The organism is Flavobacterium sp. (assembly GCF_035299245.1).
Classification (GTDB): domain Bacteria; phylum Bacteroidota; class Bacteroidia; order Flavobacteriales; family Flavobacteriaceae; genus Flavobacterium.
The window spans coordinates 230686-346028 of sequence record NZ_DATGWY010000022.1 but is presented as its reverse complement, the minus strand read 5'-3'; the positions used below and the strand labels follow the sequence as shown (position 1 = coordinate 346028).

Here is a 115343-nt window from a genome sequence, read left to right as displayed (position 1 = left end):
TCGGAGTAATAATTGGTGCAGCATTTGGTGCTATTGTTAATTCATTAGTAACCGATGTGATTACACCTGCATTATTAAATCCTGCTTTAAAAGCGGCGCAAGTTGAAGATCTTGCTGGATTAAAAACCGACGGTGGAATTTTATACGGTAAGTTTCTAGCTGCTGTAATTAGTTTTCTTGTAATTGCCTTTGTTATTTTTCTTATGGTAAAAGGAATCAACAGCATGAAGAAAAAAGAAGAAGCAGCACCAGCAGCACCAGCCGGACCAACTCAAGAAGAATTGCTTACACAAATCAGAGATTTGTTAAAAAAATAACAATCCGCTACATACATATTCTAACTAAACCACTCGTTGATTCGGGTGGTTTTTCTTTTTTAAAAAACTTCAACATTCAACATTCCAAGTTGATTATTCAAAATTTCTAGTAGCTAATCCAGCTATCCGTTTCAGGTCCTCAGCCCAAAAAGAGTTTTTATAAGCCTTCCAAAAGCTTCTGTTGGTCGCTCTTGTAAGTCAACAAAAACTACTTTTTAGTCTTGTGGGCTTTTCGCTGCTATCTGGGCTATGAAACAGTAATTCTAATACCAATTTCGGTGCCAGAACTTCACTATTCAAAATTCTAAGTTGAATAGTGAAAATTTTTATTTTTCAAACGATTTTCTCTCTACTTTTGTACTTCCTAAATTTAAATATACGTATATGAGAGTTGCTGTTGTTGGCGCAACCGGAATGGTTGGCGAAGTGATGCTTCAAGTTTTAGCCGAACGAAATTTTCCTGTAACCGAATTGATTCCAGTTGCTTCTGAGAAATCGGTTGGTAAACAAATCGAATGGAAAGGAAACCATTACACTGTTGTAGGTTTGCAAACCGCAGTAGAAATGCGTCCCGATATTGCTTTGTTTTCAGCTGGTGGAGAAACTTCCTTGGCTTGGGCACCTAAATTTGCCGAAGTCGGAACTACGGTTATCGATAATTCATCGGCATGGAGAATGGATCCAACCAAAAAATTAATCGTTCCCGAAATCAACGCATCCGAATTGACCAAAGACGATAAAATCATCGCTAATCCAAATTGTTCTACTATACAAATGGTTATGGTTTTAGCGCCATTACATCATAAATACAAAATCAAAAGAGTCATCGTTTCTACGTACCAATCCATCACTGGAACCGGAGTAAAAGCGGTACAACAATTGGAAAACGAATACGCCGGAGTTCAAGGTGAAATGGCGTACAAATACCAAATTCACCGTAATGCGATTCCGCAATGCGACAGTTTTGAAGAAAACGGGTACACCAAAGAAGAAATGAAATTGGTGCGCGAAACTCAAAAGATCATCGGAGATAAGACGATTGCTGTTACTGCAACGGCTATCAGAATTCCAGTTGTGGGCGGACACAGTGAAGCCGTAAACATCGAATTCGAATGCGATTTTAACGTGAGTGAAATCCGTGATATTTTACACCATACTTCTGGCGTTGTCGTGCAAGATAATACCGATACTTATACCTATCCAATGCCGTTATTTGCACAAGGCAAAGACGATGTTTTTGTAGGTCGCATTCGTCGTGACGAAAGTCAACCCAACTCATTAAACATGTGGATTGTGGCTGATAACTTGCGTAAAGGAGCAGCGACCAATACCATTCAAATTGCCGAATATTTGGTGGCAAATGGTTTGGTATAACATTATTGAAACCAGTTTTTCTGCAAACCATATAAGACATATAAGTTCATGTAAGGTTCAAAAGCATATCATTCTTATATTTTTCTTATCTGCCTTATCTGGTAAATAAATTAAAGAAGAGACGGACTTGCAGTCCGTCTTAACAAGTGCCAACAAATTTTCACTTATAATTAAAATCAAAAAACAACCTTCAAAAAATTGTTAATTCAAACGATTTTTTATGTTCAGATGGTTACATTTGTGCCAATGAAAAGAAAATACGTATTCATTAGTTTACTTTTTGCTTGGGCTGTCTTAACTGCAATGTTAATTCAGTCGCTGCACTCTTTTCACCATCTTGAAGAAGAATTTTCTAAAGAAAAATGCCATCACGAACATGGTAATAACAAAGCCGAACTTACCCACAGTCACCAAAACGACCATTGTTTTGTTTGTGAATTTGCATTTATAAATTCTACTACACTACCTACTTTTTCATTTGAATTTCGTTCACCCGATTTTTACATCAAAAATTCGGTTTTTTATTCAAATGAAATCACACTTTTTTTTAAAGGATCACTTTTTTCCCTTCGTGGTCCACCAGTAGTTTAAATTTCAGCAAAATTAAATCCAATTTGATCTACAAATTGGCGTGTTGTTAATTAAACTAAGAAAATGCAAAAGATAGTTATCGCTGTCTTCTTGCTGTGTTTTGGAGTATTTCACGCTCAAAATACAGTAAGTGGGACTGTTGTTGATGAACAGAATAACCCTTTATTGGGAAGCCATGTTCACATCGGAACTAAAACTTCTACTTCCGATTCGTTTGGTAATTACAGTGTAAAAAATGTGCCTAATGGGAACATAAAAATGTATGTTTCTTTTGTGGGTTATCAATCTGTTGATACCATTGTTGCTGTTTCTTCTGATAGAAAATTGGATTTCAAATTGAAAAAGAAGTCCGAATTACTGAATGAAGTAAACGTCAAACATAATACCAGCACTTACAATCAAACGGTAGTTGAACAAAAAGTAAAAACCGAATTCATTGAACGCAGTAGTAATCAAACTTTGGGTGATGCGCTAAAAAATGTTACGGGAGTTTCCCTTTTGAAAACCGGAAGCACTATTGTAAAGCCTGTTATTAATGGGTTGCACAGTAATCGAGTTCCTATCATTAACAACAATGTTCGGTTGGAAGACCAACAATGGGGAACCGAACATTCGCCAAATTTTGATATTAATTCGGCTGGAAAGATTACCGTAATTAAAGGTGCTTCCGGATTGCAATTTGGCGGTGATGCCATTGGTGGATTGGTGTTAATTGAACCTACATCAGTAAAAAAGGACACACTTTTTGGAAAAACATTAGTCACTATGGCTTCGAATGGAAGAGGAGGAACCATTAATACAAGCATCCATAAAGGTAATTTTTGCGACTGGTCGTGGAATCTTCAAGGAAGTTTCAAATACATGGGCGATCGCGAAACACCTAATTACATTTTGTCTAATTCAGGCAATCGAGAAGCTAATTTTTCGGGCGATGTGAAATTTATTGGCAAAAAGTACGATGTCACGGCATTTTACAGTTACTACAACACAACTATCGGGATTTTAAGCGCATCGCACATTGGAAACGCAACGGATTTGTACAATGCGATTCAAAATCAAGTTCCTTATGTAGTGAATGATTTTACCTATTCCATTCAAAATCCGAAGCAAGAAGTCCAACATCATTTGGGTAAGTTGAATTTCAACCGAACTTTTAATGATGAGTCTGTTTTGAGTATGCAATATGCTTTTCAATACAACCAACGGTATGAGTACGATGTGAGAAGAGGAAGTCAAAATGATAAACCAGCTCTGGATTTAACTTTGATAACCCACACTTTCAATGCAGATTTTAAAAAAGAGCAACACGATTGGGTGTTGAAAACAGGCGCAGTAGGTTTGTATCAAAACAATTTTGCTGATCCAGCTACTGGAATTCGTCCTTTGATTCCATCTTACGACAAATTTGACGCTGGAGTTTACGGAATAGCAACTCATGCTTTCTCGGATATTTTTTCACTAGAAAGCGGATTACGGTATGATTTCTCGCACACAAAAGCAACTAAATACTACTTAAAATCACGTTGGGATGAACGAGAATACAGTCCGGAGTTTAATCATTTTATTATAGAGGAAAGCGGAAATCAATGGCTAACACAACCAGAATATACGTTTCACAATCTTTCGGCCAGTTCGGGATTTCATGCTTCATTTGAACACGATGTAGATTGGTTTTTCAATGCGAGTTATGCTGTTAGAAACCCAAATCCTTCTGAATTATTCAGCGATGGTTTACACCATTCTACCGGAATGATAGAATTGGGTGATTTGCGACTTGATAAAGAAAAATCGGCTAAATTATCGACGACCATTCAAAAAAAATGGAATCGTTTTTCGGTGAGCGTAAATCCGTATTTGAACGCCATTTCCAATTTTATGTACCTAAAACCGATCGGATTTGAGACAACCATTCGTGGTGCTTTTCCCGTTTGGGAATACCAACAAACCAATGCGCTCCTCACAGGAATTGATGTAGAAACCAATTGGGAGGTAACTTCTAACTTGAAACATCTGTTTTCATTAGCTTATGTAAATGGAGAAAACCGTTCGGATGATGAAAAACTAATCGACATGCCGCCGCTCAACATCAATAATAGCCTGCGTTTTTCAAAAAAAGAATGGCTGAACTTAAATGTTGAGTTGAAAAGCGAATGGGTTTTCCGTCAAAATCAATTTCCAGACTATAACTTTGAAACCGATATTCTAGTAAACGGCGAATTGTCCTCGGTTACAGTAGATGTAAGTTCGCCTCCAAAACAATATCATTTGCTGCATTTCTATTCCGATATCAAATTCAAAACTTTTAAAAATACATTTACTACAATTGCAGTTTCTGTGCAAAACAGTTTCAATACCAATTATAGAGATTACCTCAATCGTCAACGCTTTTTTGTGGATGAAATGGGTAGAAATATTCAATTACAATTAAAATTTAATTATTAAAAAAGAACATTATGAAGAATTTAAAATTAGTAGCATTAGCTTTAATAATAACAGTAACTTTTACTTCTTGCAGCAACGACGACAATCCAGCTCCGGTAAACGAAGAAGAAGTGATCACAACCGTAAGAGTAACTTTAACAGGTGGAGGACAAGTGGTGACAATGACTTCTAGAGATTTAGATGGTGATGGACCTAACGCACCGACCGTTACCGTGAGCGGAAATTTGATTGCCAATACGACTTACACGGGCGCAGTTGAATTTTTAAACGAATTGGAAACTCCGGCAGGAAACATTACTGAAGAAGTAGAAGAAGAAGGTGCTGATCACCAAGTATTTTATCAAGCGAATGCAGCTTTAGGAACGTTTACTTACAGTGATACTGATGCGAATGGGAAACCCATTGGAGTTGCCTTTTCTTACATATCGGGGAATGCAGCCAGCGGAAATCTAACGGTTACTTTGAGACATTTGCCGAATAAGTCTGCTGCTGGAGTGGCTTCAGGAGATATTACTAATGCGGGTGGAGCTACTGATGCTGAGGTCAGTTTTCCAGTAGTTGTAAACTAAAAATCAAAAAGCCTTCTCCATTTGAGAGGGCTTTTTTTAACAATTATTTAGAAGTCACTTTTGTATATTTGTTAAAACAACTGAACATGAAAAATACCATTACATCGCTAACAATCCTATTTTCATTAATGGGGATAGCGCAAACTAACAATTCTAAAGTGACGAAAATAACGTATCCTCCAACACAAAAAGGCAATCAAGTTGACACTTATTTTGATACTAAAGTAGAAGATCCATACCGATGGTTGGAAGATGATCGCTCTCCGGAAACTGCTGATTGGGTAAAGAAACAAAACGAAGTGACCTACAGTTACCTCGAGAAAATTCCGTACCGAAATGCCATCAAAGAGCGCATCGAAAAATTGTGGAATTACGAGAAAATTAGCGCGCCATTTGTTGAAGGAAAATTTACTTATTATTATAAAAATAATGGATTGCAAAATCAATCGGTTTTGTACCGAAAAGATACTTGGGGTAAAGAAGAAGTGTTTTTAGATCCGAATACGTTTTCTAAAGACGGAAGTACTTCGCTTGGTGGAGTAAATTTTTCTAAAGATGGTTCGTTAGTAGCATACTCTATCTCAGAAGGTGGAAGCGATTGGCGAAAAGTAATTGTCATGAAAGCCGAAACTAAAGAAATTATTGGTGATACTATTGTTGATGTAAAGTTTAGTGGTGTTTCATGGTACAAAAATGAAGGTTTTTATTATTCAAGCTACGACAAACCTCTAGGAAGTGAATTGTCTGCTAAAACTGACCAACACAAATTGTATTTTCACAAATTAGGAACTTCGCAAAAAGACGATAAAGTTGTTTTTGGATTAAAAGACAAAAGAAGATACGTGGGTGGTTATGTTACCGAAGATGAAAAATATTTGGTCATTTCCGCTGCTAATTCAACTACAGGAAACGAATTGTACTATAAAGATTTGTCTAAATCAAGCAATCCGATTGTGAATTTGATAAATAATTTTGATAATAATCACAATGTTATTGATAACGAAGGAACGCTTTTTTATGTAGAGACTAATTTTAGAGCGCCCAATAACAAAGTAGTTACTTTTGATCTTTCCAAACCCGATATGAGAAGTTGGAAGGATTTTATTCCGCAAACTGATAATGTATTGAACGCTTCTTCAGGTTCGGGTTATATTTTTGCCAATTACATGAAGGACGCGCTTTCGTACATCAAGCAGTACGATATGAAAGGAAATTTAGTGCGTGATATTAATTTACCCGGAATTGGAACGGTGGGCGGATTTGGTGGTAAAAAGACTGAAAAAACACTTTATTATTCGTTTACCAACTACATTTCGCCAGGCGCGACCTATTCGTATGATGCTAAAACGGGAGTTTCTAATTTGTACAAAAAACCTAATGTCGATTTTAATTCGGATTTGTACGAATCCAAACAAGTGTTTTATACTTCGAAAGATGGAACTAAAATCCCGATGATTATTACCCACAAAAAAGGATTGAAATTAGACGGAACGAATCCTACGATTTTATACGGCTACGGCGGATTTAATATCAGTTTGACGCCTTCCTTTAGTGTGGCCAATGCCGTTTGGATGGAAAATAACGGAATTTATGCAGTGGCCAATTTGCGCGGTGGTGGTGAATATGGTAAAAAATGGCACGATGCGGGAACCAAAATGCAAAAGCAAAATGTGTTTGATGATTTCATCGCAGCGGCAGAATATCTAATTGCTGAAAAATATACTTCAAGTAGCTATTTAGCAATCGAAGGTGGTTCTAACGGAGGATTGTTGGTTGGAGCAGTAATGACGCAACGACCTGATTTAATGAAAGTCGCAATTCCAGCAGTTGGTGTGTTAGATATGTTGCGTTACCATACGTTTACTGCAGGCGCAGGTTGGGCTTATGATTACGGAACGGCCGAAGATTCGAAAGAAATGTTTAATTATTTGAAAGGATATTCACCCGTTCATAATGTGAAAAGTGGGGTTCAATATCCGGCAACTATGGTTACAACAGGTGACCACGACGATAGAGTAGTGCCAGCACACAGTTTTAAATTTGCGGCCGAATTGCAAGCAAAGCAAACAGGAGATAATCCTACGTTAATACGAATTGATGTAAATGCGGGTCACGGCGCAGGAAAGTCGCTGAATTCAAGAATTCAAGAAAGCGCTGATGTGGAAGCATTCATTCTCTACAGTATGGGAATTAAGGAATTAAAATAATAAAAAACGGCTGAGAAATCAGCCGTTTTTGTTTTAGAATTTATTGTCGCCGTCGAGTAATCTTCCGATTCCACCGAGTAAGCTTCCTTCCTCTTTTCCGCTTCCTCCAACTTTTGGCGCAGAAGCGATTACTCTATCGGCCAATCGGCTAAAAGGTAACGATTGAATGTATACTGTTCCTGGTCCGCGCAGTGTAGCGTAAAACATTCCTTCGCCACCAAAAATAGTGTTCTTAATTCCGCCGATGAATTCGATGTCGTAATCAACATCTTTGGTAAAACCAATGATACAACCAGTATCGACTTTAATGACTTGATTAGGTGCCAACACTTTTTTAGCCAAAGTTCCACCCGAATGCACAAACGCCATTCCGTCGCCTTCAATTTTTTGCATGATAAATCCTTCACCGCCAAATAATCCGCGACCTAGTTTTTTGGAGAATTCAATTCCAACCGAAACGCCTTTGGCAGCGCATAGAAATGAATCTTTCTGACAGATGAATTTTCCTCCAAACTGATTCAAATCAATAGCGATAATTTTTCCTGGATATGGAGAAGCAAAAGATACTTTACTTTTAAAATTATTCTGATTTAAAAAAGCAGTCATGAACAAACTTTCTCCAGTAAGAACTCTTTTTCCAGCAGATAAAATTTTGTCAAAAAGTCCGGATTGTTGCTGAGAACCATCACCAAAAATCGTCTCCATTTTGATTCCGTTGTCCATCATCATAAAACTTCCCGATTCGGCCACGACAATTTCTTGTGGGTCGAGTTCGATTTCTACGTATTGCATTTCTTCACCATAAATATGGTAATCTATTTCGTGTGCTTTCATTTGATTATTGTTTTATATAATTAGTTAGTATCTCATTAAAAATGTTACATGAGCCAATATTTTGACTTTATTAAATGGTGAATGTTTAAAAAAAATAAGCGTAAATTATAAAACATATACTTTTTTAATATTATTTTTACTATATCGCTAACCAATAAATCAATATTTTTATGAATTCACAATTTACAAAAATTATTAGAATACTTCTAGGTATTGTTCTCCTTGCTTTTGGTCTGAACAAATTGTTATCAACGCCATTTATTCCGCTTCCAGAGTTGCCTCAAAAAGCCGGTGACTTTATGGCTTCTTTAGGAGCAACAGGTTATGTTTTAAAAACGGTAGGTCTGATTGAAATCGGAATTGGAATTTTGTTGTTATTAAAAAAGTGGGTTGCATTTGCTTTAATTGCATTAGTGCCCATTTCATTAAACATTTTATTATTTCATTTGTTTTTGGATGTTTCAGGAATAATAGGAGCAGTAGTAGTTGCAACCTTAAATGGAATATTGATTTACAAACATTGGCCACAGTTTCGTCCGTTATTTGCATAAAAAAAGCCCCAATTTCGGGGCTTTTTTTAATATTCTATAGTTCCAGTTTGGCGCATCACACGCATGATTTTACCTTTTCTTTTATTAATGTATGAACTTGAATTGGATGCCTTAAATTTTCTTGGATTGGGTAAAATGGCAGCAATTCCAGCAGCTTCTCTCGGACTCAAACTATTGGCGTTTTTTTGATACCAATGTTGTGTTGCGGCTTGTGCGCCATATACTCCATTACCCATTTCAATACTGTTGAGGTAGACTTCCATGATACGTTCTTTGCCCCAAAACAATTCGATTAAAACTGTAAAATAGGCTTCTAATCCTTTTCTAATATAACTTCTACCGTGCCAAAGAAATACATTTTTAGCGGTTTGTTGCGAAATGGTACTTCCGCCTTTAAGTCTTCGGCCTTTATTGTTGTTTTCAAAGGCTTTTTTCATCGCGTCAAAATCAAAACCTTTATGTTTTAGAAAATTTCCGTCTTCACTAGCAATTACCGCTTTTTGTAAATTGGGCGATATGTTTTCCAGTGATTCCCAATCATGGCTAAAAATGGCGTCTTTTCCATCCATTTTACTTTGAACTACTCGGGTTAACATTAAAGGAGTAAATGGAACCGGAACCCATTTAAATAGAATTACCAAAAAAATAGAAATTCCGAAAAACCAAAGCATGGCTTTTTTTATCCAATTAAAAATCTTTTTTATCATAAGTTATACTAATTCTGCTAATTCTTTTCCTACTATACTTCCAATCGCTACACCCATCCCGCCTAATCGAACACCACAATATACTTGGTTTGAAAGCTGATTCACTATAGGTGTTTTACTTGATCCAATTCCCATAATTCCGCTCCAACGATGTTCAATTTCAAATTCTTGATGGGGTAAAATTACATTTTTTAATAACTCTTCCAATCTGTTTTGAATTTTTTCCGTTTGATTTAAATCGGTTGTGGTTTCTCCTTCAAAATCCAAATTTCTTCCTCCGCCAAGTAAAATTCGGTCATCGATGTTTCTGAAATAATAAAACCCTTTATCCAAATGAAATGTTCCTCTGATGTCTAGGTTAGGAATAGGTTTTGTTATCAAAACTTGTGCTCTTGCAGGTTTTACGGCGTTATTTGTTAATTCAGATGCAAAGCCATTGGTAGTGAATAGCAGTTTTTTGGTTGAAAAGGAATAATCATTGATAAGTACTTCAACTGCATCGTTTTTTTCGGTGTATGAATTCACTTCAGCTTGATTCAAAATTAAAATATTTTCCGAAACTGCCTTTTTCAAAAGCACTTGCATCATGTTTCCTGTATCAATTTGGGCTTCATAGGGATTGAAAATGGAATACTCCTTACAATTTCCAAATTCGAAGCGGTCAAATTCTTTCGAAAAAACATCATTTTTGAACAAAGGTTTTAAAAGTTCATTAATAAATGGAAGTTTTTGTAAGCATTCACTGTAAGTGTTTTCCTCTTCGTTTAAAAAGAGTTCATAACCTCCATAAGGTTTAAAATCAATCGTATTATCTCCAAGATTTTTTCTCAGTAATTGCAGACCATTCCAGCGTTTTTGGACCAGTTGGATTACTTCTTCTTCCGAATGTGATTTTAAATCATCTATAATTTCGGATAAACTTCCAAAACAGGCAAAACCAGCATTTTTTGTACTTGCACCTTGAGGTAAAATTCCTTTTTCTAATACTAAAATTTTGCTCTCAGGAAAGCGTTCGCGTAGGTGTAAAGCACAGTGCAGCCCTACAATTCCGCTTCCTACGATGGTATAATCAACTTTTGAAAACCAATTTTTTATCTCCCAATAACTAAGATGCATGCAGTCATTTTTTTTATAAAAATAGTTTTTTTTAGTTTTTGTTGAATGATTATTGTATTAAATATTGATTTCGTATGAATTTTCATCAAAATATAATAATGTGCCAATAAATAAGCGTGCATTTCATCGATTTGTTAATATCTTTTTTAAATCGTTAAAAAAACAATAGTCAAACTTCTATAATTTCGATATTCTATTTTTAACCAATACCTTATTATTATGAAGTACAAATTACTTTCTGTTGCGTTATTAGCGATAACGAGTTTTTCTTTTGCGCAACAAAAAGATTCTTTTTGGGAGAAATCAGCCAAATCAAACTTTATTGAGCTTGAGAGCAGAGCGCAACTTCCTCAAAAAAATCTTTTAGATCTAGACCTTAATGGGTTAAAAACAACTTTGTCAAATTCGCCATTACGAAGTGCAACAAAGCCCTCGATGGTGGTGATTTCTTTGCCGACTGCTGATGGAAGTTCAGAGCGATTCAGTGTGTATGAAAATTCAATTATGGATCCAGCTTTAGCTGCTCGTTATCCTGAGATTAAATCGTACATTGGAATCGGTGTTGATAATCCAACTTCTACAGTGTATTTTTCTGTTTCTCCTTTAGGGTTCAAATCAATGACATTGAGTGCTGATAAACCAGCCGAGTTTATTGAACCTATTTCACAAGATTTAACTACTTATACAGTATATAAAAAGTCGGACAAGAAAGCGGCTTTCACTAAGTTTGAATGTGGTGTTGTAGATCACATCAACAACCAAGTGGTTGATCCTTCAGCTTTACGTCCAAATGCCGATGATTCTACTTTGCGTACGTTCCGTTTAGCAATGTCGGTTACAGGTGAATATACCGCTTATTTTGGTGGAACAAAAGCATTAGCATTAGCAGCAATTAACAACTCAATGACTCGTGTAAATGGTGTTTTTGAAAAAGATTTTGCTGTTCGTATGGTGTTAATTGCTAATACAGATGCGGTAATTTATACAAGTGCATCAACTGATCCTTATTCAGCTGCAGCTACTGGCGCAGGTGGAGCTTGGAATGGTGAGTTACAATCTACTTTAACTTCTGTAATTGGTGAAGCTAACTATGATGTTGGTCACTTATTTGGAGCTTCTGGAGGTGGAGGAAATGCTGGATGTATCGGTTGTGTTTGTGTAAACGGACAAAAGGGAAGTGGATTTACTTCTCCAAACGATGGTATTCCTTCAGGAGACAACTTCGATATTGATTATGTGGCTCACGAATTAGGGCATCAATTTGGTGCTAATCACACATTTACCATTGGTAATGAAGGAACGGGAGTTCACATGGAGCCTGGTTCAGGTTCAACAATCATGGGTTATGCAGGTATTACTGCCGTTGATGTTCAGCCTCATTCTGATGCTTATTTCCACGCAGTTAGTATCCAACAAGTAACTAATAATGTGAAAACTAAAACATGTCAAACTAATACAGCAACTGGTAATGCGGTGCCAACTGCAAATGCAGGTTTAGACTATACCATCCCAAAAAGTACACCTTTTATGTTGACTGGTTCAGCTACCGATGCAAATGGTGATGCATTAACCTACAACTGGGAACAATTTAACTCTCAAACCAATACTGCTGCTCCAAGTGCTACAAAAACTACTGGAGTAAACTTTAGATCGTATCCTTCTTCTACTTCTCCAACACGTTATTTTCCTAATATGTCGAGAGTTTTAGTTGGAGCAACTACTACACCAGGTTCTGAAATTACTGTTGAGGCTTTATCTTCAGTAGCAAGAACATTGAACTTCAGATTGACTGTTCGTGATAACAGAGCTGGTGGATCAGCTAATAACAGTGATGATATGGTGGTAACCGTAAACGCTACTGCTGGACCATTTTCTGTAACGGCACCAAATACTGCGGTTTCGTATGCAGGTGGAAGTACTCAAACAATAACTTGGGCTGTAGCAGGAACAACTGCGAATGGTGTGAATTGTGCTAATGTAGATATTTTAATTTCTACTGATGGAGGATCAACTTGGTCAACACTTTTAGCGGCTACACCAAACGACGGAACTCAAGCCGTAACTATTCCAAATACTCCTGGTACTACTAATAGAATCATGGTAAAAGGAACCAATCACATTTTCTTTGATGTTTCTAATGCTAACTTTACCATTACTGCTGGTTCATCTGATACAGTAGCTCCAACGGCTCCAACATTATCGGCTTCAGGAACTACTTCAAACTCTACTAACTTATCTTGGACAGGTGCAACTGACAACGTGGCTGTAACAGGTTATGATGTGTATAGAAATGGTGCCTTAATCGGATCAACAACTACTGCTACAACATTTGCTGTGACAGGATTGACAGCTTCAACTACGTATACTTTCAATGTAAGAGCAAAAGATGCTGCAGGTAATGTTTCTGTAAATAGTAATACGGTTTCGGTAACTACTTCTGCACCTCCTGCTGATACTGTAGCTCCAACAGCTCCAACATTATCGGCTTCAGGAACTACTTCAACATCTACTAACTTATCATGGACTGGCGCTACTGACAATGTAGGTGTTACAGGATATGATGTGTTTAGAGGCGGAGTTTTAATTGGTTCTACCACTACAGCAACAACATTTGCTGTGACAGGATTAACTCCTTCTACCACCTTTACTTTTAATGTCAGAGCAAAAGATGCTGCAGGAAATGTTTCTGTAGATAGTAACACAGTAACAGTAACAACATCTTCTACAACTCTTACTTATTGTACGGCTACATCTACCAATACTAATGATGAGAGAATCCAAAGAGTTCAATTCGGAACCATCAATAATCCTTCCACAGGAACAGCGGGTTACGAAAACTTCACTACAGTTTCTACCAATGTAGTAAGAGGTTCGGCTAATACAATAACCATTACTCCTTTCTGGACAAGTACTGTTTACGCAGAAGGATATGCGGTTTATATTGATTACAACCAAAATGGAGTGTTTACAGATGCAGGTGAAACTGCTTATACAAGAGCAGCAACTACAGCTACACCAATTTCGGGAACTATTACTATTCCAACAACTGCTACTTTAGGTTCTACCCGAATGAGAGTAATCATGCGTTACAATGCAATTCCAACTACTTCTTGTGGTTCATTCACATACGGTCAGGTGGAAGATTACACAGTAAACATTGTGTCTACAGCTAGAGGAGAAGAAATGTCAACTAATTCAATTTCATTCGACTTATTCCCGAATCCATTAAAAGGTGATGTATTAAACATTACGAATCTTGAAGGAGATTCTACTTATAGAATTTTCAACATGATGGGTCAAGAATTAGGCAACGGTAAAATTGAAAATGAGTCAATTAATGTTTACAACTTATCTGCCGGAACTTATTTAATTGAGGTTTCTAACGAAAGAGGTTCATTAACCAAACGTTTCATTAAACAATAAACCAACCAACAACCATTTTTTTAAGCATCCCGATAGTACTATCGGGATGTTTTTTTTAGTACTTTTAGCGTTCAAAATGTATCAATAATGAAAAAATTAGTTTTATTAATCGCTTGTATTATGGGTGTATCGGCTTCGGCTCAAAATGTATTATCTCCAGAATTGCTTTGGAAACTCGGAAGAGTAACTGTTATCGGAATTTCTAAAGACGGAAAATCAGTAGTCTATAAAGTAGCTACTCCTTCTGTTGAGGAAAATAAATCCAATTCAAAATTTTACACCATTCCAATCAATGGCGGAATGGCAACTGAAGTAAAAGATACCAAAGATTTAGTTGTCGACAAGAATGTTTCTGCCGATGGAAAATACCTTCTGTCTTCACAAGAAGTGAAAATTGACAAAGTTTTAGGTAAAGACATTTATCCCAATTTAGATAAATCAAATGCACAAGTCTACAACGGATTGGATTACCGTCATTGGGATACGTGGAGTGATGGTTCTCATAATCACGTTTTTTATGTTGAAAATAAAGGAAATTCAACTCCAATTGATATCATGCCAAATGAAGCGTTTGATTCGCCTCAAAAACCTTTCGGTGGTGACGAAGATTATATTTGGTCGCCCGACAGCAAAAGCATCATTTATGTATGTAAAAAGAAATCGGGAACGGCTTACGCAATTTCTACCAATACTGATTTATACGAATACAACATCGAAACCAAAACCACTAAAAACCTTACTGAGACCAATTTGGGTTACGATACCAATCCTGTTTTTTCTCCAACGGGCAATTTAACCTGGTTGCAAATGAAACGCGACGGTTATGAAGCGGATAAAAACGACATTATCGTTCGTTTCAAGGGAATGGATATGAACCTGACTGCCAATTGGGATGGAAGTGTTGAAAATTTTATGTGGAGTCCAGACGGAAAAAAAGTTTATTTTACTGCCGCAGTTGATGGAACAAAACAATTGTTTGAAGTAAATTTTCCGGGTTTGACCCGAATTGCAGTAACCGTTCGTCAGGTAACTTCGGGCGATTTTGATGTGGCAGACATTTACGGATTTTCGGAAGATAATGTAATTGTGACGCGCACCGATATGAACCACGCAGCCGAAATTTATTCGTACAACTTAAAGAAAAAAACGTGGTTGCAATTGACTAAAATCAATGATGAAATATATAGTAAACTATCGCTTCCAAAATACGAGAGACGTTATGTAACCACCACCGATGGTAAAAAAATGCTGGTTTGGGTAATTCTTCCTCCTAATTTTGACAAAACTAAAAAATACCCTGCACTTTTATATTGTCAAGGTGGACCACAATCACCATTAACTCAGAGTTATTCATTTAGATGGAATTTCTCTCTGATGGCTTCTCAAGGATACGTGATTGTAGCGCCAAACCGACGTGGAATGCACGGTCACGGAATTGCGTGGAACGAACAAATTTCTAAAGATTGGGGCGGACAAGTAATGGACGATTACCTCTCGGCGATTGATGATGTGGCTAAAGAAAGTTATGTAGATAAAGCACGTTTGGGTGCTGTTGGAGCCAGTTACGGAGGATATTCTGTATTTTATTTGGCTGGAATTCACAACAATCGTTTCAAAACTTTCATTTCACACTGCGGGGTTTTCAATTTAGAGAGCATGTACGGAACAACCGAAGAGGTGTTTTTTACCAATTGGGACAGTGGCGGACCGTATTGGGAAAAAGACAATGCAGCAGCGCAAAAAACCTACAACCAGTTCAATCCGAAGAATTTAGTTGATAAATGGAATACACCCATTTTAGTTATTCAAGGTGGAAAAGACTACCGTGTGCCAATTGGTCAAGGTCAAGAAGCTTTTCAAGCAGCACAATTACGCGGTATCAAAAGTAGATTCCTCCTTTTTCCAGAGGAGAATCACTGGGTATTGAAACCTCAAAATGCGATTGTTTGGCAAACTGAATTTTACAAATGGTTGAAGGAAACGTTGTAAATAATTAAGAAACATACACATGAAAAATTTAATCATTGCACTCTTTTTAGTATTCAATGTAGTTGGAGCTCAAAATGAACAAGATTACATCAAGAATCAGTTGATTGTTAAGTTGAAGGAAAGTGCTTTTCACCTCGATAAAATCGATTTTGAAAAGAAATCGTTAGGAAATTCATCGTTGGATAAATTGAGCGCAACGCTTGGTTTAGAATCCATCCAATCGATTGGAAATTATTCAAGAACAAGAAGTTTCTTGCTGATTTTTGCTGATGGAGTAGATGCTAATTTGGAATTAAAAAAGTTTCAAAAGTTAAACGCAATTGAATATGTTGAATTGGATTACATTGCAATCAGCGGTGGACAATTCAACGAAAATTCGGCTTTAGTTGTTCCGTCGGATACTTATTTTAATAGACAATGGGGATTGTTGAATACGGGAACCATGTCTGGAATTGGGACAACTTTGCCCGATGCCGATGTAGATATGGAACTCGCTTGGGACATTCAAACAGGCGATCCTAACATGATTATCGCAGTTCCAGATTCGGGTTTGAAAATGAATCATCCGGATATCGCGTCCCGAATTTGGATCAATACAGATGAAGTCCCAGGAAACAGCATTGATGATGATGGTAACGGATATGTTGACGACGTAAACGGTTGGGATTGGGTGAATAATGACAATAATCCAACAGATGATCATGGTCACGGAACCAATTGTACCGGAATTATTGGAGCTATTGCTAACAATAACAGTTTGTACTCGGGAGTCAATTGGCACAGTAAAATAATGCCACTTAAAGTGTTGAATTCATCCAATACAGGTTCGTATTCTAGCATGGCCAATTCTATTTTTTATGCAGTAGATAACGGAGCCAAAATTGTTAGTATGTCAATTGGTGGCTCAGCAAGTTCGGCTATAATTGCCGATTCAATTAATTATGCCGATGGACAAAACGTGATGTTGTTTTTTTGTATGATGAATTTCAATAACGATACTACTTATTATCCTGCGGGTTATTCAATAACGTATCCCAATGTAGTAGCAGTTGGTTCTACAAATCCGGATGATACAAGAACAGCTCCTTTCTTTTGGAGCGCAACCAGCGGAAGTAATTACGGTTCACACATCAACGTTGTTGCGCCGGGGAATTTTATTTACGGATTAAGTTATAATAACGATACCAATCCCAATTCGTATTGGGGTGGAACTTCTCAAGCAACACCTTTGGTTGCCGGAATTGCATCGTTAATTTTTGCACAAAATCCAACATTAACTCCAGAGCAGGTTAGAACAATTTTACAAAATACAGCAGCTGATGAGGTTGGAGCTTCAGGTGAAGATATTCAAGGTTTTGATGAATACATGGGTTATGGACGAGTGAATGCCTTTGATGCCTTACAAGCAGCTACTTTAGGAATTGATGAAAGTAATTTTCAACAAGAGTTTCAATTGATTAATCCGATTCAAAACAATGAATTGCAAGTGTACAGCAAAGGACAATTTCAAGGCGATTACATTATAACCGTATCTACTATTGATGGGAAGCAGCTTTTTTCGTATGAAACAACTATTTCAGAAGGTTTGAATGCAATTCCGTTTGAGTATGCGACTGGAAATTATATTATTTCGTTGAAGAGCGAGCGTTATTCGAAAATGTTTAAAGTGTCGAAGAAGTAATTTTTTTTAAGCCAAAAACCCCTCAACTATTTATAATAATTAATGAAGAAAACGTATTACATCAATCCTGAGTTGTTAAATGCCTACGTTAAGAGAGAAATGAAAACCAAGAGCCTACTTGTGTATGGAATAATGGGTGCATTTGCATTATTGTTTTTAATCATTTTGCAGTTCAGCTTAAATTCATTTTGTTTTGCAGTTTTGTTCATGCTATTGGCTTTTGTTTTGCAACTTTCAGCGGAGAATGGTACAAGAAATTTAGCTCAGAGTTTACAAATAACTTTTACTGAAGATGCAATTGTAAAAGTTCATGCTAAAGACCAAGTTGACGGATTAACACAAGTCGGAATGGAACTGAATTCAATGCGTTATGGTACTAAATTTAATTTGGTTATACCGTACAAAAAAATCAATTATACCGAAATATCTGAACATCAAATCACCATTGTGAAAGACGGTTTTTCATTTGATGATAATAACAAAATTAAAATCCCAAAAGAGACTATTGATTATGACGAAGTGCTGCACTACATTCGAGAGAATTCTAAAAAATTTAATGTGATTTAAGAATGATTGTTTTTAATACGGGTGCTTTGGCTCAATCCATTTTATTAGCTTTAATTTTTGGATTGTTTTATTTGGTTGGATTTGATAGTTTTTTTGAAGGAACCGGATTGTGGCAAAGTTATTTTATTCATCTTGTAGTTGCGTTTACTTACAGAGTTGGTCTCAAAGGAAAGTTGTTTTGGATCATTCCAACTTGGTTAATTTCACTAGGCTTAATCGTTTTTGCAAATACTCAATTTCACAACGATGGGATGAATAATTTTTTATTCCAATTTCTTAAAGTATTCAACTATGTTTTTCCAGTACTATTAGCAATTCGGATGATTTTAAAATTAAATTCTGATTTTGAAGCTGAATTTAAAAAAGCCAATTTACTGTTAGTCAATATGAATAAAACAGATGCTTTTTTTGATGAATATAAAAAGGAGTTTTGGATACAAATTTCACATACATTTGTTTATCTTAATTGGGTTTTTCTGAATTTTTACTCATTGTATAAAATAATTTTTAAAAATTCGATTACTCAAGATCAATTTTTTAATCATTATAAATTACTCATTGAAACGATGAAAAATAGAGTTTCTATAGAAAAATATAAAAACAAGTTAGAGTTTTACGAAAATGAAATTAATGGCTATTTTGAAAAGGGACAAGGAGTAAGTTCCTCTGATTGCTTAAAAGTAATCGCTGAGGTAATTGAAACGGAAAATTCTATTTTTTCGTAATCGATTTTCATACGATTGCCCTAGCCCAGATAGCAGCGGCATCCTTTTTTAAATTGCCACGGGTTTAAACCCGTGGCAATTTAAAAAAGATAGAGCGAATAGCTGGAGTAGCTTCTGATTGCTTCGTTAAAAAAAGTTCGTAATGACTTTACAAAAACCCCGACTTCAAAATTGAAATCGGGGTTTTTACATTCTTTCAATTGGAACTAATTAAACCGATTTTTAAAGAACTCTAACAGTGCTTCATCGCTCATCTTATTGGATGTGCATTCAGACGATTCTACATTTTTGTACTGCGCAGTATCTGCTAAAAACGAAATGAATTGTTCTTGAATTTGCCCCGTTCCTGTGATGTGAATTGCATCAATGTTAGGCATTTTTCTTGTAATTTCTTTGAAGAACTTTTGAGTTAAGGCAATCTCTTGATTATGGGCAGTTTTCTCATTAGAATTGTTATCGGCACCATTGTTTTTAATATGATCAAGGATAATGAATTCGCCGTTATCTACATCTTCTCTTCCCACTATAGTTGCATTGTGCGAATCCATCCAAACACCAAACTGCTTTTTGTTTTTTTGTGACATTTTTTTACTATTTATCATTTTCTTTAAAAATTATCATCTTTTAGTAAACATTGCTACTTTCGTATGGATGTTGAAAATTAAAGATGAATCGTTTTGTAAAGTTGGCCCAATTTTAGCAAAAAAAGTTACATGTTTTAGGTACATTATTACATAATAAAACAGAAAAAAAACCCCAATTTCAATTGAAATCGGGGTTTTCTATTTTCTTCGTACTTCGTATATCGAACTTCGTACTTCGATTAGTATCTGTAGTACTCAGGTTTGAATGGTCCTTGAACTTCAACACCAATGTACTCTGCTTGGTCTTGACGTAATGTTTCCAATTCAACGCCTAATTTTGCTAAGTGTAAAGCCGCTACTTTTTCATCTAAGTGTTTTGGTAACATGTACACTTCGTTTTTGTAAGCAGCACTGTTGTTCCACAATTCGATTTGAGCTAAAGTTTGGTTAGTGAATGAGTTACTCATTACAAAACTTGGGTGTCCAGTTGCACAACCTAAGTTTACCAAACGTCCTTCAGCTAAGATGATGATGTCTTTTCCGTTGATGGTGTATTTGTCTACTTGAGGTTTGATTTCAATTTTTGATGCACCGTGGTTTTTGTTCAACCAAGCCATATCGATTTCATTGTCAAAGTGACCGATGTTACAAACGATAGTTTTGTCTTTCATTTGTTCGAAATGCTCACCCAAAACGATGTCTTTATTTCCTGTTGTTGTAATGATGATGTCAGCATTAGCAATAACGGTGTTTAATCTTTTTACTTCAAAACCATCCATAGCCGCTTGTAACGCACAAATTGGATCGATTTCAGTAACCGTAACAATTGAACCTGCACCTCGGAATGAAGCCGCAGTTCCTTTTCCAACGTCACCGTAACCACAAACAACTACTCTTTTTCCAGCCAACATGATGTCAGTTGCTCTACGAATGGCATCAACAGCCGATTCTTTACAACCGTATTTGTTGTCGAATTTCGATTTAGTAACCGAGTCATTAACATTGATTGCAGGCATTGGTAAAGTGCCGTTTTTCATTCTTTCGTACAAACGGTGAACACCAGTTGTAGTTTCTTCTGATAAACCTTTGATTCCTGGAATTAATTCTGGGTAACGGTCAATAACCATATTGGTTAAATCTCCACCATCATCCAAAATCATGTTCAACGGTTTTCTGTCTTCTCCAAAGAATAACGTTTGCTCAATACACCAGTCAAAAGACTCTTCATCAAGACCTTTCCAAGCATACACTTGAATACCAGCAGCAGCAATTGCAGCAGCAGCTTGATCTTGAGTAGAGAAAATGTTACAAGACGACCAAGTAACTTCTGCACCAAGAGCAATTAAAGTTTCAATCAAAACAGCCGTTTGGATGGTCATGTGCAAACATCCAGCGATACGAGCACCTTTTAACGGTTGTTCGTCTTTGTATTCTGCTCTTAATGCCATTAAACCAGGCATTTCAGCTTCTGCTAATTCAATTTCTTTTCTTCCCCAAGCTGCAAGCGAAATGTCTTTCACTTTGTAAGCTACATAAGGTAATGTTTGTGTGCTCATCTATTATGTATATTTAATTTTAAAATTTAACTTCGTTCAGTTCGGCCTCTGGCCTCGAGTGTGGTGCAAAATTACAAAATAACTTTTCATTTTTTCAAATATTTTATTGGTTTTGTGAATTGTTTACGCTTCTAACGATTTGAAATACAATAAAATATTTTTTTAACTAGTTGTATTTCACTTTTTGAATCAATACTGCTTTTTTTAGAAGTTGTCATTTTTTCATTACTTTTAAACAAAAAATAAATCGTTAATGCAGTTTTCAGACAAAAGAACTACCACTCGTTGGGTCATTATTGTTGCTTCTTTTATCATCGTTTCATTGATAATGTGGAATACGTATGCTTTTTTTCAAATTTTTAAGAATGAAGAACGAGTGAAGATGGAACTTTGGGCGACTTCTCAAAAAACATTATTGACGGCCGATGAAAATACGGATGTAGATTTACCTTTTCAAATTATAAGTAACAACACAACAATACCAATTATTTTAACTGAGAATAACAAAATTTTAAGTGAAGCAAATATTGATGAAAGTATTACTAAAGATAAAGAAAAGCTTGCCTCTTTTTTCGAAAAGTTAAAGAAAGAAAATGCACCCATTTCCATTGATTATGCGCCAGGGAAAGTTCAAAAATTATACTATGGAAACTCGTCACTTTTAAATAAACTGAAGTATTATCCGGTAGCATTATTACTGATAATAGTATTGTTTGGAACTATGGTTTACAATTTTTACCGAAGCACCAAAATGGCAACTCAAAATAAATTGTGGGCTGGAATGGCGAAAGAAACCGCGCATCAAATAGGAACGCCATTATCATCACTTATTGGTTGGCTCGAAATCATGAAAGCTGATAATGTTGACGAAACTACCATAACCGAAATTGAAAAAGACATTACACGGTTGCAAACCATCACCGATCGTTTTTCTAAAATTGGTTCAGAACCCATTTTGGAAGAAAAAGACATCGTAGAAGAAACCAAACAATCGTTTGATTATCTAAAATCGCGTTTTTCAAATCAGGTTGAGTTTTCTTTTTCCGCGCCTAAATATCCAATTGTAGTTTCTTTGAATCCGGCGTTGCACAGTTGGACAGTCGAAAATTTGATGAAGAACGCTATCGATGCCATGAAAGGAAGAGGAAAGTTAAAAATCACCATTGAGGATGAACCCTATTTAGTTAAAATAAACGTCAAAGATTCTGGCAAAGGAATTCCGAAGAATCAATTCAAACGCGTTTTCGAACCCGGATTTACTACAAAAAAAAGAGGTTGGGGTTTGGGTTTGTCATTGACCAAACGTATCGTAGAAGAATACCACAAGGGTAAAATTAAAGTACTAAAATCGGAAGTTGGAAAAGGAACAACAATGCAAGTCACATTCAAAAAACCAATCAATTAACGCATAGGAATTCCGAAAATTTTCACTTTTGTAAACATTGCTTTTCGACCGCTTTTGCTTTTTGTTAAATATTCTTTTACAAAATTATAGTGTTCTTCGGCTTGTTTAGTTGCATCAATGATTGATTTCTTTAGTCCGCTGAAGCTTTCATAATTTTCTTTACCAACCGAATTAATTTTGTACATGTCTTCTTGGCATTTTTTTAATTTATTGTACGGATTTTCAATCATCAACCAAATCTCTTCGTCGGGTAGAGCAGGTTTGAATTGACGATTTCTGTAGTAAATGAAATCGTTAAGTCCGAAAATAGCTTGATTGTATTCTTCCACTAAAAGATTAAACTTTTCAATGTTTTTATTCTGATTTAAAACGGTAAAATCATTTTTTTTAATGGCTAAATACTCGGCAATGAAATTATTGAATACTCCATTTTTTTCGACTCGTTGCGCTTCATCAAAGGCTTTTTGCTCATCTGTTAGTTGTTCGTATTTTGCAATTTCCGCAGCATAATCATAGTTGGTAATGGGCTTTTCTTCGGTAAGTTTTCCTGTAAAAAATTCTCTATTGGTCAGAGGTCGACTCAAAAATTGCCACATATAATCAAAAGGCATGTGCGATTGAATGAGTTTAGAAGGTTCTGTTTTGTAAAAAAAATTATTAAATTTTTTAGTGAATTTTTTTCCATTCACAAAACCTGATGCCCATGTCGGATCAAATAATTGCCATTTTCCATCTACTTTTGAACCACACCATGCATGGGAAATTGGTGTTACAACTCCATTTTGCTTAGTATAACCACCAATAATGTGCGTTTTTATTCCCAATTTATTGGCTATTTCACTGAAAACTTCGGCGTAATGAATGCAAACTCCTTTTTTAGTTTTTAATGCACTCGCAATTTTTTCTTGAGGCGTATAAATAAAATTGGGTTCGTTCATGTTTTCTACATCGTAACTTATGTTTGAAGCGGTCCAATAAAAAGCGGCTCTGATTTTGTCGGATTCGGATGTGAAATTGCTGTTGATGTAATTGGCAATATCAGAAGTGGAACGCGTTTGGTCTTCTGGGATTTTCGACATTTTAGTATCAACTGCAGCAAATGGATTGGTCGATTGTGCCGATGATATTTGAACGAAAAATAAAACGAGTAGTTGAAAAAATCTCATGATCAAAAAATAAAAAACCTGTCAGAGCAAAACATAACAGGTGATTTTATATAAAACGATGATTGTGATTATAAATTGTTTCGAATGGCTAAAGCTAGTGCTTCAAATTCTTCTTTGGATAATGCCACTTTATTTTGAAATCGCATCTCATCCATTTCGTTTAGCGGAATCAAATGTACATGAGCATGCGGAACTTCCAATCCAATCACGGCCATTCCGATTCGTTTACACGGAACCGTTTTTTCTAAAGCAACAGCCACTTTTTTTGAAAAAGCCATTAATCCCAAATACAAATCGTCTTCAATGTCAAAAATTTTATTGATTTCTTGCTTTGGAATACACAAAGTATGTCCTTTCGCATTCGGGTTTACATCCAAAAATGCTAAAAAATAGTCGTCTTCGGTAATTTTATAACACGGAATTTCACCGTTGACTATTTTGGTAAAAATGGAACTCATAGTGTTCTATAATTTAGTCGCGTGATATTTCCAATACTTCAAATTTTAATGTCCCGTTAGGTACATTAATTTCGGCAATTTCGCCTACTGATTTCCCTAATAATCCTCTTCCAATAGGAGAAGTCACTGATATTTTACCCGATTTTAAATCGGCTTCACTTTCGGCCACCAAAGTGTATTTCATTTCCATATTATTGGCCAAATTCTTGATTTTAACATTTGATAAAACCAAAGCTTTCGATACGTCTAAAGTTGATTCGTCAATCAAACGTGCGTTAGCGTGTATTTCTTCAAGTTTTGCAATTCGCATTTCCAGCATGCCTTGCGCTTCTTTGGCGGCATCGTACTCTGCATTTTCAGATAAGTCGCCTTTATCTCTCGCATCGGCGATTGCCTGTGATGCTTTTGGTCTTTCAATACTCTTAAGTTGATCTAATTCTTCTCTCAGCTTTTTTAATCCTTCAGCGGTGTAATAAGATACTTTACTCATAATTTTGTCGTTATATATAAATAGAAAAAATCCCATCGCAACGGGATTTCTTTTTTCAAAGATAGTATTTTTTACTAATTTCTTAGTTTTATTTTGCACTTTTGCAGTCAACAAAGTTAAATAAATTTATTCTTATAAAAGTGGATTTCATAAAAAAAATATTCAAATCAATCATTCTTATTGCTGTAGTTTCAATTGGGTTTTCAGGTTGCAATAAAGACAAAGTAAACAACAACAATCCGTATTTGGCAAACTATAATTTCAGCTTCCAAATCAACCTAAATTTACCATTATACAGCAATTTACAATTCGCAGGAAATTCGGTTAAAGTGGATGAATTCGGAGCTGGAAACAGAGGTGTAATTGTGTTCAATTCGGGTAGTGGATTTTATGCTTTTGATGGAGCATGTCCTAATCAAGCACTGTCATCGTGTTCTACTTTAATTGTGAGTGGAAGCACAGCAACTTGTCCGTGTGACGATGCTATTTACAGTCTATTCAACGGTCAAGCTCCAGGAAAAGAATATCCTTTGAAGCAATACCGAACCGAAGTTAATGGATCTACGATAATTGTTTCCAATTAGAAAAATCCCGTTACGATGGTATTCGCAACGGGATTTTTTTTAGAATTTTAATGTCAATCCTGTCAAGAAATTAAATCCAGCTTGCGGATAATATCCTGCGCCTTCAATGGTAGTAATTACACCTGGATTAGAAAAATCATCATCATAGGTGTAGAAATATCCGTTGGATTCAAATTTTTCATTGAAAATATTGTTCAGCAGTACCGAAACTGTAATTGATTGAAACACTTTCTTGGGTTTGAATTCGTACGAAATATTTACGTCAGTTGAACTGTAAGCGTCGAGTTTTGAGTTTTCAGAGTCAATATTTCCCATGTATTGTTCTCCTACAAATTTGGATAATAATGTGGCTTGGAAATTTTTAAACGGAATGAATGTCAGGCGATTATTGAAAATCACATTAGGCGAAAAAGCAATGTTAGTATCACCCAAATTTTGTAAAACCCCATCTCTGCTGAAATAGAAGTCCTGATTTTTATTCTGACTTACTGAAAGATTGGGTTGTAAAACGACATTTTTTAAAGGTTTGAAAAGAGCATCAATTTCCAATCCCAAACGGTAACTTTTCCCACTGTTGGCTCTAATAGGATTTCCAACATCATCCAATGCACCGGTCAAAATCAATTGATTCTTGTAGTTCATCAAATACCCATTTACATTCAATTGTGTGGTCTTATTTTCATAACGCCAACCCAATTCTAGATCGTCCATTTGCTCTGATTCGGGATTTCCATTTTCATAATCGGTTCGATTGGGCTCACGATTGGCTCTGGCATACGAAAAATACAGATTGTTTTTTTTGTTGATGGTGAAGGTAACTCCGGCTTTTGGGTTGAAAAAAGAAAAAGAATCGTCAACCAAACCTGTTTCTCCATTTGAATTGTAATTTACATTACGCAGTTGTACATCGCCAAAAAGCATCCATTTGTTGGTGAGTCTATAGTACAATTTGGAGTACAAATTAAAGTCGGTTTTCTTGGCAAAATCATCATAATATCGATCACCCAATTCACTAGTTGATGCAAAACGTGCCCAAATTACTTTTCCAAAATGATCGCCTTCGTATTGGTTGTAACCTCCGCCGATGATCCAATCTACTTTGTTTTTTTTATAATTTAAAGAAAATACGGTTCCGTAAAAATCATTGTCGAGCCATTTTTGTCGAATCAAATCAGTTGATGTTTGCCCAGCAACTGGAGTCAATCCGTATTCGGCAAAATCTGCATCTTCTCTGTAATTTTCATAGTATCCTTTTCCGATAGTGTAGTGAAAAGCAATGTTAGACGACCAATTTTGGTTGATTTTCTGATTCCAAATCAGTTGATAATGATCTTGTTGATAGTTGTCAGTTTCGTTGTCGTAAAAACGGGTGTTCCCAAATTCATCGGTAAACATTCCCGACGGATTAAAAGTTCGGTCGTTTTCTAAAGTAAATTGATCGATTCCGTTCCACGCTTGATAGGTTTTCTCCGTTCCACCAAAAACCAAGGCTTTAATTAAGGTTGATTTATCGGCAAAAGTGGCTTGTAAAAAATACGATTTCAAATCAGACGAAGCTCGGTCAATGTAGCCATCAGAGGCAATTTTTGAAACTCTTCCCGCTAATTCAAAATAGTTATTGAGCAAACCCGAACTGAATTTTACGGTATGTTTTCTCGAATTGAAACTGCCAAATGAGTTAGAGATTTCTCCATTCGCTGTTTTAGAATAACTATCCGTAAGCATATTCAAGCTTGCACCAAAAGCTCCAGCACCATTAGTAGACGTTCCTACTCCTCGTTGTAATTGCAGGTTTTCTACTGACGAAGCAAAATCGGGCATGTTCACCCAAAAAGTTCCGTGACTTTCCGAATCGTTGTACGGAATTCCGTTGATCGTGACATTGACACGAGTGGCATCGCTTCCGCGAACGCGAATCCCGGAATAGCCAAATCCGTTTCCAGCATCGGAAGTTGTGACTACAGAAGGCAAGAAATTCATTAAAATCGGAATGTCCTGACCTAAATTGCGTGAGGCAAATTCTTCTTTTGAAAAATTGGAAAAAGTAACCGGAGTTTTTTTGTTCGCTCGTACTGATTGCACTACCACCTCTTCTAGATTGGTAGTGTCTTTGAGTTGTTCTTGAGCATAAATTTGGCCAATAAATAATGAGCTAATAACTGTAAAAAAAAGTGTTTTCGTACTTCGTACTTTGTACTTCGTACTTCGTAAATCGAATAAAGTGTTCATCCGTAAAAAAATTACGAATAACAGGGGTAAATTATTCTGGTTAGTAAATTAAATTGATACTTGCGACAGCGCTAACGTGCACTTTAGAACTGTCTTTTCCTTAAACAGCATTACCTGTTCTAAGTTCTATGGGTATAATCTCAGCCAAATTTGCATTTAGCACCCCGATGAGACGTTGCAAAGATAGTTCAATATCAATATCAATTACAATAACAATTCACAAATTTTTAATTGAATTTTGCCATTGCCTTGATTTTTAGACATCGGGTTTTCTTCGGTTTTGCTTGATTTCCGATTGTGAGGATTTGTCTTTGAGGCGTTTTTCTACTACTGATCTCGGAATTTTAGTGGCTTTCCGTACTTTTGGAACGACTAAAGATTTTTTGATTAATTCTAAAAAACGTTTGGTGACAATTTCTTTGTTTTTGAGTTGGCTACGATCTTCGTCGCAGTTTAGAATTAAAATTCCTTCTGAAGTCAATTTGGATCTTAATTTGGTTAAAGCTAATTCTTTTTCTTCCTCTTCAAAGGCTAATGAATTTGTTAAATCGAATGTAAGGACTACTTTTGACGATACTTTATTTACATTTTGTCCGCCAGCTCCACTGCTGCGAACGGCTTTGTAACTGACTTCAGTAAGTATGATTTCAGTATTCATTAGTCGGGTTGATGAGCGGGTTTTAGTAAGTCATTCACCGTTTTTACTGGGTTAAAAGTTATCAGCGGAACTTCAACAAAAATAGTGAGCCATTTGGCCATCGCACCATTCCACAAACCGGGTAATTCGTAAGCTTTGTAGGGTTTTCCGTTTTTGTTTTTTTCAACTATAAACCCCGAGTTTTTATCAATATAGTGTGCCAAATTGAATGGATTACCGCGAAAATCTTTGAGTCCACAAACTATATCCACTGGATTAAAATGAGTGGCATTTTGAGCAATTTTTGCTTGAAACTCGTCTTTAAAATCAATTTGAGAGGATTCAATGATTTGTAAAAAAACGTTTCCTTTTTTGTCTTGTACCCAAAATGGTCCACCACCAGGTTCACCTTCATTTTTTACCATTCCGCATACTCGAATAGGGCGATTCAAGGCTGTAATCAGATTTTCGATTTTGCTTTCTTTGGTGTATTTATGAAAATCTTCCAGTACTTCAATATTGAGTTTTTCTCTCAAGAAAAGTACAATTTCATCGATGAGCTCTTTCGAAATAGTTTCGTTGTGTAAGGCTTTTAAGTAGTTGAAAATCGTCGATTGGTATTGAAGTAAAATTCCGGCTAGAGCTTTTTTGTATAAGGTTATGGTTTCAATATGATTTTGGATGACATTGTCAATGTTTTTGATGAATACTACATCAGCATCAAGGTTGTTTAAGTTTTCAATCAATGCACCATGTCCGCCAGGGCGAAATACCAACTTGTCATTCTCGTCTTTGAATGGGTTGTTATTTAAATCTAATGCAACAACATCGGTAGATTCGTTTTGAAAAGAATACCGAACGTCAATGGTCGTTTTTGTTTTCTCTTCAATTATTGGTTTTGTCTTTTGAACAATAGTTTCAAAACTTTTTTGATGTTCTTTGGAAACCGTAAAATGAATGAACGCTTTTTTATTGGAAGAAGCATAATGAGCCGATTCATTCAAATGTTCTTCAATGGCAGTTGCAATGTGATGTTTGTATTTGTGAAACGGTAAAACGCCTTTTGGTTTATTGGCAAAATCAAGATGATCTTTTGAAAGCATGGTTTTGATGAACCAATAATCGCGAGTGTCTTTGTCTAGTTCGTCGTAATTAGGATGAATGGATTTTACCTTGCGAATGACTTCAGAGTGAAACGAGAATTTTTCCTTGGCAACCAAAAAAACGGGTAAATTTTTGTCTTCTTTTCTGTTAATGTAGGCGTTGATTGATTCTTCGCCAAATTTAAAATCATTGATGAATTCACTCAAAAATTTGAACATTCTGCTCGCTGCGCCTGATGCAGGAACAAACTTTTTCAGTCGGAGTTTGGTTTTATTTTCGTCAAAAAAATCAGAAAAAAACTGCGATTCCTCTTTGGTAAATTTTAGAATCCCATCATTAATTATGGCTGGACGATCTAAAACCGTTTTTTGAATTCCTTTTTTTAGATAGTTAATTTGATTTTCAACGGTGTCGATATCAATTTTTCTGTGGTACATTTCAATGAAATCATAAGAAGAAAAGCCAAGCTGTTTCGCTTTTATTAATTGATTAATAATTGTCACTGCTTTAGATTTACGTTCTTCTTGATTGCCTGATAATTTCAGGTAAGGTTTATTGTAGTGATTCAAAGCTTCTTCAAAAAAATCAAGGGTTTTTTGGCGATCTTCTGGACGATCACGTAAATCGTCTGCTTCCCACGGAACATCAACATCAGTTAGAAAAAATAAATCGTATTTGTGTTTTTTTGCTGCTTTTTCTAAAGAAGGATGACAATGATTGTAGTATAAATCAGAAAACACTTTCGTAACCAGCAAATTAGTGTCGCAAAACAAAATAGAATTGGCTTTTTGAAGTGCTTCATTTTCTAGTTTAGTTTGACCAATGGCAATAGGAAGCAAATCTTCTTCGGTACAAATTTCTTTTTTGGTTTCCCATTTTTCTTGAAGATAATCTCTAGCAAATTCAGGAATCCACACCGTATTAAATTCGGATGCAAGCTGTTGTGATAAGGTTGTTTTTCCGGTACTTTCCGGACCATACAACGCTATTTTTAGTATTTCTGATTGTAATTGTTTAAGATTTTCTTCCATTTTAAGTAAGCCATTATGGCTATAATAGTGAAAATAAAATATTGTAACGAAAGCATTCCTAATCCACGGTAAGCAAAAAGAGGCACGGCAATCATATCACCGATGATCCACAATGTCCAGTTTTCTATTTTTTTAAGTGCCATGTACCACATAGCTGTAAAAAATATTCCGGATGTAAAAATATCAATATAATTAGGAATTTCAAGATTATAATCAAAAAAAACATACACCCAGTAGGTGATTATCATGGTTAAAACAAACAGTACAAAGCCAATAAATTTTTCTTTTGTGGATGTTCGGGTTATTTTTAATTCGGGTTCATTAACCGATTTTGTCCAGTTGTACCAGCCATATATGCTCATTATTGAATAATAGGCGTTCATTGTCATGTCGCCAAAATAACTTGCCTGATACAATAAATAAACGGTGATAATGGTAGATATTAAACCCGTTGGATACACCCAAATATTTTCTTTTTTGGCAAAATATACGCTCAAAACACCAAACACAAAAGCGGTAAACTCCAAAGCGATTTGTTGGATAGAAGCATTTTTGTATTGTTCAATAAAAAAATCTAGCAAAATACTTAGGATTAATGGGTTTGATAATTTTCAAAAAAAGCAGCATCATTTTCAAATGCAGTTCCGATGACAACCATATCGGCTCCAGCTTCAAAAGCATTTTTAATTTCTTGCTGAGAACGAATTCCGCCACCAACAATTAACGGAACAGTAGTATTTTCACGAACCAATCGAACCATGTCAAGTGGAACCGCCAATTGTGCGCCACTTCCAGCTTCGAGATAAATGAGTTTGTTTCCGATGAGTTCGCCCGCTTGAGCCGTTTGAATTACATATTCGATATTATTGCGATCAATGGGTTGGGTTTTAGTCACGCGTTGCACTGCAGTTTCACTTCCGCTTTCGATTAGAATATAACCAGTAGAAATGATTTCCAAATTGGTTTTTTTTAGAAATGGTACTGCATTAATTTGATGTTCGATGAGGTAATCTGGATTTCTACCCGATAACAAAGTTAAAAATAAGATTCCGTCCGCTTTATTGGAGATTTGTGTTGGATTTCCGGGGAAAAGCACTACGGGTAAAATAGTGTTTTGTTTGATAATGGTAATCAACTCGTCTAAATGGTTTCCGTCAAAAGTGCTTCCTCCTACAAAAATATGTGTGGCTGGCGATGAATTGATTTTTGTAATTAAATCTACGGTTTTCTCTACGGATAATTTATCGGGATCGAGTAGGATAGCGAGTAGTTTTTTGTCTTTTGATGCAACTATTTCAGAATAAATGTTTTTCATTTCAGTTGTTGGAATGCGCATACAAAGATATACTCTTCTATCGAATCAAAAACAATTGAAAAGTGTTCTATTTTATTTTCGAAATGCAGTTGAACGGCAGCTTTTTTGTCTGCTAAAGAAAATTCATCCTCAAAAATATGGTCTAGAAAACTAATTCCGACTTGATTTTTGACTTTAAAAACACATTCTTTGATTCCCCACACTATGGTTGCTTTTATGAGCTTGTCTTTTATGGAGAGGTTTTCCAAATGTTTTACATCCATGTATCGCGGAGCAATTTTAAGTGTTTTTTCTTTCAGAATTTCTAAATCTATACCAATATTTTGATCGCTGATGGCAATGCATGAAAAACCATTAGAGTGAGAAATTGAAATGTGTTGACCGTCTTTTAAATGAGGTTTTCCGTATTCATCATAATGCAAATCATAATCGTTATAGCCAAGATGTTGCAATAACATCCGAACGGCTAAAAATCCTTTTTGATGGCTTTCTGATTTCATTTGTTCCAAACGTGTCAACGAAATATCTTTTAGAATAACCGAACGAAAAAGCGAGTTGTACTCTTCGTCAATTTTCCAAAAGTAAGCTTTGGTGTTGGGTTTCAGTTCTATCGATTTATGAAAAGCCATAAGCAGAATTAAAAATCTTCGGTTATGATTGTGTATTTGTTTTTTAAAATGGAAGTAAGTACAGCCGGATTCGAATTGGTGTAAAACAACTGAGTGCTTTTAGTGTTTTCGTTTCTGAATCCTACTTTTTCGTTGAGTACATTTTTAGTTTGCCGAGCAACCGCTTCTCCAGAATCAATAATTTTAATGTGATTGGGAATGATTTTTTTGATTTGCGGAATCAAATACGGATAATGACTGCAACCCAACACTAAATAATCTATGTCTTGTTCGACCATTGGCTTTAGATACGATTGGAGTAGTTGTTTCATTTCGGGAGAATTGATTTTACCGTTTTCAATTAAATCGACTAGGCCAAACCCAACTTGTTCTATGATTTCGATGTCTTGAAATTTCTCAACATTTTTGTAAAATAATTCGCTATTGAGAGTTCCTTTAGTGGCTAAAATTCCGATTTTTTGAGTTTGTGAATGAGTCGCTGCGGGTTTAATTGCAGGTTCAATTCCGATGAAAGGAATGTCGAATTTTGCTCTTAATTCTTTGATGGCGTTAGTAGTTGCAGTGTTACAAGCAACAACAATAATTTTACAATTTTTATTCAGAAGAAATTCGGTGTTTTTTTCACTAAGATGAATGATTTCTTCTTTAGATTTTTGTCCGTAAGGCGCATTTTTACTATCGGCAAGATAGATGGAATCTTCATTTGGAAGTAAAAGATGAATTTCTTTCCAGATGGAGGTTCCACCAATTCCCGAATCGAAAAGGCCAATTGGATTATTATTTGTCATAAAAACAAATGTAAAAAAAAACTACCCAATTTTGATGAGTAGTTTTTTATATTTTTTTGAAAGAATTGTATTAGAATCCTAAATCTTTTTTAACATCAGCAGTTAAATCTGGACCATCAGTTAAAAGTAAATCTGCAGTGTTTAAAACGTATTGAAAACCTTTTGCTTTACCTACTTTAGCGATAGAAGCTTTTACTTTTTCCAAGATAGGTTTCATTAAATCACCTTCTTTTTTCTGAAGTTCTTTTTGAGCATTTTCTTGGAATTCACCAATACGTTTTGCCATGTCTTGAACTTCAGTTTGGCGCGTTTGGTTTATCGCATCTGATTGAGTTGCAGCTTCAGCATCGTATTTTTTAATTTTGGCTTGGTATTCTTGTACCATTGTATTGTAATCTGCACTGTACGTTTCACCCAATTTTTGTAATTGTTTTTGAGCATCCAATATAGCAGGCATTTTAGTCATGATTTCATTCACATCAACATGTGCTACTTTTGCTTGAGCATTGATTGTTTGAGCACCAAAGAAAGCAATTGTTGCTATTAAAAAAGTTCTAAATTGTTTCATCATTTTCATTTTAATTGTTTATAATTCTTATTTAAGGGTTTCTATTTTGGTTTATTTCTAGCTTCTTCTTTAGCTTTTTTAGCAGCTTCTCTTTCTTCTAGTAATTTTTTTCTTCTTTCTTCGAGTTCTTTTTTACGGTCTTCGATGATTTGTTTACGCTCTTCAAGAGTTTTCGCTTTAGCAGCTTCTGCTTTAGCTCTTTTCTCTTCGGCTGTCTCGCCAGTTGAAGTTCCTTCTTTTGGTTCTTCACTTGTACCTTTATCAGAAACTGTGCCAGACTTTTTAGCCTCTTTATCTTCTAGTAATTGTTTGCGTTTGTCTTCGGCCTCTTTTTTTCTAGCTTCAGCAGCTAATTTACGTTCTTCAACTAATTTTTCACGGGCCGCTCTTTTTTCGTCTAATTTTTTCTGACGCTCTACAAGAGTTGGGTTATCGTCAATCATTTCTTGTTTGCGTTCTTCTTCAGCTTCTTTCTCAAGTAATTTTTTTGATTTCTGTTCTCTGTTCTGAGCGCGAGTTAAAGTACGCACTACTAAATCACTTATGTCGTAGCGTTGATTTGAGAAAAGCATGGTTAAATCGGAAGATTTATCAAAAATAAAATCGTATTTTTTAGCTTCGGCAATGTCTTGTACGGCGTTGAAAACTTGATCTTGAATAGGTTTTACCAAAACAGCTTTTTGAGTTACTAAATCACCATTTGGGCCAAAGCGTTTTTGTTGGTAGTTTAATAATTCAGTTTCAAGAAAAGCAATTTCTTCTTCTCTTTCTTCCAAAAGTTCTTTAGTTAAAAGTACTTTTTCTGATTTTAATGTTTCTTTTAATTTTGCAATTTCTACCTTTTTTTCTTCGATTTCTTGCTTCCATTTTTGAGCTTTTTCTTCAAGAAGAGTTTTAGCTTGAGCATAATCAGGCACTTTATCCAGAATATATTCCATGTCGATATATCCAATTTTTACACCGCGCGCCGTTTGTCCAACAGCGTTAAATGCTATTAATGCTGAGGTTATTGCAATAAAAAGGTACTTTCTCATACTTCTTAAATTTAGAAATCAAAAACAAATATACTAAAATTGTTGTCCAATTATGAAATGTGTTTCCCAACCATTTTTTTGAGTCAATCCTGGCACGGCATCGAAACCATGTCCAAAGTCAATTCCTAATAGTCCAAATGCTGGCATGAACACACGCAAACCGAATCCGGCTGAACGTTGTAATCTAAACGGATTATATTCTTTAAAATTGTTATACGATGAACCTGCTTCTGCAAAAGCTAGAGCATAAATGGTTGCTGCGCCTTTCAAAGTTAAAGGATAACGTAGTTCTAACGAAAATTTATTGTAAATAGTACTTCCGTCTTGGTCGGATAATGATTGATTTGGATAACCTCTTAACTGAATTACTTCTCTACCATCTAAGGAATAGTTAGCTAAGCCGTCACCACCTAAGAAGAAACGCTCAAAAGGAACATTACCTCTGTCACTGTTGTAGGCACCTAAGAAACCAAATTCACCCAACGATCGAAGTACCATTTTATCCCAAATTTTAGTGTACCAATCGGCTTTGAATTTTACTTTATAATATTCCAACCAGTTGAATCTTTTCTGGTCAACTTTAGCTCTGTCTGCTGAGGCAAGTGTGTAATCATTACCCACAGTTTGATATATTCCTGAATTTTCAGCTGTTTCTACTAAATAATCGCCTTCGTTAGGTCTTTGACCATCTGGTGTTTCTATAAAAGATGTTCCCTCGGAAGCAAAATACTGTTTTTTATATTCTTTTAAATTCCCTAAATTCCCATAATCGATTTTATTAAACAAAGAATAAGGAATAGTAAATTTAGCTGAAATTGTGAATTCTGACCCGTACATTGGGTATATTGGATTGGTTCCCTTATTGTTTCTTGAAAGAGCAGTGGTGAATGCTAAGTTTCTTGATGAACCATCACCAAATCTAAATAATCCTGTGTTGTAATTGTTCAAATCGTAGTATTGGAAACTAACTGCATTGGACAATGTGAAGAAATCATCTGGAACTGTAAGTCTTTTTGCAACTCCTACAGACAAGGATGTGATATTGAAACTCTTATCTCTGTTTACATCTCTTGTTCCGGTATATAAGAATTGTTTACTGTGTGATAATGAAGTTGAGAAATTAATTGGTTTTTTCCCGCCTAACCATGGTTCAGAAAATGACAAACTGTAGGTTTGAAAATAAGTACTTGCTTGAGCTCTTAATGAAACTCTCTGTCCATCTCCCATTGGAAGAGGTTTGTAAGCCTCTTTGTTGAACATATTTCTGGCTGAGAAGTTGTTGAATGACAATCCTAGTGTACCAATGAATCCGCCACCGCCATAACCACCTTGAAGCTCAATCTGACTTGAACCTTTTTCTACTAAATTATATTCGATATCAACAGTTCCGGCCGTTGGGTCAACATTTTTAAATTTAGGATCGATAGCTTCAGGATCGAAAAAGCCTAATTGTCCGATTTCACGAACGGTTCTAACCAATTCTTCCTTACTGTATTTTTCTCCTGGTTTTGTGCGAAGCTCACGATAAATTACACGATCGTGTGTTTTGTCGTTTCCAACTACAGAAATTTTATTGAAATAGGCAATCGGACCTTCAGTAACTCTGATTTCAAAATCGATAGAATCGTTTGCAGTTTTGACTTCAACAGGATTGATGCTTGAGAATAAATAACCGTTATTTTGATACAAATTGGTTAAGTCTTCGCCATCGGGTTTTGATTTGTCAGCAATTCTTTTTTCTAATAAAACTCCGTTATAAACTTCTCCTTTATTAATTCCTAATACTCTTCCTAATAATTGATCTGAATAGACGGAATTTCCTAAGAATTTGATGTTTCCAAAGTAGTATTTTCTACCTTCTTCAACTTTGATGTTTACGGCTAATTTATTTTTAGAAACAAAAACAGTATCTGAAATAACCCGAGCGTCTCTATATCCTTTTTCTTTGTATTTATTTACCACAGCGACTAAATCTTCTTTATACTTGTCTTTGATGTATTTAGAGGATTTAAAAATACGAATCGGATTTTGCTGTTTTGTGTTTTTCATGGCTTTTCTGAGTTTAGCATCTGTAAACTTTTCGTTGCCAATAAAATCAATTTTTCTAATTTTAACCTTGTTGCCTTTATCAATGAATATTTTCATGTCCACTAAGTTCGAACTGCTAGTGTCAGCAATGGTATTTATAGTTACTTTGGTTTGATAATAACCGTCTTTTTTGTATTTATTTTCGATGTAATTTTTGGATTTAGTAATGAGGTTTTCATTCACTATTTTCCCTTTATTAAGCTCAGTACTCTTAATAATTTCTTCTGCTTTACTTTTTTTGATTCCGGTAATTTTAACCTCATTTAGTTTTGGAAGTTCAATTATGTTAAGACCAAGATAAATGCTATCTCCTTTGATTTCGTTGATGTAAAAATCGATGTCACTAAACAAACCAAGCGCACCTAATTTTTTAATAGCGTTGCTAATTTCTTCTCCTGGAACTGTGATGTTTTGCCCTTTTTCAAGTCCGGTAAAAGTTACAACAGTTTGTTCGTTAAAAGTAATTTTACCTGTAACCGTTACGTCTCCTAGAATGTATTTTTTTCCTTGATCAAATGGTATTCTGTCTTGGGCTTGTAAAGTATAAATGTTCCCTATAAAAATTAGATATAGTAAAGCTTTAAAAGTTGATTTTTGCACTAATGTATTATTTAATTTGTTCACTTGTTTTTCCAAATCTGCGTTCTCTTTTCTGATAGCTAATAATGGCTTCATATAAATCATTTTCTTTAAAATCGGGCCAAAGAACATCAACAAAATATAGCTCTGCATAAGCGATTTGCCAAAGTAAAAAATTACTTATTCTGTGTTCTCCGCTGGTTCTAATAAGCAAATCTACATCGGGTAGATTGTGCGTGTAAAGATGCTGATTAATAATTGATTCATCAATACTATCTATTGAAATTATATTATTTTTAACTTTATCACTAATATTTTTAACAACATTTAATAATTCCTCTCTTGAACCATAACTTAAAGCTAAAGTAAGGGTCATTTGGGTGTTATTTTTTGTTAAATTAACAACCTCTGTCAACTCTTTGTGGATCGCTTTAGGCAATTTATCTAGATTCCCAATCGAATTGAGTTTAATGTTGTTTTCTTGAAGTGTTTTTAATTCGGTTTTTAATGAATTCACCAATAACTTCATTAAAGTATCAACCTCTAATTTTGGGCGGTTCCAGTTTTCTGTTGAAAAAGCGTAAAGAGTGAGGTTTTTAATTCCTAATTTGGCACATGTTTCTACTGTAGTTCGAACTGATTTTGTGCCGTTTTCATGACCAAAAGCTCTCATGAATCCTTTTTGCTTAGCCCAACGACCATTCCCATCCATAATGATGGCAATGTGTTTGGGTAAGTTGTTTTTGTCAATAGAGTCTTTTAAATCCATTTTTAATCAAAGCAATAACAAGGCTTTTCGCCAAAAGTATAGGTTAATGTAAATCCAGTAAAAACATACCAATCTTTACTGAGTAAATTTCCAAATCGTTGGTTTTCTAAATTTTCATTTGTTGGATTACTGCCGTCAATATCATCTGCAAATGAATAGCGTGCACCAATTTCTGCACCTAAAATTAAATTAGGAGTAATATTTGATTTTATCCCTACTACCATAGGTATCGCTATTGTTCCGTGTTGCGAGTCAGATTTTGGGTTTTTACCTACAAAAAATAATCCATCATAAACAGCATATGTCAAACCAGTATAGATGTAAGGAGTCATTTTTTGTTCTAAACTATGTAAATTAAAATCAAAAAAATTAAATTCTAAACCCGCCGAAAATTCAGTTACTGTATTTTCAAAAGACAAACCTCTTTTATATCTTCCAGGAACTTCAGAATCTAAATCATTAGCTGAAATTTGTCCATGAAATAGTGAAAACCTATAGGCATGTCTTGGGCTTTTGTTCCATTTGTAAATTAGACCAAAAGCCAAATCACTTGGGTTAACATAATCTGTTTTTCCAATGTCTCCAATATAGTTGGTTCCGCCTAAAAAAACTCCAATCTCATTAATTTGGGCATTAACCTGCGTAACTCCTATAAATATTACAAATAAAAAAAATCTTTTCATCAAATGGAAAATAGCGTGCAAATATAACAATATTAGATACTAATAAAACATGATATTAGTATTTATAACGATTATTTTGAACAGTTAAAAGTAATCAGAATATTTTAAATCTGATTTGAAACGAAAAAAGCAGTAGTTGTAGTATAAATAGAAAGACTTAATTTCGTTTGTCTTCACCCCAAAGCAGTTTATTTCGTAGGGTTTTTAAAAAGGTTTCGTGAGGTATTTCTACCATATTTATTTTAAAATCAGCTTTTTTGATGATTAAAACAGCATTATTGCTGACTGAGATTATTCGGGAATCCAAAGAAACCAGATACTGTTCCTCTCTTCCAGAAACTTTTAGTTTGATTTCGGTGTTATCCGGAATGACCAAAGGACGAGCATTTAAGTTGTGTGGTGCAATGGGAGTAATAACCAAACTTTCGACTTCCGGAGTTAGAACTGGTCCACCACAACTCAACGAATAACCCGTTGAACCCGTTGGAGTTGAAACAATTAATCCGTCTGCCCAATACGAATTCAAATATTCGTCGTTCAAAGAAGTTTCAATCGTTATCATTGAAGTAGTGTCTTTACGGCTTACCGTTACTTCATTCATGGCAAAATTCAAATGATTAAAATCGGTAATTTTGGGGCTAAATTCTAAGTTGAGTAAGGTTCGTTCCGAAATCGTGTACTCTTTGTTGAGTACAATTTGAAGAAACGATTCGATGTTTTCTTTTTGAACTTTTGCCAAAAACCCCAAACGACCCGCGTTGATTCCGATTATTGGAATTCCTGAATTTCGAACGTAAGTTGCCGCTCTTAAAATGGTTCCGTCACCACCAATGCTAACCAAAATATCAAAACTTTGATCCAAGTCAGAATAGCTATTGAACGTTTTGTATTTTTTTTCTAAAAGTTGTTGTTCGTATAAAATGGCCAAAAACTTTTCTTCAATAACCAATTCAACATTGTTCTTATTAAAAAACACAAAAATATCTTTAATAATTGGTCGAGTATCGTTTTGATAGTATTGTCCGAAAATGGCGACTTTCATAATATACGTTTTAGATATTCAAATATTTATCTAAGTATTCTGAACGCTCTTTGAGATTGTTTAAGTAATTGTCTTCGTGGTGTTCAGAAACAATTTCGTAATTATACCGTCTGAAAGTTTGAATGATGTCATTCATTGCGCCTAAAGTTATCTTTATCGTGATTTGAATGTTCTCAGAGTTGGCTTCAGATACAAACATTCCCAATAATTTTCCATTATTGCTTTCAACAATTTGTGCTATTTGGCTCATTGAATAATCAATGATGTTTTTTTGTACCACTATGATTCCGCCGGGTTCTTTTAAGAAAGGTGTTTCGTGAAAAAACTTAACAATATCCTCGAGTTCATAATAACCGCTATAGGTGTTTTCTTCATTCAAAACGGGAACGATATTGGTGTGATTTTTTGCAAAAACTTCTAAAACATCCAACCAAATCATGTTTTCTCTAGCAAAAAATGCTTCTAATGTATAACGATAATCATTGATTGTTTTGTCTGAATCAAATGTGTCAATATCATCTGCAGAAATGTTGCCTATAAAAACACCATCACTTACAATAGGGAAATGTGAAAATGAAACATCAGCAAAAAAATCTTGAACTTCTGATATTTTTTCATAGCTATTGATAGCTTTGTAGTCGTTGGTGATGTATTCTGTAATTTCCGTCATAATTTAAATGGCAATTTTGTTGCAAAATAATCAAATTTTAGAACATAAAACCTTATTTTAACTTTGTATTTTTGCATTCATAAAATCAAAAGTAATAGTAGCTCCACAAAATCATGACAAAATTAAGCGTAAACATCAATAAAATTGCCACTTTAAGAAATGCAAGAGGAGGAAATGTGCCTGATTTACTTAAAGTGGCAACCGATATTCAAAAATTTGGAGCACACGGAATAACCATTCATCCGCGACCCGATGAACGTCATATTCGTTACCAAGACGCACGCGATTTAAAATCGATTGTTTACACTGAATTTAATATTGAAGGTAATCCACAACACAATTTTATTGATTTAGTACTGGAGTGTAAACCTACCCAAGTTACTTTAGTTCCAGATGCTATTGGTGCAATTACCTCAAGCGCTGGCTGGGATACTGTGAAAAACCAATCGTATTTGACAGAAGTGATTGCCGAGTTTAAACGCAACGGAATCAGAACATCTATTTTTGTTGACCCTGTGTTAGATGTGGTTGAAGGCGCAAAAGCTACAGGAACCGACCGAATTGAGTTGTATACAGAAGAATTTGCTCATCAATTCAGTCTTGGAAATGAAAAAGCGATTGAACCCTATTCAAAAGCGGCAGTTTTAGCTAATGAGTTGCATTTAGGAATTAATGCTGGTCACGATTTGAGTTTGGACAACATTAAATTTTTCAAAGACAATATTCCTAATTTATTGGAGGTTTCAATTGGTCATGCTTTAATTTCAGAAGCCCTGTACCTTGGTTTAGACAATGTGGTTAATATGTATTTACAAAAACTAAAATAGTATGTTGTATTCGCGAATTGAAGGTGCTGGAAAACCGCTCTTAATCATCCACGGATTTTTAGGAATGTCTGATAATTGGAAGTCGCTCGGCTCTCAATATGCATCAGAAGGTTTTGAAGTGCATATTTTAGACTTGAGAAATCACGGAAAAAGTTTTCATTCGGATGTGTTCAATTATGAGGTAATGGCAGAAGATGTCTTACAATACTGTAATGAACATAATCTTGAGAAAGTCTCTATTATTGGGCATTCAATGGGAGGAAAAGTTGCGATGCTTTTTGCAACAACTTACTCAGAACGAGTTGATAAATTAGTAGTTGCAGATATTGGCCCAAAATATTATCCACCACATCATCAAGATATTTTTGCTGGTTTGAATGCTGTTGATTTTTCTAAAAAACCCGATAGAAATGGAGTAGAGGAAACGCTTTATCCTTATGTTCCTGATTTTGGGACGCGTCAATTTATTATGAAAAATGTGTATTGGGTTGAGCCAGGTCAGTTGGGTTTCCGATTCAACCTAAAAGTCTTTAATGATAACATTGATGAAATCGGAACTGCATTACCTCAAAATGCCCTGTTTACAAATCCGACATTGTTTATTCGCGGGGGAAACTCAAGATACATTTTAGATAATGATTTACCACAGATAGAAAATCATTTTCCGAACAATAGTTTAGTAACTGTTCCTAATGTTGGACATTGGCTTCATGCTGAAAATCCAAAAGCTTTCTTTGAAGAAACCGTACACTTTTTAAAATAAAAAATCCCCGCAATTGCGGGGATTTTTCTATTAAACTAAGTAATATTAGTTTTTGATGAATTTTTTAACTGCTTTTCCAGCCTCAGTGTTGATATCCATAAAATAAATACCAGCATTTAAGTCGCTTACATTAATTTGTAAGTTAGAAGTGCTGTTTGCGTCAATAGTTCTGATTGTTCTTCCGTTGATATCAGTAATTGATACGCTAGAAACCACATTGTTTCCTGTGTTAGTTAAAGTAACAATGTCTTTGGCTGGGTTTGGAGATACACCAAAATTAGTTGATAATACTTCATTTACACCAAAAGTACCGTTTACAACAACATCATCAATAGAAAGTGTATCAGCATCATTTGCAATGTATTGGAATCTTACTTGAACTGTTGCTGAACCCACATAAGCACCTAAGTCTAAACTAATTGCTAATGTTTCGTAATCAGCGTAAGTACCATAATCTTCTTCAACCCATAAGTTGGTCCAATCAGTACCATTAGTACTTACTTGTGCATATAAATCACCATTTGCAAATGGAGCAACCATGTACTCATAACCTAATTTAGCATTGAATGTTAAAGTAGCATCAGAGTAATTAACTAAACTGAAAACAGGACTAGTTAAATGTGCATTTTGATCCTGAGCAATCCAAGCGATAATAGCAGATCTCAAACCTGTAATATTAAAAACATCTTGCGTTGCTTGAGTGTAGTTTGTAGTAAGTGTCCATGGTCTTGTTGGAACATTGGTTTCAGTTGTCCAACCTGTTGGTGGGAAGATATCCTCTTCAAAATCTTGAGTAAGTGCTTGAGCATTACCAAAAAAAGAACCCAATAATGTAATAGAAAGTAATAGTTTTTTCATATTATGTTTTTTATAGTTTATAATTCGCGAATTTATAGAAAAATTGGGTAATCACCATTTTTTTTTTTAATTTTATGAAAAATTTTAACAATGAATGTTCTACTAAGAATTCTGATTACTTCCGTATTGGTTATGTTGATCTCACATTTAATGAAAGAAAGTGTGATTGTTGATAAGTTCTCAACCGCTTTAATTGTCGCTATAGTTCTCGGTTTGTTGAACTTTTTTGTTAAACCTATTTTGGTGCTCTTTACATTGCCAATTACAATTCTAACACTAGGCTTATTCTATTTGATAATCAATGCAATAATTGTCTTGTTGTGCGATAAATTGGTTGATGGTTTTAATGTTACTTCCATTTGGTCAGCACTACTTTTTAGTATTATTTTATCTATCTCACAATCATTAGTTTATAAAGTTACCGAAACAAAGAAGTAAAACTTTAAAAATCAATAAAATAAAAACTTGGTTGGGTTGCAGAAATAATTTAATTTTGCAACCCAATTTTAGTATATAAAAATTTATAACACGTATATGAATATTACAAGAAACAATGTAGATGCTTTAAATGCAGTAGTAACTGTTGAGGTTTCTAAAAATGACTACGCTTCTAAAGTAGAAAAAGTACTGGCCGATTACCGCAAAAATGCCTCTATTCCAGGATTTAGAAAAGGTGCCGTTCCGATGAGTTTAATCCAAAAACAATACGGAAAAGCAGTACTTTTAGAAGAAGTAAACAAATTATTGCAAGAAAATTTAAACAACTATTTAGTTGAAGAAAAACTAGATATTCTTGGTAATCCGCTTCCAAAAATCACGGAAGATTTTAATTGGGATTCTGAAGACTATAAATTTGAATTCGAATTGGGATTAGCTCCTGAATTCAACGTTGATTTAACTGCAAAAAACAACTTGACTCAATACAAAATCATCGCTGACGATACGATGTTAAATGCTCAAGTAGCGCGCATCCAAAAACAATACGGTAAAATCGTTTCTCAAACTGAAGTGGCGGAAGGGAATGATGTTTCAGGTGTTTTTACCAACGAAGAAAGAGGAATCAACAACCGCACAACGCTTGATTTAGAATTGTTTGCCGACAAAAAAACAGCTAAAGCGTTCATCGGTAAAAAAGTAGGCGATACAGTAGTGTTAAAAACCAAAGGTCTTTTCAACGACGATCACAAACTAATGGATGTTTTAGCCATTGGTCATGACGATGTTCACGGACTTGATATCGAGGTGAATTTCACCATCGACGAAGTAATCGCAAGCGAACCAGCCGAATTGAACCAAGAATTATTCGATAAATTATTCGGTCCAGATGTAGTGCATTCTCTAGACGAATTAAAAGCAAAAATTAAAGAAGACGCCGAAAATCAATTCGTACAACAATCCAACCAAAAATTCCTTAACGACGTTACCGAGTTTTTAATTGAAACTACCAAATTCGATTTACCAGCTGAATTCCTAAAAAAATGGATTCAAACTGCCGGCGAAAACCCACTTTCTCCAGAACAAGCTGAAGAAGAATACGCACGCTCTGAAAATGGTCTTCGTTACCAATTAATTGAAGGAAAAGTAATCACCGAAAACGGCTTACAAATCACATTCGAAGAGTTAAAAGACTACACGTCGGGCTTAATCAAAAAACAAATGGCGCAGTTTGGTCAAATGAATCCAACTGACGAAGATGTTCAAGGAATTGTAGCGCGTGTAATGTCAAATCAAGACGAAGTAAAACGCCTTTCAGAACAAGTAATGAACGAAAAAATGCTCAACTTGTTCAAAGACAAAGTGAAAGCCAAAACCAAAGAAGTAAATTACGATGAATTCATCAAAGTAATGTACGGTGAAGCATAATTAAAAAAATCACTATATTTGAGCGTCAAAGTCAAACGATTTTGACGCTTTTTTATTGGAAGCCAATCCAGCTATTCGTTGCAAGTTTTGTTGTTTCAAACCCTTTTTGTACGGCACAAAAAGAGCTTCCTTTGGTCGCTTTTTTGCACCCACAAAAATGGGTCTTCAACTGCCAAAAGCTTTCCACTTCTATCTGGGCTAATACGCTCAGCGTAAGCAGCACCAAAGCGTCAATCAAGACAATTTGTCACAAAAAATAAAAGGTACGACCTTTGCAATACACAATAAAAATAATATATAAACCTTATAAACATTTCAAATGGATTACGGAAAAGAATTTAAAAAATTCGCTACCAAAAAACACGGAGTGAATAGCTTGTACTACGACAAAATTGTAGGTAGTATGACACCTTATATAATTGAAGAACGCCAACTCAACATCTCACAACTCGACGTGTTCTCTCGTTTAATGATGGACAGAATCATCTTCATGGGAACCGGAGTAGACGATTATATGGCCAACATCATTCAAGCGCAATTACTGTTCCTAGAATCAGTTGACGCGTCAAAAGACATTCAAATTTACATCAACTCTCCAGGTGGAAGCGTATACGCAGGTCTCGGAATTTACGATACTATGCAGTTCATCAAGCCTGATGTAGCTACAATTTGTACCGGAATGGCAGCTTCAATGGGCGCCGTGTTATTGTGCGCTGGTGCAGCTGGAAAACGTTCGGCATTACCGCATTCAAGAGTAATGATTCACCAACCATCAGGCGGCGCACAAGGTGTGGCAACCGATATGGAAATCAACCTAAGAGAAATGTTGAAGCTGAAAGACGAATTGTACCAAATCATTTCACATCACTCAGGGCAACCTTTCGAAAAAGTACACAAAGATTCGGAGCGCGATTATTGGATGATTGCCGATGAAGCCAAAGAATACGGAATGATTGATGAAGTGTTAAGAAGAGAAAAATAATTCAAAGTTTCAAAGTTGTAGAGTTTCAAAGTTCCAAAGTAAAATGACTTTGCAACTTTTTGACTTTCAACTTTCCCAAAAAAAATAAAGTTTTCAGGCTGCAGAGTTTCAAGGTTTCATAATAAACAAACTTTGTAACTTTGCCACTCTGTAACTTTGCAACCCAAAAAAATGGCAAAAGAAGTATTAGAATGTTCCTTCTGTGGAAGAAAAAAACCAGAAACCAATTTGTTAATTGCCGGAATCAACGCGCACATTTGTGATCGTTGCATCGAGCAAGCACACGGAATTGTTCTGGAAGAACTCAAAACCAACAGCAACGCCAAAGCGCCAACCGATTTGATTTTACTCAAGCCAAAAGAAATCAGAGCGTTTTTGGACGAATATGTTATTGGTCAAGATCAAACCAAAAAAGTAATGTCGGTGGCCGTATACAATCACTACAAACGATTGATGCAACCTACATTGGCAGAAGAAGTAGAAATCGAAAAGTCGAACATCATTATGGTAGGGCAAACCGGAACGGGAAAAACCTTGGTCGCCAAAACCATTGCTCGTATGTTAGACGTTCCATTAGCTATTGTTGATGCAACGGTTTTGACAGAAGCAGGTTATGTAGGTGAAGACGTTGAAAGTATTTTGACTCGTTTACTTCAAGCTGCTGATTACGATGTGACCAAAGCTGAACGCGGCATCGTATTCATTGACGAAATTGATAAAATTGCGCGTAAAAGCGATAATCCTTCAATAACTCGTGATGTTTCGGGTGAAGGCGTTCAACAGGCATTACTAAAATTGTTGGAAGGAACGGTGGTTAATGTTCCGCCAAAAGGAGGAAGAAAACATCCGGATCAAAAATTCGTAGAAGTCAATACTCAAAATATTTTATTCATTGCGGGCGGAGCTTTCGACGGAATTGATCGCATCATTTCCAAACGATTGAATCGTCAAGCGGTAGGTTACAGCACTTCGAGAAATACAGATAATATTGACAAAGACAATTTATTGCAGTACATCATTCCAAAAGACATCAAAGATTTTGGATTGATTCCCGAAATAATTGGTCGTTTGCCCGTATTAACCCACATGGATCCATTGGATAAAGAAACTTTGCGTTCTATTTTGACTGAGCCAAAAAATGCACTCATCAAACAATACGAAAAGTTATTTGCCATGGACGATGTCAAATTCACCATTGACAATGAAGCCTTAGATTATATTGTTGAAAAAGCCTTAGAATACAAATTAGGTGCGCGCGGTTTACGTTCATTATGCGAAGCGATTCTCACTGATGCGATGTACGATTTGCCAAGTTCGAATGAAAAAGAATTGCACATCGACAAAGCCTACACCGAAGACACACTCAATAAAAACTTATTGAAACGATTGGAAATCGCTTCATAAGTAAAAAATAAAACCCGACTTCAAAAAAGAGTCGGGTTTTTTTATTGTATCAATTTTAAATTTACTTTTTGAGTATTAGTTTTTAGCTTCTGTTTCTAAGACTAATTTGGCAATATCTTGAGTTAATTGTGTGGGCGAAATGCAATCGCAATTAGTGAATCCTAAAACATAAACATCCAAACTAGGCACATAAACTCCCATGGTTTTATAACCAAAAATACTTCCACCGTGTTCTCTTGTAGCTATTCCGTTGATGTCTCTAATGTGCCAGCCATAACCATATTTAAACTCTTCTCCATTGTTTAGTTTGTATTTGCTAAATGCTTTTTTGGCCGTTTCGGCACTAATTAATTGGTTCGTGTTGAGAGCATTTTGCCATTTCAGCATGTCATTTAAGGTTGACATCAACGCTCCGGAAGAAAATGGAACACTGTAGTTAATTACGGTTTTGTTTACATATCCGCTTTCTTTTTTCTGATACCCGTAAGCTCTTTTACTGATAATTTGCCTATCAGTTGCAAAACACGATTGGTTCATTCCAATTTTTTGAAATATATTTTTTTCAATAAAATCTTCATAGGTTTCACCCGAAACTAACTCAATAATATGACCCAAAAGAATATAGCCCGAATTATTATAATCGAATTTTTCGCCTGGAGCAAAATCAACGGGTTCGTTTTTAAAAAAGTCGACCATCATTTTAGGACTCATCTCTTTCTGTGCAATATCTCGTAACGATTTCATTTTAGTGAAATCTTTAATTCCAGAAGTATGAGTCAGCAAATGATGCAGCGTTATTTTATCTCCAGAAGGATAATCAAGTATGTATTTCGAAACCAAATCGTGAGTCTTCAATTTGCCTTGCTCTTCTAACATTAAAATTGCAATAGCGGTAAACTGTTTGGTCATCGAACCCAATTGAAAAACAAATTCACTTCCCAAATCTACATTCAACTCGATGTTGGCTTTTCCAAAAGATTTCTGATATAAAATTTCGCCTTTTTTTGCGATTAAGAATGCTGCTCCAGGACCATTTGGGTCTTTTATTTCATTACGAATTAATGGGTCGATTTTTGAATCAAGATTTTGTGCCGAAAGAGTATTCAAAAAACAACAAACAGCCAAAATAAACCCAAGAATGAAATTGTTTTTGTTGCAAAGTTTCATCTTTATTGTTTTAGTTTAAATGGATAGTGTTATTTTACTAAACCGCCGCCGCCTTGTTTTTTCTCTACTTGAATGTCGGTATTTTCTTTTTCTAATTTTAAATTACCAAAATTATACGTCAATGATAGTCTAAACGTACGACTGTCTTGCTTTTGTCTGAAATTGGTTTCCAAATTTTGACCAGCAATCAGAGCGTTTACCTCGTTTGAGTTGAACACATCGAAACAATGCAATCCTATTTTTAGCTTTTTGTCCATGAAATCTCTATTAAATGAAATGTCAAATTGCTGAATGGGTTTGGTGATTTTATAAATTTCCCAATTTCCTGAAGGTAAAATGAAATAGGTCATCGAGTTTTTAATTCCCCAAGGCAAAATAATTTGCGCTTGAGCAGCATAATTCCAAATGGCTTTGTTGGAATAAGGAAATGTATAACCTTTAATGTCCGACTTGATATAGTTGATGTTCAAAAACACATAATTCATGGTTTCTAAATCGGCCATTCGTTTATTGAATTCCTCTTTTCCTTTTAAGAAATAATCCAACGGAATCGGGAAACTCGCATACGCACTAAACGTATTAAATTGATCAAATTGTTGCGATGTTTGATTACTAATGGGCTCAGTAGCATTTGCATCAGCACTAAAAACAAATAAATTGTTGTCTTTAGAGCGTGTGTAATTTGCACCAATATTTACAAATTGCATTGCTGTAATTTTGAATTCGTAATTGTCAAAAAACGTTGGATTCAAAAAAACGTTTCCTTGCGATGTGTTGTACTGGTCAAATACAGATCCATTATTAGGATCCATTCGGTTGTAATCGGGTTGGCTGATTTTTTTGGAGTAAGAAGCTGTAATGTTGACATTATCATTGATCTCATACATCGCACTTACATTTGGGAAAAGATTGGTGTTTCTGAACTTTATTTTTTCTGCAATAGTACTCGAAACACGTTCTACATTAAAATCTTCAAATCGTAAACCGGCTGTAATATTAAACTTTTTTATTTTCTTTCTCGCTTCAGCATAAAAAGCCAAATTGGTCTCCGAATAATCAAAATTAATCGAGTTGACAACAGGTGTATTTACATAATAATTACCCAAGTTCTCTACATTCAACACATTAAATTTTCCACCAGTACTGATTGAGAATTTCGATTTTTCAAACGGAAAATTAAAATCGTATTTCAAATAATGGTTCTGTAAATTAAAATCGTTGTTTCCGTAATTATAAAAATTCTCATTGGATACAAAATCCTTCGCATTCGAATCAGTAATGGGTTTTCTTTCAAATAAATTACTGTAAGCCACAACATCAAAAGTTCTACCTAAAGTGTCTAATTTGGTTTTGAATTGCAAACTCAATTCGTGATTGTTGTTCTTGTTTTTGGAAATACCTTCATTCAAATAATTGATGTTTTCACTCAAGGTTTTCGCATCAAAAGTGTTTCGGTCGTTCCCGTAATTCAAGTTGTAATTGAACAACAGATTCGATTTTTGTGTCAATCGATAATTGGTTCCGAATCGAGCATAAAAGTTTCGGTTAGTCGATTGAGAGAAATTTTCTTGAAGCAGTTTTCTATCCGGATTGAAAGCAGTAAACGTTTGGTCTGTGGTAGTTCTGTTTTCCCCATCAATATAATTGTAACCAATCATGGTTTGCCAACTTAAGTCTTTCTCTTTGCCATTTAATAGAATCTGCGGACTTGGCTTTTGGTATTTATTAAAGTTGTAATTGATGTTGAAACTGGCGTTGATGCCTTTCATTCTCTTCGAACTTGTAATAATGTTGATGATAGAGCCACTGGCGTTGGCATCATAGGATGCGCCAGGATTGTAAATCAACTCTACCTTCTCAATGGCATTGGCAGGAAGCGAATTCAGATAGTTCTGCAAATCAGCACCAGTTAAACTACTTGGTGCATTGTCAATGTAAATGGCAACGCCTTTTCCGTTTAATGTGATGCTACCAGTGGGTGATGTGATTACTCCGGGTAATTTTTTCACGGCTTCTAGACTGCTTCCACTGTTGAGCATAGCGTTGTCTTTTACAGAAACTGTAGTTTTGTCAGAATCAACTTTGATGTATTTTTTCTTCTGATTAACAACTACTTCCTTTAAAAGAATGTCTTTCTTTTTAATGGAATCTGTGGTTTTTTGATCTTGTGGGTTTTCTTGGGCATGAATATAGCCCGAAGCTAGTAGTACTAGCGCGATTAGTTTTGATTTCATTTTGATTTGATTGATGATGATTACCCATAAGACTTTCATCCATCAAAAATGTTACAACTCTAACTGAATTTATTTTGATTTTTTGTAGTTGACGATAATAACTCCGCTAATAATTAACGAAGCTGCAACGATAATTCGATTGGTGATGATTTCGTCTAAAATCAACCAACCTAAAAATAGAGCAACCACCACATTAACATAAGAAAGTACAGACACTTTTGTAGAAGACATTTGTGAAATTAAATAACTGTAGGCAACATAGCCAATAACCGAACCAAAAAGTGCTAAATAAATCATTGCTGAAATGCTTTTGAACGTCCAATTTTCAGTAGTGAAATCTGGAGTAACAACAAATTGAATTGTAGTTAAAATAACTCCAGCAATGATCATCTGTAAACTTACATTCATCAACATGGAGAGTGAGTTGGCACTTCCCTTTTTAGTAATAATTGTTCCCACAGACCATGATAAAACGGCTGCAAGTAAAGCCAAAACGCCAATTCGGTATTCGGGATTTAGTAAATCAGTAAGGCTGTTTTGGTAAATTAAAAAAATGCCGAGCATTCCTAAAAGTATTCCGATAGTAGTTTTGAATGAAAGCTTTTCATTGCCCAAAGCCAAGTTCAGTAGCAACACAAAAAAAGGCGACAAGGTGGAAATGAGTGACGCCAATCCGCTGGAAATGTATTTTTCAGAATAGGTAGTCAATCCATTGGCCAACACAATCATCAAAACAGCCAAAATAAAAGCTCGTGCCAATTGATGCAGATTGATGGGTTCTAATTTCTTTTGGGAAAGTAAATAAATAAAAATAATCGAACCCGAAATCAAGTTCCGAATTCCAGCTAAAATAAACGGTGGAATAGTTTCAACTCCAATTCGAATAGCTAAGAATGTGGTTCCCCAAAAAAAGGCAACACAAAATAAAGCAACGTAGAGTTTTGTTTTCAAAAATTAGAGTTACGAATTTCTTTTGTTGGAGTGTGAGTTTTCTATTTTCGAATGATCCACGCAACGTTTTCCGTAGCATCGTGCTCTTTTAGGCGCACATGAAGCGACAAAAGAAGCGATTAAAAGAAGTACAATTAGTTTTTTCATAGCATTCCGATTTGGGTGGGATTACCTATTGATTTTGATTTCCGTTTGCATTCCGATTAATTGTTCCAAATAATCACGTTGGTTAGACAATCTCGGAATTTTGTGTTGTCCGCCCAGTTTGTCTTGTTCTTTCAACCAATCGTAAAACAAATTTTCGCGGGCTACATTTATAGATAACTGATTTAAAGTCATATTATTATACCGTTTGGCTTCGTAATCCGAATTGATGGATTGTAAGGTTTCGTCTAACACTTTGGTAAATAATTGAATATTTTCAGGATGTTTTTTAAATTCAATCATCCATTCGTGTGCTCCTTTTTCTTTCCCTTTCATGAAAATAGGGGCAACAGTGTAATCTTTTACTTCACAATTCAACTGTGAACACGTTTTGGCAATAGCTGTATCGGTGTTTTCGACCATCAATTCTTCCCCAAAAACATTAATATGATGTTTGGTTCTACCGGAAACTCGAATTCGGTAAGGTTTTAACGATGTAAAACGAACCGTATCGCCAATCAAATAGCGCCATAAACCTGAATTGGTAGTGATGACAATAGCGTAATTTTTATACAATTCCACTTCAGAAAGGCGAATTATCTTCTGATTTTCGGTGCCAAAAGTATCCATTGGAATGAATTCATAGAAAATGCCGTAGTCCAGCATCAACAACAAATCATTCGAATAATTCAAATCCTGAATGGCAAAAAATCCTTCTGAAGCATTGTAAATTTCGTAGTATTTGAAATCGTTGCTCGGTAGAATTTTTTGGTATTGTTCTCGGTACGGTTCAAAATTGACACCGCCGTGAAAATATACTTCTAAATTAGGCCAAAGTTCGTACAAATTGGTGTTGTTGGTTTCAGTCAAAATGCGATTCAATAACACCAACATCCACGACGGAACGCCAGCAAAACTGGTTACATTTTCGTGTTTGGTTTCGTTGATGATGGCTGTGAGCTTGGTTTCCCATTCGCTCATCAACGATATTTTGTTGCTTGGCGTACTACTGAATTCGGCCCACATCGGCATGTTTTCAATCAGAATGGCCGACAAATCGCCAAACGATGTATTGTTGTTTTCGTAAATCTGTGAACTTCCGCCCAAGCGTAAACTTTTTCCCAAAAATAATTCCGAATTTTCGTTGTTATTCAAATACATACACAACAAATCTTTACTGCCTTTGTAATGACAATCTTCTAATGCTTCTGGGCTAACTGGTATGAATTTGCTTTTGGCATTGGTAGTTCCGCTCGATTTAGCAAACCATTTTATAGGTGTGTTCCAAAACACGTTTTGTGCGCCTTTTCGGGTCAGTTCAATCATCGGTTCGAGCTCTTCATAAGTCGAAACCGGAACGCGTTCGGTAAAAGTTTTGTAGTTTTTAACGGATTCAAAATCGTATTTTTTCCCCACAACGGTTTCTTCGCAGTTGCGGATCAAATTCATCAGTAATTCATCCTGAACTTCATGCGGATATTTTAAAAACAACTCAATCTGGTGAATGCGCTGTTTTAAAACCCAAGAAGCGATCGAATTAATGATTGGAAATGGCATTGGATATATAAATTACGAATTACAACTTTTGAATTATAACTTTAGAAGCTTAACTTTACCAAAAATAATGATTTTTGTTGAACTTGAAACGTTAAACCTGAAACTTTACACAAATGACTTACGAAGGTGTACTTACCAAAATGCAAACCGAATATGCCAATCCGATTCAATATTACTTGGTTTTTGAAAACAGTTTTTTGAATTTGAATCAGTTGTTGGACAAATCACTCGAAATTAATTTTGTGGGTTATCAATGTTTAGAATGCGGTAAAAAGAAGAAAATTTTCCGACAAGGTTTTTGCTACGACTGCTTTATGAGTAGTGCCGCTGCTGGCGATTGGATCATGAAACCCGAATTAAGTACGGCGCATTTGGACATTGAAGACCGCGATTTGGAATACGAAAAGAGAGTGCAATTGCAACCGCACATAGTATATTTGGCTCTTTCGAGTGAAGTAAAAGTAGGAGTGACGCGCAAAACTCAAGTGCCCACACGTTGGATTGATCAAGGTGCAGTTCAAGCCATTCCGATAGTGGAAGTTCCGAATCGCTATTTGGCCGGAATTACCGAAGTTGCCTTAAAAAATCATTATGCAGACAAAACCAATTGGCAAAAAATGCTCAAAAATGAAGTTCCGCCAGTAGATTTAATCAAAGAACGCGCTAGCTTGAAATACCTTATTCCCAAAGAAGTTCAAGAGTATTTTCATCCCGAAAAAGATGATGTTTACGATTTGTATTTCCCTGTTTTGGAATACCCAAAAAAAGTGTTGAGTTTGAATTTGGATAAATCACCTAATTTTTCTGGAAAACTTACCGGAATTAAAGGACAATACCTGATTTTTGAAGACGGAACCGTTTTTAATGTGCGTACGTTTGAAGGTTATGTGGTGAAGATTAATTTATAGTAATCGACCAACCCTCGAAGGGTTCCAAACCCTTCGAGGGTTAAAAACTACTTCGGAGGATCAGCTGGTTTTTCTTTTTTCTTTCCAAATAAACCGTTCAACAAATCTTTGGCTTTGGTTTCGGCTTGTTTTTTTACTTCCTCTTTTGGAGTTGCCGCTTTGGTTGTATCGCCAGGTTTGTTGTTCTTGTTTATCAAATTAGTTAAAGCGGTTGTGCCTTTTCCTACTAATTGTTCTTTTTGTTGTTTGACCAAATTAGTCACCAGCGAATTGGTAGCTTGTTTTACATCGGTAGTTACTTTTGGTTTTGAAAATGATCCTCCCAAAAGCGCGTTAATCGGAATATTTTCCAATTTAGCTGCATTGGCTGGAGTTAATTTAGCAATCAAAGCATTGGCTTCAGTTCCTAAATACTTGGCAGGAACATTCATTTTCACATTGTAATTCATCAATTGATCAAAACCGTGCGTTCCATCGATAGTTGCCGTAATATCTTGGTATTTGATGTTGAATGGTTTTACTGCTACTTTTCCGTCTTTGAAAGTTAAGGCTGCTTTGATGTCGTTCAGGTTCAATTTATTTATATCAATGAATTTTATATTCGAACCTAACGCACTTAACAAATTGGAATTACTCGGATTAACGGTTGTTGATAATAATTGTCCCAATAAATCACCCGAAATGGTTTTTAAATCGGGAGTCATTTCATTGGCATCTAAATTTCCAGAAAGTTTAATGTTTGAATTTAATTTTCCGTTGATGGCACCTGCAATTGGAGCTATTTTTTTCAACATATCCAATTGAGTGAACGTTTGAAAAATATCTACTTTATTCAAGTCCAAATCCATTTTGAAAGTAGGTGTTTTTTGTTTGGTCGAAACCATCCCGTTCAATCCAATTTGACCACCAAACACATTGGTTTTTACATTTTGTAATGTCACGGCTTGATCGCGAACAATCAGTTTTCCTGAACAATCTTTTAGTGTCAAATTATCATACAAAACCGTGTTGGCTTTGGCAGTTAATGTACAGTTTAAGAATGCTGGAATTTTCATGGCTTCGGTTTTTTTAGCCTCGCTTTCTTTTGTAGGTTCAGAAGTTGTCATGAAATCGGAAACGGCTAACGTATTAGAAACCATATCAAAATCACCTTTTAACTCTTGATTCCTGAATACAAATCCGTAGAAATTCTCCAAAACTCCAGTTACACTCAGATCACTTTTTCCAGTCGTAGCTTTGAATTGTTGTAAATTCACTCTGCTTGGATTGAATTGAACCAAAGCTGTACTAATATTCATTCCTTTTCCGTTTTCATCGGTGTATTTGAAACCCGATAAACTCATGGTTCCGGCATTGTTGATGTTTTGATACTGACTCGTTTCAACTGATTTCATGTCGAATTTAGTCGTCACATCGGCTTTTAGAATTCCAGTCAACGGTTTGTCCAATTTGATAGGATACGCTTTGGAAAGATTGGCCAAATTGATGGTTCCTTTCAAAGCAGCATCTACTAAAGCGTTGGTGGCTACATTTTTGATGTTGGCTTTGGCATTAAAAACGTCTTGGTCGATAGCGAACGATAGTTGGTCTAAGTTAACGTAAGTATCGTTCATTATTCCAGTTTCGTTTACTATTTTGGTATCGATTACGATGTTTTTAACTGATTTTGGTAAATCGGGATATTGAAAAGAAGCATTGTTGGATGCAATATCGATATTGAATTTTGGCACAGTAGTATCGGTCAACATTCCTTTAGCAAAACCTTTTACGGTAAAATCGCCCGAAGTTTTTACGTTTTCAATATTACTACGATAAGCTTCTGGAATCAATCCCAAGAAGTTTTTGAACGATGAGGTTGGTGTTTTAAAAGTCAAATCGTACATCTGACCTTGTTCAACCAACTGAATAAAACCGTCAAATTCTAGGGGTAAATCATTGATTTTGGCTTTATTTTCTTTGAAAGTATATTTGCTTTTGTTGAGGTCGATTCCTAAAACAGCTTCTAGTGAAACTTTTACGTTGTTCAGGTAATTCATTTTATCCATATTCAACGAAACGTTTGCAGTTGTTTCGGTGTCCAAATCCAAAACATCGTTGGCAAAATCGCCCGAACCACTGTGGTTGATGCTATCAAGAGTCATTTTGATTTTGGAAGCTTCGTCGGTGTATTTGAATTTAAAATTTTCAACTTCGTATTCTTTGATTTTCAATGCCAAAGGTTTGCTTTTGCCGTCGTCATTTTTATCTTGATTTTTCAGAGCAATGTCATAATTTCCAACACCATCTTTGTTGAAAATAATATTGATTAGTCCATTTTTTGACGAAATGGCTTCGATGTTCATCGGTTCATTATCATCATTGAACAATTCCATTACTGACATCTTCAGATTCAATTCTTCAAAAGCGACTAACGTATCACCTTCAAATGGCGCTCTGTTGATGATGGAAAGTTTGTCAATAGATACATTGGCTTTTGGGAAACTTTTGAATAAACTCAAATCGGCGTCTTCAAAGGCTACTTTGGCATCAACATTATCATTAATGGCTTTGGCTATTTTTGCTTTAATTTGATCTTCAAACAAATACGGAATTGCAAATGCAGAAACTACGAGTAAAAGAAGTACTATACCAACTATTTTTAAAATTTTCTTAATCATGACGGAATGAATTTACGGTGTAATTGATGTGCAATAATCTTGCCTTAATTATTCAAAAGTAAAATTAGTACTTTACACACAATTATGTTTATACTATTCCCATAAAAAATATAAAAATAATAGTTAAATTATATAAAAAAATCCGTTCATTTTTGCACAAGAACGGATTATAAAACAACTAACTCAACTGTCGTTTTTCGATCAATTTATTTTTATTTCATAAGGCATCATCGCTTGAACGCCTTTTAATTGTTGTAATCTTTTTAAACGTTGAAGAATTTCGTAATTTTCGATTCCTAATTCTTCTTTCATGATGGCTTCTTTGCTTTGTGCAAAACCAAATTGAGCCAAGACATCTTCAAAATCTTTTTCATATTCTGGGAAATCTTGAGTGCGGTATTCTTTAATTTTAGCTAACGAAGCTGCTTCTTTAATAGCATCGTCCATTCCGCCAATTTTGTCTACTAATCCAATTTTTAATGCATCTTGACCACTCCAAACTCTACCTTGACCAATAGAATCCACTTGAGCAAACGTTAGTTTTCGTCCAGCAGCCACACGATTCACAAAAGTAGAGTAGATTTTTTCTACACTTTCTTGATAGAAAGCACGAGTATTTTCGTCTAAATTCACAAAAGGAGTGTAATTATTTGCTCTTTCGTGGGTTTTTACTTGTTCGGTATTAATGCCTAATTTGTTGAAAGCTTGAGTGAAATTAGGTAATGTTCCAAAAACACCAATCGAACCTGTTATTGTGTTTGATTCTGCGTAAATTGTATTGGCATTACACGCAATATAATATCCGCCAGAAGCAGCCACATTTCCCATAGAAACAACAACTGGTTTTACTTTTTTGGTCAATTCGATTTCGCGCCAAATGAGTTCTGATGTCAAAGCGCTTCCACCCGGACTATCAATACGAAGTACAATGGCTTTTACGTTTTCGTCTTTTCGTGCTTCTTGTAGTGAACGACGCATAGAACCTTCACCAATGTAATTTACATCACCTTCGCCACTCAAAATTTCGCCTTGAGCATAAATAATGGCAATTTTATTTTTAGTGCTGTAATCGGCTGTTGTGGTTGCAATTTTTTCGGCGTAATCCTCAATTGAAACTTTGTTATAATCTTCATCAGCATCAACTTTTAATGCTTTTTTAATGTCGGCATGATATACGTCTTCGTATGCAATTTTGTCGATGAGTTTTTCTTTCAATGCCATTTCTGGTGTGCGAGCTAAAAGTCCGTTTGCAATTTCGTTCAAACGAGCGGTTGGGATGTTTCGGGTTTTTGAAATATCGGCAATTAAAGAATTCCAAACCGAGTTCAGTAAAGCTAATGTTTGTTCTTTATTGGCTTCACTCATTTTGTTTTCAAGGAAAGGTTCAACGGCACTTTTGTATTTTCCGTGACGAATCACTTCCATTTTTAAACCTGATTTTTCTTGAAAATCTTTAAAAAACATGATTTCTGTTGATAATCCTTTGAAATCAATTTCGCCGATTGGGTTCACATAAATCGCATTAGCAACCGAATTGAGGTAATAGTCTTTTTGCGTGTACACATCAGCGTACGAATACACAAATTTCTTCGATTGTTTAAAGTTTTCTAAAGCATCGCGAAGCGCTTTGGTTTGAGCAATTCCTAAATTAGAATTATTGTTTAGAATTGAAATTCCTTTGATGTTATCATCTGTTTTAGCGTATTCAATAGCTTCAATGATGTCAGATAAACCGTTGTGTTGATCTTTGTACCATTGAAAATCTTTGAAGTTGGTTTTTCCAGCATAATCGTAATTTACTTTTGACAAATCCAATTCGATTACTGATTTGTCGTTTACTTCAACTGTCTCTGAATCACCACCAAATAGAAGTCCAATCAATATAAATCCGAAGAAAAAAACCATAAGGAATACAAAAATTCCGACTACAGTTGCTAACACATTTCCTAAAAATCTCATACTTTTTAAATTTAGTACATAAGTTGTCATTTTATGTAATTTGTTACAATTTAAGATTAGAAATTCAAAAAAATAGTTATCAACACTAACGGTTTTGGGTTTAATTTTAAATTTCTTTTTAGTTATTTTGCGGGATATGAAATCGCAACATTGGGTTATACTTTCGTTAGGGAGCAATTTAGGAGATAGGCAGAAAAACATTCAGCACTGTATCGATTTGTTGCACAATGAAGTAGGTACTATTGTTAAGGTTTCTTCTTTGTTTGAATCGGATTCTTGGGGATTTGAGAGTGAGAAATTCTACAATTGTGCGGTGGTAATGCACACCCATTTAAAACCTCAAAAAGTGCTCAAACGAATACTTAAAGTGGAAAATACTTTAGGACGTATTCGCACTAATTCATCAGAATATCAGCCGAGAATAATTGATGTTGACATTGTTTCGTATGATGACGAAATCATACAGGAAGAGCAACTTCAAATTCCTCATAAATTTTTGAGTGAACGTTTGTTTGTGTTGCTTCCGATGCGTGAATTGATTTCGGATTGGAATCATCCTGAGTCAAAACTTTCGATTAATGAATTAATTGCAAAATGTCCAGATAAAGGAAGTTGCAAAGAAATTTCGAAATTAATTGCACCATTAAAAAAAATCAATTTAAGCACTTATAATTACATTGCGATTGAAGGAAATATCGGGGCTGGGAAAACGACTTTAACCACCAAAATGGCAGAGGATTTTAATGCTAAAACTGTTTTAGAACGATTTGCAGATAATCCGTTTTTGCCGAAGTTTTATAAAGATCAAAACCGTTATGCTTTTCCATTAGAAATGTCTTTTTTGGCTGATCGCTACCAACAGATTTCAGACGATTTAGCACAATTTGATTTGTTTAAGGATTTTATTGTTGCTGATTATCATATTTTTAAATCGTTGATATTTGCTAAAGTAACCTTGCAAGAAGACGAATACCGATTGTATAAAACGCTTTTTGATATCATTTACAAAGAAATGCCAAAGCCTGATTTGTATATTTATTTGTACCAGAATACTGAAAAATTACTGCAAAACATTAAACGGCGCGGCAGAAGTTACGAGCAAGAAATTCCTGCCGAATATTTAGAACGAATCAACGAAGGGTATTTGGATTACATCAAAACTCAAAAAGATTTGAATGTTTTAGTGATTGATGTTTCAGAAAAAGATTTTGTAAAGTACCAAAACGATTACATTTTCATTTTGGATGAAATTTATAAAAACTCTAACTAGTTTATCTTTTTAGCGAAAAATGCCCTCTGTTTTCAGGAAACGATTCGTTGATTTTGGCAATGTACCAATAGTCGGAAGCAGGAACGGTTTTTCCATTAAAAGTGCCATCCCAACTCGGATTTTCGCTGTTTATGACAAACATTAATTTGCCAAATCGATCAAATATTTTGATTTCGGCATTGGGGTAATTGTCAATTCCTTTTACGGTCCAGGTATCATTAAAAGTATCGCTGTTGGGTGTGAAGAAACTCGGAAACGAAACTACTATAAACGACTCACTGTCAAAACCACAATCATTACCGATTTCTCTGACTACACAAGTGTAAAATCCGCCCTCTGAAACATTAAAAACATTGGAAGATTGGAATGCAGTTCCGTCAATAGAGTATTCATAGATTCCATTTCCAGTAACAAAAATAGTCACTGTCAGATCAGAAACTTGAATACTGGTTATTTCTGGACGAGTATAGGCAAGAATGGTAAAATTTTTAACTTTAGAACAACTTTCGGGTACAGGTGTAGTAACTGTTACAGAATAATTGGTTTGTCCGTCATAAGGAATGGTCTGCGTTGTTGCGCCAGTTGACCAGAGATAACTCACATTTGTCACTCCAGCATCAAGAAGTAAAGCGTCGTTTTCACAGATGACAAAATTTTCATCTGTTACATTGGGAACTTGAAACACTTTTACTTCAATTGGAATTCTAACCGATAAACAACCATTATAATCAGCTTCAGCATAATAGGTTGTGTCTTGATTGATGTTGGGTACAACAAAATTGGTTCCGAGAAAAATAGGTGTTGTAGATGTTGGGCTATCGTACCAAAACATGATTCCAGATGTGGTTAAAACCTCAATTACTTTATAGCTTTCTTCACACATAAAATAAGGCGAATTTGCAGTTAAAATGGGTCGAGGAGTTACATAAGCGGCTACAGGAACTCTGTTGTCGTCTGGACAATTAGGAGAATGAGCCACCGCATAAAAAATGGTGTCAGCTGTTATTGTTGGTGTTGTAAAAGTGTTTCCTGTTGCTACTAAAGTGCCACCTGTTGCCGTGCTATACCAATGTACTACTCCAGTATTTGAAGTTGCTCCAATTGTAACACTACCATCACCACATCGGGTAGAGGTTGTTGTGTTAGTTATGGATGGTATTGTCAAGGTTGTGCTTGTGGAAATGTTTAAAATAGGATCACCAGGCATTCCGCCGTACTCAACTATGTATCCTTTGGGTTGATAATTTCCGCTTGTGTCTCCCGAATTTGATAAATCGTTCCACGAACCAGCAATTCCAACTCCAACAGCGGTAATGTGCGCGTAATCTTCATCACCTTGATTATTTGGTTCACCAGAGTTCCAAAAAGCATAATTATTAGTGTAACCCGTAAAGTTCCCAATCCAGAAAGTGGTTCCTAATTCAGGACCACTCATCCATTTCCATGTGCCTTCTGTTTCTTCATCGCTACCGCCAATCCATCCAGCACCAGTTGTTTGCTCGCCTGATATTTGAGCTTCATCAGCAGATGATATTGTGGCCAAATATCCTTGCAGTCCATAATAAGTTGAATTTTGGGCTAAGATTTTTGCGTCACTCCACAAAACTCCAACGTTGGGTTTGAATTCGTAATAATGTCCGTTGGATGGAAGGTAATTGGCTTGGCCAATTGTGATAGAAAAACTTCTGCTTCCTGTTGGATTTGCAGTGTTATTTGAAAACTCAACGTCTTCAATAGCGGCTTCTAGCTCGGCATAAGTGGGTTGAGATGAAATACCAGTCAAAGAAAGTTTTCCTGTGAAGTTATTCCAATTGGCAGTAATATTTGGATGAGTTCCAGTGAGAGTCAACACATCTTCATTGATTACGTATCCTGAAGAAATTTGAATATATACAGCGTCAATTCCGGTGTCGTCAGGATCTGTGAAACTCATATTTGTCACAATTTTCATTGAGCTTCCTGGACAATAAATTTGATTACCTGTAGCAACTAGAACAGGAGCAATATTATTAATTCCTCTCTTAACTGAATCATTTTTCGAAATAAAAACTGTAGAGTCACTAACTATTTTCAATCGTCTTGCATGAGAGAAAGAGATTGAAAATAATGTTATTAAAAGAAACAATAACAGTTGATTTTTCATAAAATAATTATTGACTCTTAGTGTTCATTTTTTGGTATAAATCCCAAACGACAATTCCTGCGCTTACAGATATATTTAATGAATGTTTGGTTCCAAGTTGCGGAATTTCTATGGTTCCGTCGCATAATTCAATGGCTTTTTGTGCAACGCCATATACTTCATTCCCAAAAACTAAAGCATATTTTTGATTGTTTTCAATAACAAAGTCGTTTAAAAAAACAGCATTTTCAACTTGTTCAACTGCGTACACTTTGGTTTGATTGGACTTCAATTTTTCTATAACGTTAGCAACCTCTTTCTCGTATTCCCATTCTACGGTTTCAGTTGCGCCAAGAGCAGTTTTGTGAATTTCTTTATTAGGAGGAATTGCTGTAATTCCGCACAAGTATATTTTTTCTATCAGGAAAGCATCTGAAGTTCTAAAAACCGAGCCAATGTTATGTAGACTTCTTATGTCGTCCAAAATAATGATTATTGGGGTTTTCGAAGCTTGCTTGAAATCGTCAACGGACTTTCGCTCCAATTCGCTATTTAACAATTTTCGCATCGCATTTTTTTGCAAAGGTATTTAAAAAAAATCCTCTTGCTCAACAACAAGAGGTGTAATTATAGCATGGATTATTTTTTTAACTTTTGGTTGGTTCGCTTGCTTTTGATGGTGGGCGAATGACATCTCCTTTGATTAAAAGAGTTTTTGTTGTTCCTTGAGCCGCGTTGGATGTGACCGTTATTGTTTTTGAAAAAGGCCCAGCTCGTGAAGTGTCGTATTTAACAATAATTACTCCTTTTTCACCTGGAGGAATAGAATCTTTAGGGAATGTTGGGACTGTGCAACCACAAGTGCTGTTGGCGCTTTTAATTAGTAAGGCCTTATTTCCGTTATTAGTAAACACAAACTCTCTTTCTCCTTTTGATTTGTGTGGGATGGTGCCGTAATCAATAACATCTGATTTAAAAAGCATCCCTGCTCCTTCAATTGCTTTCGGGGTTGTTTTAGTAATAACTGGTTTTTTAGCTTTAGGTTTTGCAGTCTGAGCATTTGAAAATGACAATCCAAAAACCACAAGTGATGCAATAAAAATCCACTTTTTCATGACAGAAACATTTTCAATTACCTACAAATTTAATGAAAATAATAAACTCATAGGTTATTGTTGATTTATTTTGGCGATTTTTATTTATTTATTAATCTTAAAAATATAAATTCGTGAACTAATAAAAAAAGCGTTACAATTGGGATCAAAAGAGAAGACAGTGAAGGAAACTCCATTAATGAAGCAGTACAACGAGATTAAAAGAAAGTATCCCGATGCTTGTTTACTTTTTCGAGTGGGTGATTTTTATGAAACTTTTGGAGAAGATGCTATTCGAGCTTCAAAAATACTCGGAATTGTGCTTACCAAACGCGGTGCAGGTTCTGAAACTGAAACAGCATTGGCAGGTTTCCCGCATCATTCATTAAACACCTATTTGCCTAAATTAGTTAAAGCAGGCTTGAGGGTTGCAATTTGCGATCAGTTGGAAGATCCTAAAATGACTAAAACCATTGTAAAACGTGGAGTTACTGAATTGGTTACACCTGGAGTCGCAATTAATGATGAGGTCTTACAATCCAAATCAAACAATTTTTTGGCTTCCATTTATTTTTCTAAAGCAACCAATGGAATATCTTTTTTGGATATTTCAACAGGTGAGTATTTGGTGGCTCAAGGCAATGATGAATACATTGATAAGTTATTGCAGAATTTTCAGCCGAGCGAAATTTTAATTGATAAAGCCAACAGAAACGTATTCAAAGAAAAGTTTGGCAATGATTTCAATACGTTTTATTTGGAAGATTGGGTTTTTAAAGAAGATTATGCTTTTCAAACGTTGACCAACCATTTTCAAACCAAATCATTAAAAGGATTCGGAGTTGAGGATTTGCCCAACGGAATCATAGCAGCTGGAGCTATTTTGTATTATTTATCAGAAACCCAACACAACAAAATTCAACACATTTCAAACATTCAACGCATTGCAGAAGACAGTTATGTTTGGATGGATAAATTCACCATCAGAAATTTAGAACTGTACCACAGCAATGCTCAAAATGCGGTTACTTTGTTTGATGTGATTGATAAAACCTTGTCACCAATGGGTTCGCGCTTACTCAAAAGATGGTTGGCTTTGCCATTAAAGGAGTTGAATGCCATTCGAAATCGTCATGAAGTAGTGGCTTATTTCAAAGAAAATCAAGAAATACTGAAGCAAATACAATATCAAATCAAGCAAATTTCCGATTTGGAACGTTTGATTTCGAAGTTGGCAACAGGGAAAATTTCACCTAGAGAAGTCATATATCTTAAAGATTCTTTGGATGCCATTATCCCGATAAAAACAATTGCTTTAGAAAGCAAGCAAGAAGCCGTTCGAGTGATTGGAGATAGTTTGCATGCTTGTGAATTATTAAGAGAGAAAATAAAAACTACTCTAAATCCGGATGCTCCAGTGGCGATTTCAAAAGGAAATGCAATTGCGGTTGGAGTTCATGCCGAACTGGACGATCTTCGGAATATTTCCACTTCGGGTAAAGAATTTTTAGAAAGTATTGAACGAAGAGAATCGGAACGTACGGGAATTTCATCGTTAAAAATATCGTTTAATAATGTTTTTGGATATTACATTGAGGTTCGAAATACACACAAAGACAAAGTTCCGACTGAATGGATACGCAAGCAAACCTTAGTAAATGCAGAGCGTTACATTACTGAAGAGCTTAAAGAATACGAAACCAAAATTTTGGGTGCTGAAGAAAAAATTCACCAAATAGAAAGTCAGTTGTTTGAACAATTGATAGTGTGGATTGCAACTTACATAAAACCAGTACAGTTAAACGCTAATTTAGTTGCGCAGTTGGATTGTTTGACTGCTTTTGCTCAATTGGCCATCGAAAATAATTATTCGTGTCCAGTTTTAGATGATAGCTTTGATTTAGAAATTACCAATGGAAGGCATCCAGTTATTGAAAAACGATTGCCAGTAGATGTTCCGTATATCGCTAATGATGTTTTTTTAGACCGCGAAACACAGCAGATGATTATGATTACGGGTCCGAATATGTCGGGTAAATCAGCTATTTTAAGACAAACTGCTTTGATCGTGCTGTTGGCTCAAATAGGAAGTTTTGTTCCTGCCGAAAAGGTGCGTATGGGAATTGTCGATAAAATATTTACACGTGTCGGAGCAAGTGATAATATTTCGATGGGCGAATCTACTTTTATGGTGGAGATGAACGAAACTGCGTCAATTTTGAACAATATTTCGGATCGAAGTTTGGTGTTGTTGGATGAAATTGGACGCGGAACAAGTACGTACGACGGAATTTCAATTGCTTGGGCGATATCCGAATTTTTGCACGAAAATCCGGCTCGACCTAAAACGCTTTTTGCAACGCATTATCATGAATTGAATGAAATGTCGGAACAATTTTCTCGAATCCAGAACTATAATGTATCCGTAAAAGAATTGAAAGATACTGTGCTTTTTATTAGAAAGCTAGTTAAAGGAGGTAGTGCACACAGTTTTGGAATTCATGTTGCAAAAATGGCCGGAATGCCACAAACAGTAATACAAAGAGCGCAGAAATTATTAAAAAAACTAGAGAAGAATCATTCTGGCGAAGAGTTATCAGGCATAAAATCGATGAAAGACGATATGCAGTTGAGTATTTTTAATTTGGATGATCCATTGTTGGAAGAAATTAAAGAAGAGATTTTACATTTAGATATTAATACGCTTACACCAGTTGAAGCCTTGATGAAGTTAAATGAAATAAAAAGAATGTTGCAAAAAAAGTAATGTTTGGGTTATCAGAGAGTTAAAATAAACCTTTTATTTTTTTCTAAAAAACCTTTGCATAATTCAATTTAAATAGTACATTTGCATCCGCAATACGAGATAAGTGTTGTAGTTCTTTAACAAGATGAAAGTGAAAATAGCTCAAATTAGAGCGCGATTTAGCTTCCAGCAAATCGAGGTCTATTGAGTTGTTTTTAAATAAATGCGAAAATAGCTCAGTTGGTAGAGCGCGACCTTGCCAAGGTCGAGGTCGCGGGTTCGAACCCCGTTTTTCGCTCAACTACCTAACAAGTTTAAGTGTTGAATTTTAATTTTTAAATTAGTAATTCAGTACAAAGACTAAATGCTCGAGTGGTGAATATATTTTAATTAATTTTTTCTAAAAATTAAATATTCATTATAAAAGCGAAACTGCTCGAGTGGTGGAATTGGTAGACACGCTGGACTTAAAATCCAGTGGGTAGTAATGCCCGTGCGGGTTCAAGTCCCGCCTTGAGTACATAAAGCTTTATTCGTTTTCGAATAGAGCTTTTTTTTTGGATTTTTTTAATGATTTTCAATTATATAATGGGAACTTTTGTAATCAGCAAGCGCCAAAATGGATACTATAAATATGAATTTACTTCTCGAAAAGGGAAAGTGATATTTACAAGTAATGATTTTGAGTTGCGTTTTGAATGCAAAGATGATATTGAAATTTTAAAGAGATCGCTTGACAAAATTACCTTTATGAAATTTAAATCCAAAAACGGTAAATTGTATTTTAAGGTGATTTTGAATGATAAGGAGATTGCAGTAAGCAGAAGGTATTCAACATTGCTATTGTTGGAGAAAGGAATGAATGATGTTTTAAAATATTCGCCGCAATCTGAGATTTTAGACTTCACAAATCAGTTTATTGACTTTGATTCATAAAAAAAGCCTCACATTGTGAGGCTTTATTTCGTCTGTTAGCTTTTAATTACTTAGCAGCTGGAGCTTCTGTAGCTGGAGCTTCAGTAGCAGCAGAATCAGTAGTAGCAGTAGTAGAATCAGCAACAGGAGCAGCTTCTTCAACAGCAGGAGTTTCAGTAGCAACTGAATCAGTAGCAACTTCAGTCTCAGCCTCAGCTTGTTTACAAGATACTACAGTTAATGCAGCAACGAAAGCTAAACTTAAAAATACTTTTTTCATCTTAATTAAATATAAAAGGTTAATTATTAATTCGGAGCAAAGATATAAATTTTTTTATTTAGAAAAATATTTATTTCACTTTTTTTGAAATTTTTCTCTTTGAATTCCGAAATTCTACTTCACAAACTCTATGCCAAACTTATGTTAAAGAACAATTATTTTTTCTTTACAGGGTAAATTATTTTCAATTCATCAATTAAATTTTTCGCTCCTGCATATTTATCAATGATGAAAAGAATGTATCGTGCATCTACCATAATGTTTCTACAAATGGCTGGATCGTAGTAAATATCACTCATTGTTCCTTCCCAAACACGATCAAAATTCAAACCAATTAAGTTTCCGTCAGCATCTAACGCTGGACTTCCAGAGTTTCCACCTGTTGTATGATTGGTCGCTATGAACGCTACAGGCATTTTTCCTTTTGTTCCGTATTTACCATAATCTTTAGCATTGTACAAATCAATCAGTTTTTTGGGAACGTCAAATTCATAATCACCAGGAACGTATTTTTCCATAACACCATCCAAGTAGGTAATAGGTTCGTAATAAACGGCATCATTCGGTTTGTATCCTTTTACTTTTCCGTAAGTTACTCTCAAAGTACTGTTAGCATCAGGAAAAATGCGTGCTGATTTCGGACTCAATTCCAAAATGGCTTTCATATACGTTCTTTGTAAGGCGATGTTTTTTAAGTTGATCTCGTCGTATTTAGGAGCAACGTTTTTAGAATACGCATCAGCCATCGATTTAATTAATTGATAACCATTGTCACTGTTTATTTTATCTAAAACTGTTTTGGTATCGCCAGTTAACAAGTCTTTTATTTTATCATAACTGACTAATTTTGAATTACCATATATTGAAGAAGATAATGCTTTGGCATCCAAATTTTCTAATGAAGAAGGTAAAAACTGTTTTGGGTAACGTTTGGCGTAAATCGCAATGAGTTGTTCAAAAACTTTTTCATCTACTGTTGCATTAAAATCTTTGTAGAAATCACCTAAACCATTAATCAGATTGTTTTTTCTATCCGTAAAAGCTTGTTCTCCTTTTGTGGTGTGCAATTGTTCTAATTGATAAATTTTGTAACCCAATGATAGTAATTCAGTATTGCGCAAAGCAACTTCTGTAAATACATCGCGTGCTAAGGCATAATCCTTAATTTCGCTGTAATTTTTTTGAAAATCGGTCAACAGGTTGCCGTATTCTGCTTGTTTTCCTGCTTTAACAACTTTTTGTTGAAAATCCTTTTCAAACTTTTGTTTTACAGCTACTGCATTTGATTTTTTCAAGCCTTTGGTTTCTCCAATCCACTTTTTCCAATAATTGGCTACACTAGCATATTTTGAAGCATATTGAATTTTAATCGCATTGTCTTTTCGCATGAATCCGTCTTGTACTTTTAAGGCTGCATCGCGAACTTCAATTTTTGCAGGATTTAACTCGGTAATGATTTGTTCCACTGCGTACGATGGCAAATACTCTTGCGTTCGACCAGGATAACCCATTACCATAGTAAAATCATTTTCCTTAATTCCTTTGGCAGAAATGGGTAAAAAATGTTTGGGTTTGTACGGAACATTGTCTTTTGAATAAGCTGCAGGACGATTGTCTTTGTCTGCGTAAATTCTAAACAACGAAAAATCGCCAGTGTGACGAGGCCAAACCCAGTTATCAGTATCCGAACCAAATTTTCCTATTGAACTTGGCGGTGCGCCTACTAAACGAACATCTTTAAATGTTTCAGTAACAAAAAGTAAGTATTGATTTCCGTCGTAAAAAGTTCTAATGCGGTTCTCCTGCCACGATTCTTTTGGTGAAGAAGTACTCAAAGCACTGATGTTGTCTTGAATTTTCTTCTGTTTTTCGGTTTCTGTAGCCAATCCGGAAACACCATCTAGAATCTTTTTGGTTACGTCTTCGATGCGAACAATAAAAGTAACTACCAAATCTTTATTAGGCAATTCGTCTTCCATTTTATAAGCCCAAAAACCATCAGTTAAATAATCGTGTTCAACGCTTGAATGACTTTGAATGTTATCAAAACCACAGTGATGATTGGTCAATATCAATCCTTTGGGCGAAATTACTTCAGCAGTACAACCACCGTCAAAATGCGGAACAGCATCTTTCAAACTCGATTGGTTTACCGAATAAATCTGCTCTGCTGTAATACGCATTCCCAAGTTTTTCATCTCAGTTTCGTTCATTCCTTTCAATAACGAAGGAATCCACATTCCGCCTTGTTGGGCTTGAACTTGTAAAGCAATAAATAAGAATACTAGTTTAATGTATTTCATCTTTAGATTTTTAGAATAGTTAGCTGTTTTTTATGAGGATTACAAAATCGTAGGCAATTTACAATTTTAGTTTTTTATTGAATTTAATTTAGGTTTTCGTTAAGAATATGTTTCAGAATAACATCGGTTGCACCTTTATTCATTTGAACAAAAGTGGAACAAATGTGACCTTTTTCATAACGTTCATCTACGTTATTAATAAGTGAGTCAAAAGCATTATTCAGTTGATTTTGATCTTTTATCGAGACACAACCGTTCATGTTGACTAATGCGGTTGCTTCTGCAAAATGGGAGTAATTTGGGCCAATCACAATCGGAACTCCAAAGGTTGCGGGTTCTAATAGGTTGTGAACACCCGGATTTCCAAATCCACCACCCACATAAGCAATATCAGCATAGGAATAAATTTTGGTTAAAATTCCGATGGTGTCGATGATGAACACTTGAAATTCCTCTAATTTGTCATTTCGACCATCGGGAGAAATCTCATTTTTATATTCAGAATATAATATAGATTTTTTTTTTATTTGAGATTTGAGGTTTTCAATTTGCTCCGATTTGATATTATGTGGAGCAATAATGAATTTCACAGCATCCGACGAATTGTTGATGTAATTTACTAACAAATTTTCGTCTTTCGGCCATGAACTCCCAATTACTATTGTGGTTGTGTTGTCTTTAAATTGTTCAATAAAATCCAATGTATTATCGCGCTCCAAAATCGAAACGACACGGTCAAAACGTGTATCGCCCGATACTTTTACATTGTTAAAACCAATACGTTGTACTAATTTTTTTGATGAATCATTCTGAACAAAAAAATAGTCAAAGGTTTGAAGCGCTTTTCTGTAAAATCCGCCGTACCACTTAAAGAAAGCCTGATTTTCTCTGAAAATTCCAGAAATCAAATAGGTTTTTATTTTTTTATCTTTTAGTTCGTTTAGGTAATTTGGCCAATATTCGTACTTGATAAAGAAAACCAATTCGGGATGAACTGCATCAATGAATTTTTGTGCATTCGATTTTGTGTCTAAAGGCAAATAAACCGTGACATCAGCGATGGAATTGTTTTTCCGAACTTCATAACCCGAAGGCGAGAAAAAAGTCACAATGATTTTGTGATGAGGAAATTGCTTTTTGATTTGCTCCATAACCGGTAAGCCTTGTTCAAATTCACCCAAAGAAGCCGCGTGAAACCAAATTGTTTTGTCGTTAGTTACGATTTTACTTTTTAATGTTGGGAAAACGTCTTTTCTACCATTAACAAATAGCTTCATTTTTGGACTAAAAAGCGCCAGTAATTTCACTATTTGCGATGCTAAAACGACTACTAAATTGTATAAAAAAAGCATTACCTGATTTTTGTTGGGTAAAAATAACTTTTTTGCCACAGATTCATAGATTTTTTAAGATAAAGTTGGTTGAAAACACTGACTTTGCAAAAGACGTTTGCCAACTAGCGCCGATTGAAGGAAATCCCGATAGCAATCGGGATGAACAGAAAGCGGGAAAATGGATTACAAAAAAGCCCAAACCATTCGCTACAAATAATTAGAAAAAGCATACTTTTGTAATTCCAATTTTTTAGACAATGAAAAAACTGCAAATGGTTGACTTAAAAAGTCAATACGAAAAAATAAAAGACGAAGTGAATGCTTCAATTCAAGAAGTTTTAGATACAAATACATACATAAACGGACCTTTGGTTCATCAATTTCAGAAGGATTTAGAAGATTATTTGGGTGTAAAACACGTGATTCCGTGCGCCAACGGAACCGATGCGTTGCAAATTGCCATGATGGGTTTAAATCTAAAACCTGGTGATGAAGTAATTACTGCCGATTTTACGTTTGCTGCTACGGTTGAAGTAATTGCGTTATTGCAATTGACTCCGGTTTTGGTGGATGTCGATATGAATAATATGAACATTTCATTGGACGGCATTCGAAAAGCGATCACACCCAAAACCAAAGCAATAGTTCCTGTTCATTTGTTTGGACGTGCGGCCAATATGGACGCAATTATGGAAATTGCACGTGAACATAATTTGTATGTCATTGAAGACAATGCACAAGCGATAGGTGCAGATTACACTTCAAAAGACGGCTCAAAAACCAAAGTAGGAACAATTGGACATGTGGGTGCAACATCATTTTTTCCTTCTAAAAATTTAGGTTGTTATGGTGATGGTGGTGCAATTTTTACTAATGACGATGCGTTGGCACATACCTTACGCGGAATCGTGAATCACGGAATGTACGAGCGTTATCATCATGATGTAGTAGGTGTGAACTCGCGTTTGGACAGTATTCAAGCCGGAGTTTTGAAAGCAAAATTACCGCATTTAGACACTTACAATAAAGCACGCCAAGATGCAGCTAGAAAATATTCGGCACTTTTGAGCGTTAGTTCTAACATATGGGCACCAACGATTTGTGAAAGTTGTGATTGTCACGTGTTTCATCAATACGTTATCCGAATTTTGAATGGAAAACGCGATGTATTATTAGAACATTTACAAGGAAAAGGAATTCCGTGTGCGATTTATTACCCAATTCCGCTTCACAGCCAAAAAGCCTATGCTGATTCGCGTTACAAAGAAGAAGATTTCCCGGTAACCAATCAATTGTGTAAAGAAGTAATTGCGTTGCCGATGCACACTGAGTTGGATGACGAGCAAATTAAGTTCATTACTGATAGTGTTTTAGAATATATTAATTAGGTTTTCAGTTTTACGCTTTCAGCAGATTAGCTGTTAGCTGTTAGCTGTTAGCTCTTAGCAAAAAAATATGAAAATAGTAGTTACAGGAGGTTTAGGTTTTATAGGTTCGCATACTGTAGTTGAATTGCAAAACGAAGGTTTTGATGTTATTGCAATTGACAATCTTTTGAATTCATCGGAAAGCGTTTTGGATGGAATTGAAAAAATCACAGGCAAAAAACCCATCTTCGAAAAAATGGATTTGCGCGATAAAGCTTCGGTTCAGAATTTCTTTAAAAAGTATAATGATGTACAAGGTGTAATTCATTTTGCCGCATCCAAAGCCGTTGGTGAAAGTGTTGAAAATCCGCTATTGTACTACGAAAACAACATCAATACTTTGGTGTATGTTTTGCAGGAATTGAAAGAATTGCCAAACGCTAATTTTATTTTTAGTTCGTCGTGTACGGTTTACGGTCAAGCCGAAAAAATGCCAATTACCGAAGATGCTTCTGTGCAACAAGCGATGTCACCGTATGGAAATACCAAACAAATAGGTGAAGAAATCATTACTGATGTTGCGAAAGTGACGAATATTAATTCGATTTTATTACGGTATTTCAATCCGATTGGAGCACATCCTACGGCTGAGATAGGTGAGTTGCCGTTAGGAGTTCCACAAAATTTAGTTCCTTTTATCACACAAACAGCGATGGGTTTACGCGAGAAGCTATCAGTTTTTGGGGATGATTATCCAACTTCTGATGGAACGGCGGTTCGTGATTACATTCATGTAGTAGATTTAGCCAAAGCGCATGTTGTCGCATTACAGCGTTTATTGAACAAGCAAAACCTTGAAAAAGTAGAAACCTTCAATTTAGGAACAGGAACAGGAAGTTCAGTTTTAGAAGTGATTAACGCTTTTGAAAAAGTATCTGGACAAAAACTCAATTACCAAATAGTTGGCAGAAGAGAAGGTGATGTGATAGAAGCTTTTGCTAATACTGAAAAAGCAAACAGTGTCTTAGGATGGAAGGCAGCATCGAGTTTAGAAGATAGTTTGTCTAGTGCTTGGAAATGGGAACAAAAAGTTAGAAATAAACAATAAATGAAAAACCCAAATTCAAACGAATTTGGGTTTTGTTTTTTAGAAGATCTGAAAATTACTTTTTCGCTGCTTCTTTTACTTCTTTAGCGCCTTCTTCAACTTTTTCAGCTCCAGCTTCAACACCTTCTTTAAGGTCTTCTTTCACTTCACCAGCAGTTGAGTCAATTGCTTCACCAGTAGCTTCTGCAGTAGTTTCGATTTCAGTTCCAACTGCTTCAGTTGCATCTTCTACTTTGTCTTTTGTTTTGTCTTGGCATGACACCATCGCAACAGCCATAAAAGCCACTGCTAAAATTGTTTTTTTCATTTTTAAAAAATTTAAAGGTTGTTACTGCTACGACTTATACAAAACAGATGCCAAAAATAAAAAAGTTCCAATTTTTTTTAATGGAACTTTTTTTAGACTTATTTTTTTACAGATTCTTGCACTTTTTTGGCGCCTTCTTCTACTTTTTCAGCAGTTTTTGCAACTACTTCTTTTACTTTTTCTTTTACCTTAGAAGAATCCATTATTTTTTTTGCTTTTGTGGCTGTTGAGTCTGCTGCTTCTTTTAAATCGGTTGCCACAGCTTTGGTTGCTTCTTCTACTTTTTCTTTGGTTTCGTCTTTACAAGAAAACGTAAGTGATGCTAATGCTAGTAGTACAATTATTTTTTTCATACGGTTTGATTTTGAGTTAAAAATTAATTAGAAAGGTACAAATTAAATGCCAATTTTCAATAATAAATTAGGATCAGGACAGTTTTCGGTATAAAATGATAAATCGCTCTCATTGCAAACTCCAGGATAATCGCCTTTTTTATTTTGCATATCGATGATGATTTGAAAATGTAAATGCGGAGCGTAATCACCATTAATTGGAGGCAATCCTAATGTGGCAATTTGGGTTCCTTTTTCAACAAAATCTCCTACTTTTTTATCTCCTAAACTTTCTAAACTTAAATGTCCGTACAACGTGTGAAATTTCAAACCTTCCAATTGATGTTCTAAAATTATTGTTGGTCCGTAATCACCCAAAGCATCATTATTTTGAAGACTGTGAATATTTCCATCTAAAACCGCATGAATGGAAGCTTGTTCATTAATCCATAAATCAAGACCAATGTGAATGTCGCGCTCAGTTGTAGTTTCATTTTTAAAAACAGAACTTCTTTTGTACAAATTTCGACGTTCTAAATAACCGCCATAGGCAATTTTAGCGTTGTTGTTATCCAAATGATTTTGAATGAAAATCTCGTAGTCGTGAGCAGTATTTAATGTATGATGATGTAATTCTTCATTGAATACTGATAAGTCTAAAGCAATGTATTCTGAGTAATCAATTTCAGGAGCTATTACTTTTGATATTTGAAGTGAACGGAGTAAATCAATATGATTTTTCATTTTTTACTATTAAAAATCCTCACCAATTTTAGTTCATGAGGATCGTATTTATATTCTGAAATCTGCCTTCAGCGTTCTGAATTCTGATTAGGCCGAAATCGTTTCTACGTCTTTGTCAATTTTTCCAACTAAACCAACCAAAACTTTACCCGGTCCAACTTCAGTAAAACTAGTCGCTCCGTCTTTGATCATTTGTTGTACTGATTGCGTCCATTTTACGGGAGCAGTCAATTGGATGATGAGGTTCTTTTTGATTTCTTCTGGATCCGAAACCGCACTTGCCGTTACATTTTGATATACTGGGCAAATGGGTTTAGAAAAAGTTGTCGCTTCGATTGCAGCCGCTAATTCTTCACGTGCGGGTTCCATCATGGGCGAGTGAAATGCTCCGCCAACGGGTAAAATTAAGGCTCTTTTGGCTCCCGCTTCTTTCATTTTTTCGCAGGCCAATTCTACTGCTTTGTATTCGCCCGAAATCACTAATTGCCCCGGACAGTTATAATTTGCAGCCACCACAACACCATCAACAGAAGCACAGATGTCTTCCACAATTTTATCGTCTAAATTCAAAACAGCAGCCATAGTAGAAGGAGTAATTTCACAGGCTTTTTGCATGGCTAGTGCACGTTGCGAAACCAATTTTAATCCGTCTTCAAAACTCAAAGCGCCATTGGTAACCAAGGCAGAAAATTCGCCTAATGAATGTCCGGCCACCATATCGGGTTTGAAATTATCTAAAGTTTTGGCTAAAATCACTGAGTGTAAAAAAACCGCTGGTTGCGTCACTTTGGTTTCTTTTAATTCGTCGGCTGTACCCTCAAACATGATGTCGGTAATTCGGAAACCTAAAATAGCATTGGCTTTTTCAAATAATTCTTTGGCTAAAGGAGAGTTTTCATATAATTCTTTACCCATTCCGGTGAATTGCGCACCTTGACCTGGAAATACGTATGCTTTCATATATAATTTGTTTCAAGTTTTAGAAGTGAAATAGCAAAAATACTAATTTTAAATGTATCATTGTAAAAGTAATAATCAACATTTATTGTAACTTTTCTGTAATTAAGCTACGTATAAAGCATAAAATCCATCTTATGAAAAAATCATTACTTATCGTTTTTGTTCTTGTTGTTGGTTTTCTATTGTTTTATTTCAATCTTCCTGTGCTTCAATTCGGGTTTTATGAAATCGGATTACTACTGTTAGGACTTTTGTTATTCTATATTGTTGTTTCAATTGGTATTAAGTTAGATAAATCGGGTAAAAAATTTGTTCTAAGTGAACGACCAAGTAAGATTTTGTTGTTATTCACAGGTTTGATTGTGGTGTATTTGACTGTAATTCCGTTTTTTACATCGGCAACCATTTTTCACACATCCAGTTATCAAAAGATGATAGGTAAAGTTGAAAATGGAGAGAAAATTTCTACTCATATTGCTCCGATTTCAGTGGATAAAATTAGAGTAGTGGATCAAAGTTTAGCGTATTTATTGGGCGAAAAAATAATCGGTTCTCAACCTGCTTTGGGAAGTCAGATTGAATTGGGTAAATTTTCGATTCAAAAAGTAAACAATGAATTGTATTGGATTGCACCTTTGTTGCATTCGGGTTTTTTCAAATGGATGAATAATCAAGAAGGAACTCCGGGTTATGTTATGGTTTCCGCAACCAACGAACGCGATGTAAAACTAGTGCAATCAATTGAGGGTAAACCGTTGAAAATCAAATATCAGCCGAGTGCTTTTTTTCAGAGTGACATTCACAGACATGTGTATTTTAATGGATACAGTACTCTTGGTTTAGCTGATTTTACTTTCGAAATTGACGAAAAAGGGAATCCGTTTTGGGTGATTACTACTTATGATAAAGAAATTGGCTTTTCCGGTGAAGACACCAATGGTATTTTGGTTGTTGATGCGCAAACGGGAGCGATAACACGCTTTTCAATTAAAGATTCTCCAGAATGGGTAGATCGCATTCAACCTGCAGAATTTATTGAAGACCAATTGAATGATTGGGGCGAATACATCAAAGGATATTGGAATTTTTCAAATCAAGATAAATTACAAATTACCGAAGGATTAACTTTGGTGTACGGTAAAAATGATCGTTCGTATTGGTACACTGGTTTGACTTCTGTGGGAAGTGACGAGAGTTCGGTTGGATTTGTTTTGGTGGATACACGTACCAAAGAAACTACTTTTTACAAACAAAGTGGTGCTACTGAATTTGCGGCTCAGAGCTCAGCAGAAGGGAAAGTTCAAGAAAAGGGTTACTCAGCTTCGTTGCCAATACCGTACAATATCAATAACATTCCGACTTATGTGATGACGTTAAAAGACGATGGAGGTTTGGTGAAAATGTACGCTATGGTTGCTATAAACGACTATACCATAGTTGGCGTTGGAAACTCAATGCGGGAAGCGTTAACAATGTTTAAAAGTGCTTTTAATGCTACGGGTAACAAAATCAACGCATCAAGTTCAGAATCTAAAAAGAACCTGCAGTCGGTGATAACCCGTATTCAGAGTGATGTTAAAAATGGGAATAGTTTCTACTATTTTATGGTCAAAGATTACCCGAATATTTTTGTTGGTTCGTCTCAGGTTTCAGCAGAATTGCCTGTTACAGTTGTAGGTGACAGTGTTTCAATATCGTTTGATGTTGATGAAGAAAAAATAATAGATGTGGTTCGATTTGATAATAAAAGTTTTAAATAGAACTGAAGTAAAAATAAAAAAGCCCTAATTTGATAGGGCTTTTTTTATTAGAATTCGATTGATTCTACGAGCGATTTCAAATCGGAATTTAGTTTTTCATCGCTGATTTTTCCGTCTTTAAAGTTGTCGTTGAAACTAGGTAACGAAAAACTTCCTTTTACAATTCCGCCTTGAAATGGAAAGCGGTTTTTGGCAATTTCCAATACCGAACTTCCTCCGCGTGCTCCGGGCGAAGTTGCAAGTAAAAGCATAGGTTTTTCTTGAAAGGTTTTGCCATTGATGCGTGAAATCCAATCAAAAGTATTTTTAAAGGCCGCCGAATAGGCACCATTGTGTTCGGCAAAAGAAATGATGATCAAATCGGCAGTTCCTAATTGGTTGTAAAAATCGTGAGCCAAAGTAGGAATTCCGTTCGACTTTTCTTTATCAATCGAAAATAAAGGCAATTCGTAATCGTTTAAATCGAGAACTTCGACAACACAATTTTCAAAAAGTGAAGCCGCGTACGTTGCCAATTGTTTGTTGATTGAAGTGGAACTTGATGAAGCTCCAAAAGCGATAATTTTTTTCATAGTTGTTATTTGTTAAGCCAATCTCCTAATAATTTTCGAAAAAAAGGAAGTAGTACATACACCATAAGCGGTACTAAAATTCCGGTCATGATTAATGTACGCAATGGCAAAGGTAATTTAGTAAGTTGTTTTCCAATCAGTAATTGCACTAAAGTGATGCTCGGATAAATGGCCATCCAAACCATTAATGCAAATTTCCATTTAGGCGGTTGTTTCATAAATTTGATTCGATGTGTTCTTTTGTTTTTAAAACGGCATTTTTCATAATTTCTGGGTTTTCATAAGCAATTTGCGTTTGTTTATCAACCCAATTCATCGTGTAAGTGACTTGTGTTTCATTTTCAGAAATTGCAATTGCTTCATTGTCGACATAACCAGTAAATTTAGGATGTTCTAACAATTCGAAACGAACGCAAAACGGCACAGAAGTGATTTTTTCGACCACTTTAGAAGTTGTACCATTTATGGTAATGTTCATTTGGCGAATCACAAACTCCTCATTTTTGTCTAAAATAGTCACACTACTTACTCCGGGAACAAAGGCTTCCGGATGTTCAATTTTAAAATTCAAATGCTTCCAAACATTTTCTAGTGAAGCATTCACACTAGTCGAAAATGAAGTCATTTATTTAGAATTCAGATAATAGGTCAATGCTCCAGAGGGGCATTTTTTTACCGTTTCTATAATTTTTTCAGTAGTTGAATTTTCAGCATGAATCCATGGTTTTTCTCTTGGTTTAAAAACGTCAGGATTGTTTTTTACACATTCTGCAGCGTGCTTACACAATGCATTTTTCCATACAATAGTTACTTCACCATTGCTGTATTCTTTGGTTAGGTCTTTTGCGTCCATGATTACAATTGGGTGTTAATGGTTATTTTATTTTTTAAAATTTTAGAAACCGGACATTTCTCTGCAATTAAAAGTAAGCGTTCTTTTTGTTCTTCGCTAATTTCAGATGAAAACGTAATTGTTCTCGAAATGACAGTTTCGAGTTCACTTTCTGCATTTTGCGACATGTTCAAAGCAATTGAAATTTCAGGAATATCCCAACCTTTTCGATTGATGTACATGCGTAAAGTAGATAAAGTGCAACCAGCCAAAGAAGCTAAAAGGGTTGAATACGGATCTGGACCAAGGTCTTTACCACCGATGCTCTCGGGTTCATCCATAACTAGGGTTCCGTTGCGCCATGAAACAGTACACAAGTAGTTTTGTGTGCCAATAGTTGCCGTAATATCGTTCTCAAGTAAATTTGCCATGATTATAAAACGTCTCTAAATTCGGGAGTTTTGTCAAAAACACTTTTGGCGAATGGGCAAAGCGGAATGATTTTAATGCCTTTTTCGCGGGCAAATTCAACCGATTTGGTTACCATTTTTTTACCAAAACCTTTTCCTTCATTACCTGGTTTTACTTCGGTATGATCGATGATGATTTTGTCTTCACCTGCAAAAACGAAGGTCATCATTGCTTCGTGTTTGCCGTCTACATCAATATAAAAAACACCGTTTTTATCGTTGATTTTGAGTTGTACTTCGTTGTTCATAGTTTGATACTTTTACTACTTCAACATTCGTTAATCAAAATTGAATATTCAACATTCTTAACATGGAATAGTCAACAAGGAATTTTGAATGTTGAAATTCTTGATTTATTGATTCATCGGGATTTCCATTACTAAAAATTTAGCGTCAGTTGTCGCTTTGATTTCGATTTCATTGGTTTCCCAAATACCAATGGCATCTCTTTTTTCTAAACGTTCACCATTCACTTCAATTTCACCTTCAATATTCATGATGTAAAATCCGTTACCTTCTTTTTTTAAGCTTAATTTTTTTGAGAAATCTTGGTCAAAATCACTTAAATAAAACCATGCATCTTGGTAAATCCAAACGCCTTCATCATCAGCATTAGGAGAGAGAATTTGGGCAAAATCATTTTTTTGTTTTGTTACATCCAACGTAATTTGTTGGTAACGTGGTTCAACATTTCTGAATTTTGGAAACAACCAAATTTGAAACAACTTTGTATGTTGGTCGTGATTGGGGTTGAATTCGCTGTGTTGGATTCCAGTTCCGGCACTCATCACTTGAACGTCGCCTGTTTTGATTGTAGCGGCATTTCCCATGCTGTCTTTGTGTGCTAAATCGCCTTCAAGTGGAATGGTGATGATTTCCATATTATCGTGTGGATGCGTTCCGAATCCCATTCCTGCAGCAACGGTATCGTCATTCAAAACGCGTAGCATTCCAAATTGCACTCTATCAGGATTGTACCAATTAGCAAAACTAAAGCTATGGTAAGCGTTCAACCAACCGTGGTCAGCATGACCTCGAGTATTGGCTTTGTGTAAGACTGTATTTTTCATATCGTTATAAATTTAGTAATTATTATGATACAAATTTACTTCGATACGATGTGAGAATCACTTAATGTAGATTAAGAAACACAATGTGCTTTTTAGTTGACTCAAAAAATATTGTCTATTTTTATGACAAATAAAAGTGCTATATGATGAATAGAGGTCAAAAAGTGAGATGGGGAATTTTAGGTTGCGGAAAAATAGCACATAAATTTGCCCATGATTTGTTGTTGAGTGGCAATTCTGAACTTGTTGCTTGTGCTTCAAGAGATGCTAAAAATAGTAAAGCTTTTGCTGAAAAGTACAATATAAAGTTGAGTTTTGATTCGTATGAAGAGTTGGCCGAATGTACACAAGTTGACATCGTTTATGTAGCAACACCCAATTCGCACCACAAAAAACATTCACTACTTTGTTTGCAAAAAGGAAAAGGAGTTTTGTGTGAAAAACCATTGTCTACAAACCAATCGGATGTAGAAGAAATGATACAAGTGGCTCGTGAAAACAATGTTTTTTTGATGGAAGCGATGTGGACGAGTTTTTTGCCGAATATTTTAAGCATTCAAAATACGATTCAAAGAGGAACTATCGGAGAAGTTATTCATCTTTCGGCCGATTTTGCATTTAAAACTGATTACAATCCCACAAGCCGACTATTTGATGCAAATTTGGGAGGTGGATCACTTTTGGATATCGGAATATATCCTCTTTTTATGAGTCTGCTATTTTTGGGTAAGCCTCATAAAATTAAAGCTTCTCTTCGCAATTCAGCTTCTGGAGTCGATGCCTCATGTACTGTTTTGCTCACTTGTGAAGGAGAAAAAACAGCTTCATTATTCTCTTCTTTTGAAACCTCGACCAATATTGAATGTAAAATTTATGGAACTAAAGGCGCTATTACAATTGCAAACCGCTTTCACGAACAAAGCGAATATTCGATTGTAATTCCGGGTAAACCGGATCAACTAATTCAATCAGAACGTATCGGTTTTGGATATTTTTACGAAATAGAACACGTTAACGAGTGCTTGTACAACGGTTGGACCGAAAGTTCGAGAATGCCTTTGGATTTGTCGTTGGTTTTAATTCAGATTATGGACGAGATTAGAAATGCATCTCAATAAATACAAAATAAATGAACTGCTGATGGCTTTACAGTCAATTATTTTGCGTCGAGAATCTTTTTTAGCTCTGATCGATGTTCGATATCGAGTATGTCGTAAATAACCTTTAAATGGTATTTTACTGTGTTTTCTGAGATGAATAATTCTTTTCCAATCTCTTTATTGGTTTTTCCTTGACTGATTAAGTTTATAATATCAATCTGACGTTCGGTAAGTTGGTAAGCTGCCAAATTAATTTTATTCTCACCTTTTTCATTTTTGGCATTGGTCATCAATGCAATTTGTTTGTGAATGAGTTGAATTTCTTTTTCGGCTAATTTTCTTCGTTCATAGTTTTCATTGTAAAGGAAAAACAGAATAATTGATACGATCAATAAGATAATCGCAATTCCAGATAATCCAATTTGTATGGTGTGACCTTTCTCAGTTTCTTTTTGATGTCTTTTTTCGATTAATTCGCGCTCCAATAAGGTGAGTTTTCCGTTGTGAATTATAGCATTGTATTGGTTGAACAGTGAGTCAAATTTTCTTTGATAGATTTTAAGATTCTTATCGTTGCTTTCGCTGTAGTAGTATTTCATTACTTCATACATGTACATTTCGTATTTGAGAACCTTGAATTTCTTGGCATAATATAAGCCGTCCTTAAGTGCTTTTTCTTTTTTTACAGCATCATTAATTTCTGAGTACAACTTAGCTTTTGTTGCAAATACAATGGGTAACTCACGCGGACAAAAGTCTCGAGCCATTATCTCGGCTTCTTCTAGTTTTTTTTCAGCATCAGAAGTTTTATTGTCCGATATAGCAACAATACTCTCTTGAACTTTAATATAAAGTTGGCTTTCTTTTGAAAGGTATTTATAGTTGTCCTCGGGAATTTCTTTAATTAGCGCCATAGCCATCGCAATATTTCGAATGTCAAAGTAGGCAAATGAACGTTCGGCTTTTAGTATGGTTTCGCATTCCTCTTTGTTTGTAGTGTATAATCCTTCGTTTTGTGCTAACTTCAAATTATAAAATACTTCTTCATAATTGAACAAGCGTTTAAAAGTAGTTGCTTTGAATAAATACAAATGGAATCGGTCGTAGTGCGAAAATTTTTTGTTTTCAAGCGCATTGTTTATCAAGATAATTGAATTTTCGTACTTGAAAACGTCGTTATTTTGAGTAATAGTCTTTTCAAGTTGTTTTAATTCTGCTGTTTTTTGGCAATAAATGGTAATTGAAAATAATAAAAAGAGAAATACAAAAGTTCTTCTTAAGGCTTTGATCATCATGGCTGTATAGTTGTTGATTAAAAAAAATAGCGGGCAAAAATAGAACATTCATAACATATCTGTACACTACCCGATGGGTAGTTTTTTAATTTTACCCGTCAACTACCCGCAAAATAATAGGTTTTTTTAAAAAATGATATCAAATTTGTTCCAACAAAGAACAAGTCCAAATGAGATTCATGAAAAAGTTCTTTAAAGTTTTTTCAACCCGTAGAGATGAAGCCATGATTGTTTGCCTAGAATTGAATTTATCTCTTACGGATGAGAATATCAAAAAGGTTGAAGAAATAATAAGGAAAAGAAACTTTGGGGAATTGGGTAATTTGAAACAGAATTAGGTCTCTTAGTTAAAAATGTAGTTTTATTCCCCCCGAAAAGGCGGTCAATCACTCGCGGTTGCCGCCTTTTCATTTTTTTAGTAAACGAGCTTTCATTTTACTAAAAAACTCAGGTGTTACACCAATATAAGATGCCAAATGTTTTTGAGGTACTTTTTGAATCAGATTAGGATACTTTTTACACATTTTTTCAAAACGTTCTTCGGCTGATAAACTTAAATTATCCATCAAACGTTCTTGGTGTGACACTAAAGAATTTTCAGCTAAAATCCTGAAAAAGCGTTCCAGTTTTGGAATTGCAGCATACAATTCTTGATGGTTTTCTTTGGAAATGGAAACCACTTCAGCTTCTTCCAATACTTCTATAAAAAGATTGCCTGGTTTTTCAGAAATGTAGCTGTACATATCGCCAATCCACCAACCTTCGCAGGCAAAATGCAATACGTGTTCGATGATATTATCGTTGATGTTGAAGCTTCGTAAAATTCCGGAGTTAACAAAATAAGTGCATTTTGAAACTTCACCTGCACTCAATAAAATCGTTTTTGATTTGTAAAAATGTGTCTCCGTTTTCGAAAGGAAAAACTCTTCTTCCTCTTTTGTAAGGTCAACGTGTTTGGCTATATTTTGAAGGATTAACGACATCCAATTTATTTTTCTTCTGCAGGAAGTAATTTGAATTTACTCACCACAAATCGATTGCCTCTGATTTCACCCACAACTTCTGCTTTTCGAATGGCTTCGCAAAAACCATCGTGCGCATGAGCATCGCCATGATCGTCAATTTTGGTGCCTTCTACAAAATAACTCTTTCCATCAATACGAACGGCCAAGTCACAACCTTTCTTTTCGGTCATTCCAAATTTACATTGACCACACGAAACTTCCACAATTTGAGGTTTTGGTTCTTTTTTTTCTTGGGCTACAATCGAATTGCTAGTAATAAGTACAAAAAGGTAGAATAGTTTTCTCATGATTTAAGAATTTACTTTGACTAAGGTAGCGGTTTTTTTGGCTCGTCCCACAATTTGTTCAATTGGTGTTTCAAGCGAATCAGAAGCGAGTACAACACCCATTCTACGATAAGGTCTCGAAGTTGGTTTGCCGAAAATTCTAAAATCGGTTTTGGGTAAAGAAGCTACGCTTTCAATTCCGGTAAAAGTTGGATTATTCGAATTTTCGGAAGCCAAAATTACAGCACTCGCTCCTGCTTTTTCCAAAGTAATTTCAGATATAGGTAAACTTAAAATAGCGCGTAAATGCAATTCAAATTCGTTGAAATTTTGCGTTCCAGCCAGCGTTACCATTCCGGTGTCATGTGGGCGAGGCGATAATTCGGAAAAATAGACACCTTCATCAGTTAAGAAAAATTCAACGCCAAAAAGACCAGCGCCACCCAAAGCTTCAGTGACTTTTCGAGCCATTTCTTGTGCTTCTAGAATGTCTTTTTGAGAAACGTGTGCCGGTTGCCAACTTTCTTGGTAATCGCCACGTTCTTGTCGGTGGCCAATTGGCGCACAAAAAAGCGTTGGATTGTTGTTTTGAGTAACGGTTAATAAAGTGATTTCCGAATTGAATTTAATGAATGCTTCTACAATTACTTCCACTACATCGCCACGTGAACCTTCAACAGCGTAGCTCCATGCTTTCGCGATATCTTCTTCCGATTTTATAGTCGATTGTCCTTTTCCCGACGAACTCATCAATGGTTTTACAACACACGGAATGCCCACTTCTGCAACCGCTTTTTGCAATTCTTCGGCTGAGGTTGCATAACTGTAATTGGCAGTTTTTAATTCCAACTCTTTGGCTGCCAAATCGCGAATCGCTTTTCGATTCATCGTGAAATTGGCCGCTTTTGCTGATGGAACCACAGTAATTCCTTGTTGTTCGTAATCGTAAAAACGTTCGGTACGAATGGCTTCGATTTCGGGAACAATAAAATCAGGTTGGTGCTTGGCTACGATGCGGTCGAGTTCACTGCCATCAAGCATGTTGATGACTTCAAAAGCATGTGCGACTTGCATTGCTGGAGCGTTTTCATAACTATCAACCGCAATAATGGTTTGCCCGATGCGTTGTGCAGCGATGACGAATTCTTTTCCGAGTTCGCCGGAGCCTAATAAGAGGATTTTTGCCATATTATTTTTATAAAACACAAATTTCACAAATTTACACAGATTTAATTTGTGATAATTTGTGAAATTTGTGTTGCTGATAGTTAATTTGTTAGGATAAAGCTTCTTTAATTCGTTTCATGGCTTCCGTTAGCAATTCTTCGCTAGTAGCGTAAGAAAAGCGAATGCAATTTGGGTTTCCAAAAGCGTCGCCTGTTACCGTTGCCACATTGGCTTCCGAAAGTAAATACATAGAAAAATCATCGGCATTATTGATGGTTTTTCCGCGTAGTGTTTTTCCAAAATAATATGAAACATCTGGGAAAACGTAAAAAGCACCTTCAGGCACATTCAATTTGAATCCGGGAATGTCTTTTACTAATCCAACTACCAAATCACGACGGTTTTTGAACGCTGAAACCATTTCGTTTAACACACTTGGATCGGCATCTACGGCTGTAATAGTGGCTCTTTGAGCAATCGAATTGGCTCCGGAAGTCACTTGACCTTGCATTTTGGTGCAGGCTTTTGCAATGACTTCGGGTGCGCCGATGTACCCGATTCTCCAACCTGTCATTGCGAATGCTTTGGCTACACCATTAACGGTAATGGTTCTTTCGAACATACCTGGAATAGAGGCGATACTGCAAAACGTTCCTGAAAAATTGATGTGTTCGTAGATTTCGTCGGAAACTATGTAAATGTTAGGGTATTTTTCTAAAACAGATGCTAATGCAGTTAATTCTTCTCGACTGTACACTGAACCACTTGGGTTGCAAGGCGAACTGTACCAAATCATTTTGGTTTTGGGAGTGATGGCTTTTTCGAGTTGTTCGGGAGTGATTTTGAAATCGCTCTCTACTGAAGTCGGAACTTCAACTGGTATTCCGCCAGCCATTTTGATGATTTCAAAATACGAAACCCAATACGGCGCAGGAAGAATCACTTCGTCACCATCATTAATCATGCATTGAGCCACATTGTACAATGACTGTTTCGCACCAGTAGAAACTACAATGTTGGATGGTTTGTACTCCAGATTATTGTCGCGTTTGAATTTGCGGCAAATGGCTTCTTTCAGTTCCAAATATCCGTCAACAGGCGAGTAGGTGCTGTAGTTTTCATCTATGGCTTTTTTAGCGGCTTCTTTGATGAAATCGGGTGTGTTGAAATCGGGTTCACCCAAACTTAAACTGATGATGTCTTTTCCTTGTGCTTTTAATTCTCTCGCTAAAGCGGCCATTGCCAAAGTTTGCGAGGTAGATAAATTGTTAATTCTATCCGATAATGGGTTCATTGTTGTGCGTTATTATTGTGTTGTTTTTTTAAATGAAGAGACGCACTGTTGTGCGTCTTTACTATTATGCCATTTGAGGTTTTTTTCCTAAATCTCTCAAATGGGTGAAGTGAGAAATAATTGCCTCTCGTGTAGTCTTGAACTCGTAGTACGGTAAGTTACATTCTTTGGCTGTTTCTTTAACAAATTCAGCTATTTTGTTGTAGTGAATGTGACTGATATTCGGAAACAAATGGTGCTCTACTTGGTGATTTAAACCACCAGTATAATAGTTTACCAACCAATTTTTTGGAGCAAAGTTAGCCGTAGTGTACAATTGGTGTATTGCCCAAGTATTTTCAATTTCGCCTTCATCATTTGGAATAGGATTTTCGGTTTCGTGAACTACGTGAGCCAATTGGAAAACGATACTTAATATTAATCCAGCAGTGTAATGCATTAGCACAAATCCTATAAGTACTTGCCACCAAGAAACGTGACCTACTAAAATCGGAATTACAATCCACATCGAAAAATAAATAACTTTGGTAATCACTAAAGTAGTCCAACGAATCACTGGTTTTTTGAATTCACCGTACGATAAATTGCGTTTTAAGTAACGTCTCATTTGTTGAAAATCGGTAGTGATTGCCCAATTGAACGTTAATAATCCGTACAAGAATACAGAATAATAATGTTGAAATTTATGGTGACTGTACCATTTGGCTTCTTTGGTGAAACGTAAAATTCTTCCCGCTTCTAAGTCTTCGTCATGACCTAAAATATTGGTATAGGTATGGTGTAAAACATTGTGTTGAACTTGCCAGTTGTAAACGTTTCCAGCCAAAATATAGATGCTTCCACCCATAATTTTATTGATCCATGATTTGTTGGAATAAGCACCATGGTTACCATCGTGCATTACGTTCATTCCAACTCCAGCCATTCCAACACCAATTACTACATTCAGTAAAAGATACGTCCAAAACGGCATGTCCATGGCTAAAAGGAAAAAATAAGGTGTAAGGAAAATGGTAAACATTACAATTGTTTTTAAGTGCAATTTCCAATTTCCAGTTCTATCAATGTTGTTTTCTTTAAAATAGTCGTTCACTCTTTTGTTTAGAGTTCTAAAAAATTTGAGGTTGTCGTTTTTAGAAAAGACAGGTGTTGTGGTATTCATTGTATTTTTCAATTATTTCGCCCAAAGGTAACTATTCTAATTTTTTCAGAGATGATATTCGTCATTTTTTATTCACTAAAAACACTATTTTTGTTGAAAATTCAATTTATGGAAGAAATTTTAAGACAATTTCCTAATCTAACTGAAAATCAGCGGTTACAATTTGAAAAATTACAATTTTTGTACGAAGATTGGAATGCTAAAATCAATGTTATATCCCGGAAAGACATCGATGAATTGTATACTCGACATGTGTTGCATTCGTTAGGAATTGCTAAAATTATAGAGTTCAAATCAGGTTCAAAAATAATGGATGTTGGAACAGGTGGAGGATTTCCTGGAATTCCGTTGGCGATTTTATTTCCCGAAGTTGATTTTTATTTAATAGATGTCATCGCCAAAAAAATAAAAGTGGTCAATGAAGTTGCCAAAGCATTAGAATTAAAAAATGTAAAAGCCGAACAAATGCGTGCCGAAAATGTCACATCAGATTTTGATTTTATCGTGAGTCGTGCCGTGACCAACATGCCCGATTTTGTAACTTGGGTGAAAGGAAAAGTAAAGAAGTCTTCCAATCATGAATTGCAAAATGGGATTCTGTATCTAAAAGGAGGCGATTTATCCGAAGAATTGAAGAGCTTTCCAAAAGCCAAACAATACGATTTATCCGATTATTTTACCGATGAATTTTTCGAAACCAAAAAAGTGGTTCATTTAGCGTTATAAAACAAAACCCCGAGCAATAGTTCGGGGTTTTTTATTGATTATTGCGAATTTATCCTTTGATGATTTTCTTTGTTATACTTCCATTTTCACTGGCAATGGTAATTAAATAAACACCATTTGACAATGAAACCGGAATTTCCAATGTTCCATTGATGGATTGATTTTGTGCATTGAAAATGGTTTTACCCAAAACATCCGTAATTGTAATGCTTGCATTTTCAATCGAATACGATGAATTGATTTCAACTGAATTTTCAACTGGATTTTTAATCCAAATACTGTTTAATTGCTCGTTTTCTGGGTTGGTTAAAGTAGGAGCTAAAATTTCTTCCAAAGCAAAAGCCAAGTTTTGAGGATTTAATGTTACGTGATTTTCGTTTACTGTTGGGATTGAAGATGCTACAAACGGAGTTGCTGAACTTGCAGTTATTGGAGCGTATAAATTGTTAGTATCTGATATCGCCATCGAACTCCACGCTGGAATAAAACAGAAGTAATCCGCATTTAAATTGTCAAAAAACTCAGTTAACAAAGGATCAGCGCCAAGTCCGGCTTGGAATCCTGACATATCAAATCGTCCACCTGGAGCAGTGTCTAAACCGTCGGTGTACGTTGGTGCTTTTGAATTGGCTAAACTTTCATAAATAGTCAACCAAGTAACGATTACAAAAGTTTGACCTCTAAAACGACTTACTTGATTGGTTTGATTGGCGGCTGGAGTGAATCGTAAATTAATAATGGCTCTTTGGCTGGCTGTTACATTAAAAGTGTGGTTCATCACTTCAAAATCGGGTGAATAGTTTGATGTTCCGTTGCCTGCGCCATTCGAAATGGATACGTTTCGTACGTCAGTTGGGAAGCCCATACTATTCAATTCGTTTTGAAAAGCATCTCTATAATTGGGCGCTCCAGTTGGCACTAATGAAGCAGATGCTGTATTAAATTCAAAAGCACTTCCTGATTGTAAATGACCTTCAAAATGGTCAATTAGCATTTGACGCGAAGCAGGACTTTTAATCAATCCATCTACTATGCCCTGAACTTGCGCATTTCCTAATGGTCCGTAAGCCATATAGTTGAACAAATGTTGGAAACCAATAGGTACGTTTGCTCCTAGATGCGGTGAATCAAATGAAATGTACAAACGAGTTTGATGGTCTAGAGCGTTCATTTCCATGTAACGAAGCGCATAACGCGAAATCAATCCGCCCATACTTGGTCCGATTACTACGTTTTCTTCAGTTCCTACTTTTTGAGCATTGATTTGATTGATCAATTCTACTAAAATGAAAGCGTTGCGTTGGATAAAATCTACACCACCATCTACAATGGTCGTTGTATTAGTTCGGGTGTAAACAGGAAAATTTAAGATGATTACATCAAAACCTTGGGCTCTTAAATCGGTTGCTAAATTTTGTCCTGTTCCGTAATTTAATGAAGCGTAAATTGCGGTAGAATTTCGAGTGTCGCCGGGATCAAAACCGTCAACTAAGAAAATAGGTTTGTCTAAAACTCCATTGGTGGTGTCTAAAAATAATTCGTATTCACCTTGACCAAAATAAGCAGCGGTTTCTCCGTAACCTTGATAACCAATAGTCGCCGTTATTGGAGAAATTACATTGGGTACGAAAGACGCCGAGTTTGAATTGCGTTCATTTGTTGCAGTTCTGTTAGACGTAATTTCCATTTCAAATGATTGAACAATGGTAGTTCCATTGGTAAATTCAATTTTATAATCGATGGTTTGATTGCCAGTTCCATCCAATTGAAGTTGGAAAGGTCGGCCAACCGTTATGATTTTCCAATCATTATTTGCTGTTTTGATGGCAATAGACGCGATGGTTCTATTGGTTGTGTTAAAAATAAAATCATCTTTCAAAATGAATGTATTTGAAGCTGATTTTGCGACCAAAGAAGCCATCACATTCACCGAATGTCTTTCAAAAGCATCGATTGCGTTAGGTTTTAAATCAAATGAATTATTAGCATTCACAAACACATCGCCGTTTTCTAATGAACTCGTCTTGATGGTTTCAAAATCGGTGATTAAAATCGAAAGTGGGATTTGCTTAGTGGCTTGACCGCGTTTGGCTTCCTCTTTTAGTAGTTCGTATTTGGGTAATGATTGAGAAAAATCAGCACGCTGAATTTCGTGGTATACCTGATTGAATGTAGTTGTTGTTATCGTTTTAGTATCAAGAGTATTCGCTTTGGAAAGGTTGAAAACTCTATCGTACAAAATGTTGGTAGCCGTTTTATTTTTTAATAAATCATACGCTTTGTCTTGGCCGAAACCTAAAGCTGAGAATAATGAAAAAAGAAGTAGCGTAATTTTTGTTCTCATAAGTTATTTTGTTTTGAATTTCGAAGGTACAAAAAATTAATAATCAAGCCAATAAAAAAGTCCAAACGTTGAAATTTGGACTTTTTTTAATTTTATTTGAATGTTAACCTAAAAACGGATAGCGATAATCTTCTGGCGTAACAAAGGTTTCTTTGATGGTTCTCGGAGAAACCCAACGCAATAAGTTTTGTGCAGAACCTGCTTTGTCATTGGTTCCTGATGCTCTTGCTCCACCAAACGGCTGCATTCCGACTACAGCTCCAGTGGGTTTGTCGTTGATGTAGAAGTTTCCGGCCGAGTTTTGTAACGCCACAGTGGCTTCGCTGATAGCGTATCGATCTTGACTGAAAACAGCTCCAGTTAATGCATATTCTGAAGTGGAATCAACCAATTTCAACGTTTCATTCCATTTGGCATCTTCGTAAACGTATACAGTGGCTACTGGACCAAAAAGTTCAGTTTCCATGGTTGAATATTTTGGATTGGTGGTAACAATTACAGTTGGTTCGATGAAATATCCTTTTGACTTGTCGTAATTTCCACCTACAATGATTTCGGCATCTGCGTCTTTTTTAGCTTGATCGATGTACGATGCTAATTTGTCAAAAGAACCTTCATGAATTACCGCAGTAATGAAGTTACTGAAATCTTCGGGCGAACCCATTTTCATTGATTTTACATCGGTAATCAATTGCTCTTTTACGGCTGGCCATAAACTTTGCGGAATGTAAATACGTGAAGCTGCGGAACATTTTTGACCTTGGAATTCAAAAGCACCACGAGTGATTCCGGTTACGACTTGTTTTACATTAGCACTTGGATGCGCAATGATGAAATCTTTCCCTCCGGTTTCGCCGACGATTCTTGGATACGTTTTGTAATTGTGGATATTAGTACCAATTTTTTTCCAGATTTCTTTGAAAACGAAAGTCGAACCTGTATAGTGAACTCCAGCAAAATCGGTGCTCGCCAAAACCGTATCCGTAATCATGATGGGATCGCCAAAAACCACATTGATTACACCATTGGGTAAACCTGCTTCTTTGAAAACATCAATGATGATTTTAGCCGAAAATACTTGACTATCGCTTGGTTTCCATACTACTGTATTTCCCATTAAAGCTGCACTTGCAGGTAAATTGGCCGCAATTGCAGTAAAGTTAAAAGGTGTAATGGCATATACAAATCCTTCTAACGGACGATATTCTACACGATTCCACACATCAGAAACGGATGTTGGTTGGTCTTGGTAGATTTGCGTCATGAATTCAACATTATAGCGCAAAAAGTCAATTAACTCACACGAAGCATCGATTTCGGCTTGGTGAATGGTTTTGGATTGCGCAATCATAGTGGCTGCATTGATGCGAGCTCTGTACGGTCCGGCGATTAATTCGGCTGCTTTTAAGAAAATTGCAGCGCGTTGTTCCCAAGGTAAATTAGCCCAAGCAGTGCGCGATTCGATAGCGTTAGCGATGGCTTTTTCTACGTGTACTTTTTCGGCCAAATGATACGTACCAACAATGTGTTGGTGATCGTGTGGTGCCGACATGGTTTTGGTGTTTCCGGTGCGAATTTCTTCGTTTCCAATGTACAATGGAACATCAATTGTTTCGTTCCACATTTTTTGATAAGCGGCTAAAACGGCTGCTTTTTCGGGCGAATTGGGAGCGTATGATTTTACGGGTTCGTTGACCGCTTTGGGTACGTTGAAGAATCCTTTTAACATAATATAGACTGTTAGATTATTAGACTTTTAGATGTTTAGATTTTGCTTTTTTGCGAATAATGTAAACCGTTACAAAAGTACAAAGGATTTTTTGAAAATTTTGCAACTGCAGACACAAAACTTCTTTTGTAATTGTTTGCCACAGATTCACAGATTTTTTTTAGAATAAATCATATTTTAATCTGTGAATTAGTGGTAGAATTAACAGAATTCGTTAAGAAATCAATTGCCTTAGCCCAGATAGAAATGAAAAGCTTTTTGCAGGTGAAAACGAATTTTTGAAGCAAAAAAAAGCGACAGCAGAAGCTTTTGTTTGCGTGCAAAAATAGTTTGAGGCAAGAAAACTTGGAATGAATAGCTGGATTGGCTTCTAATTCAATGCAAAAGGAGCGTTCAATTTGAACGTAGGCACAATTACTTTGAACGATTTGGTGGTCGTGAAATTAATCATGTTAAAATGACCGCGCATGGCTCCGTGTGGAGAAGAAAGCAAACAACCCGAACTGTATTTGTGGGATTCGCCTGGTTTTAAAACGGGTTTTTTGCCGATTACACCTTCGCCATCAACCACTTCAAGATTGTTGAGCGAGTCGAAGATTTCCCAATGGCGTGAGTTGAGTTGAACCGAATCTTTACTGTGGTTTTCGATGGTGATTTCATAAGAAAAGGCAAAATGAATCTTGTAGTTTTTGAAGTAAGTGCCTTCAAAACTAGTACTAACAGAAATTTTTATGCCTCTTGTAATCTGAGAAACCATACTGAAACTTTTGGTAAAGTTACAAAATTAATGAAAATAGCAGTGTTATTTTGATGATAAATTAACACTAATTAATTATGTCTAACGAACTTGCGGTTCCTTTTCCGATGACTCTGTCGTACCGTTGATTGTTTTCGCGATAGTAGACAATAGCAAAATAATTGTTTTCGGTTTGGTAGAAATTACCATCGATGGCATTTTCTTCGTCTATTTTTTTGTTCTTATCTGCAATGATGTAACGGTAATTGGTAAAACCTTGTTTGATCATTAAGGCTTTCTCGAAAATGCCTTTTTTACTGTTGTATTCGAGTTTGTTTTCGTCGGTGAGCTCATAGTTGTTAAACATTCCTACTATGTAAATGTCTTTGTCTGCATAGAAAGTAGGTGCCGAAAGGCTGAAATATACCCAAGCATAATCGGATTCGATTTCGGGGTTTTCTGCATTCACATTGTTGACCAAAAAATTACCATTGATATCGGGCCAAAAAGTATAAGGTTGGTTGGCTCTTGCATTGTTAGTGTATAAATAACTGTTGTATAATCCGCCTTTAGAATCAACACGACCTATACTATTATTGGCGGCCATGATATTTTTATTTTCAAAAAACAAGTATTCGTTTCCACCCCAAAATTGAGTTTCAGTATCGTACTTGTAAATTAAATCGTTTCCAATAGTGTACATCGGTTTAATGTTGGTGATGCCTTGGTTGATTTTACCGTTTTGCATCAACAGTACTTTTACGTTTTGTAGTGGGCTTTGGAAGGTAATTGAAGCCGATTTAATGGCGAAATCTAAGTTGTGTTTTTTTTCAACTTGCCTAACATCTCGTGCTCTTTTGACTTGCATCGGAACGGAAACTAAGTCTTCAAACAGAATGAATTTTCGTGAAAAAACCACTTCTCTGTCGTCGTTTAAAATAGTAATCAGGTAATTGCCACTGACTTTCAATTGGGTAAATTGATTGGGAAATGCTAATTTGTAATGCGAATAAATTTGCAATGCATTGAATGAATTAGTATAGTTGATGATGCGCTGGTCGTCAAAACCAATTAAGTATTCATTTTTGGACAATTGCGATGGCTTCCAATCGTAATCACAATGAGTGATTTGGTAGAAATAGTCTTCTTCATCTCCGTGTAAATCGTCAAATTGTAGTTCAAAACGATCGCCTAAACGAAAAAGTGGAATGGCATTTTGTCCGCCTTGAACAAATGAAATCGTTTTGATGTGAAATGGAGGAACCGTTTCTTGAACTGCTTGAGCAAAGCTAAAGAAACTCAAAAGGATAATGCAAAAAGAGAGTAGTGTATTTTTCATACTATAAATAATACTATCAAAACGTTAAATGTACTAAAATAGTATGAACAAAAATTGTGCCCTAACTTTTTTTTAAGACAGCGTTAAAGTTAGTATAATAAAATAAGTTTTTTGTAGTTAATTACTTATGTTTATGCCACCTTAAAACTAATTTTATGAAAAAAATCAACTCATTATTGCTCTTTTTGCTTTCTGTTCCTTTTTCAATTCTGGCTCAAGATTTGAAAGGAACCGACGCTATTCCGTTTGATCCCAATGTTAAGACAGGGAAATTAAAGAACGGATTGACCTACTACATTAGAAAAAATTCGAAACCCGAAAACAAAGTTGATTTGCGTTTGGTCATCAATGCGGGTTCAATTTTAGAAACCGATCAACAACAAGGTTTGGCTCACTTTATGGAGCACATGTGTTTCAATGGAACCAAGCGTTTTCCAAAAAATCAGTTGGTTGATTATTTGCAAAGTATTGGTGTAAAATTTGGACAACACTTGAATGCTTACACCAGTTTTGATGAAACCGTATATTTTTTACCCATACCTTCAGACGATGCTGAAAAGTTAGAAAAAGGTTTTCAGATTATTGAAGATTGGGCTTTCAATGCCAACTTAACACCCGAAGAAATTGACAAAGAGCGTGGAGTTGTTTTGGAAGAATATCGATTAGGTCTTGGCGCAGACAAACGAATGATGGATCGTTTTATGCCTAAAATGATGTACAATTCACATTATGCCAATCGATTACCTATTGGAAAAAAAGAAATTCTAGAAAATTTCACTTATGATAAATTGACCGCTTTTTACAAAGATTGGTACCGACCAAATTTGATGAGCGTGATAGTAGTTGGTGATATTGATGTGGCTCAGATGGAGCAAAAAATCAAAGATCATTTCAGTACGTATCAAAATCCGAAGAACGAAAAGCCACGAAAATCGTTTGATGTTCCCAATCATAAAGAAACTTTTATTTGCATCGAAAGTGACAAAGAAGCTTCGGATGCAGGAGTTCAATTGTTGTACAAAGATGCAGGTTTGCCTAAAAAAACAGTGACTGTAAATGATTACAGAAACGACTTAGTAAAAGGTTTGTTTACCACTATGATTAACAATCGTTTGCAAGAGTTAACGAACACTCCGAATCCGCCCTTTGTATACGGATTTTCATATCATGGAGGAACTTTTGCTCGAACCAAAGAAGGCTATCAATCGTTTGCGATGGTTTCTGAGGATAAACAATTGGAAGCCTTAAAAGTATTGGTTACTGAAAATGAGAGAGCTAAGAAATTTGGATTTACACAAAGCGAATTAGATCGTGCTAAAGCTGATGTTTTGGCAAATTACGAGCAATCATTCAACGAAAAAGACAAAACCAATTCGGAGCGATTTGTGTCGGAGTACCAATCGTATTTCTTAGAAGGCGTTCCAGCACCAGGAATTGAATGGGAATTTAATATTACTAAAAAAATGTTGCCAACAGTTACTCTAAAAGAAACCAATGACTTAATCAAGAATTATGTTAAAGATGACAATAGAGTAATCATATTGACTGGACCCGAAAAAGAAGGATTGAAGAAAGTTTCTGAAGCCGAAGTGTTGCAAGCTTTGGATCTAAAAAATGCGGATGTTACTGCCTATAAAGAAACAGAAGTGGCTTCTAGTTTGTTGAAAAACAAAATAAAAGAAGGTTCGGTTGTGAAAAAAGAATCCAATGCAAAATTAGGATTTACTACTCTAACACTTTCCAACGGAGCCAAAGTAACCTACAAAAAAACCGATTTCAAAAACGACGAAATTTTGATGGAAGGAATCAGTTTTGGAGGTTCTAATTTGTATTCTAACGAAGACATGAAGAAAGTACAATTTGCTAATGGCGGATTGACTGAAGCTGGTTTTTCAGGTTTGAAGAAAAACGATATTGATAAATTCATGTCGGGTAAAATTGCCAATGTGAATCCGTATATTAGTAATGTAACTGAAGGTTTGAGAGGAAGCACAACTCCAAAAGACTTAGAGTACTTATTTCAAATGACGCATGCTTACATGACTGATTTGAATTTTGACAAAGAAGCATTCGAAGGTTACAAACAAAAACAATCGGCTTTTTTCAAAAATTTATCGTCGCAACCAAGTGTGTATTTCCAACAAGAATTTTATGGTTATTTGATGAAAGACAATCCGCGTTTCAATGGAATTTTCCCTGATGAAAAGGCTTGGTCAGCTACCGATTATGAATTGGCTTATAATAAATACAAAGAGCGTTTTGCTAATGCAGGAGATTTTGAGTTCTTCTTTGTTGGAAACGTAGACGACAAGCAAATGGAAGATTTTTCAGCTAAATACATCGCTTCAATTCCGTCTTCTCAAACCAAAGAACAACCAATTGATTTAGGCTACAGAATGTTGAAAGGCGATTTAAAAAAAGTAGTAAACAAAGGCTCGGATCCAAAAAGTAGTGTGACGATAATGTATTATGGAGATGCCACTTATTCGGCAAAAGAAGCTCTTGCAATTCAAGCATTAGGAGAAATATTGACCATCAAATTGGTGGAAGAATTGAGAGAGAATGAAAGTGGAGTATACGGAGTTTCTGCTAGAGGAAGTATGAACAAAGTGCCAAATGGAGCTTATAATTTTACTATTGGTTTCCCATGCGGACCAGAAAATGCCGAAAAATTGACTGCTTCAGCATTGAATGAATTGCAAAAAATTATTGATGAAGGTCCACAAGAAAAAGACCTTATCAAGTTCAAAGAAGGAGAAATTCTAGATTTCAAAAAAGAAAGTAAAGAGAATAAATTTTGGTTGAGTAATTTCACAAAATCCTATGTTAGTGGAGTTCCTGTTGAAGATGTGTTACAATTTGAAGACAAAGTAAATGCACTTACTGCCAAAGAAATTCAAGAAGTAGCTAAAAAATACCTAACAAAAGACAAAACGATAGGTATTTTGATGCCAGAATAATTTTTTTTAAACAATTCAAATTAAAAAGTCTACTGTAAAAGGTAGACTTTTTTGTTTATACCGATTATGTATTCAATATAGTCTAATAAAATTAGACTATTTTCATGCTATATCGGCATTACACCAGAAAACAACGGACTAATTCACAATTATAATTGGTTTTACATCATTTTACCTTCTTTGGTGTATTCTTTTTTTATGCCTTGAAGAAGATGATTTAGGTTTATAGACTTGTTGTTGTGTTCTAAGGTTTTTAAACAAGCATATTGAATGATGTTGACAATATTGGCTCCGGTAATTTCGTATTTTTTAGAAAGCTCTTTTAGGTTAACATCTTCGGCAATGCTGATGTTTTTGGGCAAATTATTTTCCCAAAGCTGAAGTCGTTCACTGAAAGAAGGAACTTCAAACTCGATAATCGATTGGAATCTTCGGGTGAAAGCGGTATCGATATTGGTTTTAAAATTGGATGCTAAAATGACCAAACCTGGATGGTTTTCAATGCGTTGAAGCAGGTAGGAAACTTCTTGATTGGCGTATTTGTCGTGAGCATCTCTAACATTGGTTCTTTTTCCAAATATGGCATCGGCTTCATCAAAAAAGAGAATCCAATCTTTGTCGGCCGCTTTATCAAAAAGAGAGGATAGGTTTTTTTCAGTTTCACCAATGTATTTTGAAATCACCATAGACAAATCAATTCGGTATACGTCTCTATTAGTGTATTTTCCAAGAAGTGAAGCGGTGAGTGTTTTTCCGGTTCCGGGTGCGCCATAAAACATCACTCTGTAACCGGGTTTTATTTTAGATTTCATGTTCCAGTCGTGAAGCAAAGTGTCATTGAACTTTAACCACGTCTCAATTTCTTTGATGTGATTTAAGGTAGTTGAATTGAGCACCAAATCGTCCCATACTAAATCAGTTTCAATTAATTGAGCAGGAAAAACACTACTGAGTTGCGGTTTTAAAATTTTTCCGGTGATGAATTTTTCGATGTATTCCTCTTCTAAAATGAGTAAACCACTCAATTTAGGTTCGCCAAAAGATACAGCGTCTATTCTAATAATTCCTTTTTGGTACAACCAAGAGTGATTGTGAAGATAAGTGTAGAATGAAATTCGAGCATCAAGATCATTTCCTGCAATCAGGAACTGAGCGGTTTCGCCAGTGGGTAAAATACCTCTATGGTTTTTACTTTTTATTCCGCCAAATTCGGGTAATTCTCCACCATTGGGTAAGTATTCGGCAATAATCGAACTCAAAAAATCGGGTTTTACATGAGGAACAAGAGCCAAAGCCAATACTATAACATCGGTTTCAGAAAGACGGTTTTCAATGATGAATTCACCCACAAAAGTATTCGTATCAAGTTGAGAAAATACAGGTTTTTCTGTAGGGTTTTCCGACTGAAAAAGAGCGTCAAGTTGAAAGTTGAATTGGGCTTTGAGGTAGTTTAAAATGTAATTCATATTACTAAGAATCAATTAATAACTTCTTAAATAAATAATCATAGTGTTTTTGACATTTAAATCGATGGTATCGTCTATATAAGTAACTACAGAGAGTCGGTATAATTCTTTAAATGTCCAAGCATATGATTTATAATTTTGATAGGGCAAATTGAATGTTTCATCAGTCGTATTTATCGATGGGGAATGATCGAAAATAGTTGTAAAATGATCAATTATTTTATCTAAGGTTTGGAGAAAAGCCTCAGAATACTTTTGGATTTTATTATTCTCTAATTCTGAAGTAAACTCTATATAATCAGTTCCTCCCTGTTTTTTCCAGTAAAAATCAGGATAGCTTATGAAAAACAACTTGATTTCGGTTACTTTATTTGAACTTTCTAAGAAATTATAGTATACCAAAATTTCTTCCATTTCACCAATTTCATAGAAATAACTCAAAAAAGGATTATTGTACCGTTTTTCTTCAGTAGGCGTACCTTCAATTTTTAGTACTTCACTGATATCATCACCAATTTTAATTTTTCTGAAATGGATATCACTCGTTTTGATGATTTCATCAAATAAATTCCTGTTTTCCATTTTATTTAATTTGAGTTAATAGCTTCTTTGCTTTTGCAGAAAAGGGATTTTTTGATTGAGATAACCCTGATAAAAGATCGATTCCTTTTTGTTTAGTAGTCTCTTTTTGTATATAAATACTACCGAGATAATAAATTGCCTTTAGATTGTTTGCATCATTCTCTAAAACATATTCAAGTTCTGTAGTTGCTTCGTTTTCTTTTTCATTTCCTAATAAAACGACCGCTTTATTGATTCTCACATTGAAATTTTTAGGATTATTCTTTATTACTTCATTCCAATAGTTCAATGACATTTGTAAATCATTGTATGTCATGCTTATAGCGCCAGCAAGTTCTAGCGAATTTTCCCACGTATTGTGATGCTCAATGCTGGTTTCAATAGCTTGCCTCGCCAAATCAAAGTTACGATTTTTAAAATGGATATAAGCAGTATAATACCAAACTTCATGCTCCATTTTTTGTTGTTGACTGGCCAATGAAAGCACATTTAATGCATCTTGATACCACTCTTTTTGAATGAAATTTTTTGCTAACTGAATCTTAAAAGACACATCTATGCTTACTTGACTCACTACAGTAGATAGTGCTTCAATTGCTTTGTCTATCTGATTAGTGAATTCATATAATGAAATTAGGCTTTTCCATGTTACAGAGTTTTCTTTGTCTATAGTAAGGCTGATTTTATAATATTTTTCTGCATCTGAATACCTATTTTGATATACTAAACTATGCCCAAGATTAAGTGCATAAGTGGCATTATTATTTTGATTATAAGCTTTTTGAAAAACGTATTCAGCTTCTTTAAATTTTTCCTCTTGAAGGTACAGAAGACCTAAATTATTTAATGTAGTAGCATTATTAGAATCTATAGTCAGAACTTTTAAATAGTCTATTTTAGCCTTTTCGTAATCCTTATTCAAGAAGTTTATTACACCTTGGTTGTTTATTTTTTTTATATCTGCAGTCATAATAAAATTACATTTATAGTTAATCAAAAATATCATCTTTAATATCAGAAGCTAGGTTTTTAGCCATGTCAATCACATCCAATTCAGGGTATATGACTTCAAGGTCATCAAACGAAATATCAAAAGGTTCACCTTCTTGATAATGAATTGGGAATATTAGTCCGAACTGAATATCGGGTCCCCAACTGAAAGAGGCTAGATTATGTCGCCAAGTTTCAGAAATAGAGAACCATCCAATTCCTAGACTGGCACGAGCAAAGGCATTGACATCAAAAGTGAATTTTGGGTTTACGGTGATATGACCTTCGGCATCTAATGTTAATCCTGTTTGAGGGCTCCAATTTACATCAACTGAAGCGCCAGCTTCACCTTCAAGGCCTAATGTTCCAGCCAATTCTATTCCACCCGACAAACTCGCTATACCAATACTTAATCCCAAACCTAAATCACCACGAAGTGTCAGTCCAGCATCGGCAGGAATTACAAATTCACCATGTCCGGCAACTGTAGTTTCTTCTTCATGCTCTGGATTATAGGTAATTTCTGCAGATAAATTTCGCAATTGACCCGGTCCGAATCCAGCAGTAAAATCTAACCCACCACTTGCTTGTGCTACTAATCCGAGGCTTCGAGGCCCGAGAGGAATTGCAAATAGTGGAATTTCGATAGTTGGTACAGTAAATAAATTTCGATCAAATTGTTTACGAGGGAATACATCATATGTATCTGTTGCTAATCTGGCGGTTACTTCCATCTCGCCATTTGGAAGAAATTTAACTCCTGCTGTTGCAGCCAACCAAGGCGTTAACTGAAGAGTCAGTGTTCCTCCGCCGTACACTCTCATTGTATCATCTGGCTCGCCTGTTGGTTGCCCATCTTCACCAATAGTTCTATTTGTTGCCCCAACATTTACTGAGCCACTCAACATTCCTCTAGTGTAATCGGCTGAACCCGCTAATGTCAAGGCTCCATTATCATAAGTTACTGTTAGTGAAGAGTTGATTCCGGGAATATTTGGTTGTGCAGTTCCAGATACTCTTACATTATATCCTTCATCTCCATTTTGTTTTGAAACGGTAGCAGAAACAGTGCCACCTCTTATTCCAGGAATATCATTACGCAATTGAAATTCACCACCAATCGAAAATCCTTCATTGCTGTAAGTTGCCTGCATATTTCCACGTTGAATTCCTGGAATATCTAACTCTGCGTCACCAGAAGCAGAAAATGTATTTTCACTGTAACTGGCAGTAATGGTTGCTCTTTTTACTCCTCTTACTTTTCCTTCCGGAATACCTACAGTTCCTCCAATAGTAAATATTTCATTGGCATAGCTTACTTCAATTGATGCTGGATCAAACAATTGTGAATCAAAATTGAAACCACCTGCTAAGGCAAAACCACTCTCGGTTGTGACGCTTCCGCGTAAGAATCCATCTCCGACACTTTGGATTTTGAAATTCATTTCTCCTGTTAATCCAAATCCAGATGTTCCTGCAAAAACTTCCAATGAAGTATTAGTGATTTCAAAAGGTGCAGGGAAATTGAAATCGCTTTTTTGAAATAATTTTCTGATTCGTGCACCCGTTTCATCAATTACAACTTCAATATTCGCGTTTCCAATTAAAGGAACAGTTGGTGCAATTGTACCTGTTGCACTTAAGCCGATGTCGTCATCTAAACTAGCCTGATTAAGTGTTATTGGACTCATGTGCTTGAATTCAAGAGCATGGAGGCAAGCCTGTAAAACAGAACTTGGTTCGATGTATCCTCCATAGGAAACTCCCGCCATAGGTCTGATGGTAAAAGCTAAATTGGTTTTTTCTCTGATCATACCTGTAGATCCAGGAAATGCGGTACAAATTATTGATCCCGAACCACCAAAATTACCATCACCCGATGTTGAATTGTAAATAATTGTATTTACTACTAAACCAGCTCCGCCTCTCTTTCCTAACCGTATACTGAGTCCATCTTTTCTACCTGCAGTTCTTGATTGTTCATCCCAAGGAACCTTAATAGGAAGACCACCAGTTAAATTAGTATAAAAAATTAATTCATCTGGGCTGCCTCTTAATCCTGCTGCATCAACTTCTGCTTCCGTTAAGAATTTTAATCCTGCTAAGTGTTGACCTTGTTTAATTTGTTCCAGATCCCAATTTACATTTGGATCACCGGCAACTTCAATTGATCGATCGGCTATTACTCCGTTTTCTACTACGATTTCGTAATTTTCCTTAACGGCATCTGCACTTTCGGGAGGATCTATTAAACTGCTACGACCTAAAGAAAGTAATTCTTCAATGGTCTGATTCTTCTTAATGTTAATATTGGATCCTGAAGATCGGTTTGCAGAAGATTCCAACATCCACATATTATTAGTGTCAACTTCGCCTCCACCCAGCTGTATTTCTTGTTTATGATCTACATCATGAGGTTTAAATTCGCCGTTTGCTGTCCAATATGGTCTTGAAGCTCTTCTTTTTATAGCGTCGATACTTCCGAAAATCACACCTGCATCTCCAGCGGTAGGGCCAGTCGCGGCTCTTCTCCCTGTTCCGCCTTTCAAACTGAGATAAAATATTTGTTCACCATTAAAACGTAGGTTGGGTGCGTTTTGTGAAGCAGCATAGTCTGTAAAACGCGATGTAAAAGCACTACCACTCATAGCCGCTGTTTCCCATGCTGGAATATGATTGTCGTTTCTTGGAAATCCTCCTTTTGGGATTACAAATCGCGAGGATGGACCAAAAGTTGCTTTAAAGGAAGGAACTTTTAAATTAGGTATGGTGACTATTTTTGAAGTTGTATTGATGGATCCTTTTCGATCTGGATTAACATACTCACTACTAGGTGTTGGTGCCGCAACAGTTGGTGTGGGAGTTTCTGTTTTCTGAATCATTTTGGGCTGAACCGTACTTGCGCCTTGTTGAACCGTATGTGTTAATTCGTGGGCCAATAGATGTTTCCCGTCTTTTGAATTTGGATTGTATTTTCCTTCATTGAAATAAATGTCATTTCCACTTGCAAATGCTTGTGAACCTAACTCTTTATTCATTTGAACAGCATTTGAATCGTTGTGAATTTTAACGTTACTGAAATCGGCACCAAATCCGGATTCCATTTCGTTTTTTACTGATCCAGATAAAGAAGATCCACCGCCTTTGCTACTGTTTAAGTTACTTTCCAAATTAGAAGTGTCAGAAGGATTGGCATCGGCACCTGCGCTCATTTGAAGTTCTTTTTCCTCTTCTTTTCCTTGAATTTCTTCTTCTTCATTGGTTTGTACCTCCTCTTCGGTTTTCTTCTGTTGAATCAATGGTTTTGCAGCTACGGTTTTTTCTGCCGAATTATTTTTTTCTGGAGTAATTACTTCGGTTTTATTTTGAATGGTTTCTTCTTTTTCAGTTTTTAACTGAACAACAGGAGTGATGTTTTCGGCTAATGATTTTTCTTGAACAACATTTTCAGTCTCTTCCTGTTTTTGAATTTCATTGGCTCTTTTTTGAATTAAAGGAGAAGGACTAAAGAATGATTCAGGGGTGTTTTTTGGTGTATTAGAAATTATTTTGTCGGCAACGCTATCGGCTTCGGCTTCGTATTTATCATTTGATTTTCCGATGTTGAGTTTTGCTTGTACACCAAAAAAATCCTCATTTTTACTCGAAATTGAGGGTGAAGAATGGGAAGGGTTTGGGTTTTTTGAAAACGCACTCATTGTTATTGGATAAAATATAGAAAATTTGATTAAAGTTAAAACACAGAAATAGTCGCTTTAATTATTGCATTACAATAACTTGGAACTGTCAATGTTATTTCGTGCATGCCAATACTAATCCCAGGTATTGATACTACTGTTGTTGTGTCTTTGCCAAATTTTGGGTTTACTGTACCTCTATTGATGCCGTCAACAACTATCTCAAAAGCATTACAGCCTCCTACATCGCTATTGTCGTGCAGATCTCGTGATTTGATTATAATGTCGTTTTTACAACCGCTTTCGGTAAAGAATTTTGTAGACATCTGACTAGGAAATGTCCCGCTTTTGACCACTACGGGCTTTTTCTTAGAACATTTTTTCGGCTTTTTCTTGTCTTTTTTACCTCCACCACCTTGTTTTCCTGCATGAATATCATCTAAAAGACCCATAGTTTCGCCTCCAACAATGCCATCATAGGCTAGATCATAAGTGTCCTGAAAATCCAACACAGCTTGCTTGGTTTCGTTTCCAAAAACCCCATCGGCACCATATTGTGGAAGTGTAAAGCCCAAATCTTCGAGTCCTGCCTGAATTTTTGAAACACAAGGACCGCTTTGACCATTCCCAACTAATCTTTGGTTGTCATGAACTTGTTCTAATATTGAATTTCCCTGAAAACGAGGTGCTTCCAAATTTTCTGAACCATTTTCATAGTCATTTCCAACCGTAGATTTCTGTACCATTCCCGATTTCTGTTTGGCTCCATTTTGCTGAATAGTATGCGTTAATTCGTGAGCCAACAAATGTTTTCCTTCTTTAGAATTGGGGTTGTATTTGCCTTTATTGAAGTAGACATCATTACCATTGGTAAATGCCTGAGCACCTAACTCTTGGCTCATTTGAACGGCATTGCTATCTGTATGGACTTTTACATCGCTGAAATCGGCACCAAAACCTGATTCCATTTCATTCTTGGTTTTCTTGTCTAAACCTTTACCTCCACCTTTGGAACTGTTTAATTTTCCTTCTAACTCATTTTCTTGAGATTCTTTATTTGAATTTTCTTCTTTCTTTTGAACAGGCTTTTCCTCCTCTTTCACCTCTTTTTTCTGAACCTTTTCCTCTTTTTCACAGTCGGCGCATTTGGCTTGAATCGGTTCTTCTTTTTCTTCTTTCTTCTGAACTGGTTCTTCTTCCTTTTTTTCCTCTTTCTTTTGAACTGGTTTTTCTTCCTCTTTTTCCTTTTTCTGAATCGGCCCTTTTTCTTCTTCTTTTTCCTTTTTCTGAATCGGCTCTTTTTCTTCTTCTTTTTTCTGAACTTTTTCCTCTTTTTCGTCTGATTTTTTTTGTACTGGTTCTTCTTCTTTCATTTCTTTACTTTGAACGGAAGAAATAGTTTCGGAAATCGGTTTTTGTTGTACTTCTTCTTCCGATTTTGATTGCAAAAGAGCGCCTGATGAATTGTTGTTCACCACTTTATCGGCCACTTTATCGGCTTCTACCTCAAATTGATCGCCGGGAGTTCCTGTTTTTAGTTTCTTTTGAATTTTTGGGCTAAAGAAACTGGAATTAGAACTACTTGAGGTGTTTTTTTTACGTTGTTCGAATGCTCTCATACGCTTTATTTTTTACCATTGGGTATACATTAATTTTTCCATCCATGGGATTTTAACTATGTTGATGTTCCACGGAATTTTTTCTAATAAAAGATCTTGTGTTTTTCGTTCAATCGTTAATTTTGGATTGGATTCGCTACAGTCTAATTTGCCTTCTCTTTGCAAAAACTCACTTCTTAAAACATCAATGGAAGTATTTTTTAAAACAGACCAATGTTGTACAACTGCTAGCAGCATTTCTTCTACATTTTGTTTGTGTTTTTCTTCTATCTTGATTTCTCTTTTGATGGATTGTAATAGTGGAATTCCGCATAAGAATTTCTCAAAAAGCATGGTGTGTTCAAAGTCATTTTCCCTTTTTGTAGCTGCATAATGTAAAATATGAGCGGCCAATTCTTTGTTTACAATGATGTTATTCTCACTCAGAAGATCACAACTTTTAAGCAATTGTTTTAGAAAGGGATGAAGAATAATTAAACCTGCATTTTCGACATAGATTGATTTGTATTGATTTTCGTTGAAATTATAACTGCTTGCTTCAGAATTCGTATTGATTTCATCGGAGAAATTTTGCTGATTTGATTCCGTTTGAGAAGAAGTACTTGTTAATTCAATTAAATTTTGGTCTTCTTTAAAGTTTGAATTAGGCTCTTTTATTTCAAAATCTAACTGTTTTTCATCATCGTTTTCTCTCGACTTTATTCTTGATTTTTCCTCTGATTTTTTTTGGATAAGTTGATTTTTGTAGGTTGCAAAACATTCGTCTTCGTCTAAATCAATCAGTACTAATGATTTTAAGTTTTGAATAAAAACGGGAAAGGTTATTTTACTGGATTGAAAAAGAGAGGAATAGCGATGATACAATTGAACGATGGAAATTGATTTGCCTTCATTCAACAATTCAAAAATGGCTTGCCAAAAAGATTTTTTATATTCGAATGATTGGTTATTAATCAATTTTAACAAGCTATTTTTTGCTATTTTTTCCTCATTAATGACTGTTTTTGAAAGACTTGCTATTACAACTGCTAAAGTGGTATTTGAAAATTGATTGATGACTCTTTCTTGTATCTTTCTCTGTTGAATTAATTTTCGAAATGAGTTTTTGAAATTCAGTTTTTGTAGTTCGATTGTATTGATTTTTTCAAGATTATTGAACTCGTCATTTTTTCCAATCCACCATGGCATTGCTCCATATTCCATAAAATAGAGAAGCGTTTTGATTTGTTTTTCTTCGGATGAAATAGTGTTAAAAATAATGCTGTTTTCTTCTGATGAAATTGAATTACTTTTCAATTCATTTATTGTTTTATCGATCTCTTTTTCAATCTGATTTTTGAACTCGATTTTTGTACTACTATTGGAGAAAATTGAGGTATTTTTTTCTGCATTAATTTGAATGGAGAGTTCTAATTTTTCAATTTGAATTATTTGATCATCAGTGTTTTCAATCAAGTTAAATTGCTTTTCTAAAATAGGAACCAACTCGTTTTTTATAAACATAGCCATGTTGTTTTTTATAGAATTAGCCATCTGCATAGAGTGGGTGTCTATTTCTAAAAAAACTTTTTGAATACTATGTTTATTTTTTGTCATTTTTATTTGGAGGTATTATTTTTTTTACTATCTTTGGTATGTCCCGTGTGGGAATACTGGGTTTGTGTTCTGTTGTTTTCTTGTGTTTGCGTCGTGTGGTACAGTGATGTATCTTTTAAATCTCGTCTCTTTCATTTGGTCTCAATGGTTTTCGCCCCTTAAAAGCTCCAGACTTGCTAGCTTATTTTGGTCTGGAGCTTTTACATTTTATTAAGGTATCTTAATGAAATTACCTTCTACAGGTTTCTGAAAATAAAACTCCGCTTTTTTAGAATACAAACTAATCACACCAGCCAGTTGATTGATGTTGATAGTAACATTATTATTAATGTGAATCATGTATTTACTGATTCGATCTTCGTTGTGTAATTTTTTTCGAAGTTTAATAAAAAGCACCACATCGTCATTAGTATTGTTGATGTTGGCATTGTAATAATTGTACATTGTACTGTTTACCCAGTTTCCGTTGGTCCAATCGCCTCCAACATACACATCGGTGAGTCTGCTGTCTGCTGCTAGCAAGGCATCTGCAATTTCCTGAAGTTCTTGTCCAACCGTTTTATTTGGAACTGTACTAGGAATACTGTTGAAATGACTGAATTGTGTAATGAATCGTTGGAAACCCGATGTAATTTCGTGATTTATTAATCGTTTTCTAAGTGTTTCCCATTTTCTCCAATCTTCATCAAAACGTCCAAAGTTGTCATCGTCTTTATTTATAGGATCGTAATTACTGTGTATTTTTCTATACACGTCTTGATTATGAGCATTAATTATTGAGCATGTTATTCCAGCGGCACGGTATGTTTTTCCGTTTCTAGTAACACCAGTTTCAGTAAATTTATAAACTGGACTCGTATTTTTAAGAGTAATGTCTTGTACTTCAAATTCAAACTTATCTTTATCCAATTTCATGATTTTGAGTTTTTTCTCTTCTTCAATAAAATCAAATAAAAGTCCGGTTGGAAATTGATTATTCAACGTTTCCATTACCACATGAAGTCTTCTCAAAAATACATCTGCCAATGGAATTCTAACAATTACTGGACTCGAAATCAAGTTCACTCCGTTGATGCTGTACTTTCTCACGTTTAATATGTAATGAGTAGGCATCGCTTTTATATTGCTTTGAGTTCCTTTTAAGCTTCGTGATAAATTGTTGATGTATTTCAACGAGCTGATCCATGGATAAAGACATTCAGTGATTGTACAACATCCTAATCCGCTGTCAGGATTTATTTTTCCGTCGATGGCAAAATCGGTGATGAACGTTGCTCCTAATTTTAGCAAAAGTAATGTTCCTCCTTTTTTTACACCCGCTTTATGTTCAAATCCATAATTGGTATTGAACATGATTTTTAAGTCGGCTGCATTTTCAACAATATCCATAATGTAATAGTCAAAATCCAATCCGTGTTCGATGCGTTTAGAATTCAGATGGTTTTTTACATCATCAACACTATCATTCAAATAACCTTCAATTCGGTAAAAATCATAGTCATCAGTACAATAGTTCAGTGGTGTTTTGATGTAATCATTATCCACTAAATTATCAATATGATAACTAAAATTGGTAGGATGAACATAGAGATTACTTTTTTCAAAATCCCAGGCATGTAATAAATTGTCGGTCACATTGTAATAGTAAGGAACTGATTTTGATCCTAATTTTCCCAATGCTTTTGAAGGCGTAATTTTAATTTGAGAAGCCGTTACCTGAAAATTATCCAAAATGATTCGGAGTCTTCGTACCAAACTTTCAAAATGGTTGAAGGTTTTATTTTGTTGGTCTAAAATCGGAGCTTTATAAAATTGATGTCTGTACGCTATGAATCGGTTGCTGTCTTCGACTAAACCCAATAGTAAGTGTTTTGGAAATGAGTCAATTGGCGGGTTGCATTCTGATTTCAATTGGATGAAAGCATCTTTCAATTCTTTATAGGTAGCTACTACATCTTTCAATAAATCATAGCGATAATGAATTTCATTTGGAATGCTAGCAGGATTGATGGTAAAGAGTAAATTGATACGGTTGGTAATGGCCAAAAGATCGGTGTCGTAACCAAACGTCGACAAAAGTGTCGTTAAATTGGTTATTAAATCGGCTCTGAAAGTGGCGTCATTCACTACAGTATTAAAAAGTTGTCTGATTTGAGTTTCGGTAGAAGTAGAATTGAAAGTAGGAACCACTTTTTTAACACCTAATTCTTCCAATGAGCTGTACTGTTCAAAAACATCGTATTTGTTGAACAACTTATCTCTTTCTGGGTTGTCATTTTTTCCAATGATAACATCGGCAATTTCTTGACTAACAACTAAAACTCTGAGATTGAAAATTTCCTCTCCACCTTTATTAGAACAATCAATTTCATCGCACAAAGAAGCATCTTTAGTGTAATGTTCGAGGTACAAAAGAACCACATGCTCTTTTAAATTATCAAAATCGGTCAATAAAGATTCGCCACTATCCAAAGGAGTTCCAGCGGTTTTTTCGGGCAACAATTCCCACATAGTAAGCATTTCATTACTATTATTTAGAAAATGAGCATAGTTGGCTTTATCGTTGTCAAATAGTTTGTACGATTTGTAATCAATTTTTGGGAAATCGATGGAAAACAGCTTTTGTTTGAGCGCTGTAGCCAACGGTTTGTTGGTTTCCTTTTTGAGTTTGATCAAGTCGCCGTCGGTTGTAATTCCGGTTCCTTGAGTTATAGTCACAGTATCGTAATCGGCATTGGTAGAAACTTGAAATCCGCAAGCAATTCCGGTTCCTGTTAGATACACGTTTTGCAATCTATTTTGGTCATCAAAGTAATCAATAGTCTCGTTGAGCTGATAGTGAGTTAACACCTGATCTTCTACGTAACTATGATAGTGTCCTGTAATGGTGGTAAGTTTTGTTGCCATGACCTTGTATTTTTATAATGTTCCTAAATTTGTTCTTCCTAAAACTATTTTTCCTGAGATGTTTTCTTCTTCATCAACACAATTGTAGAGTGTACCCGTTGGATAAATAGAATTTAATTGAGTTAATGATGTAATGAATTGTGGTAATGCATCTTGCTTATTTTTGGTTTTATCCAATAAAAATTTCTTAAAATCACGCTCAAAATCCATTAAATCATTGTTTTTTCCAGTTGGAATGATATGGTCTTTTCGGTAACCAATCCAGCAGATTTTTCCTAAAATATGTGATGGAATTTCTTGTCGAATCACATCTTCAGCGTAGTTTCTAAAATCAACATCGGCAAAACGATAGGTGTAACCGGGTAAAACCACGCTGATTTTAAACGAGTAAGGATTGGGTATACAGCAATCTTCCGAACAATCGTCTACACAAATAGGCATATAATAGGTTTCATCAATTACTTCATCGGGATTGGGAACCAAAAGAAGGTGTTCTACTAGAAAAATTCCTTCATCGCTGAACTCTTCTTTGAAGAATTTTAGTAAGCTCAATATCGCTTCTTTGACTTCTTCTAAAGTCAGATAGAGTTTGTATTGGCGTGCAATAATCCTATCGGGATTGCTAATCTCATTAACAAATTCTGGATTAATGATGTGAAATGAATATTTATGCGTATCCGATTCAATTACTTCAAATGTGTCCATTACGGTATCTTGAAAAGCAATGCCATTGTCTCTGTTTTCAATAAGTTGATCAAATGCATGTTCGATTTCTTTTTCGCTGGTTTCGTAAATTTTCAAAATCGCAAAATACATTTCTTCCATGGCAGTTGATTGATTTGGATAATCTTCGGTAGCGGTAAGTATAATTTGATTGACGCTGTTTCGGATTCTCCAGCGGAAAAGATTGGGCAATGTGGCCGGACTCGGATCATAAATCTGAACAAACAAATTAGATAGGTTTTTTCTTTTGATTCCGCGTTTGCCTGTAAGCGGATTTGTATCGCCTTTGATTCCCAATAAACCCGCAATTCTGTTTTCCAAACCAGTAACATTGAATGTGTTCCACAAATTAGCAACCGGTTGTTTGTAATAATTAAAACCGCTCGCACGTTGGCTACTAATGGTGTCGTAATTGGTTAAAAAAACGGATTTATTTTGCAGTACAATTTCGTCTGATGATGAACCGTAAAGCGATTTCATTAAGAACGCATATTCCGCAAATCGTTCGGCAAATCGTGCAATAAGATGATCTTTTATTTGGTTTTGTCTTTTGATGGTAGCATCTAAATGACTAAAAAGTGCTTCGTCGAGCTCTTCTTGAGACGATTCCAGATACTTGTCGTTGGCAATTTCATCAAAACCAGTCATATCAGTAATTACTTGTGTGAAATAAGTACTGGGTAATTCGTTGTTGATGGAAAGCAATTCTTTTACGTTGCTCAAATGTTTGAAGTAACTCGCCAAAATCTGATCAAAAAACAATAAATATCCTTTGAGTTGTTTGGCTTTGGCTTTGCGTTCTGGGCTGGCAGATTCGGTTAAACCGATTTCTCCAATACCATAATTTTCTGTAAAATTGTTGGTAATGCTAGTGTACGAATCCGATTCGGTTACTTTGCCCATCGGAATTTTAATTTCTCTGTTCTCCGCGGCTTTTTTTTGCGAATACGCCAAATCTTCTTTTAAGTCGGCTAAGTATTTTTTTGCTTTGATTTTGTTTACGGTAACAGGTAAAATCCCTTTGCTGAAATTCAACGTGCTTTTATGACAAAGTGTTGGTTTTTTATTGGTCGGAATGCACAAATTCCACACACTTCCTTCTGATTCTATCGCTTCACAATTATTGAGAGCTATGTCTTTGATGACGGTAACGCCTTCCACATTCATTATGATTTGCATGATGTCTGAAAGACGTACTTCGGTTCGTAAAGAGGAATCTTTGAGTTCAGTAGTATCGATGAAACCATTATCCAAAAACGGACCTTCAAAAATTTGATCACTTGTGTATCCTTTTTCAAACATTTCAGCCAATGAGTAATACTTAATCGTTGGTGATAAGTATTTTTCGAGTTCTAAAGTGATGAGTGCGTGAACGTATTCTTCGTCGGCTTCAGGGTCAATTTCAATCAATGCGCAAACGGCTACCGGTTGAATTTCAACTTCTTTTACTTCTAGCAAGTCTTCGCACAGATTTCGATGTTCGTGGAATTTGGCAATAATTTTATTTTTTAACACCTCTTTTTCAGCGTCATTTTCTACATCAAAATCAACCAAAATGTTATAATAGCCTTTGATTTCAGTTTCTTTGATGAAGGCGTCTAAGGTGTCAATAAAGTCTTCTTTTTTGAGTGAAATTTTTCCTTCTTTGCAATTTACATACAGTGTTTTGGTGGCTTTTTGTAACCAGCAATTTTTGATGCTTTTTGGATCAATATCGATGATGAGTTTTCGGTAATCAAGAGTAGTAACCGACTGTGTAGGTAAAATTTCAGCAGCTGTAAAAAACTGTTCATCAATTGGGCTCGAAGTATTGCTTAGTAAATCTTCGATAGGCAAGTTGATGCGCATTCCCAAGTCGGTAATCGCATAACAAAGCACTTCCAAAATAGTAATACCTGGATCATGAGTGTTGTAGTCAGTCCAAAATTGACTTCCCAACGATTCAATGTATTCGATTCCTTTTTTTCTAAGGAAATCAAAGTTCATATCATCATTAGAACTGATGTTTTTTGGGATGCTGATGTGTTGGTTTACAGTTGACATTCTTCTTTGGGTTCAATAGATTTAACACTACATTCTTTGATATCGGTACTTATAAAATGACTTTTAGCCGATACTAAAATTGATTTTGGGTCGGATGGAACCGCTTCTTTGTCGGTCAACGAACCGTTTTTAAGCAGTTTTACATCTTGCAGGTAATCAACATAGCCTAATTTTTCTAAATAATTAATCAGTGAACTGCTGTGAATGCTTACTCCAAATGTGATGGGAATACTTTTATCAAAAGCCCAAGGCGATAAAAATTTGGTAATATCAGTATTGAGTTCTTGCGAATAAAAGTTTTCATCGTAACCCGATTTGAATTTTACTTTTAAATCAACGGTTACTTCCTCGTAATTCGGATTGATTACAAAAGTGGTTACGTGCATGGAGTTTAGTTGATCAATATGTTCTTTTACTTTGTTGAGTGTTGCCGTGCTTACTCGCGGTTGGTAGATGTCAAAAACATTTTTGTTTACCGTGTCCGGAATCACCACAATTGTGACATTTCCTGGTGATTGGTACGAGTTTTCAGATGTGTGATTGAGGCATTTTACTTTGTACAATTCTGGGAATTCTTGTAAAATAATGTGCTCGTAATCCCACATAGTTACTGCTCTGTTTTTGTGACGAAGGCGTTCGCTAATTCTTCTGTAATAATCCTGACTCGATTCTTCGCCTTTGTAACCAAAACTATTGTACGGTTGTGTAACTGATTTGACATTGCTCAGTCTTTGAACCAATTTGGAAATGGTTTGCGCTTCAATTCCGGTTTTTAAATGCGATAAATCATTCGAATTATTTTCGAAAGTGGCTAAAACAGCTTGCGCATGGATTCCGGTTATTTTGCAAACCACATCGTATTTTTTGTGCATTTTTGCTTTTAGCCAAATGTAATTTTTCGGTAGGCGAGTATTGGTTTGAGTTGCTTCTTTGGGTAAATTGAATTTCAAGATTCCCGATTGCAATAAATTGTCGGTTTCGTTCAATAAGATGTCAGAATATTCTAAAATGCGCCATTCGTTATTTCCTAAAACCGACCATTCTATTTTTTGTTTTCCTGTAAATGAAGGAGTCAAAGGGTTTTCGCTGCCTTCCAATACTTGAAAAAGTAAAGTGATTTGTTGTAGTTCTTGTACGTTTTCTAAACCGATGAAGAGTTCTCCGCCTTTGCAATAGGTTGGAATTAAATAGGAATTGGTATCGGTTACATACTCCAAATTGGATTTTAAAAAACTGTGTTCTTCAGAATAACCAAAAGGATGAATATGAAACAATTGAGCTTCGTTTTCGGTGTAAATTTCTTCTATAGATTTCAATCCAGATGCCACAAAATTTGTGGTTTCGGATGCCGAATAACTCAGTGTTAAACTCTCAACCAGAGGTGTATAAGGTTCATTTGGAATTACTACATTTTTATCTTCACTAGAAAGTGCTAACGCATAGGTTTTGCTGTACAAATTGTGTAGAAAAGAAGAAGATAATGTTAATTTTAGTTGACCGTTTTTTTCTGTAATGAAATTGGAATTGTTAACGGTAAAATTAGTTTTGAAAGGATTGCTACTTGAAAACAGGTTAGTCACTGAGCCATAATTTTGCCAAGTGTTGTTGGATAGAATGGATAACTTATATTTGAAATAGTCGTTAGAAGTAACAATTCCGCCGACACTATTAAAAGTAGTTCCGTTTTTTACCACCACACTATCCTTAAATTTATTTACGCTGATAGTGTCAATTGAGGTTGATTTGTAGGCTTTGTAATGCTCAACAAAATTGGAAGGGGTATTTTTCCAAAGAACATCTATATTAATCGAGTTCCAGTGCTTAGCAAACAATTCATTGTACTTGATGTAGAAGTTCGAACCTACAACAGGTTGAGTTGAAAATGGGAAAAATGGTTTTGCGGCATTAAGCGTTCCGTTGTCGTTTTCCAAAACTGCATTTTGTATGTTTTGCACATCGACTTTGATGGTAATGCTCACTAATTTGTTTTCGGCTAATGATTTGTAGGCATCGTATCCATTAGATGTAGAAGTGTCTAAATAGAATTTGGCAACAGGTAATTCAGTTGAAAATTCTTCTCCGTATATTTTAGAATTATAGCCAGTTATCGCATCTACATTTTCGTCCAATTGAAAAGCTATTTTCATTGTTTTTCCGCTCACCGATGTAGCATAACTTCCACCTGATACTGCTATTGATGTTGCAATTTCAGCTACATCAACCCATTTTTTTGCC

The 115343-nt window shown here is 35.4% G+C and carries 96 protein-coding genes and 2 tRNA genes (2 of these 98 only partly in view); 32 read left to right on the top strand and 66 right to left on the bottom strand.

All coding sequences use genetic code 11. The features are described 5' to 3' along the window. The 6 genes from mscL to VK161_RS15155 form a co-directional block, all read left to right on the top strand. Positions 1-317 carry the 3' portion of a large conductance mechanosensitive channel protein MscL gene (mscL, locus tag VK161_RS15180; RefSeq protein ID WP_324215640.1) on the top strand. 61 nt of this gene lie to the left of the window's left edge, so only the last 317 of its 378 coding nucleotides appear in the window; its start codon lies beyond the left edge, outside the window; it ends in the stop codon at positions 315-317. 384 nt (positions 318-701) lie between these two features. After that, the gene (locus VK161_RS15175) at positions 702-1691 is read left to right on the top strand and encodes an aspartate-semialdehyde dehydrogenase (RefSeq protein WP_324215639.1); all 990 of its coding nucleotides are present in this window, start codon (positions 702-704) and stop codon (positions 1689-1691) included. A gap of 246 nt (positions 1692-1937) precedes the next feature. Further along, complete coding sequence (locus tag VK161_RS15170) at positions 1938-2282, top strand: hypothetical protein (protein WP_324215638.1); 345 nt, start codon at positions 1938-1940, stop codon at positions 2280-2282. Between the two features lie 63 nt (positions 2283-2345). After that, positions 2346-4724: a TonB-dependent receptor gene (locus VK161_RS15165; protein ID WP_324215637.1), complete on the top strand. Its 2379-nt coding sequence runs from the start codon at positions 2346-2348 to the stop codon at positions 4722-4724. An 11-nt stretch (positions 4725-4735) separates the two neighbouring features. Then, the gene (locus VK161_RS15160; protein WP_324215636.1) at positions 4736-5293 is read left to right on the top strand and encodes a type 1 periplasmic binding fold superfamily protein; all 558 of its coding nucleotides are present in this window, start codon (positions 4736-4738) and stop codon (positions 5291-5293) included. A 128-nt stretch (positions 5294-5421) separates the two neighbouring features. Beyond that, the gene (locus VK161_RS15155) at positions 5422-7500 is read left to right on the top strand and encodes a prolyl oligopeptidase family serine peptidase (RefSeq protein WP_324215651.1); all 2079 of its coding nucleotides are present in this window, start codon (positions 5422-5424) and stop codon (positions 7498-7500) included. A gap of 33 nt (positions 7501-7533) precedes the next feature. On the opposite strand, the gene VK161_RS15150 is transcribed toward VK161_RS15155, so the two are convergent. Continuing rightward, positions 7534-8334, bottom strand: a complete 801-nt coding sequence (locus VK161_RS15150; RefSeq protein ID WP_324215635.1) for a TIGR00266 family protein — start codon at positions 8332-8334, stop codon at positions 7534-7536. A gap of 170 nt (positions 8335-8504) precedes the next feature. Here VK161_RS15150 and VK161_RS15145 point away from each other — a divergent pair, with 170 nt between their 5' ends. Next, entirely contained in the window at positions 8505-8885 is a 381-nt protein-coding gene (locus tag VK161_RS15145) for a DoxX family membrane protein (protein WP_324215634.1), read from the top strand. Positions 8886-8911: 26 nt separating this feature from the next. On the opposite strand, the gene mtgA is transcribed toward VK161_RS15145, so the two are convergent. Beyond that, entirely contained in the window at positions 8912-9592 is a 681-nt protein-coding gene (mtgA, locus tag VK161_RS15140) for a monofunctional biosynthetic peptidoglycan transglycosylase (protein ID WP_324215633.1), read from the bottom strand. 3 nt (positions 9593-9595) lie between these two features. Then, a complete protein-coding gene (locus tag VK161_RS15135) occupies positions 9596-10708 on the bottom strand; it encodes an FAD-dependent oxidoreductase (protein WP_324215632.1) in 1113 nt (370 codons plus the stop codon). 219 nt (positions 10709-10927) lie between these two features. Between VK161_RS15135 and VK161_RS15130 the strand changes: the two genes are divergently transcribed. From VK161_RS15130 to VK161_RS15110, 5 genes are all read left to right on the top strand, one after another. After that, positions 10928-14131, top strand: a complete 3204-nt coding sequence (locus VK161_RS15130) for a reprolysin-like metallopeptidase (protein ID WP_324215631.1) — start codon at positions 10928-10930, stop codon at positions 14129-14131. A gap of 87 nt (positions 14132-14218) precedes the next feature. Beyond that, on the top strand, positions 14219-16120 hold the full coding sequence (locus tag VK161_RS15125) for a S9 family peptidase (RefSeq protein ID WP_324215630.1): 1902 nt from the start codon (positions 14219-14221) through the stop codon (positions 16118-16120). A gap of 19 nt (positions 16121-16139) precedes the next feature. Further along, positions 16140-17801 carry a S8 family peptidase gene (locus VK161_RS15120; RefSeq protein ID WP_324215629.1) on the top strand — a complete coding sequence of 554 codons (1662 nt, stop codon included), beginning with the start codon at positions 16140-16142 and terminating at the stop codon, positions 17799-17801. Between the two features lie 42 nt (positions 17802-17843). After that, the gene (locus tag VK161_RS15115) at positions 17844-18368 is read left to right on the top strand and encodes a hypothetical protein (RefSeq protein ID WP_324215628.1); all 525 of its coding nucleotides are present in this window, start codon (positions 17844-17846) and stop codon (positions 18366-18368) included. A gap of 2 nt (positions 18369-18370) precedes the next feature. Further along, positions 18371-19093 (top strand): hypothetical protein, encoded by a 723-nt coding sequence (locus VK161_RS15110; protein WP_324215627.1) that lies wholly within the window; start codon positions 18371-18373, stop codon positions 19091-19093. Between the two features lie 206 nt (positions 19094-19299). Here VK161_RS15110 and VK161_RS15105 read toward each other — a convergent pair whose 3' ends face one another. Then, positions 19300-19677 carry a hypothetical protein gene (locus VK161_RS15105; RefSeq protein WP_324215626.1) on the bottom strand — a complete coding sequence of 126 codons (378 nt, stop codon included), beginning with the start codon at positions 19675-19677 and terminating at the stop codon, positions 19300-19302. A gap of 239 nt (positions 19678-19916) precedes the next feature. Further along, positions 19917-21233, bottom strand: coding sequence for an adenosylhomocysteinase (ahcY, locus tag VK161_RS15100; protein WP_324215625.1), 1317 nt, complete (start codon positions 21231-21233; stop codon positions 19917-19919). Positions 21234-21486: 253 nt separating this feature from the next. Between ahcY and VK161_RS15095 the strand changes: the two genes are divergently transcribed. After that, positions 21487-22638 carry a HAMP domain-containing sensor histidine kinase gene (locus VK161_RS15095; RefSeq protein WP_324215624.1) on the top strand — a complete coding sequence of 384 codons (1152 nt, stop codon included), beginning with the start codon at positions 21487-21489 and terminating at the stop codon, positions 22636-22638. On the opposite strand, the gene VK161_RS15090 is transcribed toward VK161_RS15095, so the two are convergent. The 3 genes from VK161_RS15090 to greA form a co-directional block, all read right to left on the bottom strand. After that, the gene (locus tag VK161_RS15090; RefSeq protein ID WP_324215623.1) at positions 22635-23804 is read right to left on the bottom strand and encodes a transglutaminase domain-containing protein; all 1170 of its coding nucleotides are present in this window, start codon (positions 23802-23804) and stop codon (positions 22635-22637) included. The two genes, VK161_RS15095 and VK161_RS15090, sit on opposite strands and share 4 nt — an antisense overlap. 68 nt (positions 23805-23872) lie before the next feature. Beyond that, positions 23873-24262, bottom strand: coding sequence for an HIT family protein (locus VK161_RS15085; protein WP_324215622.1), 390 nt, complete (start codon positions 24260-24262; stop codon positions 23873-23875). Between the two features lie 13 nt (positions 24263-24275). After that, a complete protein-coding gene (gene greA / locus VK161_RS15080) occupies positions 24276-24752 on the bottom strand; it encodes a transcription elongation factor GreA (RefSeq protein WP_324215621.1) in 477 nt (158 codons plus the stop codon). A 140-nt stretch (positions 24753-24892) separates the two neighbouring features. Between greA and VK161_RS15075 the strand changes: the two genes are divergently transcribed. After that, a complete protein-coding gene (locus tag VK161_RS15075; protein WP_324215620.1) occupies positions 24893-25336 on the top strand; it encodes a hypothetical protein in 444 nt (147 codons plus the stop codon). A 39-nt stretch (positions 25337-25375) separates the two neighbouring features. Here VK161_RS15075 and VK161_RS15070 read toward each other — a convergent pair whose 3' ends face one another. From VK161_RS15070 to VK161_RS15005, 14 genes are all read right to left on the bottom strand, one after another. Next, the gene (locus VK161_RS15070; protein ID WP_324215619.1) at positions 25376-27565 is read right to left on the bottom strand and encodes a TonB-dependent receptor; all 2190 of its coding nucleotides are present in this window, start codon (positions 27563-27565) and stop codon (positions 25376-25378) included. A 256-nt stretch (positions 27566-27821) separates the two neighbouring features. Then, on the bottom strand, positions 27822-28223 hold the full coding sequence (gene arfB / locus VK161_RS15065) for an alternative ribosome rescue aminoacyl-tRNA hydrolase ArfB (protein ID WP_324215618.1): 402 nt from the start codon (positions 28221-28223) through the stop codon (positions 27822-27824). Then, positions 28223-30337, bottom strand: coding sequence for a DUF4301 family protein (locus VK161_RS15060; protein ID WP_324215617.1), 2115 nt, complete (start codon positions 30335-30337; stop codon positions 28223-28225). The genes arfB and VK161_RS15060 overlap by 1 nt, the downstream gene beginning before the upstream one ends. Continuing rightward, positions 30298-30918: a nicotinamide riboside transporter PnuC gene (gene pnuC / locus VK161_RS15055; RefSeq protein ID WP_324215616.1), complete on the bottom strand. Its 621-nt coding sequence runs from the start codon at positions 30916-30918 to the stop codon at positions 30298-30300. The genes VK161_RS15060 and pnuC overlap by 40 nt, the downstream gene beginning before the upstream one ends. 11 nt (positions 30919-30929) lie before the next feature. Beyond that, entirely contained in the window at positions 30930-31652 is a 723-nt protein-coding gene (locus VK161_RS15050) for a geranylgeranylglyceryl/heptaprenylglyceryl phosphate synthase (RefSeq protein WP_324215615.1), read from the bottom strand. Continuing rightward, positions 31649-32281 carry a 4-phosphopantetheinyl transferase gene (locus VK161_RS15045; protein WP_324215614.1) on the bottom strand — a complete coding sequence of 211 codons (633 nt, stop codon included), beginning with the start codon at positions 32279-32281 and terminating at the stop codon, positions 31649-31651. The genes VK161_RS15050 and VK161_RS15045 overlap by 4 nt, the downstream gene beginning before the upstream one ends. A gap of 8 nt (positions 32282-32289) precedes the next feature. Then, positions 32290-33069 carry a glutamate racemase gene (gene murI / locus VK161_RS15040; RefSeq protein WP_324215613.1) on the bottom strand — a complete coding sequence of 260 codons (780 nt, stop codon included), beginning with the start codon at positions 33067-33069 and terminating at the stop codon, positions 32290-32292. Positions 33070-33139: 70 nt separating this feature from the next. Beyond that, the gene (locus VK161_RS15035; protein WP_324215650.1) at positions 33140-33637 is read right to left on the bottom strand and encodes an OmpH family outer membrane protein; all 498 of its coding nucleotides are present in this window, start codon (positions 33635-33637) and stop codon (positions 33140-33142) included. Positions 33638-33678: 41 nt separating this feature from the next. Next, a complete protein-coding gene (locus VK161_RS15030; protein ID WP_324215612.1) occupies positions 33679-34671 on the bottom strand; it encodes an OmpH family outer membrane protein in 993 nt (330 codons plus the stop codon). A 33-nt stretch (positions 34672-34704) separates the two neighbouring features. Beyond that, positions 34705-37434 (bottom strand): BamA/OMP85 family outer membrane protein, encoded by a 2730-nt coding sequence (locus tag VK161_RS15025; RefSeq protein WP_324215611.1) that lies wholly within the window; start codon positions 37432-37434, stop codon positions 34705-34707. Continuing rightward, entirely contained in the window at positions 37367-38107 is a 741-nt protein-coding gene (locus VK161_RS15020; protein WP_324215610.1) for an isoprenyl transferase, read from the bottom strand. Before VK161_RS15020 ends, VK161_RS15025 begins: the two co-directional genes overlap by 68 nt. A gap of 2 nt (positions 38108-38109) precedes the next feature. Then, positions 38110-38790 (bottom strand): DUF6089 family protein, encoded by a 681-nt coding sequence (locus VK161_RS15015; RefSeq protein WP_324215609.1) that lies wholly within the window; start codon positions 38788-38790, stop codon positions 38110-38112. 157 nt (positions 38791-38947) lie between these two features. Beyond that, on the bottom strand, positions 38948-39832 hold the full coding sequence (locus VK161_RS15010; protein WP_324215608.1) for an NAD kinase: 885 nt from the start codon (positions 39830-39832) through the stop codon (positions 38948-38950). 10 nt (positions 39833-39842) lie between these two features. Further along, positions 39843-40502 carry a CBS domain-containing protein gene (locus tag VK161_RS15005; protein WP_324215607.1) on the bottom strand — a complete coding sequence of 220 codons (660 nt, stop codon included), beginning with the start codon at positions 40500-40502 and terminating at the stop codon, positions 39843-39845. A gap of 113 nt (positions 40503-40615) precedes the next feature. On the opposite strand from VK161_RS15005, the gene VK161_RS15000 reads away from it, so the two are divergent. Then, a complete protein-coding gene (locus VK161_RS15000) occupies positions 40616-41329 on the top strand; it encodes a pyridoxine 5'-phosphate synthase (protein ID WP_324215606.1) in 714 nt (237 codons plus the stop codon). Between the two features lies 1 nt (position 41330). Next, positions 41331-42092, top strand: coding sequence for an alpha/beta fold hydrolase (locus tag VK161_RS14995; protein ID WP_324215605.1), 762 nt, complete (start codon positions 41331-41333; stop codon positions 42090-42092). A 45-nt stretch (positions 42093-42137) separates the two neighbouring features. On the opposite strand, the gene VK161_RS14990 is transcribed toward VK161_RS14995, so the two are convergent. Then, a complete protein-coding gene (locus VK161_RS14990; RefSeq protein ID WP_324215604.1) occupies positions 42138-42950 on the bottom strand; it encodes a T9SS type A sorting domain-containing protein in 813 nt (270 codons plus the stop codon). Positions 42951-43040: 90 nt separating this feature from the next. Between VK161_RS14990 and VK161_RS14985 the strand changes: the two genes are divergently transcribed. The 4 genes from VK161_RS14985 (at position 43041) to clpX (ending at position 47199) form a co-directional block, all read left to right on the top strand. Then, on the top strand, positions 43041-43388 hold the full coding sequence (locus tag VK161_RS14985; protein ID WP_324215603.1) for a phage holin family protein: 348 nt from the start codon (positions 43041-43043) through the stop codon (positions 43386-43388). A 96-nt stretch (positions 43389-43484) separates the two neighbouring features. Further along, positions 43485-44813 (top strand): trigger factor, encoded by a 1329-nt coding sequence (gene tig, locus VK161_RS14980; protein ID WP_324215602.1) that lies wholly within the window; start codon positions 43485-43487, stop codon positions 44811-44813. Between the two features lie 319 nt (positions 44814-45132). Then, positions 45133-45795, top strand: a complete 663-nt coding sequence (gene clpP, locus VK161_RS14975) for an ATP-dependent Clp endopeptidase proteolytic subunit ClpP (RefSeq protein WP_324215601.1) — start codon at positions 45133-45135, stop codon at positions 45793-45795. Between the two features lie 171 nt (positions 45796-45966). After that, complete coding sequence (clpX, locus tag VK161_RS14970; protein WP_324215600.1) at positions 45967-47199, top strand: ATP-dependent Clp protease ATP-binding subunit ClpX; 1233 nt, start codon at positions 45967-45969, stop codon at positions 47197-47199. Positions 47200-47274: 75 nt separating this feature from the next. Here the strand turns inward: clpX and VK161_RS14965 are convergent, their stop codons facing one another. The 5 genes from VK161_RS14965 to VK161_RS14945 are packed head-to-tail and all read right to left on the bottom strand — an operon-like array spanning position 47275 to position 53252. Beyond that, entirely contained in the window at positions 47275-48366 is a 1092-nt protein-coding gene (locus VK161_RS14965; RefSeq protein ID WP_324215599.1) for a serine hydrolase domain-containing protein, read from the bottom strand. Positions 48367-48395: 29 nt separating this feature from the next. Next, positions 48396-50639, bottom strand: coding sequence for a TonB-dependent receptor domain-containing protein (locus VK161_RS14960; protein ID WP_324215598.1), 2244 nt, complete (start codon positions 50637-50639; stop codon positions 48396-48398). Positions 50640-50669: 30 nt separating this feature from the next. Next, complete coding sequence (locus VK161_RS14955; RefSeq protein ID WP_324215597.1) at positions 50670-51551, bottom strand: DMT family transporter; 882 nt, start codon at positions 51549-51551, stop codon at positions 50670-50672. A gap of 9 nt (positions 51552-51560) precedes the next feature. After that, the gene (locus tag VK161_RS14950; protein WP_324215596.1) at positions 51561-51698 is read right to left on the bottom strand and encodes a hypothetical protein; all 138 of its coding nucleotides are present in this window, start codon (positions 51696-51698) and stop codon (positions 51561-51563) included. A 21-nt stretch (positions 51699-51719) separates the two neighbouring features. After that, on the bottom strand, positions 51720-53252 hold the full coding sequence (locus VK161_RS14945; protein WP_324215595.1) for a GH3 auxin-responsive promoter family protein: 1533 nt from the start codon (positions 53250-53252) through the stop codon (positions 51720-51722). 113 nt (positions 53253-53365) lie between these two features. Between VK161_RS14945 and VK161_RS14940 the strand changes: the two genes are divergently transcribed. Next, positions 53366-54160 carry a DUF2797 domain-containing protein gene (locus VK161_RS14940; protein WP_324215594.1) on the top strand — a complete coding sequence of 265 codons (795 nt, stop codon included), beginning with the start codon at positions 53366-53368 and terminating at the stop codon, positions 54158-54160. A 47-nt stretch (positions 54161-54207) separates the two neighbouring features. Here VK161_RS14940 and VK161_RS14935 read toward each other — a convergent pair whose 3' ends face one another. Next, complete coding sequence (locus VK161_RS14935; RefSeq protein WP_324215593.1) at positions 54208-56817, bottom strand: AsmA-like C-terminal region-containing protein; 2610 nt, start codon at positions 56815-56817, stop codon at positions 54208-54210. Between the two features lie 201 nt (positions 56818-57018). After that, positions 57019-58776, bottom strand: coding sequence for a signal peptide peptidase SppA (sppA, locus tag VK161_RS14930; protein ID WP_324215592.1), 1758 nt, complete (start codon positions 58774-58776; stop codon positions 57019-57021). A gap of 136 nt (positions 58777-58912) precedes the next feature. On the opposite strand from sppA, the gene folK reads away from it, so the two are divergent. Further along, positions 58913-60046, top strand: coding sequence for a 2-amino-4-hydroxy-6-hydroxymethyldihydropteridine diphosphokinase (folK, locus tag VK161_RS14925; RefSeq protein ID WP_324215591.1), 1134 nt, complete (start codon positions 58913-58915; stop codon positions 60044-60046). A 1-nt stretch (position 60047) separates the two neighbouring features. Here the strand turns inward: folK and VK161_RS14920 are convergent, their stop codons facing one another. The 3 genes from VK161_RS14920 to VK161_RS14910 all read right to left on the bottom strand — a co-directional run bounded on the left by VK161_RS14920 (position 60048) and on the right by VK161_RS14910 (position 63283). Then, positions 60048-62189: a T9SS type B sorting domain-containing protein gene (locus VK161_RS14920; protein WP_324215590.1), complete on the bottom strand. Its 2142-nt coding sequence runs from the start codon at positions 62187-62189 to the stop codon at positions 60048-60050. Between the two features lie 7 nt (positions 62190-62196). After that, entirely contained in the window at positions 62197-62736 is a 540-nt protein-coding gene (locus VK161_RS14915) for an RNA methyltransferase (protein ID WP_324215589.1), read from the bottom strand. A 79-nt stretch (positions 62737-62815) separates the two neighbouring features. Then, the gene (locus VK161_RS14910) at positions 62816-63283 is read right to left on the bottom strand and encodes a DUF1573 domain-containing protein (RefSeq protein WP_324215588.1); all 468 of its coding nucleotides are present in this window, start codon (positions 63281-63283) and stop codon (positions 62816-62818) included. Positions 63284-63422: 139 nt separating this feature from the next. Here VK161_RS14910 and mutS point away from each other — a divergent pair, with 139 nt between their 5' ends. From mutS to VK161_RS14890, 4 genes are all read left to right on the top strand, one after another. After that, entirely contained in the window at positions 63423-66029 is a 2607-nt protein-coding gene (mutS, locus tag VK161_RS14905) for a DNA mismatch repair protein MutS (RefSeq protein WP_324215587.1), read from the top strand. Positions 66030-66233: 204 nt separating this feature from the next. Further along, positions 66234-66306 (top strand) — tRNA-Gly (locus tag VK161_RS14900). Between the two features lie 136 nt (positions 66307-66442). Beyond that, a tRNA-Leu gene (locus tag VK161_RS14895) sits at positions 66443-66528 on the top strand. 230 nt (positions 66529-66758) lie between these two features. Next, positions 66759-66944: a hypothetical protein gene (locus VK161_RS14890; protein WP_324215586.1), complete on the top strand. Its 186-nt coding sequence runs from the start codon at positions 66759-66761 to the stop codon at positions 66942-66944. A 46-nt stretch (positions 66945-66990) separates the two neighbouring features. Here VK161_RS14890 and VK161_RS14885 read toward each other — a convergent pair whose 3' ends face one another. The 3 genes from VK161_RS14885 to VK161_RS14875 form a co-directional block, all read right to left on the bottom strand. Then, the gene (locus VK161_RS14885; protein WP_324215585.1) at positions 66991-67203 is read right to left on the bottom strand and encodes a hypothetical protein; all 213 of its coding nucleotides are present in this window, start codon (positions 67201-67203) and stop codon (positions 66991-66993) included. Positions 67204-67358: 155 nt separating this feature from the next. Further along, positions 67359-69506: a S46 family peptidase gene (locus tag VK161_RS14880; RefSeq protein WP_324215584.1), complete on the bottom strand. Its 2148-nt coding sequence runs from the start codon at positions 69504-69506 to the stop codon at positions 67359-67361. An 83-nt stretch (positions 69507-69589) separates the two neighbouring features. Continuing rightward, complete coding sequence (locus tag VK161_RS14875; RefSeq protein ID WP_324215649.1) at positions 69590-70858, bottom strand: 3-deoxy-D-manno-octulosonic acid transferase; 1269 nt, start codon at positions 70856-70858, stop codon at positions 69590-69592. A 239-nt stretch (positions 70859-71097) separates the two neighbouring features. Here VK161_RS14875 and VK161_RS14870 point away from each other — a divergent pair, with 239 nt between their 5' ends. Further along, positions 71098-72228, top strand: coding sequence for a DegT/DnrJ/EryC1/StrS family aminotransferase (locus tag VK161_RS14870; RefSeq protein WP_324215583.1), 1131 nt, complete (start codon positions 71098-71100; stop codon positions 72226-72228). 67 nt (positions 72229-72295) lie between these two features. After that, positions 72296-73315 (top strand): UDP-glucose 4-epimerase GalE, encoded by a 1020-nt coding sequence (galE, locus tag VK161_RS14865; protein WP_324215582.1) that lies wholly within the window; start codon positions 72296-72298, stop codon positions 73313-73315. A gap of 55 nt (positions 73316-73370) precedes the next feature. Here the strand turns inward: galE and VK161_RS14860 are convergent, their stop codons facing one another. The 4 genes from VK161_RS14860 to fabD all read right to left on the bottom strand — a co-directional run bounded on the left by VK161_RS14860 (position 73371) and on the right by fabD (position 75658). Next, positions 73371-73622 (bottom strand): hypothetical protein, encoded by a 252-nt coding sequence (locus tag VK161_RS14860; protein WP_324215581.1) that lies wholly within the window; start codon positions 73620-73622, stop codon positions 73371-73373. 98 nt (positions 73623-73720) lie between these two features. Next, complete coding sequence (locus VK161_RS14855) at positions 73721-73975, bottom strand: hypothetical protein (RefSeq protein ID WP_324215580.1); 255 nt, start codon at positions 73973-73975, stop codon at positions 73721-73723. A 42-nt stretch (positions 73976-74017) separates the two neighbouring features. Then, positions 74018-74698, bottom strand: coding sequence for a peptidoglycan DD-metalloendopeptidase family protein (locus VK161_RS14850; RefSeq protein ID WP_324215579.1), 681 nt, complete (start codon positions 74696-74698; stop codon positions 74018-74020). Positions 74699-74785: 87 nt separating this feature from the next. After that, positions 74786-75658, bottom strand: a complete 873-nt coding sequence (gene fabD / locus VK161_RS14845; protein WP_324215578.1) for an ACP S-malonyltransferase — start codon at positions 75656-75658, stop codon at positions 74786-74788. 134 nt (positions 75659-75792) lie between these two features. Here fabD and VK161_RS14840 point away from each other — a divergent pair, with 134 nt between their 5' ends. Next, positions 75793-77418 (top strand): hypothetical protein, encoded by a 1626-nt coding sequence (locus VK161_RS14840; RefSeq protein WP_324215577.1) that lies wholly within the window; start codon positions 75793-75795, stop codon positions 77416-77418. Positions 77419-77465: 47 nt separating this feature from the next. Here VK161_RS14840 and VK161_RS14835 read toward each other — a convergent pair whose 3' ends face one another. The 7 genes from VK161_RS14835 to VK161_RS14805 form a co-directional block, all read right to left on the bottom strand. Then, complete coding sequence (locus VK161_RS14835) at positions 77466-77990, bottom strand: NAD(P)H-dependent oxidoreductase (RefSeq protein WP_324215576.1); 525 nt, start codon at positions 77988-77990, stop codon at positions 77466-77468. Between the two features lie 5 nt (positions 77991-77995). Next, positions 77996-78208, bottom strand: coding sequence for a hypothetical protein (locus VK161_RS14830; RefSeq protein WP_324215575.1), 213 nt, complete (start codon positions 78206-78208; stop codon positions 77996-77998). Beyond that, positions 78205-78615, bottom strand: coding sequence for an AtaL-like protein (locus tag VK161_RS14825; RefSeq protein WP_324215574.1), 411 nt, complete (start codon positions 78613-78615; stop codon positions 78205-78207). The genes VK161_RS14830 and VK161_RS14825 overlap by 4 nt, the downstream gene beginning before the upstream one ends. Beyond that, positions 78616-78843, bottom strand: coding sequence for a (4Fe-4S)-binding protein (locus VK161_RS14820; protein WP_324215573.1), 228 nt, complete (start codon positions 78841-78843; stop codon positions 78616-78618). A 2-nt stretch (positions 78844-78845) separates the two neighbouring features. Next, positions 78846-79253 (bottom strand): OsmC family protein, encoded by a 408-nt coding sequence (locus tag VK161_RS14815; RefSeq protein ID WP_324215572.1) that lies wholly within the window; start codon positions 79251-79253, stop codon positions 78846-78848. A gap of 2 nt (positions 79254-79255) precedes the next feature. Further along, the gene (locus VK161_RS14810) at positions 79256-79540 is read right to left on the bottom strand and encodes a GNAT family N-acetyltransferase (RefSeq protein ID WP_324215571.1); all 285 of its coding nucleotides are present in this window, start codon (positions 79538-79540) and stop codon (positions 79256-79258) included. Positions 79541-79645: 105 nt separating this feature from the next. Next, positions 79646-80362 (bottom strand): pirin family protein, encoded by a 717-nt coding sequence (locus tag VK161_RS14805; protein WP_324215570.1) that lies wholly within the window; start codon positions 80360-80362, stop codon positions 79646-79648. Positions 80363-80505: 143 nt separating this feature from the next. On the opposite strand from VK161_RS14805, the gene VK161_RS14800 reads away from it, so the two are divergent. Continuing rightward, complete coding sequence (locus VK161_RS14800; RefSeq protein ID WP_324215569.1) at positions 80506-81480, top strand: Gfo/Idh/MocA family oxidoreductase; 975 nt, start codon at positions 80506-80508, stop codon at positions 81478-81480. A gap of 38 nt (positions 81481-81518) precedes the next feature. Here VK161_RS14800 and VK161_RS14795 read toward each other — a convergent pair whose 3' ends face one another. The 6 genes from VK161_RS14795 to VK161_RS14770 form a co-directional block, all read right to left on the bottom strand. After that, positions 81519-82757, bottom strand: coding sequence for a response regulator transcription factor (locus VK161_RS14795; RefSeq protein ID WP_324215568.1), 1239 nt, complete (start codon positions 82755-82757; stop codon positions 81519-81521). Between the two features lie 407 nt (positions 82758-83164). Continuing rightward, complete coding sequence (locus VK161_RS14790; protein ID WP_324215567.1) at positions 83165-83740, bottom strand: Crp/Fnr family transcriptional regulator; 576 nt, start codon at positions 83738-83740, stop codon at positions 83165-83167. 5 nt (positions 83741-83745) lie between these two features. Next, on the bottom strand, positions 83746-84069 hold the full coding sequence (locus VK161_RS14785) for a DUF6370 family protein (protein ID WP_324215566.1): 324 nt from the start codon (positions 84067-84069) through the stop codon (positions 83746-83748). A gap of 3 nt (positions 84070-84072) precedes the next feature. Further along, on the bottom strand, positions 84073-85236 hold the full coding sequence (purT, locus tag VK161_RS14780) for a formate-dependent phosphoribosylglycinamide formyltransferase (protein WP_324215565.1): 1164 nt from the start codon (positions 85234-85236) through the stop codon (positions 84073-84075). 88 nt (positions 85237-85324) lie between these two features. Then, positions 85325-86509, bottom strand: coding sequence for a pyridoxal phosphate-dependent aminotransferase (locus VK161_RS14775; RefSeq protein WP_324215564.1), 1185 nt, complete (start codon positions 86507-86509; stop codon positions 85325-85327). 64 nt (positions 86510-86573) lie between these two features. Continuing rightward, positions 86574-87671, bottom strand: coding sequence for an acyl-CoA desaturase (locus VK161_RS14770; protein ID WP_324215563.1), 1098 nt, complete (start codon positions 87669-87671; stop codon positions 86574-86576). Between the two features lie 108 nt (positions 87672-87779). Here VK161_RS14770 and rsmG point away from each other — a divergent pair, with 108 nt between their 5' ends. Then, positions 87780-88397 (top strand): 16S rRNA (guanine(527)-N(7))-methyltransferase RsmG, encoded by a 618-nt coding sequence (gene rsmG, locus VK161_RS14765; RefSeq protein WP_324215562.1) that lies wholly within the window; start codon positions 87780-87782, stop codon positions 88395-88397. Positions 88398-88446: 49 nt separating this feature from the next. Here rsmG and VK161_RS14760 read toward each other — a convergent pair whose 3' ends face one another. From VK161_RS14760 to VK161_RS14745, 4 genes are all read right to left on the bottom strand, one after another. Further along, on the bottom strand, positions 88447-90741 hold the full coding sequence (locus VK161_RS14760; RefSeq protein ID WP_324215561.1) for a T9SS type A sorting domain-containing protein: 2295 nt from the start codon (positions 90739-90741) through the stop codon (positions 88447-88449). A gap of 103 nt (positions 90742-90844) precedes the next feature. Next, a complete protein-coding gene (gene pruA / locus VK161_RS14755; protein WP_324215560.1) occupies positions 90845-92470 on the bottom strand; it encodes an L-glutamate gamma-semialdehyde dehydrogenase in 1626 nt (541 codons plus the stop codon). Positions 92471-92840: 370 nt separating this feature from the next. After that, the gene (gene apaG, locus VK161_RS14750; protein ID WP_324215559.1) at positions 92841-93227 is read right to left on the bottom strand and encodes a Co2+/Mg2+ efflux protein ApaG; all 387 of its coding nucleotides are present in this window, start codon (positions 93225-93227) and stop codon (positions 92841-92843) included. Between the two features lie 67 nt (positions 93228-93294). Continuing rightward, positions 93295-94545, bottom strand: coding sequence for a DUF5103 domain-containing protein (locus VK161_RS14745; RefSeq protein WP_324215558.1), 1251 nt, complete (start codon positions 94543-94545; stop codon positions 93295-93297). 155 nt (positions 94546-94700) lie between these two features. On the opposite strand from VK161_RS14745, the gene VK161_RS14740 reads away from it, so the two are divergent. After that, positions 94701-97505, top strand: a complete 2805-nt coding sequence (locus tag VK161_RS14740) for a M16 family metallopeptidase (RefSeq protein WP_324215557.1) — start codon at positions 94701-94703, stop codon at positions 97503-97505. A 161-nt stretch (positions 97506-97666) separates the two neighbouring features. Here VK161_RS14740 and VK161_RS14735 read toward each other — a convergent pair whose 3' ends face one another. The 9 genes from VK161_RS14735 to VK161_RS14695 all read right to left on the bottom strand — a co-directional run. Beyond that, positions 97667-98971: an ATP-binding protein gene (locus VK161_RS14735; RefSeq protein ID WP_324215556.1), complete on the bottom strand. Its 1305-nt coding sequence runs from the start codon at positions 98969-98971 to the stop codon at positions 97667-97669. A gap of 15 nt (positions 98972-98986) precedes the next feature. Beyond that, positions 98987-99553 carry a hypothetical protein gene (locus VK161_RS14730; RefSeq protein ID WP_324215555.1) on the bottom strand — a complete coding sequence of 189 codons (567 nt, stop codon included), beginning with the start codon at positions 99551-99553 and terminating at the stop codon, positions 98987-98989. Position 99554: 1 nt separating this feature from the next. Continuing rightward, entirely contained in the window at positions 99555-100523 is a 969-nt protein-coding gene (locus tag VK161_RS14725; protein WP_324215554.1) for a tetratricopeptide repeat protein, read from the bottom strand. Positions 100524-100542: 19 nt separating this feature from the next. Continuing rightward, entirely contained in the window at positions 100543-104241 is a 3699-nt protein-coding gene (locus VK161_RS14720; RefSeq protein ID WP_324215553.1) for a DUF4157 domain-containing protein, read from the bottom strand. 35 nt (positions 104242-104276) lie between these two features. After that, positions 104277-105839 (bottom strand): eCIS core domain-containing protein, encoded by a 1563-nt coding sequence (locus tag VK161_RS14715; RefSeq protein WP_324215552.1) that lies wholly within the window; start codon positions 105837-105839, stop codon positions 104277-104279. Positions 105840-105851: 12 nt separating this feature from the next. Then, positions 105852-107435, bottom strand: a complete 1584-nt coding sequence (locus tag VK161_RS14710) for a contractile injection system tape measure protein (RefSeq protein ID WP_324215551.1) — start codon at positions 107433-107435, stop codon at positions 105852-105854. Positions 107436-107645: 210 nt separating this feature from the next. Next, positions 107646-110342, bottom strand: a complete 2697-nt coding sequence (locus VK161_RS14705; RefSeq protein WP_324215550.1) for a hypothetical protein — start codon at positions 110340-110342, stop codon at positions 107646-107648. A 12-nt stretch (positions 110343-110354) separates the two neighbouring features. After that, positions 110355-113108 (bottom strand): hypothetical protein, encoded by a 2754-nt coding sequence (locus VK161_RS14700; RefSeq protein WP_324215549.1) that lies wholly within the window; start codon positions 113106-113108, stop codon positions 110355-110357. Then, positions 113096-115343, bottom strand: partial view of a baseplate J/gp47 family protein gene (locus VK161_RS14695; RefSeq protein ID WP_324215548.1) — the 3' portion only. It continues 926 nt past the right edge of the window; only the last 2248 of its 3174 coding nucleotides appear in the window; its start codon lies off the right edge, out of view; it ends in the stop codon at positions 113096-113098. The genes VK161_RS14700 and VK161_RS14695 overlap by 13 nt, the downstream gene beginning before the upstream one ends.

Excerpts from the sequence above, each read along its gene's own strand:
- VK161_RS14820 (WP_324215573.1), bottom strand. The coding sequence starts at position 78,843 with ATGGACGCAAAAGACCTAACCAAAGAATACAGCAATGGTGAAGTAACT.
- greA (WP_324215621.1), bottom strand. The coding sequence starts at position 24,752 with ATGAGTAAAGTATCTTATTACACCGCTGAAGGATTAAAAAAGCTGAGA.
- VK161_RS14965 (WP_324215599.1), bottom strand. The coding sequence starts at position 48,366 with ATGAAACTTTGCAACAAAAACAATTTCATTCTTGGGTTTATTTTGGCT.
- VK161_RS14705 (WP_324215550.1), bottom strand. The coding sequence starts at position 110,342 with ATGGCAACAAAACTTACCACCATTACAGGACACTATCATAGTTACGTA.
- VK161_RS14810 (WP_324215571.1), bottom strand. The coding sequence starts at position 79,540 with ATGAACAACGAAGTACAACTCAAAATCAACGATAAAAACGGTGTTTTT.
- VK161_RS15050 (WP_324215615.1), bottom strand. The coding sequence starts at position 31,652 with ATGAAAAACATTTATTCTGAAATAGTTGCATCAAAAGACAAAAAACTA.
- ahcY (WP_324215625.1), bottom strand. The coding sequence starts at position 21,233 with ATGAGCACACAAACATTACCTTATGTAGCTTACAAAGTGAAAGACATT.
- folK (WP_324215591.1), top strand. The coding sequence starts at position 58,913 with ATGAAATCGCAACATTGGGTTATACTTTCGTTAGGGAGCAATTTAGGA.
- VK161_RS14700 (WP_324215549.1), bottom strand. The coding sequence starts at position 113,108 with ATGTCAACTGTAAACCAACACATCAGCATCCCAAAAAACATCAGTTCT.
- clpX (WP_324215600.1), top strand. The coding sequence starts at position 45,967 with ATGGCAAAAGAAGTATTAGAATGTTCCTTCTGTGGAAGAAAAAAACCA.
- VK161_RS15120 (WP_324215629.1), top strand. The coding sequence starts at position 16,140 with ATGAAAAATTTAATCATTGCACTCTTTTTAGTATTCAATGTAGTTGGA.
- VK161_RS14770 (WP_324215563.1), bottom strand. The coding sequence starts at position 87,671 with ATGAATACCACAACACCTGTCTTTTCTAAAAACGACAACCTCAAATTT.
- VK161_RS14960 (WP_324215598.1), bottom strand. The coding sequence starts at position 50,639 with ATGAAAGTCTTATGGGTAATCATCATCAATCAAATCAAAATGAAATCA.
- arfB (WP_324215618.1), bottom strand. The coding sequence starts at position 28,223 with ATGAATACTGAAATCATACTTACTGAAGTCAGTTACAAAGCCGTTCGC.
- sppA (WP_324215592.1), bottom strand. The coding sequence starts at position 58,776 with ATGAGATTTTTAGGAAATGTGTTAGCAACTGTAGTCGGAATTTTTGTA.
- VK161_RS15130 (WP_324215631.1), top strand. The coding sequence starts at position 10,928 with ATGAAGTACAAATTACTTTCTGTTGCGTTATTAGCGATAACGAGTTTT.
- apaG (WP_324215559.1), bottom strand. The coding sequence starts at position 93,227 with ATGGTTTCTCAGATTACAAGAGGCATAAAAATTTCTGTTAGTACTAGT.
- VK161_RS14990 (WP_324215604.1), bottom strand. The coding sequence starts at position 42,950 with ATGAAAAAACTATTACTTTCTATTACATTATTGGGTTCTTTTTTTGGT.
- VK161_RS15125 (WP_324215630.1), top strand. The coding sequence starts at position 14,219 with ATGAAAAAATTAGTTTTATTAATCGCTTGTATTATGGGTGTATCGGCT.
- VK161_RS15000 (WP_324215606.1), top strand. The coding sequence starts at position 40,616 with ATGACAAAATTAAGCGTAAACATCAATAAAATTGCCACTTTAAGAAAT.
- VK161_RS14850 (WP_324215579.1), bottom strand. The coding sequence starts at position 74,698 with ATGAAAAATCATATTGATTTACTCCGTTCACTTCAAATATCAAAAGTA.
- VK161_RS14945 (WP_324215595.1), bottom strand. The coding sequence starts at position 53,252 with ATGCCATTTCCAATCATTAATTCGATCGCTTCTTGGGTTTTAAAACAG.
- VK161_RS14880 (WP_324215584.1), bottom strand. The coding sequence starts at position 69,506 with ATGAAATACATTAAACTAGTATTCTTATTTATTGCTTTACAAGTTCAA.
- VK161_RS15015 (WP_324215609.1), bottom strand. The coding sequence starts at position 38,790 with ATGAAAAGATTTTTTTTATTTGTAATATTTATAGGAGTTACGCAGGTT.
- VK161_RS15010 (WP_324215608.1), bottom strand. The coding sequence starts at position 39,832 with ATGAAAGTCGCCATTTTCGGACAATACTATCAAAACGATACTCGACCA.
- VK161_RS15150 (WP_324215635.1), bottom strand. The coding sequence starts at position 8,334 with ATGAAAGCACACGAAATAGATTACCATATTTATGGTGAAGAAATGCAA.
- mtgA (WP_324215633.1), bottom strand. The coding sequence starts at position 9,592 with ATGATAAAAAAGATTTTTAATTGGATAAAAAAAGCCATGCTTTGGTTT.
- VK161_RS15170 (WP_324215638.1), top strand. The coding sequence starts at position 1,938 with ATGAAAAGAAAATACGTATTCATTAGTTTACTTTTTGCTTGGGCTGTC.
- VK161_RS14805 (WP_324215570.1), bottom strand. The coding sequence starts at position 80,362 with ATGAAAAATACAGTCTTACACAAAGCCAATACTCGAGGTCATGCTGAC.
- VK161_RS14730 (WP_324215555.1), bottom strand. The coding sequence starts at position 99,553 with ATGGAAAACAGGAATTTATTTGATGAAATCATCAAAACGAGTGATATC.
- murI (WP_324215613.1), bottom strand. The coding sequence starts at position 33,069 with ATGACAAATAATAATCCAATTGGCCTTTTCGATTCGGGAATTGGTGGA.
- VK161_RS15020 (WP_324215610.1), bottom strand. The coding sequence starts at position 38,107 with ATGGATTTAAAAGACTCTATTGACAAAAACAACTTACCCAAACACATT.
- VK161_RS15005 (WP_324215607.1), bottom strand. The coding sequence starts at position 40,502 with ATGACGGAAATTACAGAATACATCACCAACGACTACAAAGCTATCAAT.
- VK161_RS14910 (WP_324215588.1), bottom strand. The coding sequence starts at position 63,283 with ATGAAAAAGTGGATTTTTATTGCATCACTTGTGGTTTTTGGATTGTCA.
- VK161_RS14830 (WP_324215575.1), bottom strand. The coding sequence starts at position 78,208 with ATGAAACAACCGCCTAAATGGAAATTTGCATTAATGGTTTGGATGGCC.
- VK161_RS14915 (WP_324215589.1), bottom strand. The coding sequence starts at position 62,736 with ATGCGAAAATTGTTAAATAGCGAATTGGAGCGAAAGTCCGTTGACGAT.
- VK161_RS15025 (WP_324215611.1), bottom strand. The coding sequence starts at position 37,434 with ATGAAGCCATTATTAGCTATCAGAAAAGAGAACGCAGATTTGGAAAAA.
- VK161_RS14785 (WP_324215566.1), bottom strand. The coding sequence starts at position 84,069 with ATGAGAAAACTATTCTACCTTTTTGTACTTATTACTAGCAATTCGATT.
- VK161_RS14985 (WP_324215603.1), top strand. The coding sequence starts at position 43,041 with ATGAATGTTCTACTAAGAATTCTGATTACTTCCGTATTGGTTATGTTG.
- clpP (WP_324215601.1), top strand. The coding sequence starts at position 45,133 with ATGGATTACGGAAAAGAATTTAAAAAATTCGCTACCAAAAAACACGGA.
- rsmG (WP_324215562.1), top strand. The coding sequence starts at position 87,780 with ATGGAAGAAATTTTAAGACAATTTCCTAATCTAACTGAAAATCAGCGG.
- VK161_RS14740 (WP_324215557.1), top strand. The coding sequence starts at position 94,701 with ATGAAAAAAATCAACTCATTATTGCTCTTTTTGCTTTCTGTTCCTTTT.
- VK161_RS14800 (WP_324215569.1), top strand. The coding sequence starts at position 80,506 with ATGATGAATAGAGGTCAAAAAGTGAGATGGGGAATTTTAGGTTGCGGA.
- VK161_RS14745 (WP_324215558.1), bottom strand. The coding sequence starts at position 94,545 with ATGAAAAATACACTACTCTCTTTTTGCATTATCCTTTTGAGTTTCTTT.
- VK161_RS14710 (WP_324215551.1), bottom strand. The coding sequence starts at position 107,435 with ATGACAAAAAATAAACATAGTATTCAAAAAGTTTTTTTAGAAATAGAC.
- VK161_RS14725 (WP_324215554.1), bottom strand. The coding sequence starts at position 100,523 with ATGACTGCAGATATAAAAAAAATAAACAACCAAGGTGTAATAAACTTC.
- VK161_RS15090 (WP_324215623.1), bottom strand. The coding sequence starts at position 23,804 with ATGAGATTTTTTCAACTACTCGTTTTATTTTTCGTTCAAATATCATCG.
- VK161_RS14860 (WP_324215581.1), bottom strand. The coding sequence starts at position 73,622 with ATGAAAAAAACAATTTTAGCAGTGGCTTTTATGGCTGTTGCGATGGTG.
- VK161_RS14760 (WP_324215561.1), bottom strand. The coding sequence starts at position 90,741 with ATGAGAACAAAAATTACGCTACTTCTTTTTTCATTATTCTCAGCTTTA.
- VK161_RS15160 (WP_324215636.1), top strand. The coding sequence starts at position 4,736 with ATGAAGAATTTAAAATTAGTAGCATTAGCTTTAATAATAACAGTAACT.
- VK161_RS14855 (WP_324215580.1), bottom strand. The coding sequence starts at position 73,975 with ATGAAAAAAATAATTGTACTACTAGCATTAGCATCACTTACGTTTTCT.
- VK161_RS14790 (WP_324215567.1), bottom strand. The coding sequence starts at position 83,740 with ATGTCGTTAATCCTTCAAAATATAGCCAAACACGTTGACCTTACAAAA.
- VK161_RS14715 (WP_324215552.1), bottom strand. The coding sequence starts at position 105,839 with ATGAGAGCATTCGAACAACGTAAAAAAAACACCTCAAGTAGTTCTAAT.
- VK161_RS14950 (WP_324215596.1), bottom strand. The coding sequence starts at position 51,698 with ATGAAAAAACTAATTGTACTTCTTTTAATCGCTTCTTTTGTCGCTTCA.
- VK161_RS15155 (WP_324215651.1), top strand. The coding sequence starts at position 5,422 with ATGGGGATAGCGCAAACTAACAATTCTAAAGTGACGAAAATAACGTAT.
- VK161_RS14890 (WP_324215586.1), top strand. The coding sequence starts at position 66,759 with ATGAAATTTAAATCCAAAAACGGTAAATTGTATTTTAAGGTGATTTTG.
- VK161_RS14875 (WP_324215649.1), bottom strand. The coding sequence starts at position 70,858 with ATGCTTTTTTTATACAATTTAGTAGTCGTTTTAGCATCGCAAATAGTG.
- VK161_RS15105 (WP_324215626.1), bottom strand. The coding sequence starts at position 19,677 with ATGTCACAAAAAAACAAAAAGCAGTTTGGTGTTTGGATGGATTCGCAC.
- VK161_RS14935 (WP_324215593.1), bottom strand. The coding sequence starts at position 56,817 with ATGATTAAGAAAATTTTAAAAATAGTTGGTATAGTACTTCTTTTACTC.
- VK161_RS14735 (WP_324215556.1), bottom strand. The coding sequence starts at position 98,971 with ATGAATTACATTTTAAACTACCTCAAAGCCCAATTCAACTTTCAACTT.
- VK161_RS14825 (WP_324215574.1), bottom strand. The coding sequence starts at position 78,615 with ATGACTTCATTTTCGACTAGTGTGAATGCTTCACTAGAAAATGTTTGG.
- VK161_RS15070 (WP_324215619.1), bottom strand. The coding sequence starts at position 27,565 with ATGAACACTTTATTCGATTTACGAAGTACGAAGTACAAAGTACGAAGT.
- VK161_RS14995 (WP_324215605.1), top strand. The coding sequence starts at position 41,331 with ATGTTGTATTCGCGAATTGAAGGTGCTGGAAAACCGCTCTTAATCATC.
- galE (WP_324215582.1), top strand. The coding sequence starts at position 72,296 with ATGAAAATAGTAGTTACAGGAGGTTTAGGTTTTATAGGTTCGCATACT.
- VK161_RS15060 (WP_324215617.1), bottom strand. The coding sequence starts at position 30,337 with ATGGAAGAAAATCTTAAACAATTACAATCAGAAATACTAAAAATAGCG.
- VK161_RS15165 (WP_324215637.1), top strand. The coding sequence starts at position 2,346 with ATGCAAAAGATAGTTATCGCTGTCTTCTTGCTGTGTTTTGGAGTATTT.
- VK161_RS15045 (WP_324215614.1), bottom strand. The coding sequence starts at position 32,281 with ATGGCTTTTCATAAATCGATAGAACTGAAACCCAACACCAAAGCTTAC.
- VK161_RS14840 (WP_324215577.1), top strand. The coding sequence starts at position 75,793 with ATGAAAAAATCATTACTTATCGTTTTTGTTCTTGTTGTTGGTTTTCTA.
- VK161_RS14795 (WP_324215568.1), bottom strand. The coding sequence starts at position 82,757 with ATGATGATCAAAGCCTTAAGAAGAACTTTTGTATTTCTCTTTTTATTA.
- tig (WP_324215602.1), top strand. The coding sequence starts at position 43,485 with ATGAATATTACAAGAAACAATGTAGATGCTTTAAATGCAGTAGTAACT.
- pruA (WP_324215560.1), bottom strand. The coding sequence starts at position 92,470 with ATGTTAAAAGGATTCTTCAACGTACCCAAAGCGGTCAACGAACCCGTA.
- VK161_RS15135 (WP_324215632.1), bottom strand. The coding sequence starts at position 10,708 with ATGCATCTTAGTTATTGGGAGATAAAAAATTGGTTTTCAAAAGTTGAT.
- VK161_RS14920 (WP_324215590.1), bottom strand. The coding sequence starts at position 62,189 with ATGAAAAATCAACTGTTATTGTTTCTTTTAATAACATTATTTTCAATC.
- VK161_RS15085 (WP_324215622.1), bottom strand. The coding sequence starts at position 24,262 with ATGAGTTCCATTTTTACCAAAATAGTCAACGGTGAAATTCCGTGTTAT.
- VK161_RS15095 (WP_324215624.1), top strand. The coding sequence starts at position 21,487 with ATGCAGTTTTCAGACAAAAGAACTACCACTCGTTGGGTCATTATTGTT.
- VK161_RS14885 (WP_324215585.1), bottom strand. The coding sequence starts at position 67,203 with ATGAAAAAAGTATTTTTAAGTTTAGCTTTCGTTGCTGCATTAACTGTA.
- VK161_RS15145 (WP_324215634.1), top strand. The coding sequence starts at position 8,505 with ATGAATTCACAATTTACAAAAATTATTAGAATACTTCTAGGTATTGTT.
- VK161_RS14815 (WP_324215572.1), bottom strand. The coding sequence starts at position 79,253 with ATGGCAAATTTACTTGAGAACGATATTACGGCAACTATTGGCACACAA.
- VK161_RS15030 (WP_324215612.1), bottom strand. The coding sequence starts at position 34,671 with ATGAGAAAGTACCTTTTTATTGCAATAACCTCAGCATTAATAGCATTT.
- VK161_RS14835 (WP_324215576.1), bottom strand. The coding sequence starts at position 77,990 with ATGAAAAAAATTATCGCTTTTGGAGCTTCATCAAGTTCCACTTCAATC.
- VK161_RS15035 (WP_324215650.1), bottom strand. The coding sequence starts at position 33,637 with ATGAAACAATTTAGAACTTTTTTAATAGCAACAATTGCTTTCTTTGGT.
- VK161_RS14775 (WP_324215564.1), bottom strand. The coding sequence starts at position 86,509 with ATGAACCCATTATCGGATAGAATTAACAATTTATCTACCTCGCAAACT.
- purT (WP_324215565.1), bottom strand. The coding sequence starts at position 85,236 with ATGGCAAAAATCCTCTTATTAGGCTCCGGCGAACTCGGAAAAGAATTC.
- VK161_RS14720 (WP_324215553.1), bottom strand. The coding sequence starts at position 104,241 with ATGAGTGCGTTTTCAAAAAACCCAAACCCTTCCCATTCTTCACCCTCA.
- VK161_RS14940 (WP_324215594.1), top strand. The coding sequence starts at position 53,366 with ATGACTTACGAAGGTGTACTTACCAAAATGCAAACCGAATATGCCAAT.
- VK161_RS15175 (WP_324215639.1), top strand. The coding sequence starts at position 702 with ATGAGAGTTGCTGTTGTTGGCGCAACCGGAATGGTTGGCGAAGTGATG.
- fabD (WP_324215578.1), bottom strand. The coding sequence starts at position 75,658 with ATGAAAGCATACGTATTTCCAGGTCAAGGTGCGCAATTCACCGGAATG.
- VK161_RS14870 (WP_324215583.1), top strand. The coding sequence starts at position 71,098 with ATGAAAAAACTGCAAATGGTTGACTTAAAAAGTCAATACGAAAAAATA.
- VK161_RS15110 (WP_324215627.1), top strand. The coding sequence starts at position 18,371 with ATGATTGTTTTTAATACGGGTGCTTTGGCTCAATCCATTTTATTAGCT.
- VK161_RS15115 (WP_324215628.1), top strand. The coding sequence starts at position 17,844 with ATGAAGAAAACGTATTACATCAATCCTGAGTTGTTAAATGCCTACGTT.